Consider the following 115,343-nt stretch of genomic DNA (forward strand, 5'->3'; position numbering starts at 1 on the left):
GTAGTCGATGGAAAACAGGTTAATATTCCTGTACTTCTGGTTATTGCGATGGAGGGACGGAGAAGGCTAGGCCAGCTTGGCGTTGGTTGTCCAAGTTTAAGGTGGTAGGCTGAAATCTTAGGTAAATCCGGGGTTTCAAGGCCGAGAGCTGATGACGAGTTGCCTTTAGGCGACGAAGTGGTTGATGCCATGCTTCCAAGAAAAGCTTCTAAGCTTCAGATAACCAGGAACCGTACCCCAAACCGACACAGGTGGTTGGGTAGAGAATACCAAGGCGCTTGAGAGAACTCGGGTGAAGGAACTAGGCAAAATGGCACCGTAACTTCGGGAGAAGGTGCGCCGGTGAGGGTGAAGCACTTGCTGCGTAAGCCCACGCCGGTCGAAGATACCAGGCCGCTGCGACTGTTTATTAAAAACACAGCACTCTGCAAACACGAAAGTGGACGTATAGGGTGTGACGCCTGCCCGGTGCCGGAAGGTTAATTGATGGGGTTAGCTAACGCGAAGCTCTTGATCGAAGCCCCGGTAAACGGCGGCCGTAACTATAACGGTCCTAAGGTAGCGAAATTCCTTGTCGGGTAAGTTCCGACCTGCACGAATGGCGTAACGATGGCGGCGCTGTCTCCACCCGAGACTCAGTGAAATTGAAATCGCTGTGAAGATGCAGTGTATCCGCGGCTAGACGGAAAGACCCCGTGAACCTTTACTATAGCTTTGCACTGGACTTTGAATTTGCTTGTGTAGGATAGGTGGGAGGCTTTGAAGCGTGGACGCCAGTTCGCGTGGAGCCATCCTTGAAATACCACCCTGGCAACTTTGAGGTTCTAACTCAGGTCCGTTATCCGGATCGAGGACAGTGTATGGTGGGTAGTTTGACTGGGGCGGTCTCCTCCTAAAGAGTAACGGAGGAGTACGAAGGTGCGCTCAGACCGGTCGGAAATCGGTCGTAGAGTATAAAGGCAAAAGCGCGCTTGACTGCGAGACAGACACGTCGAGCAGGTACGAAAGTAGGTCTTAGTGATCCGGTGGTTCTGTATGGAAGGGCCATCGCTCAACGGATAAAAGGTACTCCGGGGATAACAGGCTGATACCGCCCAAGAGTTCATATCGACGGCGGTGTTTGGCACCTCGATGTCGGCTCATCACATCCTGGGGCTGAAGCCGGTCCCAAGGGTATGGCTGTTCGCCATTTAAAGTGGTACGCGAGCTGGGTTTAGAACGTCGTGAGACAGTTCGGTCCCTATCTGCCGTGGACGTTTGAGATTTGAGAGGGGCTGCTCCTAGTACGAGAGGACCGGAGTGGACGAACCTCTGGTGTTCCGGTTGTCACGCCAGTGGCATTGCCGGGTAGCTATGTTCGGGAAAGATAACCGCTGAAAGCATCTAAGCGGGAAACTTGCCTCAAGATGAGATCTCACTGGAACCTTGAGTTCCCTGAAGGGCCGTCGAAGACTACGACGTTGATAGGTTGGGTGTGTAAGCGCTGTGAGGCGTTGAGCTAACCAATACTAATTGCCCGTGAGGCTTGACCATATAACACCCAAGCAATCTGTAGACTCGAAAGAGACCAGGTTGCGGTGTGTGAAGACGAAGATGAACCGAAAGTTCGACGCTCACAAAACACCGAAAACTATCGCATACCCAATTTGCTGAAGCGAGGCCATCTGGTCACGAGTCAGTACCCGAATTTCTTGACGACCATAGAGCGTTGGAACCACCTGATCCCATCCCGAACTCAGAAGTGAAACGATGCATCGCCGATGGTAGTGTGGGGTTTCCCCATGTGAGAGTAGGTCATCGTCAAGATTAAATTCCGAAACCCCAATTGCGAAAGCAGTTGGGGTTTTGTTTTGCCCGCAGGAAAGTTCTTACAGCATTCTCAGCCGCCTTGCGGCTGTCGTCGCCGACCGACAATGTTAAGGTTCAGCCCTAGCTTTTGCACTTTTCCAAGGAAGCCTTCATGCCGGACACCCAGTCCCTCAACGCTGCATTCATGGTCGTTCAGAGCAACAGCCTGGATGAACTGCGCAGCCTTGTGATCAGCATCATGCGGCGCTATCCACTGGCTCCCCTGGAGAACGAAATCGCGCTCGTACAGAGCAACGGCATCGCTCAGTGGCTCAAGCTGGCACTGGCTGAGGACCCTGAAGAGGACGACACCGGCGGCTGTGGTATCGCCGCTGCTATTGATGTGCAACTGCCGGGCAGTTTCATGTGGCAGCTTTACCGGATGGTTCTGGGGCGAGAGGAAATCCCGGCAAAGTCGCTGCTCGACAAGGCACCGTTGACCTGGCGTCTGATGCGCCTGCTGCCACAGGTCATCAACCGACCGCATTTCGAACCACTGCAACGCTTCCTCACCCATGACACCGATCTGCGCAAGCGCTACCAGTTGTCCGAACGTCTGGCAGACCTCTTCGACCAATACCAGGTCTATCGAGCTGATTGGCTTGAGGATTGGGCGGAGGGGCATCATCAGTTACGCAACGTGAGGGGTGAAGTAAAGCCGCTGCCCCCGACCAGTTGTTGGCAGGCAGAGTTGTGGCGCGCCCTTCTGGATGATGTGGGCGAGCAAGGCATGGCCCAAAGTCGGGCGGGCGTGCACCAGCGATTCATGGAACGTATCAACAGTCTTGAAAGCGCACCGAGCGGACTTCCCCAGCGAGTGATCGTCTTCGGAATTTCCTCGTTGCCCGCCCAGGTACTGGAAGCATTGGCCGGACTTTCCCGATTCAGTCAGGTTTTGTTGTGTGTCCATAATCCCTGCCGTTATCACTGGGCCGATATCGTTGCCGACAAGGATCTCTTGCGGCATCAGTACAAGCGACAGTCCCGAAAAAACGGCATGCCTGTGGTGCTGGATTCGGAATCACTCCACCAACATGCTCACCCGCTCCTCGCAGCGTGGGGCAAGCAAGGTCGCGATTACATCAACCTTCTCGACAGCTACGATGAGCCGGACAGCTATCGCGCAGCATTTCGCAACGGACGTATCGATCTGTTCAGCGAAAACCGGCCGAAGAACATGCTCAATCAGTTACAGGACGATATTCTGGAGCTGCGGCCGCTCAGCGAGACTCGAGCGCTCTGGCCGGCAGTCGACCTGACTCTGGACGATTCGATCCGCTTTCATATTGCCCATAGCGCCCAGCGCGAAGTCGAGATTCTCCACGACCAGCTCCTGGCCCGTTTCAGTGCCAACCCTCATTTACGCCCTCGCGATGTGATCGTGATGGTGCCCGACATCGATAGTTATGCGCCGCATATCCGCGCCGTATTTGGGCAACTGGATCGTCATGACCCACGCTTCATTCCGTTCACCATGGCCGATCAGGGGCAGCGCGGGCGGGATCCATTACTGATCGCTGTCGAACATCTGCTCAAGCTGCCAGACAGTCGTTTTCCCGTCAGTGAGATACTCGACTTGCTCGACGTCCCTGCGTTGCGCGCCAGGTTTGGTGTGCAAGAGCGAGACTTGCCGACCCTTCATCGCTGGATCGAGGGCGCCGGGGTGCGTTGGGGTATCGACGCCGGGCAACGGGCCGAGCTGGGGTTACCCGACGAACTGGAGCAAAACAGTTGGCGCTTTGGTCTGCGCCGGATGCTGCTCGGTTATGCGGTCGGCAGTTCCGGTGCCTGTGGGGATATCGAGCCGTACGATGAAATCGGTGGTCTCGATGCCGCGTTGATTGGGCCATTGGTAGCGTTGCTGGATGCCCTGGAGCTTTCGCATCAGCAACTGATGAAACCCGCGCAACCACAGGAATGGGGACATCGGCTTCAGGCGTTGATGCAGCTGTTTTTCAAACCCGAAGATGAGCATGACGACTACCTGCTGGCTCAACTCGAGGAGTTGCGCGAAACCTGGCTGGAAACCTGCGAGGCCGTCGGTCTGCTGGATGAGCTGCCACTGACCGTCGTCCGTGAGGCCTGGCTGGCGGGGCTGGATCAGGGGCGTCTTTCGCAGCGCTTCCTGGCGGGAGCCGTGAACTTTTGCACACTGATGCCGATGCGCGCTATCCCGTTCAAGCTGGTTTGCCTGTTGGGCATGAACGATGGCGATTATCCACGCGCTCAACCGCCGTTGGACTTCGATCTCATGGGCAGCGACTACCGGCCGGGAGATCGCTCCCGTCGGGAGGATGATCGCTATCTTCTGCTCGAAGCGCTCTTGTCCGCCCGTCACCAGCTCTACATCAGTTGGGTGGGCCGCAGCATTCGCGACAACAGCGAGCGGCCAGCCTCTGTGTTGATCGGCCAGTTGCGCGATCATCTCGCCAATGGATGGCGATCGGCCGACGACAGCGAGGATCTCCTGATTGCCATGACTCAGGAGCATCCGTTGCAGCCATTCAGTTCGCGCTACTTCCATGAGGAAGACAAGCTGTTCAGCTACGCCAGCGAGTGGCAGGTGCTGCATCAACATCACGAGCAGAACGATGTCGCAACAATGCTTGCCGCCCATGTCCAGGAGGAGCCGTTGAGTCTGGAGTTGCTGCAGGACTTTCTGCGCAATCCGGTTCGACATTTTTTCACTCAACGGCTCAAGGTTTACTTCGAAGCGGCGCAGGTGCCTCAGGCTGACGAGGAGCCCTTTGTACTGGATGCGTTGCAACGATATATGCTCAGCGACAGCTTGCTCGAGGCAGCCTTGAGACACCCGGGTAATGTCGAACAGGCGCTCGAGTCTCAAGCCCAACGCCTGCAAAACAGCGGATTGTTGCCCATGGCCGGATTCGGTGAATGCCTTCAACGAGAGCTGATCGAGCCTTTGCCAGACTTGTTGCAACGATATCAACAGCTCTTGGCGTTATGGCCAACACCCCTGAACAATGCGTTACCGATCAATTTTGAATGGCAGGAACTGCGCCTTGAAGGATGGCTGGGTGGCCTGCACCGGCGCGCCGATGGCGGCGTGCTGTCAGTCACGACGATCCCCAACAGCATTGGCTCGATCAAGAGTCGCAAATGGCATCGCTTGACCAAGCCCTGGGTCAGCCATCTTGTCGCGTGTGCCTGTGGACTTTCCTTGACGACCGCACTGGTGGCCAGTGATGACACGCTCCTTCTTGAACCTCTGGAACGAACCAGGGCAGGGCGAATGCTTGAGGATCTGCTGCTCGCCTGGCAAACGGGCATGCGGCAGCCACTACCTGTTGCGGTGAAAACGGCTTTTGCATGGCTGGCCCAGACCGATCCGGTCAAGGCTGAAGCGGCTGCCCGCAAAGCCTATGAGGGGGATGGTCAGACCAGCGAAGGCGAGCGGCGCGAAAGCCCGGCTCTGTCCCGACAATTCGCCGACTTCGATGCACTGCAGGCGGATGAAACCTTCTCCGGTTGGTGTGATGCACTGTATCGTCCTTTGCTTGAGGCACCGTGGCGCTCATGGACCCACGAGGAGGCAGGCGCATGAGTAACCAGCCGCCACTCGCCCTGGCATTCCCGTTAAAGGGCAGCCAATTGATCGAAGCCAGTGCGGGCACTGGCAAGACGTTTACCATTTCGGCGTTGTATCTGCGGTTGATCCTCGGGCATGGGGGCGAGGCGAGTGGTTTCGGCCGTGAGCTGTTGCCCCCGCAGATTCTCGTGGTGACCTTCACCGACGCGGCCACCAAAGAGCTGCGCGAACGCATACGCACGCGGCTGGCCGAAGCCGCCCGTTTCTTCCGTGACGAGACGCCTCCTCCTGATGCGTTGATCGATGAACTGCGGGCAGGGTTCGATCCGCAACAATGGCCCGGTTGTGCCAACCGCCTGGACATCGCCGCGCAATGGATGGACGAAGCGGCTGTCTCGACGATTCACAGTTGGTGTCAGCGAATGCTGCGCGAGCATGCGTTCGACAGCGGAAGTCTGTTTACCCAGACCCTGGAAACCGATCACAGCGACCTGCTCGGCGAAGTGCTGCGCGATTATTGGCGGCTGTTCTGCTATCCGATGCAGGGCGATGCCTTGAACTGGGTTCGCAGTCACTGGGGAGGTCCGGCGGCCCTGTTGCCGCGTGTGCGTGGGCTGTTTGGCACCGAGCGCGAAGGGGATTCAGACAAGACGCCATCCGAACTGATCGAAGAATGCCTGCAGGAACGCCGTGCGGCATTGGTGGAGTTGAAGGGACCATGGCGGCAGTGGACCGATGAATTACTCGCCATCTGCCATCAGGGCGTCGCCAACAAAACCGTGGACGGGCGTAAGATGCAGGCCCGCTATTTCGAACCCTGGTTCGAAAAACTCAAGGCCTGGGCCGAGGACGAGACGCTCGAGCAACTGGATATCGGCACCGGGTTCGCCCGGCTCACACCGGACGGCATGGCTGAAGCCTGGAAAGGTGAGCCACCGAGTCACCCGGGCCTGGATGCCATGCCTGTGCTCAAGTCGAGCCTCGACAATTTGCCGACGCCCGATGCGGCCGTGCTGCAGCATGCAGCCAAATGGGTCGGTGCTCGCTTTGAAGACGAGAAGCGCCGTCGAGCCGAAATGGGTTTCGACGACATGCTGTTGCGTCTGGATGCTGCCTTGCAATCCGACGGTGGGGAACGTCTTGCCACGCTCATCCGCGAGCAGTTCCCGGTCGCACTGATCGATGAGTTCCAGGACACGGACCCGGTGCAGTACCGAATCTTCGAAAGCATCTATCGCATTGAAGAGAACAACCCCGAGACCGGGCTGTTCCTGATTGGCGATCCGAAGCAGGCGATCTATGCCTTCCGTGGCGCGGACATCTACACCTATCTGCGAGCCCGGCAGGCCACAACCGGGCGACTGCATACCCTGGGCACGAACTTCCGTTCCAGTCACGGGATGGTCAGTGCAGTCAACCATGTATTCGAACGCGCCGAGTCCCGTGAGCAAGGGCGCGGAGCATTTCTGTTCCGAGAGAAAAACGGCGATAACCCGGTGCCATTCCAGCCTGTAGAGGCTCAGGGGCGTAAAGAACATTTGCAGGTATCCGGGCTTGATGTGCCAGCGCTGAACATCTGGCATTTATCCACCGACAAGCCGTTGTCCGGGACGGTTTATCGTCAGGAGTTGGCGGCGGCCTGCGCCAGTGAAATCACGACCCTGCTCAATGGCGGGCAAACCGGTCGCGCCGGGTTTGTGCAGGAGGGCAAGGATTGGCGTGGGCTGCGGCCAGCGGACATTGCGATTTTGGTCCGCGACGGTAAAGAGGCGCAGGCGGTACGCGGTGAGCTCGCAGCGCGCGGAGTCCGCAGCGTTTATCTGTCGGACAAGGACTCGGTTTTTGCTGCTCAGGAAGCCCATGACCTGCTTTCGTGGCTCAAGGCGTGCGCCGAACCGGATGTCGAACGCTCCCTGAAAGCAGCGCTTGCGTGCATCACGCTGAACCTGCCACTGGTTGAGCTGGAGCGTCTGAATCAAGACGAACTGGTCTGGGAAACCCGGGTCATGCAGTTCCGGGGTTATCGTGAGCTCTGGCGCAAGCAAGGGGTGCTGCCGATGTTGCGGCGCCTGCTGCACGACTTTCAACTGCCGCAGATGCTCATCGCCCGCAGTGATGGCGAGCGGGTGCTGACCAACCTGTTGCACCTGTCGGAATTGTTGCAACAAGCCGCGTCGGAACTCGATGGCGAGCAGGCACTGATCCGCCATCTGGCCGAGCATCTGGCGCTGTCCGGGCAGGCAGGTGAAGAGCAGATCCTGCGTCTTGAAAGCGACGAACAACTGGTCAAGGTCGTGACCATTCACAAGTCCAAGGGGCTTGAATACCCGTTGGTGTTCCTGCCGTTCATCTGCTCGGCCAAACCCGTGGATGGCAGTCGATTGCCGCTGCATTACCACGATGAGTCCGGCAAGGCCCGCATCAGTCTGAAACCCGACGCCGAACTGATCGCCCTGGCGGACAGCGAGCGCCTGGCGGAAGATCTCCGCTTGCTCTACGTCGCGCTGACTCGCGCACAACATGCGTGCTGGCTCGGGGTGACGGATCTCAAGCGCGGCAATCACAGCAGCTCGGTGCTGCATCTTTCTGCGCTGGGCTATCTGTTGGGCGGCGGCGCAACGTTGAACGAGTCCAGCGGATTGGCCCGCTGGTTGCGCGATCTGCAACAGGACTGTTCGGCGCTGAGCGTTGTTGAAATGCCGGAGGCCACCAGCGAGGAGTACCAGCCTCCGCGTAACGAAGCCACGCTACGTGCCACCCTTTTACCGAGCCGCAGGGCCAGCGAAAACTGGTGGATCGCGTCGTACAGCGCCTTGCGCATCAGTGACGTGCTGAGCGTCGGCAATGACGAAGCTCCCGACAGTCCGCAGGCGCAAAAGCTGTTCGACGACGAACGCCTCGATCCTGAAGCTCCGCGCGAGATCATCGCCGGCGGGGCTGACATTCACCGCTTCCCCCGTGGCCCGAATCCGGGAACCTTCCTTCACGGTTTGCTGGAGTGGGCAGGGGAGGAAGGGTTCGCGGTCACCCGCGTGTCGCTGGACGATGCGATTGCCCGGCGTTGCAATCGACGGGGCTGGGAAGGCTGGATCATCACCCTCGGCGACTGGTTGCAACACTTGCTCAAACTGCCGTTGCCCGCAGGGGGCGACCAGCCGCCAGTGGTGCTCGAGCAATTGAAGCAGTATCGGGTCGAGATGGAGTTCTGGTTCGCCAGCCACAAAGTGGACGTGCTCAAGCTCGACGAACAGGTGCGTCAATTCACTCACAACGGTGTTGCCCGGGTCGGCGCCGAAGCGGTGCAGCTCAATGGCATGTTCAAAGGCTTTATCGACCTGACGTTCGAGCACGAGGGCCGCTACTACGTTGCCGATTACAAATCCAACTGGCTGGGCGTCGATGACGCTGCGTACACCGAGCGAGCCATGGAGCAGTCGATTCTCGACAACCGTTACGACCTGCAATACGTGCTGTACCTGTTGGCACTGCATCGTCAGCTCAAGGCGCGGCTTACCGACTACGACTACGACCGGCATATCGGCGGCGCGTTGTATCTGTTCCTGCGCGGGACACGGGCTCCTGGCGGTGGCGTTTACTTCGCGCGACCACCACGGGAGTTGATCGAACGTCTGGACCTGATGTTCCAGGGCAAGCCGCAACCCAAGGTCGAGCCCGCGTGGGAACAGGGAGAATTGCTATGAACCGGACATTCGCCGACCTGCTGCCAACGCCGCTGACCGCCGACAGCCTTGCGCAACTGACGCCACTGACCCGTGCCGATGACCTGTTGCTGTTGCTCACCCGCTGGGTCGAGCGCGGTTGGCTGCGGGCACTGGACAAGGCATTCGTGGCCTTTCTTCATGAGTTGGCGCCCGATGTCGATCCGTTGGTGTTGCTCGCCGCCGCATTGACCAGTCACCAGCTCGGCCATGGTCATGTCTGCCTGGATCTGTTCGAAACCCTCAAGGCGCCGGATTTCGCTCTTTCCCTGCCGCCGGAAGGGGATGCGCAACCCGGCGTGTTGCTGCTGCCATCGCAACTGCTCGAAACCCTCGACGGAGCACACTGGTGCAAGGTGCTGGCCGGCAGTTCGCTGGTGGCACTGGCCGCCGACGAAGGTACGTCGGCTCAGGAACGCCCGCTGGTGCTGTCCGGCAAACGCTTGTATTTGCGGCGCTATTGGGCCTACGAGCGGCGTATCGACAGCGCACTGCGTCAGCGACTCGCGGAGCAGGAAGCGACACCTCCCGATCTTGCTCGGCGGCTGGACGAACTGTTCGATCCGGCAAAGCGTGCGGATGTCATCGACTGGCAGAAACTGGCCTGCGCCCTGGCGACTCGAAGTGCCTTCAGCATCATCACGGGCGGCCCGGGCACCGGCAAGACGACGACGGTGGTCCGTTTACTGGCGTTGCTCCAGGCACCGGCGGTCGAGGCGCATCAACCATTGCGCATTCGGCTTGCGGCGCCTACCGGTAAAGCGGCGGCGCGGTTGACCGAGTCCATCAGTCAGCAGGTGCAATCGCTGACGGTCGCTGACAGCGTCCGGGAAAAAATCCCGACCGAGGTGACCACGGTGCACCGCCTGCTCGGCAGTCGCCCCGGCACGCGGCACTTCCGTCACCATGCCGGTAACCGTCTGCCTCTGGACGTTCTGGTGGTCGATGAAGCGTCCATGATCGATCTGGAAATGATGGCCAACCTGCTCGATGCCTTGCCGCCTCATGCCCGGTTGGTGTTGCTGGGCGACAAGGATCAACTGGCCTCGGTGGAGGCTGGTGCGGTGCTGGGGGATTTGTGCCGCGATGCCGAAGCCGGTTGGTACAGTCCGCAGACGCGCCAGTGGCTGGAACAGGTGAGCGGCGAATCCCTGCAGGACAGCGGCTTGCACGAAGACACTGATGGTTCGCATCCGTTGGCCCAGCAAGTGGTGATGCTGCGACACTCGCGGCGTTTCGGCGAGGGCAGTGGCATCGGCCAACTGGCGCGGCGGGTGAATCAGCAGCTCCCGGAAGAGGCTCGCCAGTTACTGGGCGCCAAAACTCATGGCGATGTGTTTTCGTTGCCACTTCAGAACGAGCACGACCGAAAACTTGAGCACCTGGTGCTCGATGGGCACGGCGTAGGCCCTCACGGATATCGACACTATCTGAGCGTCTTGCGCGATCGACGTCCGGCGAGTGGAACGCCACTCGAGCACCCGGACTGGGTCGACTGGGCGCGTGACGTCCTGCAGGCCTTCGATACCTTCCAGTTGTTGTGCGCAGTGCGCAAAGGGCCGTGGGGTGTCGAAGGGCTGAACCAGCGCATCACCGACGCGTTGCTCAAGGCGCGTCTGATCGAAAGCGACCAGCAATGGTACGAAGGCCGGCCGGTGCTGATGACCCGAAATGACTACGGTCTGGGGTTGATGAATGGTGATATCGGTATCGCCCTGAAACTGCCCGAGCGCGATGGGCCTGACGCCGGTAAGTCGGTGTTGCGAGTGGCGTTCCCGCGTAACGACGGGCGTGGAGGGGTGCGCTTCGTGCTGCCGAGCCGGCTCAATGATGTCGAGACCGTTTATGCGATGACCGTGCACAAGTCCCAGGGCTCGGAATTTGCCCATACCGCGCTGATCCTTCCGGACGCCCTGAATCCCGTGTTGACCAAGGAGCTGATCTACACCGGCATTACCCGCGCAAAGGACTGGTTCACCCTGATCGAACCTCGGGACGGCGTGTTTGAAGAGGCGGTGCAGCGCAAGGTGAAACGCTTGAGCGGACTGATGCTGGAACTGGAAGAAGGGACACCGCCCCGAGGATGAAGATGCCTGCGATTGCCGACGATAATTGACCAGCCGGTCAGAGGTCGCTGTATCGCTGGCGTTCCAACGCTGTGCTATCGTTGCGGCATCATTTCGTAACGATCCAAGAGAATCCCTGCATGAAGGTGGCTGTCTGGGCGACAGAGCGCGTAGTTGGCTGCAGGCAGGCGTTGCTTGCCGGTGTGCTCTGTTTGCTCACGGGTGTGGCCGCTGCCCAGACTCAAACTCCGGTGGGCATGGCTGAACACAGGGCCTTGTCCGTCACTCAGGTTGTCCTCGGCATCCTCAGTTATGCACGCTGGCCGGTGGAGCCGGCGCAGCTGCGCCTGTGCATCGTAGGCCCGACCGAATACACCGACGACCTGGTCAAGGGTACGACCCAGGCCACGGGGCGTCCGGTCATCGTGCGTCGACTGCTGGCTGATAACCCGGCCATCGTCAGCGAGTGCGACGCAGTCTACATCGGCAAACTGACAACAGACGAACGCAGCCGGCTCTTTGCATCCTTGATCGGGCATCCGGTGTTGAGCATTAGCGAGGGCGGCGATCAATGCACGGTCGGTAGTCTGTTCTGCCTGCGGATTGGCGATGAGCAAGTGTCGTTCGAGGTCAATCTCGATTCCGTCGCCCGCAGCGGTGTACGCATTCACCCCAGCGTGCTGCAGTTGTCGCGCCGCAAACCGGCGGTGCCATGAGACGCGACAAATCCACAGGGCGTCCGACCCTGGGCCTGGTCATCGGCCGTGGCAACCTGATTGTGGCGCTGGTCGCCGTGGCAATGGCCAGTGTGTCGCTGACGCTGCTTGGGGTGCTGGCGCTGCGGGTCTATGCCGATCACAACCTGCACTTGATTGCCCGCTCGATCAGTTACACCGTGGAAGCCGCCGTGGTGTTCAATGACAAGGTCGCCGCGACCGAAGCGCTGGCGTTGATCGCATCAACCGAAGAAGTGGCGGATGCCCAGGTGCTGGACACTCAGGGCCAGTTGATCGCGCGCTGGCGGCGTCCGGAGAACGGCCTGTTTTCCGAGCTGGAGATGCAGGTCGCGCGGGCCATTCTGGAAAAACCCATCAGCCTGCCGATCCTCCATCAGGATCGCGAGATCGGGCGCATTTTGCTGATCGGTCACGGCGGCAGTCTGATGCGCTTTCTGTTGAGCGGTCTGGCGGGGATCATTCTCTGCACGGCGATCAGCGCCTGGGTCGCGCTCTATCTGGCGCGTCGTCAGTTGCGCAGGATCATCGGCCCGTTGCATAGCCTGGCGGCAGTGGCGCACGCCGCCCGTAGCGAACGGGCACTGGATCGACGGGTGCCACGGGCGAAGATTGCCGAACTGGACAACCTGGGCAACGACTTCAATGCCTTGCTTGATGAACTCGAAGACTGGCAAACCCACCTGAAAAGCGAGAACGAAACCCTCGCCCACCAGGCCAGCCACGACAGTCTCACCGGATTGCCGAACCGGGCGTTTTTCGAAGGCCGTCTGATCCGTGCGCTACGCAGCGCCCAAAAACTGAACGAGCGCGTGGCAGTGCTGTTTCTCGACAGCGACCGATTCAAGGACATCAACGACAGCTTCGGTCATGCCGCCGGCGACGCGGTGCTAGTGGCGGTGGCGAATCGGGTGCGAGCGCAGTTGCGTGAAGAAGATCTGGTGGCGCGTCTGGGCGGTGACGAGTTTGCCGTTCTGCTGACGCCCTTGCACAAGACCGAAGACGCCGAGCGCATTGCCGACAAGATCCTCGCCAGCATGGATACCCCGATTGCACTGCCGGGTGACAGCAGTGTCGTGACTTCGCTCAGTATCGGCATCGCCGTTTACCCCGATCATGGCGCCACGCCAGGCACCTTGCTCGATGCGGCGGATGCCGCGATGTACCAAGCCAAGCGTTTGTCGCGCGGCGCCCAATACACGGCCGGGTCGGAGCACCCGGTCGATCCCGTTAAAACCAGGAGCTGATGCCCGTGTTTTCACTTTCCGTTCGACTGTTTTCCACCCTGCTGCTGACGGCCATGCTGGCCCTGACCGGTTGCCAGACCGCTCCACAAAAAGGCCTGACGCCGGCCCAGGTCGCGGTCCTCAAGCAGCAAGGCTTCGAGTTGACCGATGATGGCTGGGAATTTGGTCTGTCGGGCAAAGTGTTGTTTGGGAGCGATGTCGAAAGCCTGAACAAGCAAAGTACCGAAATCGTCGAGCGTATCGGCAAAGCGTTGCTGGGTGTCAGCATTGAGCGCGTGCGGGTTGATGGCCACACCGACGCCTCGGGCAAGGAAACCTACAACCAGCAGCTGTCACTGCGTCGCGCGAAAAGCGTCGGCAAAGTGCTGACCTCCATCGGTATGAAGGACGAGAATATCCAGCTGCAAGGCCTCGGCAGCCGCGAACCGGTCGCCTCCAACGACACCGCCGCCGGCCGCACCGAAAACCGCCGGGTGTCGATCGTGGTCAGCGCCGACTAGTCGGCGAACTGCATTTCGCGGGTCTCACCCATCAACAGATCCTGATTGCGCTCGGTCACCTCACGGATGTAATCCCACAACAGGGTGATCCGTTTCAACTTGCGCAGATCTTCCCGGCAGTACATCCAGAACTGCCGGGTGATGTCGATTTCCTCCGGCAACACCGGCAACAGGCGCGGATCCTGTGCCGCGAGGAAACACGGCAGAATCGCCAATGAGCGTCCCTGCTGCGCCGCCACGAACTGTGCAATCACGCTGGTGCTGCGCAAATTGGCGCTGGCGCCGGGCAACACGTTCGCCAGATACAGCAGCTCCGAGCTGAACGCCAGATCATCCACATAACTGATGAATTGATGCTTGCCCAGGTCGGCGGGGCGGCGGATCGGCGGATGTTTGTCCAAATATTCCTGGGTTGCGTAGAGCTGCAAGCGATAGTCGCAGAGTTTGCAGCACACGTACGGCCCGTGTTCCGGGCGTTCGAGGGCGATGACGATGTCGGCCTCGCGTTTGGACAGGCTGATGAAGTGCGGCAGCGGCAGGATATCCACCGAAATCGCCGGGTAGGCGTCGACGAAGTGGCTCAGTTGCGGGGTGATGAAAAAGCTGCCGAAACCTTCGGTGCAGCCCATCCGCACATGCCCGGACAGCGCGACGCCGGAACCGGATACCTGCTCGCAGGCCATGTGCAGCGTGCTTTCGATCGACTCGGCATAACTCAGCAGGCGCTGGCCTTCGGCAGTCAGTACGAAACCGCTGGTGCGTGACTTTTCGAACAGCAAGGTGCCGAGCGCCGCTTCCAGCGAACTGATTCGCCGCGACACGGTGGTGTAGTCCACCGCCAGGCGTTTGGCTGCAGTACTGGCCTTGCGGGTACGGGCGACTTCGAGGAAAAACTTGAGGTCGTCCCAGTTCAGCGAGCCTAGAGAGGTGATGTTTTTTTGCATGATGGACGGGCTTATATGTGCGTTCTTATTAGAAGTTTGCACATCTATACTCCAAAAACAGTCCGACAACCAATTCGTGACACACGCCTCATCTCAAGGCGAACCTTTCGCCTTGGCTCCTAAGATAAAAACAAGTTCTGGAGACCAGCATGAACGCATCGCTTACGCCCAACGAAACCACGATCCAGAAGGTCAAGCTGCTGATCGACGGCGAGTGGGTCGAGTCGCAGACCACCGAGTGGCATGACATCGTCAACCCGGCGACCCAGCAAGTGCTGGCCAGGGTTCCGTTCGCCACCGCCGCTGAAGTGGATGCCGCCGTCAGTGCCGCCCAGCGCGCCTTTCAGACCTGGAAGCTGACTCCAATCGGCGCGCGCATGCGCATCATGCTCAAGCTTCAAGCGCTGATCCGCGAACACTCCAAACGTATCGCCGTGGTGTTGAGCGCCGAGCAGGGCAAGACCATCGCTGACGCTGAAGGCGATATTTTCCGTGGCCTGGAAGTGGTCGAACACGCGTGCTCGATCGGCAGCCTGCAAATGGGCGAATTCGCCGAAAACGTCGCTGGCGGCGTCGATACCTACACCCTGCGCCAGCCGATCGGCGTCTGTGCCGGCATTACGCCGTTCAACTTCCCGGCGATGATCCCGCTATGGATGTTCCCGATGGCCATCGCCTGCGGCAACACCTTCGTCCTCAAGCCATCCGAACAGGATCCGCTGTCGACCATGTTGCTGGTGGAACTGGCCATCGAGGCCGGCATTCCGGCTGGCGTGCTTAACGTCGTCCATGGTGGCAAAGACGTGGTCGATGGCCTGTGCACCCATAAAGACATCAAGGCCGTTTCGTTCGTCGGTTCGACCGCTGTGGGCACTCATGTTTATGACCTGGCCGGTAAACACGGCAAACGCGTGCAATCGATGATGGGCGCGAAGAACCACGCGGTGGTGCTGCCGGACGCCAATCGCGAGCAAGCACTCAATGCTCTGGTCGGCGCCGGTTTCGGTGCGGCCGGTCAGCGCTGCATGGCCACCTCGGTGGTGGTGCTGGTGGGCGCGGCCAAGCAGTGGCTGCCGGATCTGAAAGCGCTGGCGCAGAAACTCAAGGTCAACGCCGGCAACGAGCCGGGCACCGATGTCGGTCCGGTCATTTCGAAAAAGGCCAAGACGCGAATTCTCGATCTGATCGAGAGCGGCATCAAGGAAGGCGCGAAACTCGAGCTGGACGGTCGCGACATCAGCGTGCCGGGCTACGAGAAAGGCAACTTCGTCGGCCCGACCCTGTTCTCCGGGGTGACTACCGACATGCAGATCTACACCCAGGAAATCTTCGGCCCGGTGCTGGTGGTGCTGGAAGTCGATACCCTCGATCAGGCCATTGCGTTGGTCAACGCCAACCCGTTCGGCAACGGCACCGGCCTGTTCACCCAGAGCGGCGCGGCGGCGCGTAAATTCCAGACTGAAATCGACGTTGGTCAGGTCGGTATCAACATCCCGATTCCAGTGCCGGTACCGTTCTTCAGCTTCACCGGTTCGCGCGGTTCGAAACTCGGCGACCTCGGTCCGTACGGCAAGCAAGTGGTGCAGTTCTACACCCAGACCAAAACGGTCACGGCGCGCTGGTTCGATGACGACAGCGTCAACGACGGCGTGAACACCACCATTAACCTGCGCTGAGGAATGGCCATGAAAATCGCATTTATCGGTCTGGGCAACATGGGCGCGCCGATGGCGCGTAACCTGATCAAGGCCGGGCATTCGCTGAATCTGGTGGACCTGAACAAAACCGTACTGGCGGAACTCGAGCAATTGGGCGGCACCATCCGCGCTTCGGCTCGCGAAGCCGCTGAAGATGCAGAACTGGTGATCACCATGCTGCCGGCGGCGGTGCATGTACGCAGCGTCTGGCTCGGTGAAGATGGCGTGCTGGCCGGGATCGGCAAAGGCGTGCCGGCGGTGGATTGCAGCACCATCGATCCGCAGACTGCGCGCGATGTAGCGGCGTCGGCTGCCAAACAAGGCGTGGCCATGGCCGATGCCCCGGTGTCCGGCGGCACCGGCGGTGCCACGGCCGGGACGCTGACCTTCATGGTCGGCGCCACCCCGGAACTGTTCGCCACCCTGCAACCGGTGCTGGCGCAGATGGGCCGCAACATCGTGCATTGCGGTGAGGTCGGCACCGGCCAGATCGCCAAGATCTGCAACAACCTGTTGCTCGCCATTTCGATGGTCGGCGTCAGCGAGGCGATGGCGCTGGGCGATGCACTGGGCATCGACACCTCAGTGCTCGCCGGGATCATCAACAGCTCGACCGGGCGTTGCTGGAGTTCGGAAATGTACAACCCGTGGCCGGGCATCGTCGAAACGGCGCCGGCCTCGCGTGGTTACACCGGCGGTTTCGGCGCCGAGTTGATGCTCAAGGATCTGGGACTGGCCACTGAAGCGGCGCGTCAGGCCCATCAGCCGGTGGTGCTGGGCGCGGTAGCGCAGCAGTTGTATCAGGCGATGAGTCAGCGCGGGGAAGGTGGCAAGGACTTTTCGGCGATCATCAACAGCTATCGCAAGCCGCAGTAATCGTCGTCAGGCCGGTGCTCGTCACAGGTCTGCAATTCAGATGCAGTAAGTGTTGCCGGGAAATCACGTCGGGTGGTTTCCCGGCTTTTTTGTATCAGGTGAACACAAAATATTTGCGTACGGTCTCGACCACTTCCCAGGTGCCCTTCATGCCTGGCTCAACGACGAAGATGTCGCCGGCACGCAGGTGGATCGGCTCCATGCCGTCCGGGGTGATGACGCAGTAGCCTTCCTGGAAATGGCAGTACTCCCATTTCACGTAATCCACCCGCCACTTGCCCGGCGTGCAGATCCAGGTGCCCATGATCTTGCTGCCGTCTTCGCTGGTGTAGGCGTTGAGATTGACGGTGTGCGGGTCGCCCTCGAGCTTTTCCCATTTGCAGGCGTCGAGTACGGGCAGGGGGTGGGTGTCGCGCAAAACGGTGACAGGTGCGGGCATGACGGCTCCAGGCCAGAGGGAGTTAGAGCCATCACCGTAACGTTCGCGGGAGCTGTCGGAATGTCTGGGGTCGACCTCCAGATGCCTGTAAGCGCTGGCCCAGATCGGCTTAAAGTCCGAATTTGCACCATGTGCGTGCATATATGACGGTTTTAATACAAGCATGCACCATAAAAGTTCAATCAATTTTTAGACTAAAACGAGATAACCATTCTGACACCTATTGCAAAACAAAATCGTCTGTACTATAACATTCGTACTAAAGGACTATTCCTCGGAAGGGAGCTCCACCTGAGTCACGGACAGACTCGAATCGGCTTTTTCTCATCTCGATAACTGACTTGATCTTCGGCTCAAGTGTGAACTTCTATCTGTTGTTAATGAATAATGACAGTTGAATGAACCGGGCAGTTAATAAGTGGCGCGGACGCAATGCCTCGCGTACTTTGAGTAGAAGCCTTAAATAAACAGTTAATTATTATTTGTGCACTGGCGGATTTATATCTGCGGGATACGCACACCCATCGAATTTTTATGTGCCCGGCATCAATGGAATGAGGCTTTATTGTGGACGACATAAACGTAATTGAAATTTCGACGATTGTTGATAGTGCGAGTGAACTTGGCCGGCACGTCTGGGTGCGTGCCGGCAGCCGCCTGACAAATGTGCAGGTCAGCGATGACTGCTTTATCGGTTTCAGGTGCGATTTGCAGTTCGCCTCTATCGGCAAGTCCAGCATGTTCGCCACTGGCGCACAGTGCCTGGGGACTGCGCAGTCGCCAGTTCGAATTGCCGAAAACGTCTGGGTGGGCGCCAAGGCCACCGTGGCTGCCGGTATTTCCATAGGTGCAGGGGCTGTGGTGGCGGCTGGTGCGCTGGTGACTGCCGATGTGCCGCCGGACGCGATCGTCGTCGGCCGCCCGGCGCGGGTCATTGCCCAGCGCACGGTGGTCGAAGACGGCCGTCCGAGCCCCGAGCCAGTGCTGGCCAAAGTCCGGGACCGGGCGCGTCAAGGCTTGCCGTCGATGCTCGATCGGTCCACGCAGTCGGTCGCGCGGCTCAAGTCGCTGAACCCCGACACCCTCACCTGGGACATCAGCGACGAAGCCTTGATCGATGCCGAATTGCGCGGCGGGGCGTCGGTGGAAATCGCCCGGGACTGCATTCTGATCGGGCGCAGCAACCGTCAGGGCGGCATGTCGCAACTGGGCGGTATCGAACTGGGAACTGGCGTGCGGCTGGCTGCCGGTGTGGTTATCGAGGCGGCCGGCGGTGTATCCGTTGGTGCCTTCAGCGAGTTGTCCGAGGGGGTCACCATCGTTGCCTCTACTCATGATCATTCTTTTCGCTCACTGCCTTGGGAGGAGGCACCGGTGCGCATTGGAAGTCGTTGCGTTATTGGCGAGGGCGCCATCTTGGCAGGTCCACTGAATATCGGTGACGGTGCCGTTATCAAACCGTATTCGGTGGTTATAAGGGATGTATTGGAAAACACTGTGGTTCATGGCGTTGTTCAACTAATGGAGATTCAAGAATGATTTTATTTGCCCCTAACCCAACCGGTTCCGGCCACAACATGCGCGTGCTGTCCATCGCTCAGGCGATCAAGAAACAGCGTCCGGATATGCCATTGACGGTCGCGCTGGCTTCCTTGCAACCGACATTTACCCCTTTGTTCGAAAAATCCGGAATTGAAGTCGTGGATATTGCCGGGCGACTGGTCGACTACTCGAAAAAGAGCAACTTGTCGAAACAGCTCGATTGGGCCACTTATATTGGCAGTTATATTGCGACTACTTTCCTGTCTGGCGAGCGAATCCTGTCTTATCTGGCGCTGATCGCCGAGCACAAGCCAAGCGTGCTGGTGTCGGACTACAACATGGCAGCCTGCCTTGCAGCGATTTTCACGGGCACACCGCTGGTGTTCGTGACCGAGCGTTATGACTTCACACTTTGCCAATTGCAGGATCACGACCTGGCCGAGGGCGGTTTCGAGGTGAATGCGCTGGAGATGTCCCGGGCTCGAACGGCGCTGCACAGTCAGTTCAGCTGGATGATCAGCCAGGCGCAATTGGTGCTGACCGACAAACCCTTCATTCCTTCCCTTGACCAAGGCACCCCGGTGGCCGAGGCACTGGCCAGCGGCAAGGCGCATTTTGTCGGACCGATGATTCGCGACATCACCGTGCAGAGCGGCTTGAACGTGCGTGAGCAACTGAACCTGGGTGACGCGCCGTTCATTGTCGCCTCTATCAGCGGCACGACCATGTTTGCAGAGAACAAGGACGCCTTGCTCGCTGCTTATCTGGACAGTTTCCGAATCCTGCGCGAACGCAATCCTGAGCTGAAAATGGTGTTGCTGGGTCGCAAGGACATCGAAGAGCAGGACGGTGTGGTGTGTGTACCGTATTACCCGGACTGGATGGGGCTGCTGCGCGAATCAAGCCTGCTGATTTCGGCACCGGGCTGGATCACTGTGACCGAAATTGCGGCGATGAACATTCCCACCCTGTTCCTGTTGTCGTCCAAGTCCGAATACCACGAACTGGAAGCTTTGCGTCGTCTGGAGTTGCTGGGCTTCCCGACACATATCGGGTACGACCGAGATCGTATCGTCGAGCTGATCCAGGGCGAACTGGAAAAAGACACCGACGCTTCGACCTACTACGCACCGCATCAGCAAGTGGCCGCGCCCGATGGCGAAGGTGCCGCCCGCGCCGCGACGCGCATCATCGAGTTGTGCCAGGGCAGCGTTGTATCGCTGACCGAAAGCAAAGCCGCTTAACCTCAAGGAAGAGGGATTCACCATGTCACTGCATCCGCAGTTTCTATTTGATCAAGGCCTCAAGGACATCGACCACGGCGGTTTTTTCGCCGTGACCGATGCCAGTGGCGAGGTTGCGATTTCCAGCGACAAGCAGTTGCAGGATCAGGTCGCCGCGACGCTCTATCAGGCCGAGCACGGCGACGATGTCGAACTGCGTTTTGCCCATGACGGGCTGATGCGTTTGCATGATGCGTCGAATGGCGGTTTCCACGAGCTCGCGGACCGTTACTGGACGCCGCACGGCTCCGGACGTTGCCGCACGCTGGCGCTGCAACTGGATGCGCTGGCGTCACTGATTGCCTATCAGCGCCGGGTGCCGCAGGACGCGGCGAGCAACGCCGCGATCCACGGCCTGCTGGAAAAGGTCGAAGCACTCTACGCCCGTTCCACGGTCGCCGGCCTGTACAGCAGCGACTGGTCGACGCCCCTGGAGCTGGCGACTTCGATTGATCTCGACATCAGCGCCACAGCCTTGCTGGCGCGTATCGACAATCAGCCGTTGGGTCTTGACTTGGTCGGGCACTTGCAGATTCATGCAGAGAACCTGATCGGCCGGGTGGCCGGCAGCGACAGCCAATCCTGTGTCGATGTGGCGCTCACACGTTGCGGTGTGCGTGCGCAGGTCAGCCTGGTGCTGGCGCAACTGGCTGATGCGCGCGATGACAATGCGTTGTCGAATCTGGCTCGTTCGTTCCTGCTGCAAACCCTGGCGCTGTTCCGCGATCCGGCGTACGGCGGGTACTGGGATCGGGTCGGGATCAACGGCAAAGTGCGTTGCGACTGGCACACCTCGTACAAGCATCACGAGTCGCCATTCCCGATCAAGACTGCCTACGACGTGGCGTTACTGTTGCAGGCGATTCAGGCGTTGCCGTCCGGCGCGAGCGAAGCCGACAGGGCTTCGGTGACAGCGGCGTTGCTGGAATTTCATGACGCCCGCAATGGCGGTTTGTTCATGGGCAAGGGCTATTTCTGGTCGACCCCGGATGACCCGACCGTGCCGTTCATTCGGCAGTTCTGGGCTCCACCGCGTCAGCCGGGGATTTTCAGTATCGGCAACCTGACGTACCTGCCGCTGCACCTGAAAAGTCTGAAAACCCAGCTCGCCGCCGCCCACGCCTTGCAGTCCATCGAGCCAGCCGCTGTCGTTACTCATCACGACGATGCAGCGTTGGTCAACCGTGAGCTGCAAGTGATCGATGGCGGTGGTGATGTGCAACGCATTCACCCGAATGGTGTGCCGACCATCAATGTCGATCTGCAGCGTTATCTGGCATGGCTGGCCAAGGCCCGGGCATCGAACGAAACGCCTTACGGGCTGACCGCCGAAACCGCGCCGCTGGGTTTTCGCGCCGACAAGACCTGGCAGGTGTTCTCCGGGCTGCACGTGATCTCGGACTTGCACGCACTGGGCCTGCAAATCGAAAACAAGGCCAGCCTGATCGACTGCATCAGGGCCTCGCAAAACACCGACGGCGGATTCGCCGAGCAACCGGGGCATCTGAGCGACGTGTTCGCGACCTACTGCGCGGTGCTGTCGCTGCGAGTGTTGGGCGCGCTGCCGAACGATATCGGCGGTTGCGTGCGTTACCTGCAAGCGTGTCAGAACCCCGATGGCGGATTTGGCGATGTGCCGGGTTTCGGCTCGGATATCTGGCACACCAATCTGGCGGTGTTGTCGCTGCATGCGCTTGAAGCCAAGGCGCCGGACGAGCAGGGCGTGATGGCGTTTGCCTTGCGCTGCCGCTCCGCCGACGGCGGTTTCGCCAACAAGCCGGGTTATCCGCCGGACGCGTTTTCGGTGTACCGCGTGATGTCCACGCTGTTCATTCTCAACCGCCGCATCGTTGATGCCGAACAGACCGTCGCCTGGCTGCAGAGCCTGCAACTGGCCAACGGCTCGTTCCATTACCGGCCGGGCAAAGCGGTCAGCCTGGTGGGTACTTACATGGCTATCGCGGCAATGTTTCTGCTCGACGCACAGCCGACGTATTTGCAGGAATCGAAAGACTGGATCGCTTCCCATCAGAAGCAGGACGGAGGTTTCGGCCCACTCAATGCGACCTCGGCGACCACCGACGAAAGCTTCGTCTGCATCCAGACATTGCTGATCCTCGAACAAGGGCTGTCGCCATACTGGGTGGCGTTGTTGAACTGACCTGTACACAGCATCGAAGGACGTTAAATCATCATTTTGCCAGGGGAGGCGCTGATGAAAATTTTAGTGACAGGGGGCGCGGGCTTCATCGGTTCGGCCGTGGTGCGGTTTCTGATTGAAGAGACCGAATGTGAAGTGATCAACGTCGACAAACTGACCTACGCCGGCAACCTTGAATCGCTGGCCGATGTGTCCGACTCGCCGCGTTACCGGTTCTGCCAGGTCGACATCTGCGACAAGCCGGCGCTGGACGAACTGTTCGCGCGCCTGCAACCGGATGCGGTGATGCACCTGGCCGCCGAGTCCCATGTCGACCGCTCGATCGATGGCCCGCAGGCCTTCATCGAAACCAACATCGTCGGCACTTACACCATGCTCGAAGCGGCACGTGGTTACTGGAACCGACTGGACGCGGCGCGTCAGGCGGCGTTCCGTTTCCATCACATTTCCACCGACGAAGTGTATGGCGACCTGGAGCCTGAAGATCCGGCGTTCACCGAGCGCACGCCGTATGCGCCAAGTTCGCCGTATTCGGCGACCAAGGCCGGTTCCGATCATCTGGTTCGCGCCTGGCATCGCACCTTCGGCCTGCCGGTGGTGATGAGCAATTGCTCGAACAATTACGGGCCGTACCACTTCCCGGAAAAACTGATTCCCCACGTCATTCTCAATGCGCTGCAAGGCAAGCCGCTGCCGGTGTACGGCGATGGCGCGCAGATTCGCGACTGGTTGTTTGTCGAGGATCACGCCCGTGCGCTGTATGCGGTGGTCACGCGCGGTGAGGTCGGGCAGACCTACAACATCGGCGGCCACAACGAGAAGACCAACCTGGAAGTGGTGCACACCCTGTGCGACCTGCTCGAGGCGCGCGGTGCGGAAAAACCGGCAGGCGTCGCGCACTTCCGCGATCTGATCACCTTCGTCAAGGATCGTCCGGGCCACGACAAACGCTACGCCGTCGATGCCGGAAAAATCCACGCGACGCTGGGCTGGACGCCGCAGGAAACTTTCGAAAGCGGCATGCAGAAAACCGTCGACTGGTATCTGGATAACCGCGCCTGGTGGGTGCGGGTGATGTCCGGTGCCTACGCGCTGGAGCGCCTCGGCGAGCAACGCGACGAAGCCCTCGTGGCCTGAACATTCAGTCATTCAACTCTCACTGCTTGAAAGGAAAAAAGCATGGCCAAGTACAAAGGAATTCTGCTGGCGGGCGGCGCCGGTTCGCGTCTGCACCCGATCACCCTGGGCGTCTCGAAACAGTCGCTGCCGGTGTATGACAAACCGATGATCTACTACCCGCTGTCGGTGCTGATGCTGGCGGAAATCCGCGAGATCCTGATCATCTCCACCCCGGAAGATCTGCCGGGCTTCCAGCGTATGCTTGGCGACGGCAGCCAGTTGGGCCTGAAGCTGAGTTACGCGGTACAGCCAAGCCCGGACGGCCTCGCCCAGGCGTTCATCATCGGTCGCGAGTTCGTCGGTGCAGACAACGTCTGCCTGGTGCTGGGCGACAACATTTTCTACGGCGCCGGTTTCGGTGAAACCCTGCTGCAAGCGGCGGCGCGTGATGAAGGCGCGACAGTGTTCGGCTACTACGTGTCCGATCCCGAGCGCTTTGGCGTGGTGGAATTCGATGCTGCCGGCAAGGCCCTGAGCATCTGCGAAAAACCGAGCGATCCGAAGTCGAACTACGCCGTCACCGGCCTGTATTTCTACGACAACGAAGTGCTGCAGATTGCCGCCGACATCAAGCCGTCGCCGCGCGGCGAGCTGGAGATCACCGACGTCAACAACGTCTATCTGCAACGCGGAAAACTGAACGTGTCGGTGATGGGTCGTGGCATGGCGTGGCTGGATACCGGCACCCACGACGCGTTGATGGAAGCCGGCAATTTCGTGCAGGCCATCGAGAAACGCCAGGGCCTGAAAATCGCCTGCCTCGAAGAGATCGCCTACAACAAGGGCTGGATCGACGACGCGCAATTGCTGGTGCACGCAGGCAGCATGAGCAAGACCGGTTACGGTCAATATCTGGCCCGTTTGATCAACGATGATGTGGTGGTGTCGATGGACGGGCAGCGCCCGTTGAAAGGCGCTGCCTGACCGTTTCGAGATCTTGTGGGAGCGAGCTTGCTCGCGAAAGGGATTCATCAGTCAACTATGTTGTTGAACGTAAGGGCCCCTTCGCGAGCAAGCTCGCTCCCACAGGTTCAGTGGCCGGTCACGCTATCGTGTCGTCGGGCCTTCACATCGGAGCGCGGATCGGCAGGTGGCGTTTGCAAGTCGTGCAAACGGGTCAGGCGATTGGCGTGAGTCGGCGCTTCGGCCGCCAGCGGCGAGCGGCGTTTGCGGGTTTCTTCACGCAGCACCGGCAACACTTCCTTGCCGAACATGTCGAGTTGTTCCAGCACGGTTTTCAGCGGAATGCCGCCATGGTCGAACAGGAACAGCTGGCGCTGATAGTCGCCGAAGTACTCGCGGAAGGTCAGGGTCTTGTCGATGATTTCCTGAGGGCTGCCGACGGCCAGCGGGGTCATTTCCATGAACTCTTCCAGGGACGGGCCATGGCCATACACCGGGGCGTTGTCGAAGTAGGGACGGAATTCACGGCGCGCATCCTGCGAGTTGCGACGCATGAAAATGTGCCCGCCGAGACCGACGATCGCCTGCTCCGGTGTGCCGTGACCGTAATGGGCAAACCGCGCGCGGTAGAACTCGACCAGCGCCATGAAGTGCTCACGGGGCCAGAGGATGTGGCTGGCAAAAAAGCCGTCGCCGTAATACGCGGCCTGCTCGGCGATTTCCGGGGTGCGGATCGAGCCGTGCCAGACGAAGGGCGGCAGGTCATCGAGGGGCCTCGGGATCGAGGTGAAGTTTTTCAGCGGCGTGCGAAAGCGTCCGCTCCAGTTGAGGTCTTCTTCGCGCCAGAGCCGGTGCAGCAGGCGATAGTTTTCCATCGCCAGGGGCAGACCGTCGGCGATGCTCTTGCCGAACCAGGGATAGACCGGCGCGGTGTTGCCCCGGCCGAGCATCAGGTCCATGCGGCCGCCGCAGAGGTTCTGCAGCAGCGAATATTCTTCGGCCAGGCGCACCGGATCATTGGTGCTGATCAGGGTGGTGGACGTCGAGAGAATGATGCGTTCGGTCTTGGCTGCGATGTAGGCCAGCAGCGTGGTGGGAGAGGAGGTGATGAACGGAGGATTGTGGTGCTCGCCGGTGGCGAACACATCCAGTCCGATGTCTTCGGCCTTCTGCGCAATTTGCAGGGTGGCCTGGATGCGCTCGGATTCGCTGGGGGTACGGGCGTTGGTCGGGTCTTGTGTGACGTCGCCAACGGTGTAGATCCCGAATTGCATAAAGCCTCCTTGCCTTGGGTAAAGGTGTGTTTGAAACCCTTGCCGCGAAGAATGAATCATCGCGGCACTTGAAATGTACGCCTGTACACGTACAATCGCAATTCTGGATCATCGTCCAAACGGATTTGAAGACCTCATCGAGAGAGGAGCGCGACATGGAACTGGGATTTATCGGTCTGGGCACGATGGGCGCACCGATTGTGCTGAACCTGCTGAAAGCCGGGCATCGGGTCCGCGTGTGGAATCGTTCGTCGGCACCGCTGGAAGCACTGGCCAAGGCCGGCGCCGAACCAGTCGAGACACCGGCACTGGCGGCGCAGGCCGAGGTGCTGATTTCGATGCTCGGCGATGACACGGCAATCCGCTCGGTGTTCTTCGACGCCAAGGCGCTGGACGGTCTGCAGGCCGGCAGCGTTCACGTCAACATGTCCACGGTGTCCGTGGCGCTGGCCAGGGAACTGGCGGCTGTGCATGAAGCATGCGGCGTCGGTTACGTGTCGGCACCGGTGCTGGGGCGGGTCGATGTGGCGGCCGCCGGCAATCTGAACATTCTCGCCTCCGGGCCGGCCGAAGCACTGGCCCGGGTACAGCCGCTGTTCGACGTGCTGGGGCGCAAGACCTGGACGCTCGGCGACACGGCCGAGGTGGCCTGTGCTGCCAAACTGTCGGCCAACCTGATGATCGCCTCGGCAATCGAGTCCATGGCCGAAGCCTCGACCCTGGCCGGCGGTTACGGCATCAGTCGTGAGGCGTTCATCGAGATGATCACCTCGACCCTGTTCGCCGTACCGGTCTATCAGGGCTACGGCAAGCTGATGGTCGATGAAACATTCGAGCCGGCCGGTTTCAAATTGTCGCTGGGTCTCAAGGATGTACGCCTGGCGCTGGAAGCCGGTGAAGCGGCGCAGGTGCCGCTTCCGTTTGCGAGCGTGTTGAAGGACAACCTGCTGGACGGCATGGCCCATGGTCAGGCCGATCAGGACTGGGCGTCACTGTCGAAAGTCAGTGACCGACGCGCCGGCGTGAACTAATCAAAAGATTCAAGCAGCGTAACTTGTGCGCAAGTTACGTTGGCCTCTTGCACCTTGCGTTATTGTCGGACAGTGATTGCTCTTTTATTGGGAAATGAAAGAAATCTGATAATAGTGCTTGTAAAATGTACGACTGTAGACGTACATTTTTATCGGGGTTTAACAACAATAAAAAGTTCTGTCTGTTTTTTCGTCTGCTGATCGTAAATAAATAATAGCTAGGAGCCGTTATGAAAAATCTAATGCAATGGAACAGCCTTCCCTCCGAATCCAATGAATGGCTCGAGAAGGTGCGTGCACTGAATCCGCTGATTATTCAGCACCGCGATTACAGCGAGCAGACAAATGCGACGCACAAGGATGTGATGTCCCGATTCTTCAAGGATGGTTTTGGCCGCACCTCGGTGTCCAAGGCGTTCGGCGGGTCCCAGGTCGATATCCAGACCACCTCCGCCCTGCTGCTGGAATTCGCCCGGTTTGACGCCTCGCTGTCCTGGCAGCTGGCGGTGCAAGTGGCGATGGGGCGCCTGTCGGATTACCTGCCGGAAGCCACTTCCGAAGCGATCTACAACCACTGCGACGGTTTTGTGATCGGCGCCATCCACTCCGGCGGCGAAGCGCTGCCGATGGGCGACGAGTACCTGCTGAGCGGCAAATGGGCGTTCGCCAGTGGCTCGGCCCATGCCGACTGGCTGGTCTGCACCGCCACCGTCAAAGGCACCGAAAACAACACCACTCCCGAAGTGCGGATGTTCTTCGTCCCGGCCAGCCAGTGCACCATCCTGCCGACCTGGGACACGCTGGGCATGCGCGGCACCGGCAGCCATCACTTCCAGTGCTCCAATGTGATCGTCCACAAGTCCTTCTCGCTGGACGTCGAAACCCTCAAGCAATCTCCCGAAGCGCGCAGCTCCCGGGCCTACGCCACCGGTTACTACGAGTTCGGCACCCTGGCCGCGATGTCCACCGTGCTGGGCGTGGCCCGGGCGGCGGTCGATCATTTCCGCAATGACCGCGCCGTGAACACCGATCCGGGTCTTGAAGGGGTGATCTTCGAGAAGACCGGCCGCGCCATCTCCTCGGTACACACCGCACAACTGCTGCTGGAAGATGCGATCCACCAGGTCATCAACCGGGGTGAAACCATCGGCGAACCGGTCAGCGCCCGTGTCGGTCTGGCAGCCTCGGTGTTGACCGAAAACTCGGTCAATGCAGTCAACCAGATCTACTCCATGGCCGGTTCCAAAGCCGTCTACAAATCGCACTTCCTGGAGCGCTGCTTCCGCGATATCCACACTGGTTCGAAGCACTTCACCCTGTCGCCTTTGAACTTGCACGGTATCGGCAAGTACTACCTGGATAAAACCAACGTACTGGCCGCGGCTTAACAGCGGATAAATAAGGCGGGCGCGTCTACAAGTGAAAGTTCACAGGGATCGATAACGCGCCCGCCTTGAGTTGCACCTTTATTTTCTTAAAACTCAAACTTTTGTGCTCGCAGAAAAGAGTCAAGGGAGTGCCACATGCTTGCTCGAAATATTATCAAGTCGCTGATCTTTATTGTTCTTGTGGTGGTGTTATCCGCTGCACTGGGCTGGCGTTTCTGGTCGCCGCCACCGGCGGCGGCCGAGCAACGGATCCCCAGCACCCGGGTCGGTCTGGCCGTGGTCAAGAAGCAGCCGTACACCTACTACCTTGAGGCCATCGGCAAACTCGAAGCCCAGCGCCAGGTGCTGGTGTCGGCTGAAGTCAGCGGCAAAGTGGTGGACATCGATTTCGAGTCCGGCGATGAAGTGAAGGCGGGGCAGGTGCTGCTCAAGCTCAACGATGCGCCGGAGCAAGGCGAACTGGTGCGCCTGAAAGGCGAGTACGAGTCGGCCAAGGCGCAGTTTGCCCGGGTCCAGGAACTGGCCAAGACCGGCGCCGAAAGCCGCCGCGCCTTCGACAGTGCCCGCGCTCAATACGACGCGGCCAAAGGCGACATGGAGCGCATGCAGGCGCAGATCGCTCAACGCCACATTCGTGCGCCGTTCGCCGGCACCCTTGGCATTCGCCAGGCGCATCTGGGCCAATACCTGCAAGCCGGCAGCGCGGTGGCGACCCTGACCGATCCGGGTCTGCTGCGCGTCAACTTCACCCTCGCCGAGCGCGATGGTTCGCAAGTGCAACTGGGCCAGACCGTACAAGCCAAGGTCGATGCCTGGGGTGATGCGACCTTCGCCGGCAAGATCGTGGCGGTCGATCCGCAGATCAACCAGTCCCACACCATCAACGTTCAAGCGGTCATCACCGACACGCAAAAACGCCTGCGTCCCGGCATGTACGCCCGTGTCTCGGTGACCCTGCCGCAGACCGCCGAGCTGCTGATTCCGGAAACCGCGATCACCTACAACGCCTACGGCGAGAGTGTGTTCTCGGTCTACACCGACGAAGCCGGCGTGCAGAAGGTCAAGCGCGAAAGCATCAAGGTCGGCGAGCGCCGCGATGGCTGGGCAGTGGTCGACAAGGGCCTGACCGAAGGCGTGCAGGTGGTGACGTCCGGCCAGCTCAAGCTCCACGACGGCGTGGCGGTGGAAGGCGTGCCGGACACGATTGCTCTCAAACTCAGTGGGCTGGAAAAATGAATTTCACCGACCTCTTTCTTCGCCGCCCGGTGCTGGCCGTGGTGGTCAGCACGCTGATCCTGCTGTTCGGGGTGCGCGCGCTGATGAACCTGCCGATCCGCCAGTACCCGATGCTGGAAACGTCGACCATCACGGTCACCACCCAGTACCCCGGCGCCTCTTCGGAACTGATGCAAGGCTTCGTCACGCAGCCGATCAGCCAGGCCGTGGCCTCGGTCGAAGGCATCGACTATCTGTCGTCGACCTCGACCCAGGGCCGCAGCCAGGTGACGATTCGCATGGCGCTCAACAGCGACTCCATCGCGGCGCTGACCGAGGTCATGGCCAAGGTCAACCAGATCAAATACCGCCTGCCGAAGGACGCCTACGACCCGGTGGTGGAACGCACGTCCGGCGGCTTTACCAGCGTGGCCTACGTTGCGTTCGCCAGCTCCAACCTGACCATTCCGGAGATGTCGGACTACATCTCCCGTGTCGTCGAGCCGATGTTCGCCGGCATTGAAGGCGTGGCCAAGATCAACATCATGGGCGAGCAGAAACTGTCCATGCGCCTGTGGCTCGATCCGCAGCGTCTGGCCGGCTACGGCATGACCGGGCAGGACGTGTCGGCGGCCATCGAGGGCAACAACTTCCAGGCTGCTCCGGGTCAGGTCAAAGGCCTGTACGTGGTCAGCAACCTTCGGGTCAACACTGACCTGAACAGCGTCGAAGATTTCCGCGACATGGTGCTGCGCAACGACAACGGCCACATCATCCGTGTGCGTGACGTCGGCACTGTGGAACTGAACGCAGCCTCCACCGACACCAGCGGCTCGATGAGCGATGTGCCGGCGCTGTTCCTCGGCCTGGACGCCGCACCGACCGGCAACCCGCTGGTCATCGTCAAACGCGTGCGCGAGTTGCTGCCGCAGATCCAGGAAACCCTGCCACCGGGCGTGACCGTGCAGATCCCGTTCGAAGTGGCGCACTTCATTCAGTCGTCGATCGACGAGGTGAGCTACACCCTGCTCGAAGCGCTGGTGATCGTGGTGCTGGTGATTTACCTGTGCCTGGGTACGTTCCGCACCGTGCTGATTCCGCTGGTGACCATTCCGCTGTCGATGCTCGGCGCGGCGATGCTGATGCAGATGTTCGGCTTCAGCCTCAACCTGCTGACCTTGCTTGCCATGGTGCTCGCCATCGGGTTGGTGGTGGACGACGCCATCGTCGTGGTGGAAAACGTCCACCGTCACATCGAAGAGGGCAAGACGCCGTTCGACGCCGCACTGATCGGTGCCCGTGAAGTGGCCGGGCCGGTGGTGGCGATGACCTTCACCCTGGCGGCGGTGTACGCGCCGATCGGTTTGATGGGCGGCCTCACCGGCACGCTGTTCAAGGAGTTCGCACTGACCCTGGCGGGCGCCGTGGTGATTTCCGGCATCGTCGCCCTGACCCTGTCGCCGATCATGAGTACCCGACTGCTGGACGCGAAAACCAGCGAAGGCTTCATGGCGGTCAAGGCAGATCGATTCTTCCAGTACCTGTCCCGTCGTTATGGCGCGCTGCTCGGCGGTTCGCTGGCGCGGCGCTGGATCAGCCTGAGCGTGGCGCTGGTGATTTTCTTCAGCCTGCCGTTCCTCTATCGCTCGGCGCAGACCGAACTGGCGCCGCTGGAAGACCAGAACATCCTGCTGACCGCGATCAAGGCACCGCAGCACGCCAACCTGAATTACCTCGAGGCCTACGCACACGAGCTGTACAAGACCTTCAACGAAATCCCCGAGGGTTACAGCAACTGGGTGGCGAACGGTTCCGACGGCCTGTCCAACAGCGTCGGCGGGATCAACCTGGTGGACTGGGAAAAACGCGGCCGCGATGCCAACACCATCCAGCCTGACTTGCAGGCGCGGGTGAACCAGATCGAAGGCACGAGCATTTTCGTGTTCCAGATGCCGCCGTTGCCGGGCTCTACCGGTGGTCTGCCGGTGCAGATGGTGATCCGTAGCGATCAGGAATACCTGGCGCTGTTCAACGTGATGGATCAGCTCAAGCAGGCGGCGCAAGCCAGTGGCCTGTTCGCGGTGGTCGACAGCGATCTGGACTTCAACAATCCAGTGGTGGAAATCCAGGTTGACCGCGCCAAGGCCAACGCCCTGGGCATCCGCATGCAGGACATCGGCGAGACGCTCAACAGCCTGATCGGCGAGAAGTACGTCAACCGGTTCTCGTTCCACGGCCGTTCCTATGACGTGATCCCACAGTCGGTGTCGGCGGATCGCCTGACCCCGGAAACCCTGAAGCTGTATTACGTGAAGGATCAGAAGGGCAATCCGGTGCCGCTGTCGACGCTGGCCACCCTCAGCGTCAAGGTCGAGCCGAATCGCCTGACCCAGTTCAACCAGCAGAACTCCGCCACGTTCCAGGCCATTCCGGCGCCAGGCGTGACCCTGGGTGATGCGGTGGGCTTCCTGCAAAAACAATCGGAAGGCTTCCCGGCCGGCTTCAGTTTCGACTGGCAGTCCGACGCCCGCCAATACGTGCAGGAAGGCAACAGCCTGGCGTTCACCTTCGGCCTGGCCCTGGTGATCATCTACCTGGTGCTGAGCGTGCAGTACGAGAGCTTCCGCGACCCGTTCATCATTCTGATCAGCGTGCCGCTGTCGATCTGCGGGGCCCTGGTGCCACTGGCGCTGGGCATGACCTCGATGAACATCTACACCCAGATCGGCCTGATCACGCTGATCGGTCTGATCAGTAAGCACGGGATCCTGATGGTCGCGTTCGCCAACGAGTTGCAGCGCCAGCAAGGCATGGACCGTGTGCAAGCGATCCAGCACGCCGCGCAGGTTCGTCTGCGGCCGATCCTGATGACCACCGCGGCGATGGTGGTCGGCCTCGCGCCGCTGTTGTTCGCCAGCGGTGCCGGCGCCAACAGCCGCTTCGGCCTGGGCCTGGTGATTGTGGTGGGGATGCTGATCGGCACCTTGTTCACCCTGTTCATTCTGCCGTCGGTGTACACGCTGCTCAGTTCGATCAAGCAACCGAGCCACGCACCCGAAGCCGAACCGGCCGGTGTGCCGCAACCCATCCTGTGAGGACGTGACATGCATTCGATTACACGTTTGATGCTGGCGCCGCTGGCGGCGTCCATCCTGTTGGCGGCGGGTTGTGTGAACTACGCCGGGATCGATCATCAGGGCAAATTGCTGGCGGTCGGCGATGCGCCGTCCGACAGCCTGAAAGACAAGTTGCCGCCGGCTCAATGGCCGCGTGCGGACTGGTGGACATCGCTGGGCGATCCACGTCTGGGCGCACTGATCGAAGAGGCGTATGCCAGCAACCCTGACTTGCAGGAAGTCGCTGCCCGGGTGGCCAAGGCCAACGCTTTTCTCGACCTGCGCGACGCCGAACGCTATCCCGAAATGGACGCATCGGCGGGCGTCACTCGCGGTCGGCTGTCGCGTTTCGAGGACTACAGCGGCGAGGGTCACAAGCACTTCACCGCGCGTAATCTGGCGGTGAATTTCAGCTACACCTTCGACCTCTGGGGCGGCCAGCGTGCCGCCTGGGAATCGGCGCTCAACAGCGCAAGGGCGGCGGAAGTCGACCTGCAATCGTCGCGGCTGATTCTGGCGGTCAACGTGGTCAAGGCTTACAACCAGTTGGCCTATGCGTGGCAGGTCTCGGAGCTCAATCAACGGGATCTCGAGCGCCTGAGCAAACTGGTGGACCTGACGGATTCCCGTTACGGCTCGGGCCTCGACAACCTTTCGCAACTCAAGCAGGTTCAGAGCCTCAAGGCGCGTTCGGAATCGACCCTGATCGGCGCCAACGAAGACATCGAAATTGCTCGTCTTCAATTGTCGGCGCTGATCGGCAAGGGCGTTGACCGTGCGCACACCCTTGAGCGGCCATCGAATCTGCAAGCGAGTGTGGTGGCCTTGCCGGCGCAGTTGCCGGCTCAACTATTGGGCCGTCGTCCGGACATCGTCGCCGCACGTTGGCGCGTGGAGGCCGAGACTAAAAACGTCGAGGCGGTGAAGACCACGTTCTACCCGAACATCAATCTGGTGGCAGCGGCGGGTTCCCATGCGCTGACCGGTGATGCGCTGTTCGCCGGGGTCAGCAAGTTCTGGAATGTGGCGCCGACGGTGTCGCTGCCGATCTTCGATGCGGGACGTCTGCGCTCGGATCTGAAGGCCGGGAATGCCGAACTCGACAGTTCGATTGCGCAGTACAACCGGGTGTTGAATTCGGCCCTGCACGAGGTGGCGATTTCGGTGACGCAGCTGCGTTCTTTCGAGCAGCAGATCGTCGTGCAGCGCGATGCCTGTTCGATTGCGCAGTCGTCTTACGATCTGTCGCAGTCGCGCTACAAGGCCGGGGAGGACACGTTCCTTGATGCGCTGAACATCGAGCAACAATTGATTCAGGACGAAATGCGTCTGGCCTTCCTCAACAGCAAGCACATCGACAGTTCGGTTTCGTTGATGGCGGCGCTGGGCGGCGGCTTCCAGGCGCCCGCGCTGGAGACAGCGCAGAGCAGCGATTTGTAGTTGTTTTGCGGGACGCCGCCTTCGGGGCGGCTGTCGCGGGGAAAAAACATCTTGTGTATAGTCTTACTGTTCTCGTATAGACGAATACAAGCCGGATTTTTCCCGCCTATATCATCAAGGGTACCTACCTATGAACGTCCCGAATCATCCCAATCAGGATCAGATCCTTCTGGAAAATGTGCTGAACGCATTGGGAAGCCCGCTACGCCTGACCGTGTTGAAAGTGTTGTCCGATGGCCAGGAACATCCATGCGGCCGGATCCTCAAGGGCGCATCGAAGTCGACCATGACCCACCACTGGCGGGTTCTGCGCGACAGCGGTCTGATTTGGCAGCGCCCTTACGGTCGGGAAAACCTGCTGTCCCTGCGTCGTGAAGACATGGACGTGCGTTTTCCGGGATTGCTCGACTCGCTGCTGTCGGCGGTCAAGACCGATGAACAGACCATCAGCGTCATCAGCAAACACGAAGTGACCGAAGAAAACGGAGCCGAGTGACAGACACCGCCGGTGAAGGGTTGGCCTTCCACGGCAACCAACAATTCACCATCACCAGGAAGGTGTGAGCGGGTATGGATACAAGTCATTACTGGTCATCGCGACCGCTGTCGGAATTGACCAGCTCCGAGCATCACTGGCTGTTTTTGCCCGGGGCACTGACCCCACGTCTGAAAGCCATGGGCGATTATTCAATCGAAGTCGTCGAGCAGTTCCATGGCCCGCTCAATCCTGAAGAAGCGCAAGCGCTGAACGTACCGCCGGCCACCCTCGGCTGGGTGCGTGAGGTGGTGATGAGGCTCGATGGCGAGGCCTGCGTCACCGCTCGCAGCCTGACCAGCGTGCCGGCGCTGAATGGCGACTGGGCGGATCTGAACGGCTATGGCCGTCGACCGCTGGCCGAGATTCTCTACACGTCGGAGCAGACCCTGCGCGAGCCTTTCCAGTGCGCCTTGCTGTCTCCCGGCGCACCGCTGGCGGCGCTGTCCTATCGCTTCGCGCCACAGGCGAAACGGCTGCTGGCCCGGCGTTCGCGTTTCACCCGCAATGGTTCGGCGCTGCTGGTCAGCGAATGCTTCTTGCCGGCGTTCTGGGCACGGGTTGAATACGCTCAGGCGCTAAAGTCGGCCTGATGAAAAAAACCTGCGGGCGTTCACGTCCGCAGGTTTTTTTTCGCCGATTGTTCAGAGCCGGATCACCGCTTCGATCTGCTTGATGGCCGGCGTCAGCGCTTGCGCCAGTTGCTCGGCCTTCGAGGTCGGGCGCATGGTTCTGGATGAGCGCAGAAACAGCGGATCATCGAACCGCTTGCGCAGCCGTGCCAGCGATCCGCTGATGGCGGGTTGTTTGACGTGGAGGCGCTCGGCCGTGCGTGACACGCTGCGTTCGCGGAACAGCACCAGGAAAATGATGATCAGGTTCAGGTCGATATCCGCGAAGTTGTCTTCATTGAATAGCATGGTTACATCCCTGTCATGACCCGCCGGCCGGCGTCAGCCGAGGCCGGCGGGTGTCTGGATCACTGCTCGGGTGCCAGGCGCAGTTCGTCGTTCAGACGGTAGTAACTGCGGTTGAAATAGACCAGGCCTTCCGTGGCCTCGCTGTGTTGCTGCAGCTCGAGGATTTCACAGTAGAAGATGCTGTGAGTGCCGACCTCGTCGACCTTGCTGACCCGGCAATCGAGGCTGACCAGCGCTTCTTCGATCACCGGCGAACCGGTCTTGAGCGTCTGGCAGTTCACGCTGGAAAAACGCTCCTGCATGCTCAACTGCCGATTGGCGAACGCGCCGGATGTCGACTGGTGGTCACCGGTCAGGACGTTCACGCACAGCACGCCATTAGTCTTGAAATGCTCGTGATTGGACGACGAGCGATTGACGCACACCAGCAGCGTGGGCGGTGAATCCGTCACGCTGCACACCGCCGACGCGGTAAAGCCGAAACGCCCCGCAGGGCCATCGGTCGTGACGATGGTGACGGCACTCCCCAGCATCGCCATTGCATTACGAAACTCCGTTGAATCAACCATCGCGTCACCTCATTCCATGTAGGTTTAATGGAGCCGATCCGTTCTTCCTTGTCCGTTGTCGTCGTGCGAAAACGGCTATCGGGCAACACGTTCGCTCTGGCGATATAGTACGTATGTATACGTACCTTGCAAGCTATTCCTTGTGCTTATTTTGCCGATGAAAAGATCAATCTCCGGGGAGTGCCAAGGCTTGCAACAAGGCTGTGGCATAGGGCGGCAACGTGGAGAAATCCCGGGCGCACAGCAACAGTTTGCGCATCGCCCAGCCTTCATTCATCGGCAGGGTCTTGAAGGATTGCGGCCCGGCGCGCTGAACCGCCGCCAGCGGCACGATACCCAGCCCGGCACCGCGGGCCACCATGCGCATCACCCCGTCGAAACCATCGGCGCGAATGCGGATCTGCATCCGCGAGCCGCTGTGCAGGGCCTGTTCCTCCAGGTACACCGCCAGTGCGCTGTCGGCATGCAGACCGACGAAGTCGTGGCGCAGTGCGTCGCTGAAACTGATTTCGGTCGCGTCAGACAGCGGATGTTGCAAAGGCAGAATCAGCACCAGCGGATCATCGTGGAAGGCTCGGGTCTGCAAGTCGGTGGTGTCGATTGCGTCGGAGACAATACCCAGATCCGCCGCGCCCTGGCGTAAGGCATGAGTGATACGGGCGCTGGGCAGTTCCTGCAGATCGATGTCGAGGTTGGGATGCTGACGCAGGAAATCCGCCAGCACCTCCGGCAGGTATTCGCTGAGCGCCGTGGTGTTGCACAGTAAGCGCACCTGGCCTTTGACGCCGCGGGCGTATTCGGCCAGATCCTGTTGCAGGCGTTCGGCCTGTTGCAGCATCACCCGCGCATGTTGCGCCAGGGCTTTGCCGGCCGGCGTCGGCGTGACACCACGGCGCCCGCGCTCAAGAAACTCGGTGCCCAACGATGCTTCCATCGCCCGGATCCGCGCACTGGCCGCCGCCAGCGACAGATGGCTGCGCGCGGCGCCGGCGGTGATGTTGCCGCTGTCGAGGATGTGCAGGTACAGGCGCAGGTCGGTGAGGTCGAAGTGCATGGGGCAGCCTCAATATCAGTGGTGTCAGTCCCGACCCCTTCGCGGGCAAGCCCGCTCCCACAGTGTTTGTGTTGTACACAGAACTTATGTTCGACATCAAACCTGTGGGAGCGGGCTTGGTCCGGGCGGCGATCCGACGAAGAGGCCAGTGGCCGCAAAAAATCTACAAGCCTCAGGCAGGGCGAGAGGCTGCCTCAGTGTATGACAGATTTTCAGTTCATCCGCGCAAGCGCAAAGTGTGGCCATGAACGCACTCGCAGATTTCTATCAAAACCTCGGTCTGGCCCTTTCATTGCTGGTGATTGCGACCTTCGTCGTCGCTGGCATGATCAAGGGCGTGATCGGTCTCGGCCTGCCTACTGTCGCCATGGGTCTGCTCGGTCTGGCTATGGCACCGTCGCAGGCTGCGGCATTACTGATCATTCCGGCGACATTGACCAACGTCTGGCAACTGGCGTTCGGCGGGCATTTGCAGGGGCTGGTGAAACGCTTGTGGCCGATGCTGCTGGCGATCTTTCTCGGCACTGCCGTTGGCACCTTGTGGATTGGCATGGCAGGCGGGCATTGGGTGGTGCGCGGACTTGGCGCGGCGTTGTTGCTCTATGTGCTGAGCGGTTTGTTCCTGCCGACGCTGAGTGTCAGTCGCCGCCATGAACCGTGGCTCGGTCCGCTCTGTGGCGTGATCACCGGCGTCATCACTTCGGCTACCGGTGTGTTCGTGATTCCCGCCGTCCCGTACATGCAGGCACTGGGTTTGAACCGTGATGAACTGGTCCAGGCGCTGGGCCTGTCCTTCACCGTGTCGACCCTGGCGCTGGCCGGCGGATTGCTCTGGCGCGGGTCGCTCGGCGGCGCGGAACTGAGCGCTTCGCTGCTGGCGCTGATCCCGGCGGTGCTCGGCATGTTGCTCGGCCAATGGCTGCGTCAGCGCATCAGCGCCGTGCTGTTCAAGCGGATGTTTTTCATCGGTCTGGGCGCGCTCGGCGCCCATCTGCTGATCAGCGGTTAGCGGATGACGCGCTGAGCATTTCAATCGGGCGGATATCGAAATCCCGCTCCAGATACTCCATGCGCTGGGCCAGGAATTGCTGCATGTGCGGCAGGTTCGAGTGCACGTCCAGATGCGCCTGGCTTTCCCAGATCTCGTAAAAGATGAACAGGCTCGGGTCTTCCTTGTCGCGCAGCATGTGGTACTCGATGCAGCCGGGTTCGGCGCGGCTCGGCTCGACATAAGCGCGGAAAAACGCTTCGAAGGCCTCGGCTTTTTCCGGGCGGGTCTTGGCGTGCAGGATGAAACCCTGACGTTCGCTCATCGCAAAAAACTCCATTCAGATTCAGATGGCGGCCAATCCTACGGCAACAATCGGCAATCGATTCGTGCGTTTTACTCAAATGAATTTTGCGCAACCGGTGCTTATTCCGCGCGAGGCGGATCGCTAATCTGCCGCCATTCAATTTTTCCCCTTCTCCATCCAGCGCTCTGCGCTGCGCATCGGAATCCGATCGAGGCTCTCCCATGAAAAAAGTGCTGTTGCTCAATGGCGGTAAAAAATTCGCCCACTCCGACGGTCGCTACAACACCACCCTGCATGAAGCGGCGCTGAGCGTGCTGGATCGCGGCGGTGTCGACGTCAAGTCCACCTTCATCGACGAGGGTTACGACATCGCCGAAGAAGTCGCCAAATTCCTCTGGGCCGACGTGATCATTTATCAGATGCCGGGCTGGTGGATGGGCGCGCCGTGGACCGTGAAGAAGTACATCGACGAAGTCTTCACCGAAGGCCACGGCAGCCTCTACGCCAGCGATGGCCGCACCCGTTCCGACGCGTCGCAGAAGTACGGCAGCGGCGGTCTGATCCACGGCAAGCAGTACATGCTGTCGCTGACCTGGAATGCACCGCAGCAGGCGTTTGATGATCCGACCGACTTCTTCGAAGCCAAAGGCGTGGACGCGGTGTACTTCCCGTTCCACAAGGCCAACCAGTTCCTCGGCATGACCGGCCTGCCGACGTTCCTCTGTGTGGACGTAATGAAACGCCCGAACATCGAGGCCGACGTGGCGCGTTACGAGCAGCATCTGACCGAGGTGTTTGGCCTCAAGGCCTGACGCTCGGCTACTATCGAAGGCCTGAGCTTGCGCAGCAGGCCTTTCGATTCGAGGACACCCGTGAAAGCCAGATCCGATGAGTTGCAGATTTTCGTCTGCGTGATCGAATGCGGTTCGATCTCCGCCGCCGCCGAGCAGGTCGGACAGACGCCGTCGGCGGTCAGCCGCACGCTGTCGCGGCTGGAAGCCAAGCTCGACACCACGCTGATCAACCGCACGACCCGGCGCATGGACCTGACCGAAGAGGGCAAGTATTTCTTCGAACAGGCCAAGCTGATCCTCGACCAGATGGATCAGCTCGAAGAACGCCTCTCTTCGCGCCAGCAAACGCCATCAGGACGACTGCGCATCAACGCCGCATCGCCGTTCATGCTCCACGCCATCGTGCCGTACATCGACGAATTCCGTCGGCTGTACCCGGACATCCAGCTCGAACTCAACAGCAACGACCTGATCATTGACCTGCTGGAACAAAGCACCGACGTCGCCATCCGCATCGGCACCCTCGCCGATTCGACGTTGCATGCCCGCTCGCTGGGTTGCAGTCCGCTGCTGATCGTCGCCAGTCCCGCGTATCTGGAAAAGCACGGCGCGCCGCTCGAAGTGGCCGATCTGAGCGAGCACACCTTGCTCGGTTTCACCCAGAACGAAGGCCTCAACCAGTGGCCGCTGCGTTACGTGCACGGCGACCGTTGGCCGATCACTCCGGCAATCAGTGCCTCCAGCGGCGAGACGGTCCGGCATCTGGCGCTGGAAGGCCAGGGCATTGCCTGCCTCTCGCATTTCATGACCATCGACGACATTCGTGCCGGGCGCCTCAAGGTGTTGCTGGCGGAATTCAACAGCGGTTATCGCCAGCCGATCAACGCGGTGTACTACCGCAACTCGCAGCTGGCGCTGCGCATCCAGTGCTTCCTGGATTTCATTCAGAGCAAACTGGCGGCTTACGCCAGCGCCGATTTCAAGGGCTGATTCGTGATCCCTGCGCAACAGTGATTTGGTTGTGGGCGGGTTTTTCCACAGGACGCGCCGGTCGATACTCGTTGCATCACTTACTCACGCAGGGAGTTTCTCCATGAACGTATTCGTCACCGGCGCTGCCGGTTTTATCGGCGGCTCCATCGCCACCGGTCTGGTCCAGGCTGGCCACACCGTCACCGGTCTTGTACGCAGCGCCGAACAGGCTAATGAGCTGAAGGCACTGAACATCACCCCGGTGATCGGCACCCTCGACGACAACGCATTGCTGGCCGAACAGGCCCGCGCCGCCGATGCCGTGATCAACGCCGCCAGCAGCGACCATCGCGGCGCGGTCGAAGCCTTGCTCGATGCCCTGCGCGGCTCGAACAAAGTGTTCCTGCACACCAGCGGTTCGAGCATCGTCGGCGACGCCTCGGGCGGCAAATCCAGCGACGTCATCTACTTCGAAGACAACCTGCCGGAGCCGACCGTCGACAAGGCCGCACGCGTGGCCATCGACAACCTGATCCTCGCCGCAGCGAAGGAAGGCGTGAACTCGGCCGTCATCTGCAACACCCTGATCTACGGCCACAGCCTGGGCGTCAATCGCGACAGCGTGCAACTGCCGCGCCTGCTGAAACAGGCGCGCAAAAGCGGCGTGGTGCGTCACGTCGGCACCGGCCAGAACATCTGGTCCAACGTGCACATCGAAGACGTGGTGGCGCTGTACCTGCTGGCCCTGACCAAAAACGTCCCGGGCACCTTCTACTTCGTCGAAAGCGGCGAAGCGTCGTTCATCGACATGACCACCGCCATGGCCCAAGCCTTGAATCTGGGCCAGCCACAAGACTGGCCACTGAAAGACGCCGAAGCCGAGTGGGGCTACGAAATGGCCAACTACGGCCTCGGCTCCAACAGTCGCGTACGCGGCAAACACGCCCGCGAAGGGCTGGGCTGGGCGCCGAAGCGCACGTCGGTGGTTGAATGGATTCGTAACGAAATGGTGTGAGGGTTGATTAAACCCGAGAGGGCTTTGCGACTAACCTGTGAACGGCTGCCTTTGGGCAGCCGTTTGTGTTTTTGGATTTGTCTTGGCGCCGAGATTGAGTGAATTCGCCACTTTTTCAGAAACTGAATGACGACTCTATTTGGCCAGAGAAAGATGCAGAAACTTGCTGTCCTTGAGCTTCAGCTTGCGCTCAATCGATTCAACGCTCTGACCCGTTTCGATGGCTGTCGAGCTGGCAATCGCGCGTATCAACACTTCGGCAGTGAGCTTTTTGGGGCGGCGGCGCGAAGCAGTCATGGCAGGAACTCGATAGAAAGCGTCTGCCGAGTATAGCGCCTGGACTGATGTTGAAAACCTTGTGGCCCGGGCGAAACCTTCAGCCGGGTCATGAAAATCCCACCCCGCGATTTTCATTATTCGCGACAAGACATATCCAAAAACGACAACCCTTATCCCTCCACGAAAATTACTTTCACGTCGTTTGAAAACTCGATCTCGAAATGATTTATGAGTTTCACAAACCCATTCGAACGTGACCCTTTCGAGGAGTACCGCATGACACCGTCCTTCGGCTATTGGCTGCTAGTGTACGCCGCCGTTGCCATCATCGCCCTGATCGTTCTGATCGCCCGTTACCGACTCAATCCGTTCATTGTCATCACCCTGATTTCCATCGGTCTGGCGCTGGTGGCGGGGATGCCGCCGTCCGGCGTGGTGGGGGCGTATGAGGCCGGGGTGGGCAAGACGCTGGGGCACATTGCGCTGGTGGTGGCGCTGGGGACGATGCTCGGCAAGATGATGGCCGAGTCCGGCGGGGCCGAGCAGATGGCGCGCACGTTGATCGAACGTTTTGGCGAAAAGAACGCGCACTGGGCGATGGTGTGCATCGCGTTTCTGGTGGGGCTGCCGCTGTTTTTCGAAGTCGGTTTCGTGTTGCTGGTGCCGATTGCCTTTACCGTGGCGCGGCGGGTTGGCGTGTCGATTCTGATGGTCGGTCTGCCGATGGTCGCCGGTCTTTCGGTGGTGCATGCGCTGGTGCCGCCGCACCCGGCGGCGATGCTGGCGGTGCAGGCTTATCAGGCGTCGGTCGGGCAGACTTTGCTGTACGCGATTGCCATCGGCATTCCGACGGCGATCATTGCCGGCCCCCTGTACGCCAAATTCATCGTGCCACGCATTCAGTTGCCGGCGGATAACCCGCTGGAAAAACAATTCCTCGAACGCGAACCTCGTGACAGCCTGCCGGGTTTCGGCATTACCATGGCGACCATTCTGTTGCCGGTGGTGCTGATGCTGATCGGCGGCTGGGCCAACCTGATTTCCACGCCGGGCAGCGGTTTCAACCAGTTCCTGTTGTTCATCGGCAACTCGGTGATCGCGCTGTTGCTGGCGACGCTGTTGAGTTTCTGGACGCTCGGCATTGCCCAGGGTTTCAACCGCGAATCGATCCTCAAATTCACCAACGAATGCCTGGCACCGACCGCCAGCATCACCTTGCTGGTGGGCGCCGGCGGCGGTCTGAACCGGATTCTGGTGGACGCCGGGGTCACCGATCAGATCGTCGGCCTGGCGCAGGAATTTCATCTGTCGCCGTTGATCATGGGCTGGCTGTTCGCCGCATTGATGCGCATCGCCACCGGTTCGGCCACCGTCGCGATGACCACAGCTTCCGGCGTGGTCGCGCCAGTGGCCATCGGTCTGGGTTATCCACACCCGGAACTGCTGGTGCTGGCGACCGGCGCGGGCTCGGTTATCTTTTCCCACGTCAACGACGGCGGCTTCTGGTTGATCAAGGAATACTTCAACATGACGGTGGCCCAGACGTTCAAGACCTGGACGGTGCTGGAAACCCTGATCTCGGTTGTCGCTTTCGCCCTGACCGTCGGTCTTTCTTACCTGCTGTAGTCGGAGTTATCCGCCATGGACATCCTTTATCAGATCCGCGCCCGTCAGGATTCCTTCAGCGCCGGTGAAGGACGCATCGCCCGTCTGATGCTCGACGACGTAGGATTTGCCGCCTCCGCCAGCCTCGAAGAGCTGGCCCAGCGGGCCGAAGTCAGCACCGCCACGCTGTCGCGCTTCGCCCGCACCGTCGGTTGCCGCGACCTGCGCGACCTGCGCCTGCAACTGGCCCAGGCCAGCGGCGTCGGCAGCCGTTTCCTCGACCCGGCGGGCACGCCCGAGCAGTCGGCGTTTTACGGGCAGATCGTCGGCGATATCGAAACCACCTTGCGCCAGCATCTGGCGGCGTTCGACGAATCGCGCTTCGCCGATGCGGTGAAGTTGCTGGGCCAGGCACGGATGATCCACGCCTTCGGCATCGGCGGTTGCTCGACCCTGTGCAGCGATGAGTTGCAAGTGCGGCTGGTGCGCCTCGGCTACCCGATTGCGGTGTGCCACGACGCGGTGATGATGCGCGTCACCGCCGCCAGCCTCAGTGCCGAGCAGGTGGTGATCGTCTGTTCGCTGACCGGCATCACCCCGGAGTTGCTGGAGACCGTAGCGCTGGCGCGCAACTACGGCGCACGGATCCTCGCCATCACCCGCGCCGACTCGCCGCTGGCGGAACTGGCCGATATCGTCCTGCCGCTGCAAGGCGCCGAGACCTCGTTCATCTACAAACCGACGGCGGCGCGCTACGGCATGCTGCTCGCCATCGACGTGCTGGCCACCGAGCTGGCGCTGGCCAATCCTGAAGACAATCAAGAACGTCTGCGGCGGATCAAACTCGCCCTCGACGAATACCGTGGCGGCGACGATCACCTGCCGCTGGGAGACTGACATGCTGTACGACACCCTGATTCGCAACGCCCTGGTCATCGACGGCAGCAACAGCCCCGGTTACGCCGCCGACGTGGCGCTCCTCGATGGCCGCATCGCGCGCATCGGTGATTTGCGCGATGCCCGCGCCAGCGATGAAATCGACGCCGGCGGCCGTGTGCTGGCACCGGGTTTCATCGACGTGCACACCCACGACGACACCGTGGTGATTCGCCAGCCACAAATGCTGCCCAAGCTCAGCCAGGGCGTGACCACGGTGATTGTCGGCAACTGCGGGATCAGCGCCGCACCGGTCAGTCTCAAGGGCGATCCACCGGATCCGATGAACCTGCTCGGCACTGCCGCCGCATTCGTCTACCCACGTTTCAGCGATTACCGCGCAGCGGTCGAAGCGGCCAATACCACGCTGAACGTCGCGGCACTGGTCGGGCATACGGCGCTGCGCAGCAATCATCTTGATGATCTGTTTCGCACCGCGACCGACGCTGAAATCAGCGCGATGCGCGAGCAGTTGCGTGAAAGCCTGGAGGCGGGCGCCCTCGGTTTATCCACAGGTCTGGCGTATGCGAGCGCGTTCTCGGCATCCACCGATGAAGTCATGCAACTGACCGAAGAATTGAATGCGTTCGGCGCGGTGTACACCACCCACCTGCGCAGTGAATTCGAACCGGTGCTGGAAGCGATGGACGAGGCCTTTCGCATCGGACGCCACGCACAGTCGCCGGTGATCATTTCCCACCTCAAATGCGCTGGCGCCGGTAACTGGGGGCGCAGTCCGCAGTTGCTTGCCTCGTTGGAAGAAGCGGCGAAAACTCACCCGGTCGGCTGTGATTGCTATCCGTATGCGGCGAGCTCTTCGACTCTGGATTTGAAGCAGGTCACCGACGCCCACCGCATTACCATCACCTGGTCGACGCCGCACCCGGAAATGGGCGGTCGCGACCTGATGGACATCGCTGCCGAATGGAACCTGTCGTTGCTCGACGCCGCCAAACGCCTGCAACCGGCGGGCGCGGTGTATTACGGGATGGACGAGAACGACGTGCGACGGATCCTTGCCCATCCGCTGTCGATGGTCGGCTCCGATGGTCTGCCGGAAGACCCGTTCCCGCATCCGCGCCTGTGGGGAGCCTTCCCACGTGTGCTCGGACATTTCAGTCGTGATGTCGGCCTCTTTCCCCTTCACACCGCCGTGCACAAGATGACCGGTCTGTCGGCCGCGCGTTTCGGCTTGAAGGAAAGGGGCGAGATTCGTGAAGGACACTGGGCGGATCTGGTGTTGTTCGATCCGGCGACCGTGCGTGATGTGGCGGATTTCAACGACCCGCAACGTGCCGCCCAAGGTATCGAGGGTGTGTGGATCAATGGTGTTTTGAGTTACCGCGACGGTCAGGCCAACGGCCAAAGACCAGGACGGTTCCTGGCGCGCCAGGGCGATCTGCGCGACGGCTTTCGTTGAATTTTGCTGACTGCGTCACGGTGATGGCACATTGCAATTAAAGAAAGCCATCACCAAGCCGAATTGCTGACATCCACCCCGGCTACACTCTGGGGCCAATCAGTCAGGGAGCAACCCATGAGCTTCGGCAAAACCACCCCGATCCTGCGGATTTTCGATGAAGCCAAGGCCTTGGAGTTCTATGTCGACTTCCTCGGTTTCAAGATCGATTGGCAGCATCGTTTCGAACCCGGTTTCCCGTTGTACCTGCAAGTCTCGCGCGGCGAGTGCGTGCTGCATTTGTCCGAACACCACGGCGATGCAACACCGGGTTCCGCCCTGCGGATCGAGACCGATGAGCTGGAGGCGTTCCAGCAGCAGTTGGTCGCCAAGAACTACAAGTTCTCGCACCCGGGGATTCAGGCCATGCCGTGGGGCAGCCAGGACATGACTATCGCCGATCCGTTCGGCAATCGCCTGGTGTTCACCAACGCGATCAGCCTCTAACTGTCGTTCGCTACCCGGTGAGTCTGCCGAAACTCACCGGGCGGCATCCCGCGTCGGCTCTTGAAGGTGCGGTGAAACGAGCGTGGTTCGGTGAAGCCCAGATACTGGGCGATGTCCTGAATCGGCAAGGTGCTGTTGAGCAGGTAATGCTCGGCCAGTTCCTGGCGCAGTTCATCGAGGATCTGCTGATACGAAGTGCCGGCCTGATGCAGCTGGCGTTGCAGCGTGCGCACCGAGACGGCGAGATGTTCGGCCACCTGTTCCTTGCGCGGCAGGCCTTCCTTGAGCAACTGGCGCAGGATGCTTTTGACCCGCTGCTCCAGGGATGCATCCTCCAGCGTCGCCATCAGACTTTGCGCGTGTTCTTCCAGCGTGCGCAGCAAATGCGCATCGGCCTGACGCAACGGCAACTGCAAATACGGCAACGGCACGATCAGCGCGGAATACGGCTGATCGAACAGCACCGGGCATTCAAAAAACTGTTCGTACTGCGCCTGCGTGGTGTCCGCCGGGATCGAGTGTTCCAGCCACACCGCGGCCGGCGACAGTTGGGTGTCGGCGATCCAGCGTGCGTATTGCAGCCAGGAGCCGAGCACGTTTTCCACCAGATGCCGGCGAATCCGCGGGCGTTCAAAGCGGCAGCTCCAGATCAGGTGCACGTGGCTGTCGTGCACCTCGGCGCGGCTGACGCCCATGTCGCCCACCAGTTTTTCGAACGGCATGATGCGGCTCATGGCATCGCCCAATGTCGCGCAATTCATGGTGATGTAACCCAGCACGCTCCACGAGTTGGGCAGCACAAAATTCGCGGCGTTGAGACCGAACAACGGATCGCCCGAGTGCTCGCAAAAGTAATCGAGCAACCGCTCATGGGTTTCACCCGGCAGACGCAGGCTGTTGTCGCTCAACTGCTGCGCCTGCAACCCGGCCGCCGCCAACGCAGGCTCGATGGCCAGGCCCAGATGTTCGGCATGGCGCAGGTATTTGAGCAGCGGCGGAACGGAGGTGAAGCCGAGCGATTGCATGACCGAATTCCCTTGATCGAGGCCGCCACGGGCGGATGAGCGCCCTGAAAGGTAATTTGAATCCACGACTAAAGTAAATGGCTGACGCTTGCGCGACGTTTGACTCAATTGGCTACTCGAACTGGCCGGATGCGACCGTGACACTTTCGGCCGGCTGACTAGTATGAGGGCCTGAAATCTCACTGATCAGACTGCACAGAAGGACACACGCATGCGACGCTGGAACGGCTGGGGAGATGCAACCACGGTGGTCGAACTGCCGGCCCAGGGCGCAAGTTTTCTCCATGAGCGACTGGGGGAGGGCCGCGCGCTGCCCGATGCAACGCTTGAGGCGACGCTGGCCCGCGTGCCGGTCTCGCGGTTGGCGGAACACGCCTTGTACAGCATCGATGCCCATGACCGTCTGCTGCATGCACGCGGGCAGAGCCTGCCGGACTGGCTGGCGTTGCGCGAAGGCGCGCTGGGCAACTATCCCGACGCCGTGGCGTTCCCGGAAACTGCCGAACACATCCGCCAGTTGCTGGCGCTCGCCCAGGCGCAGGACCTGTGCCTGATTCCCTACGGCGGCGGCACGTCGGTGGCCGGGCACATCAATCCGCCGGACTCCGCGCGGCCCGTGGTGACTGTTTCCCTGGCGCGGATGAGCCGTCTGATCGACCTCGATGAACAAAGCCTGCTGGCGACTTTCGGCCCCGGCGCCAGTGGCCCGCAGGTGGAAAGCCAACTGCGCGCCCGAGGCTACACGCTGGGGCATTTTCCGCAGTCGTGGGAGCTGTCGACGCTGGGCGGCTGGGTGGCCAGTCGATCCAGTGGCCAGCAATCGCTGCGCTATGGGCGGATCGAGCAACTGTTCGCCGGCGGAACCCTGGAAACCTTTGCCGGACCGCTGCAAATTCCAACCTTCCCGGCCTCGGCGGCGGGCCCTGATCTGCGCGAAGTGGTGCTGGGTTGCGAGGGGCGTTTCGGGATCATTTCCGAGGTCAAGGTGCGGGTCAGTGCGCTGCCGGCCGATGAACGTTTTTACGGCGTGTTTCTGCCCTGCTGGAGCAAGGCGCTGCAAGCCATTCAGCAACTGGCCCAGGCGCGGGTGCCGCTGTCGATGCTGCGCCTGTCCAACGCGGTGGAAACCGAAACTCAACTGGCATTGGCCGGTCATCCGCAGCAGATCGCCTGGCTGGAAAAGTACCTGAACCTGCGCGGCGCGGGGCAGGGCAAGTGCCTGCTGACCTTCGGCGTGACCGGCAATCGTAAGCAGAACGCGCTGTCCCTGAGCCAGGCCCGTCAGCATCTGAAAGCATTCGGCGGTGTGTTCACCGGCACGCTGCTGGGCAAGAAATGGGCGCAGAACCGCTTTCGTTTTCCGTATCTGCGGGAGAACCTGTGGAACGCCGGTTACGTGGTCGACACCCTCGAAACAGCCACCGACTGGAGCAACGTCGACAACCTGCTCAACCGGATCGAAAACAGCCTGCGCGATGCGTTGGCGGCGGAGGGTGAGCGAGTGCACGTGTTCACGCACTTGTCCCACGTCTACGGCGAAGGCTCGAGCATCTACACCACTTACGTGTTTCGCCCGGCGGCGGACTATCCCGCGACACTGGCTCGCTGGAAGGCACTCAAGCACGCGGCCAGCCAGACCATCGTCGACAACCACGGCACCATCAGCCACCAGCACGGCGTGGGCAAGGATCATGCGCCGTATCTGCTGCGCGAAAAAGGCGCGCTGGCAATGGACACGTTGCAGGCGCTGAGCCGGCACTTCGACCCGGCCGGGCGCCTGAACCCCGGCACGCTGTTGCAGGAGTGACGGCGATGAGCGCGGACTGGAACGCCGAATGGCGCCAGCAAATCCTGCCGACACTGGCGGCTGAAACCTGGGATTTGATCGTCATCGGCGGCGGCATCAGCGGCGCCGGCATAGTGCGTGAAGCTGCACGCCGTGGCTGGCGTTGCCTGCTGCTGGAGCAGCGTGATTTTGCCTGGGGCACGTCCAGTCGATCCTCGAAAATGGTCCATGGCGGTTTGCGTTACATCGCCAAGGGCCAGTGGCGCCTGACCCGCGATTCGGTGCGCGAGCGCCAGCGCCTGCTCGACGAAGCACCGGGGCTGGTGGAACCGATGAGCTTCATGATGCCGCACTATCGCGGCGGCTTTCCCGGGCCGCGAGTGCTGGGTGGTCTGTTGTCGATCTATGACGCATTGGCCGGACGCCGCGATCATCGTTTCCATGACGCGCAGCAACTGCGTTATCTGGCGCCGGGCGTGAAAGAAAATGACCTGTTGGGCGGCACATGTTTCATCGATGCGCTGACCGATGACGCGCGGCTGGTGATGCGCGTGTTGAGCGAAGCGCGGGCCGACGGCGCGGTGGTGCTCAACGGTGTGCGCGTCGAACATCTGTTGCGGGATAACGGGCGGGTGTGTGGGGTTCAGGTCGAAGATTGCGAGGCCGGCTCGTCGCTGCAATTACGATGTGGTGTGCTGGCGGTGGCCACCGGGGCCTGGGCCGAACGCCTGCGTCCATCTGAGGCGCCGCGTCAGTTGCGTCCGTTGCGCGGCAGTCATTTGCTGCTGCCGGGCTGGCGCTTGCCGGTGGCTCAGGCCTTCACGTTTATGCACGAGCAGGATCGGCGACCGGTGTTCGTTTTCCCGTGGGAAGGCGCCACAGTGGTGGGCACCACCGATCTCGATCACCGCGAGAATCTGGACCAGAGCGCGAGCATCAGCGCTGAAGAACTCGACTATCTTCTGGCCGCCTGCCAACAGCAGTTTCCCGGCGCTGAAGTGACAGCCGCCGACGTGCTTTCAACCTGGTCCGGTGTGCGCCCGGTGGTGGGCAGTGCGGCGGGTGAGCATCAGGGCAAACCGTCGAACGAAACCCGTGAACATGTGCTGTGGCAGGAGCCGGGTTGCGTCACGTTGGCCGGTGGCAAACTCACGACGTTCCGCCCGCAAGCTATCGAAGTGCTTAAGGCCTGCGCCGACATGCTCGGTCGGTCTTTCGAAGATGATGCCGCGCCGGTGTTTGCCGCCGTGCCGCCACTGACAATCCCCGGCCTCAGCCCCGCTCAGTGGCGACGCCTGGCCGGGCGACATGGCCGGGACCTGCCGAGGCTGGCGCAACTGCTCATCGAACTGGGTCATGAAACGGTCGGCGCCACCGACACCTTGTGGGTCGAACTGGCCTTCGCCTGCGAAGCCGAAATGGTCCTGCACCTGGATGACCTGCTACTGCGCCGAACCCGTCTGGGCCTGCTGCTACCCCATGGCGGCGCGGATTATTTCCCGGCCATTCGCCAACTCTGCCAGCCACGGCTGGGCTGGAGCGACGAACACTGGCAACAGGAACAGCAACGCTATCAGGCGTTATGGCAACGCCATCACGGCCTGCCGGAAATCGCGCAGTGATGCCCCTCGAAGAGAGCTCCATGGACAACCACCCGAACAAGCGTTACCTGCTGGCCATCGACAATGGCACCCAGAGCGTGCGCGCGCTGCTCTTCGATTTGCAGGGCAACCTGCTCGGCAAGGGCAAGGTTGAATTGCAGGCCTATTACTCGACGCAACCAGGCTGGGCCGAGCAGGACCCGGAATATTACTGGGCGAAACTGGGCGAGGCCTGCCAGCAGGTGTGGACGCAAACCGGCATCGATCGTTCGCAGATTGCCGGGGTTTCTCTCACGACCCAGCGCGGCACGGTGATCAACGTCGATGCCCAGGGCAAACCGTTGCGCCCGGCGATTCTCTGGCTCGATCAGCGCCAGAGCGAAGTCGAAGGCGGGATCAAGGGACCGTGGGGCTGGCTGTTCAAACTGGCCGGCGCGCAGGCCACGGTGGATTACTTTCGTGCCCAGGCCGAGGCCAACTGGATCGCCCGCCATCAGCCTGACGTGTGGGCGGCGACCGACAAGTTTCTGCTGCTGTCCGGGTTCCTCACTCATCGATTGTGCGGGCGATTCGTCGACTCGGTGGGTTGTTGCGTCGGCTACCTGCCGTTCGACTTCAAACGCCTGCGCTGGGCCGCAACCCGTGACTGGAAATGGCAGGCGCTGGCGGTGCGTCCCGAGCAACTGCCGACCTTGCACAAACCCGGTGAAACCCTCGGCCATATCAGCGCCGAAGCGAGTCTCCACACCGGTATTCCCGAAGGCGTTCCGCTGATTGCGGCGGGGGCCGACAAGGCCTGTGAAGTGCTCGGTTCCGGCGTCGTTGATTCGGGCACGGTGTGCCTGTCTTACGGCACCACCGCGACGATCACCAGCACCCGTTCGCGCTATCTGGAAATCGTCCCGTTGATTCCACCGTACCCTTCGGCGGTGCCGGATCAGTACAACTGCGAAGTGATGATTTATCGCGGCTACTGGATGGTCAGCTGGTTCAAGAACGAGTTCGGCCTGCGGGAAATGCAGCAGGCCAAAGAGCAGGGCATCGAGCCCGAGCAACTGTTCGATGCGCTGGTGGATGCGGTGCCGCCGGGCTCGATGGGATTGATGCTGCAACCGTACTGGTCACCGGGGATTCGCGAGCCGGGTGTGGAAGCCAAAGGCGCGATGATCGGCTTCGGCGATGTGCACACCCGCGCGCACATTTACCGGGCGATCCTTGAGGGGCTGGCGTATGCCTTGCGTCAGGGCATGGAGAAAATCGAGAAGCGTTCGAAGATCTCCGTCACCCGTTTGCGAGTCGCTGGTGGTGGCTCGCAAAGTGATGCGGCGATGCAACTGACGGCGAACATTTTCGGCCTGCCGGCGGAGCGTCCGCACGTTTATGAAGCGTCCGGCCTGGGCGCGGCGATTTGCTGCGCGGTGGGGCTGGGGTTGCACGCGGATTTCCCCACGGCGATTGCGGCGATGACCCGGGTCGGTGCTGTGTTTCAGCCGCAACCCGAGGCGCAGCAGGTCTACGAGCGACTGTACAAGGACGTCTATTTGCGCATGTATCGGCAGCTCAAACCGTTGTACCAGAGCATTCGCAAGATCACCGGTTACCCGGCCTGAACGAACATCGCGCGTGGCGCTATCGGAGAACTTTTCTGGTGAGATCGGACAGTGTCAGAGGCGGGGTCGATTGTTAGGCTCGATCCCCACGGCACACATAACAAGAACCAGAAGCAATGAAGCTGATCTCCCTCCTGCTGCTTTGCGCAATGGCCCCCACGGCGTGGGGTTGGTCGAACCATACGGTGGGCAGCTACCTGGCGTTGCAGGATCTGCCGGCGTTGCGCGATGCGTCGCCCGTCGAAGTCGAACTGCTGGAGCAGTTTATCTCCGAGCAATACCCGGCCATCGTCGCGTTGCTCGATGAGCAGGAACGCTTCGCCCGCGAGCATTTCAAGCAGTACCCGCCGCGCTCCGACAATCTCAAGTTGCCCGCCGAGCCGAGCGACAATCTGCGCCACGACTTCCTCAGCGCGTTGCGGGTCAATCCGCAGATTTTTCTGGCGATGGTCATCCAGCCGTTGCCGGGCAAGGACCTGCCCGAGCGCGAGCATCTGCAGGCCGATCAGGTCATGGTCGAGCAGACACTTTCGCCGTGGAATCGCCAGCGTTTCATTCGCGTGGCCGATCACGAAAAAGTCGCGCCCCTCGCCGTGCTAGCGAGCGCCGCCGATGAGCCGGATTACGGCCACGACATCAACCTGTTCAGCGACAACCCCGGCGAAGTCGCCGCGTTGTACGGCTTCGGCCCGCAGCCGTTTGGCGATGCGCGCTTTCAGTACAGTTCCCAGGCGCCGTTCCACATGGGCTTCTTCCATGAGAGCCCGGTGGTGTACGCGGCCGCCGGATTTCTCGAGCGCAGCTGGCCGGACTGGCGCGCGTATCAGTACATGGGGCTGGCGCGACTGGCGTTTGCCAGCGGTCATTCTTACTGGGGTTATCGCTTTCTCGGCTGGGGCCTGCACCACGTTCAGGACCTGACCCAGCCGTATCACGCCAAGCCATTGCCGGGCGTCGAACTGCCGAGCCTTCTGCTGCTGGAAGGCAAGGCACTGGCCGGTTTCGCGGATGACAAACAGGCGTCCATCGAACGGGTCGCGACCCGCCACATGGAAGTCGAGAAATACCAGTCGACCTGGCTGCGTCGCGTGCTGCGCGCCGGACAGCCGCATCCGATGCTCGACGCCTACGCCGATGCTAGCGGGGACGCGCATTACCCGCCGTACTCCGTGGACTACCTGCGCGAAGTGGTGAGTGCCGAGTCGGTCGACGACTCCGCGGCCTTCGATGAGGCCATCGGCCAGTGGCTGGAAACGGCGCCGGTCACGAGCGATTTCAGCGCCGGCAATCAGTTGCAGCAAGAGAATTTCGACCATCCGGAACTGAATCGGCAACTACTCAAACTGCTCGGCCATTTCGGCGCCCACAGCCGGATTTATGTCCGTGCGGGACTGGCGCCATAAGCATCGCGGCAACACACAACAATAAGAACAGGGAAGGAGGAACAGATGATCAACACTCGATTGCGCCTGTCTGGCGTAGCGCTCCCCGGTGTCGGTTTGGCAGGGTTGCTGCAACTCTGCGCAGTCGATGCGGTGCAGGCCGCCGAGTTCAGCGTGCTGGACAATCAGGTCACCGGCTCGCTCGACACGACTTTGTCCTATGGCCGCTTGTGGCGGGTCCAGGGCCGGGACAAGACCAACGATGACGTCAACACCAACGACGGCAATCGCAACTTCGACACCGGGCTGGTTTCCGAGGTGTACAAGATCACTTCGGAGCTGGAGGCCAACTACCAGAACTACGGGATGTTCCTGCGCGGCACCGCGTTCTACGACACCCAGTTGATGGACAAGCGCAACGACTACTACCACAACAACAGCCCGTCGCAGCCGAGCCAGAGTTATCCCCAGGACGACCGTTTCACCGGCCAGACCCGCGACATCGCCGGCAGCCGGATTGAAATGCTCGACGCCTACGTCCATGGCACCTGGGACGTTGCGACAATGCCGGTCACCGCGCGGGTGGGGCGTCAGGTGTTCAACTGGGGCGAGGGGATTTTCTATCGCGGTGGGGTCAACACCACCAATCCGGTGGACGCCGCGAAATATCGCTTGCCCGGTGCCGAGGTCAAGGAAGTGCTGATGCCGGTGGAGGCGGTCAGCTTCAACATCGGCCTGAGCGACAACCTGACGATGGAGAGTTTCTACCAGACCAACTGGAAAGAAACCCGCATCGACCCGGTCGGCACCTTCTACTCGCAGACCGACCTGTTCGCCGACGGCGGCAACACCGCTTACAACAACTTCAGCGGCACCGCCCTCGACACACCGGTGCCGGGGTTCGGCAATGTGATCGGTCTGTACAGCGCACTGGGTAATAACCCGTTGCTCGGCCCGGCGCTGAAGTCCACCGGCCTTTATGCCAATGGCGTGACCCCGGCCTATGGCAACACCCTCAAGGTGGCGTCCATCGGCAAGGACTACAACGCACGCAACGACGGCCAGTTCGGCTTTGCCTTTCGCTACATCGCCGAAGAACTCAACAGCACCGAGTTCGGCCTGTACATGGTCAATTACCACGCCAAGGAACCGACCATCGCTGCCGACCTTGGCGGCTACAACGGCATCGACATGAATGCCCTGACCAACATGCTCTCCAGCGTTGCCGGCAGTCAGGCCGGGGCCCTCGCCAACGGGCTGGCGACTGCCGATGTGATGGGCAACATCCAGGCCCATCGGCGTTATGCCGAAGACATCCGCATGTACGGTTTCAGCTTCAACACCACGCTGGGCGAGGCCTCGGTGTTCGGTGAAGTGGCCTACCGACCGAACCTGCCGATTGGCGTCGCGGCCACCAACGATTTGATCGGCGACCTGGCCAACGGCGCCGCCGCAGCAGTGTCCGGCAAGACCATCAACGTCGGCGGGCAAATGGTCACCCTCGACAGCCAGATCAACAACGCCGAGCGGGTGGAAGCGTTCAACACCTCGCTGGGCAGCATTTACAACTTCGGCCCGACGCTGTCGTTCGACTCGATGTTCGGCATCTTCGAACTGGCCTCCGAGCACCTGCGCGGCAGCAGCCTGCAATACACCGCCTACGACGGCAGCAACCGTTACTACGCCGGCACCGGCAACACTTCATATGTGTCCGGCGGTGATCGCGACGATCAGGTCAACCGCGATTCCTACAGCTACACGGTGATGTTCAACGGCACCTGGAACGACGTGTACGCCGGGGTCAACGTCTCGCCCTACGTCGTCTACAAGGACGACTTCAAGGGCAACAGCTACCAGGCCGGCAACACCATCGAGGGTCGCAAGGCCTACACGCTGGGGATCAAGGCCAACTACCAGAACAGGCTCGAAGCCGAGTTGCAGTACACCGAGTTCTACGGCGGTGGGCAGAACAACGGCATTCGCGACCGCGACAACGTCGGTTTCAACCTCAAGTATTTCTTGTGAGTACCAAACACAATTTTTGCGGCAGCTCATCCCTTGTGGGAGCGAGCTTGCTCGCGAAGAGGCCGGCATATTCCACACAGATGTCGCCTGACAAACCGCTTTCGCGAGCAAGCTCGCTCCCACAGGTTTTTGTACTTCGGAGAAGATCATGTTTCACACTTCAAGACTGACCAAGATCTCGCTGGCACTCGTCCTCGGCCTTGTCACCGGCAGTGCACTGGCCGCCATCACACCCCAGCAAGCCGAACAACTGAAAACCTCGCTCACCCCCATGGGCGCCGAGCGTGCCGGCAACGCGGCCGGCACCATTCCGGCCTGGACCGGCGGCATCACCCAGGCGCCGGCCGGCTACAAACCTGGCCAGCATCACCCCGATCCGTACGCGGCGGACAAACCACTGTTCACCATCACCAAGGCCAACCTCGACCAATACAAGGCGCATCTCACGCCGGGTCAGATCGCCCTGTTCAACAGCTACCCCGACACCTTCCAGATGCCGGTCTACCCCTCGCGCCGATCCGGCTCGGCGCCGCAATGGCTGTATGACAACACCCTGAAAAATGCGACCTCGGCCAAACTGCTGGAGGGCGGCAGCGGGTTCGCCGATGCCTATGGCGGCGTGCCGTTTCCGGTGCCCAAGGATGGCGTCGAAGTGCTGTGGAATCACATCACTCGCTATCGCGGCATCTACGTGGTCCGCCGAGCCTCCGAAGCACCCGTGCAACGCAACGGCAGCTTCGCGCTGGTGACCTCGCAGCAGGAAGGCTTCTTCAACTACTACCGCCCGGGCGGCCAGTTCGCCGACCTGAAAAACATCCTTTTCTACTATCTCGCCTTCGTGAAAAGCCCGGCACGCCTCGCCGGTGGTGCAGCACTGGTGCACGAGACACTGGACCAGCTCAAGGACGCCCGCCAGGCCTGGATCTACGACGCCGGCCAACGCCGCGTCCGCCGCGCGCCGAACCTCGCCTACGACACGCCGATTGCCTCCTCCGATGGCCTGCGCACCGCAGACGACACCGACCTGTTCAACGGCTCGCCGGACCGCTTCGACTGGAAGCTCAAGGGCAAGCAGGAAATCTACATCCCCTACAACAACTACAAAGTCGGCAGCCCCGACGTGAAATACGCCCAACTGCTCACCCCCGGCCACCTCAACCCGCAATACACCCGCTACGAGCTGCACCGCGTCTGGGTGGTCGAGGGCACACTCAAGCCAGGCTCACGGCATATCTATTCCAAACGCGTGCTGTTCCTCGACGAAGACAGTTGGGGCGCCGCACTGGTGGATCAATACGACGGGCGAGGGGAGCTGTGGCGCGTGTCGATGGCCTACCTGAAAAACTTCTACGACCTGCCCACCACCTGGAGCGCACTCGACGTCTTCCACGACTTGCAGGCGCGTCGGTACTACGTGCAAAACCTGGATAACGAAGAGGCCTCCACCGTCGACTTCTCGCAACCGGTGCCGGAGGATTCGTATTTCATGCCGTCGGCGTTGCGGCAGCGTGGGACGCGCTGAACAGGTAAATCGGCCGTTCGGCAGTTTTCAAGTTTGAGCAAGATCCAGTGTGTTAGTCTGCAATCAATGATTTCATTGATTGCAGGAGGCATCATGGCCAGCATCACCATTCGAAACCTTGATGAAAAGCTCAAGGAGCAGTTGCGAATTACCGCTGCTCACAACGGACACTCCATGGAGGAAGAGGCTCGTTTGATACTCGGCCGAGCTTTGGCAGCAGTTGATCGCGCCGGAGGTCTTGGAAGCCGGATACGCAATAGATTCAGTGCTGTAGGCGGAGTGGACCTTGATCTGCCTGAGCGTTCAGAGAAAGCTACCGGGGTGGATTTTTCTGAATGATAGTGCTCGATACCAACGTTCTTTCAGAGTTTATGCGCGTAGAACCTGAGACTCGGGTGCTTGCCTGGGTTGATGCACAACCTGCGATGGATTTGGCTGTCAGCGCGATAACAGTGGCGGAAATACTCCACGGAATCGCACGGCTTCCCTCAGGCAAGCGCAAAAAAAACCTTGAAGCCCTTGCCATGGCAATGTTTGAAGAGGACTTCGCCGGACGCATTTTGCCATTCGATGCTCATGCCGCCGTTGAGTACGCGACACTAGTTGCAGACTGTGAATCAAAGGGGCGAACCGCGTCGATGGGAGATGCTCAGATTGCAGCCATCTGTCGAACTCACGGAGTACCGATTGCTACTCGCAATGTGAAGGATTTTGAGTTCAGCGGGGTTGAGGTGATTAATCCCTGGGTGACCGTAGCGACGCCTTAGCCGTTTGTAGCGCTCTCGCAAAAAAGCCCGCGCTCGAAGTGATAATGAGTCATTTCGGGCGCGGGCTTTTTCGTTGTAGATCGCTATTCGACGCTAAAAATCAAACGCGGAAGTGGCTCACCATCTGCTGCAACTGCCCACCCAACCGCGCCAGTTCAACGCTGGACTTGGCCGTCTCATCACTCGCCGCAGCGGTCTGTTCCGACACGTCGCGGACGTTGATGATGCTGCGGCTAATTTCTTCGGCCACGGCGCTTTGCTGTTCGGCGGCTGCGGCGATCTGCTGGTTCATCGACTGGATGTTCGACACCGTACGGGTGATGTTTTCCAGGGACGAGCCGGCCTTGCGGGTCAGGGCCACGCTGCTGTCGGTCAGGGCGCGGCTGTTGTTCATCACGGCGGAAACCTGTTGCGTGCCGTTCTGCAGACCGGCCACCAGGCCTTCGATTTCCTCGGTGGATTTCTGCGTGCGCTGGGCCAGGCCACGGACTTCGTCGGCGACCACGGCAAAACCGCGACCGGCTTCACCGGCACGGGCGGCTTCGATGGCGGCGTTGAGGGCCAGCAGGTTGGTCTGTTCAGCGACGGCCTTGATCACGTCCATGACGCTGCCGATCTTGTCGCTTTCCTGTTGCAGCACGCTCATGGCTTCGGTGGAACGCACCACTTCGCTGGCCAGACGCTCGATCTGGGCGATGGCTTCGTTCACCACTTTGTCGCCTTCGCGGGCTTCGCCGTCAGCGGCGGCTGCGGCTTGCGAGGCTTCTTCGGCGTTGCGCGCGACTTCCTGCACGGTGGCGGTCATCTCGTGCATCGCGGTGGCGACCTGATCGGTCTCGACCTTCTGGCTGTTCACGCCGGCGCTGGTCTGTTCGGTCACGGCCGACAGTTCTTCGGCGGCGCTGGCGATCTGGGTCACGCCGTCGCGGATGCCGCTGATCAGGTCACGCAGGGTCACGCCCATGCGCGCGATGCCTTGTTGCAGCACGCCGAGTTCGTCGCGGCGGGTGACAATCACGTTGTGGCTCAGGTCGCCGCTGGCGATGCGGTCGACCACAGCCATGGTTTCCTGCAGCGGACGGGTGATCTGACGGGTGATGATGAACGCGGCGATGACACCCACCAGCAAGGCCAGCAGGGTGCTGATCAATTGCAGAGTACGGGCCTGGGCGCTTTCCACGTCACGACGATCCAGCTGGATCTGATACAGCTGCTCGCTCAGGGTCACGATGGTCGCGCCCTGATCGGTCATTTCCTTGCGCGCCTGCACCGCGTCGGTATTGGCGTTCTTGAAGGCCTGCAAGGCGCTGCGGTAGTTGGTCAGTGCAGTTTCCAGCTGACGCAGGGCATCCTGTTGGGTGCTGGCGAAATGCACGTTCAACTGCTTGAGGCTGGCGATGGCCACGTCCAGTTGGCCGACGGCTTTCTGCTCGGTCTCGGCGTTGGCAGTGGCGGTGTAGCCGCGCACTTCGTAACGCGCCAGGATGAACGCTTCCTTGGCGGCGGTGATGGCCTGGAACTGCTCGAAACGCTGTTCGCTCATGTCCATCTGCTGGACGCGGGTGCTGATCGACTGGATCAGGTTGTACGCGGTCTCGGCATTGGCGGCCATGGTGTCGCGCGCCGTGTTGCCGGTGCGGTAGGCGTTACGCATCTTGTTCAGGGACGTCTGGTACTCGGCGATGGTCGCCGCCTGCTCCTTGAGCAGTTTGACGTTTTCCGGGCTCTTGAAGCTGCTGATCAGCTTCTGCTGTTGTGCGGCGAACCCGTCGAGGGTGGTCTGCACGTTCTGCGCGGCGGTTTCGTCGCCGTTGGTCAGCATGTATTGCAGGCGCACCACGCGCAGTTTGGTCAGGCCGGCGTTGAGCTGGGTGATGTCGCTCATCCAGTTGCTGCGGTCAATCAGGCCGCCAAGGCTGGTCCAGCCGGTGAGCGCCAGGATGCAGGTCAGGGCCAGGACGAGGCCGAAACCGAGCCCCAGTTTCAGGTTAACGCTGATGTTGCCGAACCAGCTATTCATCACAAATCCTCCAGAAAACGTTGTGCGTCTTGATCGTCGGTCAGGCTGGAAGATTGTTGTTTTTTTGAGCCAGCAAGGGTGTAAGCAGGACTGTATCGGCCGCAAATCCGAGAGCTGAAAGGATTTTGTCCTACGGAATTTGTAACAATGGATCCGAAGATTTTTTTCACATGGGTTTCACTGCCTGCCCACAGCCTCCTCTCTACTCTCGCCGCATCGAATGACAAGTGATGGCGGCTTTTTGTGGAATTGAGACTGAGTCTGTTCGGCGTCAAGCGCTCGATTGATCTGAGTGGTCTGGCCCGTTTTCGAAACACCTGGGTGGTATTGGCAGCGTCGGTGCTGGTGATTCCGCTGACCCTGTGGCTACTCGCCCCGGCGGCGGTGCCTGACCTTGCCCACGGTAATGTGGCCGGAGCGCAGGCGCTGAAGGACGGCTGGGACAAGGGCGAGATGATCGTGCTGGTACGCCATGTCGAGCGCTGCGATCACTCGAAAGCCCCGTGCCTGAGTGGCAATGATGGCATCACCGACCGTTCGCGCAGTGTCGCGGTGAGCGTCGGCGCGCAGTTCGAGCAGTTGGGTCTGGACAAGGCCGACGTCTACAACAGCCCGATGATGCGCACCGTGCAGACCGCCGGCTACATGTTCAACAAGGCCGCGACCGGCGAAGACTGGCTGATCAGTTGCAAGGGCCGGATGCTGGAGGACGCGCTCGCGCACAAAGTCCCGGGACGCAACCTGATTCTGGTGACCCACAGCGAATGCATGGCCCAGCTGGAAAAAGACCTGAAGGTGCCGGCCTCGACCCTCGGTTACGGCGCATCGCTGTTTGTTTCCGCCGCCAGCCCGGCGGCCCCACAGATGCTCGGCTTCATTGAAGCCTCCGACTGGCGCACGGTGACCACCCAATGAAATCCCGCTTTTATGCTTACAACTTCGGCATCCCGCTGCTGTGTGCCGCGCTGGTGTTCCTGATGTTCGACATGACCCGTATCGACATCGCTTTCAGCAACCTTCTGTTCGATCCGCTGAGCCAGACGTTCCCGCTCGACAAGATCCACTTCTTCGAAAAGCTGACCCACAAGTGGGCGCGGATCATTCCGAACTGGACGGCGGAAATCGCCTTGATCGGCGCCATGCTTTCGTTTGTCTGGCCGCTGGTGAAGCCGCAAAAGCATCCGCGTCTGGGCGGTTTTCTCGAGCGCAGCAAAGTCGCGCCGGTGCTGCGTTTTGCCGCCGATCACCGTAGGGATTTTCTGTTTGTGGTGGTGGCTTTCGCGGTCTGCACCGGGGTAATTCATTTCCTCAAGGCGCACACCAGCGTTTACTGCCCGATCGAGACCACGCTGTACGGCGGAAAGATGCCGCACATCGAGTGGTACAACAATTTCCAGCTGTTCCACGAAGCGGGTGAAGGGCGTTGCTGGCCGGGCGGCCATGCTTCCGGTGGATTCACCATGCTGGCGCTGTACTTCGTGGCGCGTCGTTATAAGTGGCGCTTTTCCAGCGCGTTGCTGTGGGGCTCGCTGCTGCTCGGTTTTGTCTACGGCACCACGCGAGTCCTACAGGGCTGGCATTACATGTCCCACACGTTCTGGGCCGGGATCTTCGTGTGGCTGGCGTGTTTGCTGACGGCGCTGGCGTTCTACGGACGGGCTCGTCTGGAATTGCCGGTGTTGAGCAAGCGTGAGCGGAAGGTGTTCGCTGCACAGCCTGAGGTTTCTCTCTGAGTCCTCGCCGCTGAAATGAAAAACCCGCCATCACCGGCGGGTTTTTCGTTTGTGCTGTCGTGGCATCAATAGCCGACGAAGTAATACGCCTGGCGCCCGACCATCATGGTCTTGTGGACTTTCAGCGGGGCGGCGGGTTCGCTGTCTCCCGACATCACGGCGATGTTCGATGGCGATGCGTTGAGAAAATCCCGTAGCTGCGCATCGGTATCCAGGCCCTTGAGGACACTCCGCGTGTAGAACACGCTGGCGCCGCCGACCCGTTCGTTGGCTTGAAACAGCGCGACCTGATTTCCGCTCGCTTGCAGCGACTGGATGTGTTCGGTCAGCGGCAGGAACGACAGGTGTTTATCGGCTTTTGGCAGTGCCCATTGCGCGGCGCCAAGGTAGCTGGCGATGACCACTGTCAGTACCCCAGCCGCCAGTATCTGACGATGACGGGCGATTCGTCCGACAAACCCGCTGTTACGTTCCTTCAACCTCTCGAACAGTACGGCTGCATATTCCGCCGCGATCACTGCCGCTGCCGGCGTCATCGACATCAAGTACACCGTCCGCTTGCTCGACGCCAGGGTCAGCAGGATGAACTGCGCGATGATCCACAGGCTGAAAAACAGCAGGTAACGGTTGGCCTTCAATTGTTTACGGAAGTGCCACAGCCCCAGATAGACCAGAATGTTCCAGGGCAGGAACGCCTGCGGCAGTTTGGCGAGGTAGTAGTAAAACGGCTCGTAGTGCCCGGCTTCGACGAACGATCCGCTGAAACGTCCTACGCTGTTGGTCAGCAACACTTCGCTGACCGCCTGGACGCCGCCGCGCTGATAGAGCACGGCAAGCCAGATCATCAGCGGGATCAGGCCGACGAGGGTCAGCAAACCCGAACGCAACCAGTCCGTCAGTTTGAAGCGCTTGTCCATCAGGTTGTCGGCCAGTAGAAAAGCGAAAATCACCACACCCGGCATCGCCAGCCCGAGCACGCCTTTGCTCAGTGTGGCGATGGCGATCCCGACGGCAAACAGCAACGAATTGCCGAAGGTTGATTCTCGTTGCGCCTGGAAGAACGCCAGCAGTGCGGTGGTCACGCCAAGTGCGAGCAACGCATCTTCACCGACCCCGCGCACGTTGCTCCAGTAACTGGCCATGGTCGCCAGCAGAATCCCCGCCGTCCAGGCGATGGCCTTCGGACGTTCGAAGCGGCGCAACATTGCGTACAGCAGCATCACACTGAGCAACCCGGCCACCGCCGACGCCAGTCGCACCGCCCAGGGCGAGACGCCAAAAACGCGCATGGCACCGGCGTCGAGCCACAGGCTCAGTGGCGGTTTTTCCAGAAAGGGCTCGCCGAACAGACGCGGCGTCACCCAGTCGTTGTCCAGATGCATTTCCATCGCAATGCCCGCCACCCGGGCCTCGGTGGAGCCTTGCAGTTGATGGTTGCCGAGGGCGAAAAAGAACAGCAGGGCGGCAAGCAGAAGCAGGGAAGAGGCGGCACGCGGCATGGGTTCAGGCAACCGGAAGTGAGCGGAAACCCGAGCTTACGCGGCCAATCCTTAATAATTTGTGAACGTCAGGACAGCGGTCGCGACCAGCGTTGCTCCGGCGTTTCGAAACGCGGATTGACCCGTGCCGTCAGCACATGATCCTGCCAGCGCCCGGCAATGTTCAGGTACGCCTTCGCATAGCCTTCACGCTCGAACCCGAGGCGCTCCAGCAACCGGGCGCTGCGTTCATTGCCGGGAATGTAGTTGGCCATGATCCGGTGCAGGTTCTGGGTGTCGAACATGTAGGCGATGGCCGCCTCCAGCGCTTCCTGCATCAAGCCCTTGCCCTGATGCGCCTCGTCGATGTGATAACCCAGATAACACGCCTGAAACGCACCGCGGATGATCCCGCTGAAATTGCAGGCGCCGATCATTTGCTCACCATCCGGGGTCAGCAGCGCCATATGCACCGCCAGCCCGGCTTCGAAGGCGCTGGCCTGTATTTCAAGGCGTCGGCGGATCTGTTCGGTGGAAAAGTAATCGGTGGTACGAATCGGCGACCACGGTGCGAGGTGGCGTTGATTGCGCTGGTAGAACGCGCTTTCCAGCGGAGCTTGATCCGGGTCGAGTACCGCGAGCGTCAGGCGTTGACAGGGCAGGGTAAGCAGCGGCATCGGGTGCTCCGGGTCTCGGGATTGATCACCAGAATTGCCCGGCAGGCAGGAAAAAACAAATCGCCGCCAGATTCCGGGCGAAAAAAAGCCCGCAGGAGCGCGGGCGAACCGTAGTTTCTTGAATGAGCGAGGCCAATGTACATGGCCATCACCGCCGCCGGGGTGAAGAAAAGTTCATGTCGATGAACGACTTGCGTCATCGACGAGCGGTCATTGTCAGTGCACGACAGGCGCCGTCGTACGGGGCACCAGATTCACCGGATCAAGGTTCTCCACGGCACGATTGACCAGCATTTCGGTCATGATCGACAGCTGCCGGATCGCCAGCAACCGGCTGCGTTGAGAGCCTGTGAAATCATCGGCAATGTTGGCCGTCACCATGTTCAGCGCCGCCAGGGTTTCGCAGGCATGGGTCAGCAAAGTGGCCGTATCCACGTCGGTGCGCACGGAGAAAATTTCGTTGAAAGGCAGGGTGCGACGCGGCTTTCTCACGTATTCCTGAGGCTGGGTGAGCACAGCTGGCTCTTTCGCTTCGGTTTCGTGAGGCGGTGTTTGATCAGGCAGGCTTCGGGTGTCTTTTTTCATGACGAGGCTCCATGGTTTCAGGCTCCCGGCGAATTCCTTTGGTAAACCATCTGCCGGGTTGCAGCGGAGCGCGAAGACTAGCGTTTGGAAGCATCTTGAACCAGTTCATGGAAGTCGACGCGGGTTGCGGGAAATTTCCTAGGACCCCTGCAGACAGGAGTGAAGTTCACTCGACGTCAGCGTGTGTTTGAAGTGATGTTCCCACAACCGCACACCCAGACCACCTGAACGATCCAGCGACGATCCCACCGTCAGATCCGTGAGCAGCGTCGGCTGCAAGCCGGCATCGAACAGCGCAAACCCTGCAGCGAGGCAGCAGGTTTCGGTCTGCAGTCCACAGACCACCACGCGATCCAGATTCAGGCTTTTCAGGTATTCGATTGTGTCCGGGGAGGGCGCGTAGCCGTATTTGATGAAGATACGGTCTGCGGCGATCAGGCTGTCGTCATCCGCCGCCGGATGCCAGCCGAGCTGACGCTGGAACGGTGTGCGGCTCTCGTCATGGCGCTCGACCGTGGCGACGCTGGGCAGTTTGCCGATGAGTGATTGAATGCCGTCGATCAGCCATTGCGGCGGGGAGACGCAGGGTTGGACGTCGATGATCAGCAGTGCTTGGCGCATGAGGTCTCCCGGGGTGAATCTCCAGATGCGACAAGGCCCGCACTTGGCGGGCCTTGTCGTTGAGAGTTGGTGGGCCGGGGTAATCTGAACAGATTTTATAAGGTATTGATTTTAATGAGTTATCTTCGGTTAAATTTCTTATTGGAATACCTTTTGGAATACCATCCGTGAGACTTCTGAGATTCCCGTCTTTACGTCGGACCAAAGTCGATCCTATAGATGTACTTCGGATCTCGCTTTGAGCGCTTCCACCGGACTCTGATAGTAATTGCTGGCGCATGGTCATATCTTCACTCGCTCTGGCGAGTCAGCACGTGCCTTATTGCCGTCGCGTATGGCAAATGCGCGGTTTCTCGCACTTCCCGCTCCAGCTCCTCAACCCAACCCTCGTCGTCGGGAAACGCCTCGGCGTACTCTACAAAATACTCCATGGTCTGGATGTAGCCACAGAGTTCAGCGCGACGAATCTGATTCAGGGCACCGTCCAGGGCGAGAATGCGGATGGTTTCGCTGGCACGAAGATGGTCGCCCACGCTCAGGCCCGCCCGTGGCTCCACGGTGCCACCGGGGGTGAACACCAGAAACGCGTCGGGGTCTTCGATATCAGGCTTGATCAGCGTCCCTGGTGGGTACGTTCCGCATTGGTCTTTGGCCTTGCCGCAAGTGCCGGCGCGGTTGCAGGAACCAAACAGGTTACTCCAGTCGAACGTACCCTGAGGATAACTTCGGCGCTGACGGAAGTGTTCGATGTGTCGATTTCCCTCACCCATTGGCCCCTCACAGTAAGCACATCGAGACCCTTGCATTAAGTCCAGCGCCAGCCATATAGCCTGTCGCTCCTCTTGTGTCGGGCAAGTGGCACTCCAGGCGTCCTGGCCGTGCCGGTAACGCCTCAGGCCCAATGGCGGGTCGTCCTGCCGATCCAGATGACGCACCTCAACGCTCCCCATTGCCAAGGTCACGTGGCAGACGTTGCTTAATGCCCTGTAAACGAACCAGTCGGTCAGACTCGCGAATGACTGGATGTTCCGCTCCGAAATGGGCCTCCAGCTTGTCTCTCAATATGCGCCCCTCAGGTTGCTCATGAAGATTTTGCTGGATCAGCGCCTGATAATCGGAAACCCAGATGGCCTCAGGCACATGGGGTATCGGGTCGACACCCATAATACGAGCCAGTAGGTCGGAGCTGGCGACACCGCGGGTCTGCCATTGTGGCTCACTGACGGTGGTGACTCGGCTGGTGGTCTCGGGATCGATTTCAGTGCGCAGGATTCGAACACAGTCCGAGGAAACCGTACTCAACACTTGGGGGCTGTGAGTGGTCACGATAATCTGCATGGCCGGGAACGCCTGGGCCAGGTTGAGCAGCACCACTTGCTGCCAATCCGGATGCAGATGCATGTCGACTTCGTCGATTAGTAGTAGACCTGGTGTCTCTTGCGCCGCCTGCGCACTGAGGTGGCCGTTGAGTTTGGTCGCGCGGAATGCGATATCGGCAACCATGCCGATCATGTTGCGAATACCGTCGCTGAGCCACTCGACTGGCAGTTCGCCAAATTGCTCATGGCGGGCAACCAGTGCGTCACGGGTGAAGGAGTACTCGATGCCGCTCCAGCCTGCCGGTTGGATGCAAGCGTTCACCGCGCGACTCACTGACTGGACGTAGGCGTCGAATTCAGTATTGGCAATGCTGACTCCAGCTTCAAGCGCTTTGAGTTGGGCTTGCTTGGCATTCAGGCTCCAGTAGCGAAACCACTGCACGAACGATTTATAGCTGGAAGCCGGATCGAGGCAGTCGGTATAACCAACGGTCCTTGAGGTGCGTTGGATGTTCTTCGCATCTGTCAGTTTTTTCTGCTGCCACAGCCGCCCAGTGCCGTAGTATGCGATGAGTGGCAGAACGACTTCAGTGTCCGGCGTGCGCGACGCTTCTTGCATGCGCTTGCCATAGTTCACCAATTCCTTGGCATCTTTGACCGAGGTTTTGGTCTTGGTTGTGCTGGAGAGATGACGGCTCCAAATGGTGGGCAGCAGATCATCGGACAGTTGATCGAGCAGGCTGCCGGGAATAAACCCCGTGGCTTCGAGCCTAGCCCCCTGAGGAGCGTACTCCATTTCGTTTGTAGCGGTTTGCCTGGCACGAAACTGGCGTATATCACTCGGCTCGAAATGCTTGCCCACAGCCTCGTCAAACGCCCCTACATACGGACCGAAGGCGATGGCGATGGCGTCGAGAATGGACGTTTTACCCGTGCCATTGGCCGCAACCAGCACTGTCAGCTGCGGGTGAAAGTCGATATCGATCGTTTCAAAGCAGCGGAAATCACGCAGCCGCAACCGGGAAAGCCGTAGCGAATTTCTTCCGGCACTCGTCATGTTTTCCTGCGTGCTCATGCGAAACTCCAGCCGACGCTTAAAACGCTAGTCTACCTGCTGACCTGCTCCCAGCGCAGCCTTTTGGAGGGACTGAAAAGCCGTCCTAACTTTGAGAGTGCCTCCTGTTCTCTCCTTCAAGTTTCTTGTCTGGTGCGAGGGGTATCACACCGTGAATTACATGACGGCCTTGAGTGCAATCATGAAGAGGCCGCTCTTTCAATTGTTCTACCTGCACTCGATCAGGCGAAGCCCTAGATGGTGTCTACTAACATTAAGCGCAATATTGATGGAGTTTAAGTAACAGGAGATACTCGAAAATATATGTGACTAAATAAGAGTTTAGTGATCTGTATATCCTTAGGCCGCTTGAGTAATGGTGGTTTAAAAGAGGTGGCACTGCTCTGCTCAGGTATTTCACTCCTGCCGTTTGACAAAAATCTCAGTTAAAATTTAAATGGTTTCGTTAGAATTTAAGTGTAAAAAAACAAGGGCTAGTTCAAGAAAATTTGTGCTGTTGTTGATTTATGGGCTTCGTAGTAGTTGTAGTGTTCTGATTCTTTCAGGTATGTGATCATTTTTTTCTACTTCCATTTCTATCAGTATTTCTAGGGTTCTTGCGCGGCTTATTTCATATCGAGCTGCCAGCTTGTCGAGGTTATCAATTGCCTTGTCTGAAATGACGAAGTTGTACTGAGCTTTGTCTTTTAGATTCTCTCTATATTTTTTTTGGCCCCATCCTTTTTTAATTTTTCCTATGTAAAGCTCTTTTTGTTCTCGTGAGTAATTTGCTTTATCAAAAAAAATCAAGATGTCTTCGAATGTTTCGAAGGCAGTTGAGCCTAGTGTGAAGGTGGATGAGTTTTTTTCTAACCAGTCCCAGGCGAACTGGCTTTTCTGGTTGTCATCTTTAAACCAGGTATACACTTTGTCGTTTGATCTAAGGTTGCTCCATCTTTGTTTAAGATCTCGGAGTAGGTTTATTTTTTGAGTTACGTCTCTCTGCCATACGTCGAGGATCGCGATAGGTAGATCTTTTTCTTTTAAGTCAAAGTAGTTATCGAGTTGGCTGTGTCCTGTCGAGTTTTGAATTTCTCTTGTCATCCACTCTGTTGTGCGACGGTTTTCAGTTATCCACTCAATTTCTCTTTTGTGCACAAGTTGCTTGCGTCTTTCTTTCAGAAGTTCTTCGACTCTCCACGTCCTGGTTTGTAGATATCTGGCCATTTTGTCTCTCATGCCAAAATCCGCGAAGTTCTGTGGGTTAAATGCTGAGTCGTAAAATAAAAGTGTGTACCACAGCCATACATCGTAACGGTGACTGTATTCCGTTTCACCCAGTATCTGGGAGAGATCGTCCTCAATTTTTAGTGCCACTGTAGGGTCATCCTAGCGTGATTTAAGTAAAAATATAGATTTACTATGCAGTCACTCATGTGTCAATCAAGATTGTCCCTAGTAGATAAAAAATGGCGATTTATCAGTCTTTACTTGGGGATGAGCCTATTTTCAGCAGCGATCTTGCGAGTTGATACTGCTCCATTCCACAAGCAATTTTTTCGTCTGATTACCATTAGGTGCGCTGCTTTGCCAAGGTTGCCTCGCCAGGGCCTGCTCTTGGATGAAGGGTAGAGTCCGTAGCACGTTAATTTTTACTGGGCTTACGAATCCTCTGGACGAATACAGGAGCTGCGTTCATGAGGATAATTCGATTGAAAGAGGTCATGGATCTCACTGGCCTTGCTAGATCTACGATTTACAAGTTTATTTCGGGCGACTTGTTTCCAAAGCCTATTCCCTTGGGGGACCGTTGTGTAGGTTGGCTGGAAAGTGAAGTTCACGATTGGATTCTGGATAAAGTTAAAGATCGGGATAAATTGGTGAGTAGGAGTAATTGAGGTTCTGCAGTGGTTGTCTTTGAAGCTTGATTGGCTAAGTTCAGTTAACGCCATCAAGGATAAGTTCCTTGATGGTGTTTTTCCAGAGTGATTGTGGTCTCTGTAATGTTGCGTTTTAACAGGGTTTGCGGGTGTTTTATTTAGTGTGGTGCCGTCAGGGTTTTCGGTATTGGTAATATGCTTATACAGTATCTCTGTTATGAGCTTGGCTTGTCTTTGCTAGTTGAATGTAGTGGAGGCGTATTGGAGGAAAGGTGGTCTCTCTAAGCGAAGCGCAATATTGTGCTCCGCTTTCTTAGATGCAAGGTAAAAATGTACTTGGAGTCCTGACTATATGAAACTAAATAATCGGAGCTCCATCATGGCTAGACATCCAGGCAACACGAACTTAACCCTTCATTGCGAAGGCTCTTACCAAGGCTTGGCCGTGCAAGTGGATAAGGGACCTTTCATTCAAGAGTACCTAAACCGTCTTCATCAGACGGTATCTCGAGCGCTTAATCAGTACTCTCGTGTATTTGCACTCAGGTTTGACCTACGGCTACCAGCTAACATTCAATTGCCCGATTACGCTTTCACGAACGAGGTTGCTGACCGTTTTATCGAATCCTTTAAAGCCAAGATCAAGCACAATCGCCAAATGGCGAAACTTGTGAATAAGTACGCACACGACACCAAGGTGCGTTACGTCTGGGCTAGGGAGCAAGGGCAGCACGGGCGACCACATCATCACTTTGCGATCTTGCTGAACTACGATGCCTTCAATGCGCTGGGGAAGCTCGAATCAGGCAGAGACAACATGTTTAATCGCTTGGAAGGAGCGTGGGCAAGTGCTTTAGGGTTGTCAGTAGAGGCTGTCAGCGGGTTGGTCGAGATTCCACAAAATCCTTATTATCACTTGCATCGCGACGAGATAGCTGGGCAGGCAGCCTTCTTCCATCGTGCGAGCTATCTGTGTAAGTCGAGCACGAAGGTTTTTGGGGATGGTTCCCATGGTTTCGGATGCAGTAGAAGCTGAGCACAACGCTGAATCACGACAAAAAAATAAATAAAAGGTCACCGTACCGATGACCTCCCTGGCAATGCCAAGGGCAGTCTATCGGACGGTGTGAACATAGGAGTTAAAGGTAACCTCGTTCGGCCAGCGATACGCAGCCTTCATGACCTACAACAATGTGATCCAACGTCTGGGTGCCAATCATGCTGAGGGCGTTCTTGAGCGCCAGGGTTAGCGTACGATCGGACTGGCTGGGTTCAGGATCGCCGGAAGGATGGTTATGTACCAGAATCACCGCTGCCGCATTGTGCTCCAACGCAATCTTGAGCACTTCCCGTGGGTACACGCTAGCACCGTCCAGCGTGCCTCTGAATAGCTCCCGAAAGCTGATTACCCGGTGTTTAGTATCAAGCAGTAGCAAAGCAAGAACTTCGTGCTCGTGATATTGCAGTAGCGTTTGCAGGTGGTTGAAAACCTGCTTCGGATCAGTCAGTGCCCTGCCTTTAGACAGACGACTCATCGCTAGTTGTTGAGCCATCTGCAGAATATCGGCCTCGGTGACTGGTGAATCCATGACATAGGTTCCGGTCGTTTCACCGGCTTTGAGCTTGTGATATTTCATGCGGAAAATCCTTTTGAACACAATGCGGCATAAGCGCTGTGCAACGCGCAGCACTGCTCGGAAAAGGTTGGTAGGTTGTGAGTCAGGTAGGCAAGTTGAAGCGATGACCGCAGATGAGGCAAAGATTGTTCGCTAAGACATGACGATCCAGTTTTTCGCCAAGCTGAGCGCCAAGGGTACATCCGCCTACGCCACCGACCATGCCGCCGAGGACCGCACCGGAAATTGTGCCAAGGCTCATGCCAATCGGTCCGGCGATAGCGCCGACAGCGGCACCGAACTGACCGCCAGCCAACGCATAGCTTGCGCCGTGTGCTGCGCCGCCAATGGTGCCGATAGCGGCGCCAGTTTCCATGGCGGCTCTGATTGAAGCAATTTTTTGGGAGTTGCAAAGGGGGCACTGCAATGACATGGGATGGCTCCATGGAGTGATTGTCATGGCGGTGATGTAGGACTGAAAATATTTTGATTCGAGTTGGTCTTCGTACGGCTGTTATGCGACTAACCATTGGAATGGCATTGAGCCAACGAAGTGCCGAATCACCTACGGTATTGTTATTGGCCGGCGTTGAGCCCCACTGGCATATGGGGCCATTCGGCGTTAGCGCCTACACGGCAGCGCCTTTCATAGCTGGTCCATCATGCACCCGATCGGTAAGCGTATGGTGAAGGCACCTTGTTGATCTGTTACGTAGTCAATCAGACTGGCTCGCAGAGCCTCTAGCTCATAACCACGTTTGCCTTCCCGGCTAGGTGTTCGCTGATCGCCACTATCCAATCAAGACCATCAGCCCACCTGAGACACTTATGAAGTAAGATGCTGTTTTGATATGACGCGGGGCCAGTGTCCCAGTAGTTTTCGAGCCCAAGGAGCGCATCAAGGTGGATGCATTTAGCTTTCGCAATCAGGTTATTCGAGATTACGAGCAGTTTGCTCGCAGCTTCACCAATCCGAGAGCTGAGGATATCCGGGCGTATTTGGAGGCTGAGTACAGCACTGGGCGTTACTGGCCATCGCCATTGATTCAGGTAAATCCCTTTTTTGTCGCCGGGCAGAATATAGAGCAACTCGTTGCCAACCGGACCCTACATCCGGAGTGTGCGCATATTTTCCGCTTCGGCAAGGAAGGCGGAAAACCAGGCGTGCCGGCGAGCTTGCACAAGCACCAGCAGGAGGCGATTTCTCGCTGCCAAGCAGGTGAGAGCTATGTGCTGACTACTGGCACGGGCTCCGGTAAGTCGCTCAGCTACTTCATTCCGATCTTTGATGCGATCCTCAAGGGCAAGGAGCAGGGCGCCAAAGCGGGCATCAAGGCGATCATCATTTATCCGATGAACGCATTGGCGAACAGCCAGTGTGAGGAGCTGGAAAAGTTTTTAGCCAGCTATGGCACTGAGCCGCGTCCGGTAACCTACGGTCGCTACACCGGACAAGAAAAGTCCGACGAGCGCGATCGAATGCGCATCAATCCGCCAGACATCATCCTCACAAACTTTATGATGCTCGAACTGCTAATGACCCGGCAGAGCGAGCAAGATCGTGCTTTTATACAGGCGGCAGATGGACTGCAATTTTTGGTATTGGACGAACTCCACACATATCGCGGCCGCCAGGGGGCGGACGTTGCTATGCTGGTGCGAAGGGTGCGCGAACGCCTAAATAGTGGTCTCTTGTGCGTTGGCACATCAGCCACCATGTCCACAAAAGGCACTCTCGCCGAACGCAACAAGGTTGTAGCTGAAGTTGCCGGGAAGATCTTTGGTGCGAAGGTCAAGCCGGAAAACATCATCACTGAAACTCTGCAGCGGGTGACGCCAGCACTGGAGATCCCCGCTGCAGATGTGCTGGCCAGCGCCATCAATGCTAGCGTGCCGCAGACCCCCTCGTTCAAGAGCTTACGTGAACACCCAATTTCCGCCTGGGTCGAGCTGACACTTGGCCTCTCGCATACCGAAGGTCGTTGGGTTCGCGCAAAACCGCTTAGCATTGAGGAGGCTGCCCATCGGCTTGCCGATTCGAGCGGAGAGTCGGCCGAGCGTTGCGCAGTCTTCTTGTCTGAGTTCCTTCTTACGGCTTACCAGTGTAAAGACGTCAGTGGCAAACCCCTGTTTGCCTTCCGCTTGCACCAGTTCGTCTCCGGTGCCGCTGATCTGTATGCCACTTTGGAGGTGCCAAGCACACGCAAGCTGGATTTATCCGGGCAGCTTACTGTCGCCGGTGAGCGCGAACGGCGTTTTTACAGTGTGCATTTCTGCCGCAATTGTGGCCAGGAGTACTATCCGGTTTGGGATGAAGTGGAGAACGGCAACCGCTCATTTGCACCGCGCAGCATCAAGGAAATTAGCCACGATGATGAGGATGTGCATCACGGCTTTCTGATGATCGATCCTCAGCGCACTTGGGATGGTGAAAACCTCGAGAGTTATCCAGAAAGCTGGGTGGAGCTGACAGGTAAGGAGCCTCGCATCAAATCCTCCTACCGCAAATACCAGCCGCAGGAGATCTTTGCCGCCAGCAATGGCCAGATAACCTTGCAGGGCGTGCGCTGCTGGTTCATCCCCGGCAGCTTCCGCTTCTGTTTGTGCTGCGGGGCCAACCAGTCGCGTGGGCGAGACTGGACGCGGCTGTCCGGCCTTTCTGGTGAAGGTCGCAGCTCAGCCACCACTATTCTGAGCATTTCCGCCCTGCGCTACATGCTGGGTGCGGACAGCGAACTGGCCGCTGATGCTCGTAAGCTGCTGGGCTTCACTGACAACCGCCAGGACGCTTCTTTGCAGGCCGGTCACTTCAATGACTTCATGCAGGTCCTACTGATGCGTAGTGCGTTGTTTAGTTGCGTGCGACAGCGTGGCGACGATCCGCTCAGCGATAGCCAGATCACCCAGCAGGTTTTCCAGGCCCTCGGCTTCGCAATCGATGATCCGTTGATCCGCGGCGAATACCTGCAAAACCCTGGCAACGTTGCGCCGCGCCTGCGCCGCGATGCCGAGGAGACCATGCGGAACATTCTCGGTTACCGGCTGTATTTCGATCTGCGACGCGGCTGGCGTTTCAACAATCCCAACCTCGAACAGCTCGACCTATTACGCATCGAGTACGAGGATCTACCGACGCTTTGTTGCGACGATGGTCGCTGGCAGAAAACCTCAAGGCCAGGAGCTGCAGGTGAGCGCCAGGTGCACCCGATGCTGGCGCTGGCCAGCCCCACCGTGCGACAGAAGCTGGTGCAGATGCTGTTGGACGTGATGCGTCGTAACCTCTGTATCAAGACCCGCTATCTCGATCGCTACAACCTCGAAGAGTGGAAAAACAAAAGCCGCCAGCATCTCAAGGAACCATGGGCCTTTACTGAGGACGAGATCCTCACCGAAGCCGGCTACGCTACGCTTAGCAAGCCTCGCAAGGACCTGAACACGGTGACCCTTGGCCTGCGTACCCGCTTTGGCCAGGTGGTTAAAACCACTTCGTTCTGGGAGGGTGGACATTATGAGCCTCTTAAGGAGGCTAACTACGCCCAGTTCATCCAGGATTTGCTGGATATCGTCGAAAGCTATGGGCTGATCGAGGGCGTCGAGCTCGAGAAGGGCATTCGCGGTTATCAGGTGCTAGGCGAGGCTCTGCTTTGGCGCATGGGTAAAGGTGATCCACAGCCTGACCTGCTCAACCAGACGGTCAGCCGTAACCCCTATTTCCAGCGGCTCTACAACGGTGTGGCGGACATGCTAGAGAGCCAGCAGCGTGATTTGTTCACCCTAGAGGCTCGCGAACATACGGCTCAGGTCCCAGCAGAGTTGCGGGAGGAGCGTGAAGAACGCTTTCGTGCTGGCGACTTGCGCGCCATGTTCTGCTCGCCAACCATGGAGCTTGGCGTGGACATCGCTTCACTCAATACTGTCTACCTGCGTAATGTGCCGCCGACCCCGGCCAACTACGCCCAGCGTAGTGGTCGGGCAGGGCGTTCCGGGCAACCGGCGTTGATCATCACCTACTGCGCTGCGCTCAGCCCGCACGACCAGTACTTCTTTCAGGAGCCGCGGCGCATGGTCTATGGCGAGGTCAGCCCGCCAACTCTAGACCTAGCTAATGAGGATCTGGTGGAGAGTCACCTGTTCGCCACCTGGCTGGCGGAAACTGGCTGCAAGTTGCCATCGACCATTAACACCATGCTTGATATGGAAAGCCCCAGCGACATGCCGCTGCTCGACGACTATGTGGTTGCCCTCGGCAACAAGGACGCGCTGGCGCGGGCAGGTCGGCGCGGAACTCGTTTGCTGGGCATGCTGCGTGACGAGCTAGCAAGCGCGCAGGGTATTTGGCTGGACCGCGGCAAGCCTGTTGACGAGGCTGCTGCTCAATGGCTGGATGCCAAGCTTGGTTCTACCTTCCTACGCTTCGACATGGCTCTTCAACGCTGGCGTGACCTCTATGCCTCCACGCGCAGGCAGATCGACGAGGCGAGCGCGATCATGACCAACCCGGCTGCGCCCGAGAAAGAGCGCAAGATTGCCGAGCGTCGTCACCGCGAGGCGATGATTCAGCATAATCTGCTGCTGGAAACCAGCGGGGGCAGTCATTCGGATTTCGAGACCTACCGCTACCTGGCCAGTCAGGGCTTCCTGCCCGGTTACAACTTCCCGCGTCTTCCCCTCTCCGCGTTCATACCCGGCCGTATGGGTGGGGTCGGCCGTGACAGCGTGCTATCTCGTCCGCGCTTTTTGGCTATCTCCGAGTTTGGACCGCTGAGCCTGATCTACCACGAAGGCAGTCAATACCGGGTCAAGCGAGTGATTCTAGGTGTGCGCAATCAGGGCACCAACGAGGCTCGGATTGTTACCGAAGAGGCTCTGCTGTGTCCCGCCTGTGGCTACGGACATTTCCGCAATCAGCGGCACTACGAACAGTGCCTGTCGTGCCAGGCACCGCTGGCAGGCGGCAAGGTCATCAACAACCTGTTCCGTATTGAGAACGTCAGCACCCAACGGGTTACCCGTATCACATGTGATGAAGAAGAGCGCATGCGACAGGGCTACGAGGTGCGTACCACCCTGCAGTATCAGGAAGAAAATGGCGTGCCCAAAGTAGTCCGCAGCCTGATGTTGCAGGGTGATGCTCCGTTGCTCGACCTGCAATATGCTCCGGCCGCCACGGTGTGGCGCATGAATCTTGGCTGGCGCCGACGTAAGGATACGGAGATCTACGGCTTCAAGATTGACCCGGTTAGCGGCTACTGGAGCAACGACGAGCAGGCGCCCAAGGAGGAAAACGAGAGCGCCGAGATCGATAGAATCCAGGCTCAGCGTATCTCGCCCTTTGTCGAGGATCGTCGAAATGTCCTGGTGATCAAGCCTTCGATACCACTCGATGAAGGTGGCATGGCCACCCTGCAGTACGCCCTTAAGCGCGGTATTGAGGCTGAGTTCCAGCTTGAAGAAAGCGAGTTGATGGTCGAGCCGTTGCCTGGTCGCGACGAGCGCAACAGCATGCTGTTCTACGAGTCGGCCGAAGGCGGTGCCGGGGTGCTCACTCGCTTGGCTACCGATCCGGCCGGACTACCGCGCGTCGCACGCCGGGCGCTGGAGATCATGCACTACCGGAGCCCGGACGACAGTTGGTCGGCCTCCAACCTGGAGAACGCAAGCGAGGAGTGCGACGCAGCCTGTTACCGCTGCCTACTCAGCTACTACAACCAGCCCGACCACAAACTGCTGGATCGCAAGCTCAATGAAGTCACTGACCTGCTCTGCGCCCTGGCTAGCGCCACCTTAGAAGTCGGTCACCTCGACGGCGAAGGGCAGGACCACATGGCCAACCTGCGTCAGCAGTCCGCCAGCAGCCTGGAACAGGCATGGCTGGATTTCATCGAGCAACATCAGTTGCGCAAGCCAGATCTTGCCCAGCATTACCTGGAGTCCCAGCAGACCCGGCCCGACTTTGTTTATCGGGAAGCGCTGGCACTGGTCTATATCGATGGCCCACACCATGAGCAGCCGGGTCAGCGCGCGTTCGACGAGCAGTTGACTCGCGAGCTGGTAGACCATGGTTTTACCGTCATCCGCTTCACCCGTGATACTCGTAGCTGGCCCGACGTCGTGCGCCGCTATCCGGACATTTTTGGAGATTTCCGCGCATGAGCGCTTCTCAGGAGTTTCAACCCGGCAGCATCGTCAGCGCCCGCGGGCGTGAATGGATCGTACTGCCTGAGTCCGACGGCCCTCGTTTGCATTTGCGCTCATTGGGTGGCTCGGACGACGATGTAATTGTCATTCACGCTCTGCTTGAGCGAGAGGCGCCGAAACCGGCCACCTTCCCGTTGCCCGATGCTACCCAGGCACAGCGCGGTACGCAGAATTCGGCGCTGCTTCTGCGTGATGCCTTGCTACTAAAACTGCGCGCTGGAGCTGGCCCGTTCCGCGCGCTAGGTCGCATTAACGTCGAGCCACGCGCGTACCAACTTGTTCCGCTGCTAATGGCGCTCAAGCACGAAGTGATTCGCCTACTTATTGCTGATGACGTGGGTATCGGTAAGACCATTGAGGCCGGGCTGATCGCCCGGGAAATGCTCGACCGTGGCGAGATCCAGCGCTTCACCGTACTTTGCCCGCCGCACCTCTGCGAACAGTGGCAGGAAGAGCTGCAACGTAAGTTCAATATTCGCGCCGAGGTGGTCACCACTGGCACCGTCGAGCGTCTGGAGCGAGGCCTGCAGACCCACACTTCGATATTCACTGAATACCCCTTCACCGTGGTTAGCCTTGACTACATCAAGTCTGACCGGCGCCGCGACGAGTTCCAAAACGCCTGTCCTGAACTGGTCATCGTCGACGAGGCACACACCTGCGCCGAGGGCCTCAGTCGCGGTAAGCACCAGCGCTACCGACTGCTGCGCGCCCTGGCCGATGACACCGAGCGTCACCTGGTACTGCTCACGGCCACCCCTCACAGTGGCAACGAGGACGCCTATTACAACCTGCTCGGCTTGCTGAACAAGGCCTTTGTAGGCCTGAAGGATGTTTCCCGCGCCGACCACCCGCTGTACAAACAGCTCGGTGATCACCTAGTCCAGCGCCGTCGGGTCGATATCAGTGAATGGCAGGACAGCACGCGCTTTCCTCAACGCGAAACAGCAGAAAAGACCTACCAGCTGAGCGGCTCCTGGGGTGCGTTGTTCAACGATGTGCTCGATTACGCACGCGAGTTGGTTCGTGGGGCGGAAGGTCTGGATACCCTGCATCAGCGTCTCAATTGGTGGGCTGCTCTAGCATTGCTGAGGTGTATATCCTCCTCGCCCGCAGCCGCCGTGCGCGCGCTGCAGACTCGGCTCAAGCGAGCCGAAGGTTATGGCGCTGTCAATGATGCTGCTCAACTGGCAGAAATTGAGGCCATGGGTATCAACACTGTGCTGGATGGCTCCAGCGAGAGTGGACTTTCTACCGACGACATCGAACCAGGTGCTGTGGTGGAAGAAGATTCCGAGCGTCTGCGCAACTTGATCGAAAAGGCCGCTCGTCTAGCCGATGACAACGACCCAAAACTCCAGCAGTTGATCATCGAGGTCAAGTCGTTGGTCAAGCAGGGCTTCAAGCCGGTGGTCTTCTGCCGCTATATCGCTACCGCTCACTACGTGGCGGCGGCCCTGCAGCCGTTATTCAAAGATCACGAAGTGACAAGCATCACAGGTGAGCTCAGCCCCAGCGAGCGCGAGGAAATGATTCTCGTCCTACGCGACGTCGACAAGCCGGCCATCCTGGTTGCTACCGACTGTCTATCTGAAGGTATCAACCTGCAGGATGTATTCGACGCTGTCGTTCATTACGATCTCTCCTGGAACCCGACCCGCCATGAACAGCGTGAAGGCCGCGTGGATCGATTTGGACAGCGTTCCAGCAAAGTGCGTGCGCTGACGCTATATGGGTCTGATAATCCCGTGGACGGTGCGGTTCTGCAGGTCATCATTCGCAAGGCAGATAGCATCCGCAAAGCACTGGGTATTTCCGTGCCCATGCCTGAGGATGAAGCCCGTATCAGTCAGGCAATTATGCGAACCGTGCTGCTCACTCGCGACGAGATGAAGCACAATTTCTCCTTGGACTTTGGTTTCGACAGTCAGCAGGCCATCGAGGAGGACCTGGAGAACAAGTGGCAGAACGCTCAAGAAAAGGCGCGCCGCAACCAGACCATTTTTGCCCAGCGAGCTCTTAAACCAGAAGATGTCATTCCCGAATTCGCACGTATGTCCGAGGTGCTAGGTGACGAGGCTGACGTGCGCCGCTTCGTTATTGCCGCCTGCCAGGCGCTTAATGCGCCGCTGGGTCAGTACAAGCAGATCATGCGTCTACCCTATGCCGAGCTGCCTGAACCACTGCGAGACCGTCTCGCTCAGTCCGGTATCGATAGCCTGCGTAACATTGACTTCAGCTACCCACCGGCTGGGGTGGCCGAGCATATCCACCGTACTCACCCGTTGGTAGCTGGGCTGGCTGACCAGCTCGCCGAGGAGGCGCTTAAAGGGGGCGAAAGTGCAGCAGCTTGCCGGGCCGGTGCCTGGTTCACCCGGGCAGTAGCGCTGCGTACCACTGTGTTGCTGGTTCGTCTGCGCACCCAACTCACTATGACGCGAGCCAGTCAACGCCGCGAACTCCTCGCCGAAGAGGCCATCGCTGTTGCTGTTAACGGCCAAAATCCACCGCAAGTCATTACTCCAACCGAGGTGCTGGCTCTAATGCAGCAGCCGGTAAGCCGCAATATGACGCCCGAGATGCGCCAGCGGCAGGTCGAGCAAGCATTGGAGCAAGTGCAAGCCTGGCAGCCGGCGCTCGACGATATCGCCCGCCAGCGTGCCAACGAACTGCTCAAGGATCACCGTCGTGTGCGTGATGCCGCCAAGGCCAAAGGGACCTATGACGTGTATCCGCAGCTACCGGTCGATGTGGTCGGCATTTACGTACTTATGCCGGACGCACAACTGATCTGAAACGCTGATTGACAATAATGAATGTTCGCCTGCCGGCCCATGCCGGCAGGCAAGACACGGAAAATCACCACATGACCCGCACCATCCACCGTGAATTCGACAGCTTGCGTGTCGAAGGCGGTATTTTTCCAGGCGAGTTCCTCAATGCCGTGCGTGACCTCAAACTCAAGGGGCAGGGCAGTACTGACTACGGGCTCCACCGCACCCTTAAGCTGCGTGACGAGGTCAGTCGTTACTGGCGTATTGCCAAGGCTGAGTGGGAGGCTTTCAACGATGGTCGTCAGCGTCAGGACACTGATCGTACGATGCTGGCCGTAGAGCGTTTTCTGGTGCCATTGTTGCAGCAGGTGTTTGCTTTCACAGATTTGCAGGCCTGCCGCCAGCCACGCTCTCTGGGCGAGCGGCGTTTTCCGCTCACGCACGAGGCGGGCTATGTTGAGCAGAATCCAGCCGACTCAGGGTTTGCTCTGGGAGTGGTTGCCAGCAGCGAGCCCCGCCGCATTGCGCATATCCCGCTGGTGTTGACGGGGCCGGACTTCGATCTGGACAAGAGCCACCTCGCCTTCGGCGACGAGGGGCGTCGCCGCTCGCCGCAAGGGCTACTGCAGGAGTACCTCAACGCCAGTGGCGAGGCACTGTGGGGCATCGTCAGCAACGGTCTGGTGTTGCGTATCCTGCGGGACAACCCGTCGATGACACGCCCTGCCTTTGTCGAGGTAGATCTGGTTCGTCTGTTCGAAGACGACCTCTACTCGGACTTTGTTGCCCTATGGCTGACGCTGCATGCCAGCCGCTTTCTCGCCCAGAACGGCAAAATCGCCCAGTGCTGGCTGGAGCAGTGGTGCGAGCAGGCTGCGATTGAGGGCGAGCGCGCGCGCGATGACTTGCGTGCGGGAGTGGAGCAGGCGCTGAGGGCGCTTGGTGGTGGTTTTGTGGCCCATCCGGCCAATAAGGCGCTGCGAGAAGCGCTTTCTACTGGCCAGCTCAGTTCTAATGACTACTTCCAGCAGTTGCTGCGTCTGGTCTATCGCTTGCTGTTTCTGCTCACTGCCGAGGATCGTAATATTCTTCATGATCCTGCGACGGCCACACCGGACTCCTGCCGCCTATACGCTCAGGGCTACAGCCTGAGTCTACTTCGCGAGCGAGCACGTAAGCGACGCTTGTATGACGACTATGCCGACCTGTGGCAAGCACTAAGCACTACCTTCGCGGCACTGCGTAATGGCCAGCCGTTGCTCGGTCTTCCAGCGCTTGGCGGACTTTTCGCGGGCGAGCAGTGTCAGGATCTTGAGTCTGCCCATCTCGGTAATAAGGCGCTGCTCGGCGCTATTCGTGCCGTTACTTGGGTGCAGCGTAAGAACGGTGCCACCCGTATCAACTACCGAGACATGGATACTGAAGAGCTAGGCTCGGTTTACGAGTCGCTGCTCGAGCTCATCCCACGTATCAATCCCGCCGCTCTGCCTTGGCAATTTGGCTTTATCGGTGATGCCGAGGGCGAGAGCGACCAAGGCAATGCGCGCAAGACCAGCGGCTCTTACTACACACCGGACAGCCTTGTGCAGGAGTTGATCCAGTCCGCGTTGTTGCCAGTGATCGACCAGCGTCTCAAGGCCAATCCCGAGCAGCCACGTGCTGCGCTGCTGTTGATCAAGATCTGCGACCCAGCCTGCGGTAGTGGCCACTTCCTGCTCGCTGCGGCCCGTCGTCTCGCGGCCAAAGTGGCTGAGTTGGACGCTCACGGTGATCAGTACACTGAAGCGCAGTACCGCCATGCATTACGTGAAGTGGTGTTGCACTGTATTTACGGTGTTGACCTTAATCCCATGGCCATTGAGCTGTGCAAAACGGCGCTGTGGCTGGAGGCGCTGGAGCCTGGTAAACCGCTAGGCTTCCTTGATGCACATATACAGTGCGGTAACGCGCTGCTTGGTCTCAAGGATCTTAATGAGTTGGAAAAAGGTATTCCGAAAGATGCCTTCAAGGCGCTTTCTGGAGATGATAAGGGGGCCTGTAAGCGGCTCGCCAAGGAAAACAAGGATGGTCTCACAGCACTAGAAAAAGCCTTTGATCGCCAGCAAACCATCAGTCTCTCGTTGGAGTCTGCGGTTGGTTACAACGAGCTGCTAGCTCTCGATGCATTGCCTGACGATACCCTGGCCGATATCGCCGCCAAGGATCAGGCTTACCGTGCCTACAAGCAGCAAGCTCAGGGCAGTCGTTTGCTGCACACCGCCAATCTGATGGTTGGTGCTTTCCTGCTCGAGAAGACGGAGGTATCGCAGGACATTATTCCCACCAGCAAGACGCTGTATCTTGAGCTGTTTAGCGAATCTCGCAGCACGCAGCATGAACAGCAGCTTGGTGCGGCAACTATGGCCTGTGAGGAAGCACGGGTACTGCACTGGCCGCTGGTATTTCCGCAGGTATTCAGGGCTGGTGGCTTCGACTGCGTGCTGGGCAATCCGCCATGGGAACGCATCAAGCTACAGGAGGAGGAGTTTTTTGCTTCACGCAGTCAAATGGTCGCCAGTGCGGGAAATAAGGCTGAGCGTAGCCAGCGGATTGACTGGCTGTCGCAGGGGCTGCTGGCACAAAACCTATATCCGGGCCAAGTATCGAGCTTTGAAGCTCGTGAGGCCGAGCAGCGGTTATATCGTGAATTTATTGTTGCCCGCCGAACTGCCGAGGCTGCCAGTGTATTTGCCCACGTGAATGGCGAGGACGGCGGGCGCTTCCCGCTGACCGGTGTCGGCGATGTGAATACCTACGCGCTGTTCTCCGAGACAATTCGCCAAGTAATTGGACCGATGGGACGTGCCGGTTTCATCGTCCCCTCCGGACTGGCTACCGATAGCACCACCAAGGCGTTCTTTGGTGACCTGATTGAGCAACGGTCGCTGGAAAGCTTCTTTGAATTCGAGAACGAAGGCTACTTCAAAGGGGCAGGCCAGGGGCACATGCTGCGCTTTGCCCTGACCACGGTGCTCGGGTCCCAACAGCAGGCGGGGGCGACGCGCTTCCTGTTCCAGGGCAAGCAGCTTGATGAGCTGCAGGATCCTGAGCGGGTGTTTACTCTGACGGCAGAAGAAATCATCCAGGTCAACCCTAATACTCGTACCTGTCCGATCTTCCGTTCACGGATGGATGCTGACATTACCCGTCGAATTTATGCCAGGGTACCGGTGCTGGTCAGAGAGGCCGGCTCTACAGATGGTGAAAATAACCCATGGCGAGTCGGCTTTCTTAGAATGTTTGATATGGCGAATGATTCGCATCTTTTCAGAAGTATGTCTGATTTTTCTGGAGAAGGGTTTCATCTCGAAGGGAATACATTTGTTTCGGAACAAGAGCGTTGGCTTCCACTGTACGAGGCTAAGCTCATGCATGTCTATACGCACAGATATGGCGATTTTACGGACTCTGGAGGGAAGAGAGCCCATATTCTCCCTGAGATCAATACTTTGAGACTAACAAAGTGTGATTATCTACCTGCCACTTATTACTGGGTACGCGAGTCAGAAGTAGAGGCAAGATCGCGCGGTGTGGCTTGGACGAGGAAATGGTTTTTTGCATTTCGTAAGGTGACTGACTCTCGTGCTAGTGCAAGAACATTGATCTCTTCTGTTCTTCCATATGTAGGCTCAGGGGACAGTCTGAATCTTATGCTGCCTGGTCAATTTGAAGATTCTCGCCTTTATGCGGTGCTTTTGGGGAATCTCTCGAGTTTGGTGCTCGATTATGTAGTCCGTAACAAGGTTGGCGGCCTGAACCTAAACTATTTTGCGATGCGGCAGTTTCCTGTGCTGCCTCCTGATAGTTATGGTGCGGCTGATATTGAATTTATAGTTTCGCGAGTACTTCAACTTACTTATAACGCCATTGATATGAGAGATTGGGCTGCTGACTTGGGGTATGTGGCCGAACCATTTCCCTTTAATGAGCAGCTTCGAAGCAGGCTGCAGGCAGAGCTGGATGCGTACTATGCCCGCTTGTATGGCCTGAGTCGTTTCGACCTTGCATTCATCTTGGAGCCAGACTCTGCAAAGCCTGGGTATCCATCTGAGACTTTTGCAGTTCTTAAGCGCAATGAGATCCGTGAGTTCGGCGAGTATCGCACTCAAAGGTTAGTATTAGAGGCCTGGGACAAGCTGGAAAAAGGCGAATTGGTTTAAGGAACGAACATGCTGACCCATCTGAAACTGGATAATTTTAAGATCTGGCGTTCCACCGGAGCTATACGTCTGGCTCCAATCACTCTGCTGTTGGGTACCAACTCATCGGGTAAGTCCAGTCTGATCCAAAGCCTGTTGCTGATCCGCCAGACGGTGAAAGGCGACGACCCCAACCTAGATCTTAATCTCGGCAATCCTGATGATGGTGACTCCGTCACGCTGGGGCAATTCAAGGATCTGCTATCCCGTCATGGCGGTGAGTCTGAAGCGATCAAGGCCAATCAGGTCGGGGTCGAGTTCAAGTGGAGCGAATCCGGCCAGCCAGAAGAGGCAACCATCTTTTCCGCACGCTACCGGCAGGGGCCGGGTGGCAGTGCCGAGCTGGATTATCTGCGCCTTGGCAAGGATGGTCAGGGCTTTTTCGTGGCGCGGCGCAGGCCGGGCATCTACCGCTTGCAGTTGGGAGCGGAGCATCGCCCTGTGGGGCAAAGCCCGCACTTTCGGCCTCAGCGCTCCTTCGCCTTTGCAGCCTCGGCGATTGCCTCACTGGGCACGCGAGGCGAAATGATCAGGGATATTGGCCCCGCATTGCTGGATGAGCTGGGCAAGATCATCTATCTGGGGCCGGTTCGCCGCCTTGCCCAGCGCGATTACATCTGGGCAGGCCGTATGCCAGCTAGTATCGGCGATGATGGAGCGAGGGCCGTGGATGCACTGATTGCCAGTGGGGTGGCGTTACAAGCTGCACACAGGGGCAGAAAGACCCCGCCAGCTGAGGCGCAACTCTTCCAGCAGACTATCCACTGGCTGAAGGAAATGGGGCTCGCCGATGGCCTTACCGTTCGTGCGCTGGGTGGCTCGGCGCGTTATGAGCTGCTAATCGAGAATCAGGGCAGCAAGTCGAACCTCAAGGATGTAGGCGTAGGCGTATCGCAGGTTCTCCCGGTCATCGTGTCGGCTCTGTTTGCCGAGCCCGGACATATTGTGATCATCGAGGAGCCAGAAAGTCATCTGCACCCGTTGGCGCAGTCCCTTTTGGCCGAACTGTTTGCTCAGATCAGCCGTGAGCGCAAGGTGCAGTTCATCGTCGAGACACACTCCGAGCACTTGTTCCGGCGTTTGCAGACGCTTGTGGCAAAGCAGGAAATTAGTACGGTAGCCGAGGCAGCGATGTACTTCGTCGAGCGCGAACATAACTATGCAAGGTTACGTGAGTTGGAGCTTGATGCGTTTGGACGGGTAAGGAATTGGCCTGAAGGTTTCTTCGGTGATGCGTTGGGTGAGACACGCGAACAGGCACGACTGATGTTTGAGCGTCAGAAAGGTGCCAAATCATGAAAGATTTGAAAGCGCGCTATGTGGTCGATACCAATGTGCTGATAGCAGCGAGCGCTGCTGATCCGATACATCCCAGTGACATTGACGCAACTCCTCAAGATCCGGCGCTGCGCATGGTGGTCTGGACCTGGCTGGACAGCTTCCAGCGGAGCGAATCCCGGTTGGTCCTAGATGGGGAGGGCCAAATTTATGAGGAGTACAATCACAAGCTGGGTTTTAACGACTTCGGCATTCAGGTGGTGATGCACAAGTGGAGCACAGCCGCCGTGGACGATGTGATAGTGGAATACGATGAGAACGGTGGAGTCTTACCGCAATCCTTACAGGCTGTGGTACATGATTTAGCAGACAGGAAGATGGTGGCTGCTGCTTTGGCTTCACATGTAGCGTTCGGGGAGGGGTGTGTCGCTTTTGCTGGCGACACGGACTGGCATGACTGGGAAGGGGCGCTTCAGACCCATCAGATACTGCTTGATCCCATCATTGAAGACTGGTCGCGGCAGAAATATGCAGAAAAGCAGTTGCGATGACTGAGTTCTTTCGTTTCCCCCACACACCACATCTTGTCTGGTTGGGTGCAGATAAACCCCGAGACGACAAGGTGCTCGACGCAGCCGAGGCCAAGGTCCTGCTGGCGGGTAGCGTGGTGGTGGAGGAAAAGCTCGACGGGGCAAATTTGGGCCTCTCATTGGCGGACGACGGCCAACTGCGTGCACAGAATCGTGGCCAGTACCTACAGGAGCCGCATGTCGGGCAGTTCTCACGCCTGCCTGCCTGGCTGGCCCAGCATGGTAAAGCGATCCGCGTGGTTTTACGCCCCGAGCTGCTGCTTTTCGGCGAGTGGTGTGCTGCTCGGCATTCACTGGATTACGGCACCTTGCCGGACTGGTTCCTGTTGTTCGATGTATATGACCGCTACGCCGGTAAGTTCTGGAGCACCACGCGGCGTAATACGCTGGCCGCCCAGGCTGGTTTGAAGATCGTGCCGCAGGTGTGTTCTGGGCGAACCAGCGTGAAGTCGCTACTTGAGCAGGTACAGATTTCGTCTAGCCATTTTCGTAGCGGCCCTTTGGAGGGGCTGGTTATCCGCCGCGAATCTGCCGACTGGTGCGAGGCTCGCGCCAAGATTGTCCGCGCCGACTTTACCCAGGCCATCGAACAGCATTGGCGTAAGCGTGCGATTGAGTGGAATCGGGTGGACTACAACGCGCAGTAGTACTTAACGTCAGGTGCGTCTGGTACCTGAATTCGCAGTTGCTTTTACAGGGAACGTCATGTCGACTTTCAACCCTCATCACAATGCAGCACCCATCTTTGCCGCCTTCGAGCAGTGGAAGCAAAACTGCCTGCTCGACGGTCAGACGCTTTTTGCTGTTGGCCCGCGCTGGACCAGTGATCTGCTTGGTGAGCTGCATTTGCGTTTCATCGACAGCCCCGATGAGACCTCGGCGGTCTTCTTGGAGAAGCTTAAAGGGCAGTTGGCTGACGCGTCACCTGAGGCTATCCAACTGATGGCCGAGGTGCTCTGGGTGGTGATGTTGTTCCAAAGCAATGTAACGGCGACCAAGAAGCGCGAAAATATCAAGCAGGTATGGAGTTGGTCGGGGAGCGATTTTCCGCTCAGTAATACGCTGATGACAGACGAAACCCTTGAGGGGCTAGGCTCGGCAGGGCAGGGCTTTAATCGTTACCGGGCTGAAGAGCTGGCTTGGTTGATTCGAATGGTCGAGGCTTTTCATCAGTTACCGCGCACTCAGCAAGAGGAGTATCTGAAGGAACCTTGGCACTGTGCTGAATGGTTGGATGCTCAGCCATGGGGCGGCGGCCGGCAGATGCGGCATATTCTGCTTCATTTGTTGTTCCCGGGGACTTTCGAGCGGATTGCCAGCCCCAATGACAAAGCGACCATCATATCTGCCTTCAAGACTTTGGCACTTCCTGAGGTGAAGGCATGGCCAGCGATTAAGCTCGACAGGGAGTTGCTGGAAATTCGGCAGGCCGAGGAGACCGCAGCAGGTAGTGAAGTGGACTTTTATACAAGCCCTTGGGCAGATCGTTGGCGCCTGGTAAAGCCTGAAACTGAACAGCCGCCTTCGGGTAAGCCATTGCTGGTCGAGGAACCGCGAAATCTGATCTTTTATGGCCCTCCTGGTACCGGTAAGACTCATAGCCTGAAAGCGCGCCTATCCAAGTATGAAGACAGTTCGAGCACGCTGACGGAGACCGAGTGGCTCCTTTCTAACTTAGTGGATGTTGTCTGGTGGCAGGTGATTTTCATGGCCCTTCACGCCCTGGGGGGCAAAGCGAAAGTTAGTCAGCTGATGGGCCATCGCTATTTTGTCGCTAAGGCGAAGTCTCGCAGTAGCAACAGCAACCTGCGCGCAACTTGCTGGGAGGCATTGCAGAGCCATACAGTTCTCGACTCAGCGACTGTTCAACGCGATACGGCAGCCCGGAGGGCTCCTTATGTGTTCGATAAGGACGAGGAAGGGAGATGGTTTCTTGCGGGGGACTGGAAGGAGAGTTGCGCTGAGTGGATCGAGCATGCTGAGCTGATCAAGAAAGGCCCGAAGTCGTCCAATCAGCATTTGGTTAAGCGCTATGAGTTCGTCACTTTTCATCAGTCCTATAGCTACGAAGATTTCATTGAGGGTATACGTCCTGAACCGTCCGCCGACGGACAGGGTGTTATTTATGCAGTGAAGCCAGGCGTGTTCAAGCGGCTGTGTGAACGGGCCAGGCTGAATCCGCAGCATCGCTATGCCATCTTCATCGACGAGATCAACCGCGGCAATGTGGCGAAGATCCTGGGTGAGCTGATCACGCTAATTGAGGTGGACAAGCGCGCCCACTATGACATCGAAGGCCGACTGTTGGATGGCATGGAGCTGACCCTGCCTTACTCCGGGGAGCATTTCGGAGTACCACGCAACCTAGATATCTACGGCAGCATGAATACGGCGGACCGTTCGATTGCGCTACTGGATGCGGCCTTGCGTCGACGCTTCCAATTCCGTGAGCTGATGCCTGATTCGCTGGTGATTTCAGGGGCACAGGGGGATGGGTATATCCCGGATGGCGAGGGTGGTGTGCTGAACCTGCGCGCGTTGTTGGATACGCTGAACCGTCGTATCGCTTATTTGCTGCACCGTGATCAAACAATCGGTCATGCCTTCCTTACTCGAGTGAGCGATATGGACGGGTTGCGCAGTGTGCTGTGCCGCGAAGTCATTCCGCTACTGCAAGAAGTCTTCTACAACGACTGGCAGCGCATTCGGCTGATATTCGGGGATGTAAAGGCTCCGTTTGAAATGCAGATCGTCCGCGAATTCAGTGACTTGGCGAGCGATATCTTCGGCGAGCTGGAGGATGACCTTCCCGAGTCGCAGCGCTACGAGGTGTGTTCACCAGGTGAGATCAGTCCAGAGGCCATTCGAAAGATCTATGAGCTCCTGGCATGACGTTATTGCAGGTTCTCGAACACGAATGGCTACCCATTCGAGCCGGAGGCGGTCAGTCTCTGAGCTTGCAGCAAGCGGTATTGCTCGAACAGCTTGCTGCTTCCTTGCCAGCCAAGGCACTTGAGTGGCGGCGGACAGCGGTGAAATTCACCCAGTTTTGCGGGGTGATCCAGCTCGGTGAACTGATCATCGAGGTACTACCGAAGATCGCTCGCCACGAGCGTGACGCGCAGTTGTGTCGGCAGATTCTAGTACGCCTGCTGCAGCTAACCGGTTCGTTGTCGCCGCCTAGTATCGGAGAGGCTTCACTGGGCCAACAAAGACATGCTCTGTTGGATGTGTTCATTGAACACTTTCGCGGCATGATCGCTCAGCAGATGCAGCTCGGACTGATTCGTCGATATGTGCCGAGACAAGATGAACTCAGCACCGTACGCGGACGAATTGATTTGGTCAGGCAGGTGCGGCTGAATGCCTTCACACCGCAGCGAGTACATTGTCGTTTTGATGAGTTCGATATCGACACCCCATACAACCAGGTGCTACGCCATGTGCTAGGTCTGCTGTTGCGGCGCACCCAGCATCCCGACATCAAGCGTGGCATCAATGAGTTGTTGATACACCTTGCGGCGGTTTCGGATCGCAATTTCACGTCTGAGGCAGTTGAGGGGCTGGCATTCGATCGGCTCAATCAGCGTTGGCAGCCCGTATTCCAGCGTTGTGGGGACTTTCTACGTGCACTGCACCCTAATGTGACTGCCGGCGGTATGCCGGCGCTGGCTCTGCTCTTCGATATGAACCGTTTGTTTGAAGGCTATGTTACCTGGCGGATGCGCCGCACCTTCAAGGATCATCAGATCCAGGCTCAGGGGCCACGTCGCTATCTTGCGGTCAATGAGGTGGGGCATGAGGTGTTCCAATTACGCCCAGATATATCGGTGCTCCATGGAAAGCAGGTGGTCGCTATTGCAGATGCCAAGTGGAAAATCCTTAATCTCAAAGAACGCAAGCTGGGTATTTCATCAGCCGACCTTTATCAGCTGGTCAGCTACGCCCAGCGCTACCAATGTCAGCGGCTGGCGCTGATCTATCCAGCGATGGAAGGCGTCAGTCCCGGGGTGCGTGACAAGCTATCAATCCAGGACACTGATGTACAACTGGTGATCTGCAGCATTGATTTGGCTGGGGTACTTACTAGACGCGATGCTGTTTTCGAGTGCTTACATGGGTGGTTAGCAGAAGGCTAAAGTGACGCGGCTGGCGCTGCGGTTCAATGAAATTCTTTCAACGTGCTCACCTATAGGCATAAAGCTGGCGAGAGCATGATGGCTTGGTCTGCACAGGCACACCCAATCGCACAGCCACCTCCAAGACAGGAAGCTGCTTTTCGGTCACTTGGTTGACTGCTTGGATTTTGAATTCTTCGGGATAACGCGGGTTGCTCATGGCACCTCCTAATGGGTCTCATTTTAAGGCTTGGAGGTGTCTACGAAACTAGGGGCGATTCAAGCCTATTACTGACCAATTCAACAACGTCCTGCAGCTTTGAGTTTTATGAGCCGCCTCAGGCTTGGGCATAAACTTACGTTCTCACATCCGATCAGCCTTTGAATCCAGTCGAATTGGTTCTCTCGAACTTGCATTCTGGCATTTTTCAATGCCTGAAGCGTTGCCTGAGCTAGCGCTTCATCTCCGAGTGAAATCCGCACAGGTTCATAGGCGAGAATATCCACCGTCGTAATCAGGCGTAGATTTTCAAAGCGTTCAGAGGAGATCTTGGTTGCTTTTTTTTCATCGATGACAGCGGTGAAACCGTTGCAATGTGCAAGGGCGAGTGTCGCGGCTTCTCCGTCTCCGAGCGAGGCTGCTGTGGATCCGGATACCAACTCAAAGAAGTGCTCTAATGCAATGCCAGAAAGCTCTTCTCTCTTTAAAATTTGATTATGGATTAGCTCCAAAAGCTGTTTCGGCTCAGGCCGGCTGTTTACTGCTCCTAGCTCAATCTCCCGTATTACATTGTCGGTGACGACAATAGGAGTCGGAACTGCTTGCAGAATTGCGCTTGCATAACCGGTCGCCAGCAAGTTTATGATGACACTGGCGTCGAGAACGAGAATGCTATCTCGATCAGTGAGACAGCTTGAAAAGGTCATCAACCTCATCCTCTTCTGCCTCATCAAGCAACTCGCGTACTTTCGCCCTGTCGAGCTTAAGCAAATCCGACATTTGCCCTTCGCTGATTAGATCCTTCTTCCACGCATCGATAGCCAACAAAAAAAGCCTCGTGGATTGCGCGCCTTCCATAGGCGTGGAATCGTGAGCTTTCGGGCCTAGTACCTGCTGGGCTTGGTCGTCGGTTATACCGCCATTATCCATGAACCAATCCCAAGTACCCTTTTTCGTCAGGTCCAATTCTTCAAGCCTCATCACCATCGCCTGGCGTGAAACACCAAAGAAACTAGCGAGTAGGATGATGTGCCGACGAGTGAGGTGGGTTGATCCAATGGTCACTTCCTTGAACTTTTCCATAACAGTACGGGCAGGCGTTAGAAACGCGCTTCCGAAAGCGTTCGCGTAACGCTCTTCACGCGAGTTCTCATACTTTTCGGATTGATAGATCTCGGGCTGACGCCGCGTCGCTATAAAGTGCCCGAGCTCGTGGGCGCCAGTCTGAGTTTGACGATCCTTTCGATGTACTGCATTTATTAGCATACAGGCGCCAACGGCGTCGTCATAGGCAAACAGCCCAGACACTTTCGATTCAAGTCTCCGGCTATAGACACGAATTCCAAGTTGCATCTCTATGAGTGAAAACAGATCTTGAATCGGGCTCTCGCCGAGCCCTAGCCAGCTTCGGAGGCTATGGGCATCGTGCTCTGCTTGTTTGCGTACATCACCAGGTAAGATGCTTTTTTCAGTCGGATAATTCGAGGTTTTCCGAACGCCTAAAATGTTCTCAAGTTCTACTTCCGCCCTGACGAGATCATTCAACATCCGAGCAGCTTGGTCGATGCCTGCATCACCAGTGTCTGGGAGTGAGCGGAAGCGAGGAACAAGGTCCACATGGACCGCTTCTCGGCGTAGCAAAGAGTTAGCAGATACTCCATAACAGCGGCTAAGCATCTGGATCTCGTCAAGCTTTGCAGAGCGCTGTCCTTTTTCAATGGCCACAAGAGTGGTTCGAGCAAAGCCAACTGCTTTGGCCGCTGCGTCTTGGGTCATGGCCGCGGTTTCGCGCGCGACCTTCAGTCGTTCACCCAGTTCAGCTGGGTTCAGTTCAAAGTTTGGTTTGGTCATGATGCGCCATCTATCCACTTCCTCACGAACGACTCTGATCTCATATCGCTCGTGAACGCTGACCATTCCTTGGCATGTTGCTGCAAGAGCCTGTCAAGGTTCTGCGCCACGGCATGTGGCGACTCGGCCAGAGCTCGAGCCAGTTCGCTCGTTCTGCGGCGTTTGATCAGTTCGTACTGCGAAGATTCCCGAATCGAAGAAAGGTGTTCGAAATGAAGCACCCCTGCGATAGCGTATTGTCGCAAGGCTTTAGTAAAACTGGTGAATTCTTTTGCTGCGCCTGTTTCCCAGGTCGGGCTGTCTAGGGATTCCCATACATAGTTCGTTGGTGGCTCCTCTAATCCTGCAGCGTGAACGCTAAGGCGGCGAAGCATACACGCGGCGCATATGCCGCACTGTCTTCTTGCGCCTGAAACGGCTACCTGTCGGGATTGCTGCCAGCACGACCTGGTCGTTATCCAATTCGCGCTAGGGCCACAGGTTTCCACAAACTCGCGCAGGGTCTCGCCTTTCGTCATCCAAAGCCTGGGAAAGGTGTACTGGAATCGATAGCCAAGAAGTGCTTCGATAAAGCACTCCATCCGCTTGGTGAAGAGGGGATGATTTCGATAGTCCTCATACCCATGTGCAACAGGAAGGAGCACAGGTGCAAGTGCACCTTGTCCGCTTTCGGGGATGATGGCCATTGGAGCATCAATTAGATACCCCGCAATTGCGGATATGATGCTGAACTTGAATCCGCGGCTGCGCGCACTTCTCTCGGCGCTTCTTGCATCATCAAGCTTGACTGAATATGGGATGGCCGTGAATGGAATCCTTTGGCGTTCCTTCTTTGAAATGTCGTGTTGTTTGCTCCCTATTCGAAGACGAATCAGGCGTTTACCTAGGCGTTTGCTCTCAAGCTCAGAGACCGCACGGGAGTCCATTCCATCACTGAAAGCAATGACCGCCTCTGCATCGGAAGGAAAAGCTATTTGGCCTTGTGGCGGTCTCTGTGCGGTTTGCTTTCGAGATCGAAAGTTGAAATTCCAGTCGTCGCCGGTCAGGAGGTTCAGCGCGTTGACGAGCGCTCGATCTACCTCGTTACTCGACCACCGTTCAACGTCGTGTACTGGAACATGCACGATGAACCTCCTGCCCCAACTCATGGTGCTGCGGACAAGGATGCGATCACAGAACTCGACTGCAGCGGCTATGAGAAGTGCGTCATAAGTTACGGGTTCCCATTTGTCATGGGATGAGAAGGATGCGAGAGCCTCAAGGTCGAACTCGATGTTCTTCTCGATGTAACACGGGACCACACCGTTTCTTTTGCGGGCGCCAGGTTCAAGTATATCTACAGCTATTTCCTTAGGCGGCAAGGTGTTCATCACAACGATACCCCGTCATCAAGACCTTCCATCTTCCTAGGGGGGAGGATTCGAGTGGGCTCTGGGCCCACAAGATCCAGACCGAGTTGGGTGCTCGATAGAGTAGAAATGGCATTCTGGAGTCTATTACTCACGTGCTCTGCTCTTTGCTCATTCGAGTCGCGAAGGTAGTGTTCTTCGATCGACCGTATGTTTGCGTGGCAGCGGTCTTTGGCGGCGAGGCCTACCGCCTCATGGAATGCTTCAATTCCAAATTTGCCTTCATGGATAAGAGTGATGCTCCATTCCACAAGATTCGTTCCAAAAACGGAGGCTGCTGCTAGGGCTTTCGCATTTTCAAGTTGATCCAGCGCAAGTTCCGGCATTTCCAGAGAGTTATCACGGCCGGTAAAGACTGCTTTCAAGGCTTCCATCAGATGCCACGAGACCTCCATTTTGAAGTCGCTGGCAACTGCGTGCGTCGTTGCCTCTGCGATCTGGGAGGCATTGTAGGTGTCTTGGTCCGCACGCTTTGCCAGTTCTTTCCATGGCTTTCGCAGCTTCAAGCTTCTATGTGGCCCATCGCTCATTTCGTCCAGCCCCCAGTGAGTACCGGTTTTGACATTGTCAGATATTACATTTAAAAATCTGACAATGTCAAAGGCGCGATTGGGGAGGATAAAGAGTCATTCATGCTCGGGGCGTACGAATCTGTCGGTAGCCTTCAACACAAAACCAATCTGAGTCTCTGAGCCCTTCGTACAGAGCGGTTTTCCAAGAGTTAGCGTCGCGGGCGTGTCGGGACCGAAATTGGCCATCAAGATGCTGGCGAACCCCAGCGGGGCCCGAGCTGGCCCCGACATCCTCAAGCGAATACGAGATATCCGCCATTTCACTGGCTGCTTGTGCAGCGTAAAGCTCACCGAGGCCCATCACTCGAAAATGATGATGCACGCGTTTTGTGAGCACTTCACCCCATGTCCCCGCGGGACGTACGGAAAAGGAAATCGTTGGTGGCGAAGATGCCTGAACTTCGACAACGAGCCAGCGCTCATTGCCCAAGTTGTCATAGTAAGGGTGTAGGGTTTGATCCTCGGCTCTCGTGGCAACCCCCGCAAGCTTGCGTTTGTTGCAGTCTGAGCACGCAGGGACAAGGTTGGCCGGTGTCAAATTGAGCTTGGGGTGGCGAGTTTGAGGCAAGTAATGGTCAACCGTGGCGACGGTCCTCTGAGCACACAATGGACAGATGCCGAACTCAGGAGCCATTCTGATCTGCTCATAAAGTGATCTTGACGGTGACCCCTTCCGGGCAAAGTGCGACTTGTAGATTATTCCCATCAAGTCTGCATTGAGCTGTGGGGTTACTGTGTCGCTTCCGACGATTTCAAACAGTTGGCCGGCTGAACCAAGCTCTCGATACTCGACCTCCGAGGCTTGAATAACAGGTAATGCATCCCTGAGCGCTTGAGCTCTCTCGGGGATGGAGATGCCAGCGGCACAGGTCTCTACCGTCAAAGTGGCGTTGAACGCAGGTGGATCTAGACGTTTCACGGCACGTCCCTATGAATGGTAAGGCTTCGCGCAAGCGCTCGTGCTTCGGCTCCTAACTGCCCTCTAAAGTGGCTTTCGACTGCTTCAAACGTTTGTCCAGGTCTGCGAGCAACCTCCGCGATAAGCTGATGGAAGCCTGAGTCCGTTACCTCTAAACCGAACACTTCTCGAGTCAAGACACCAACGCTTTCCCCAAAGGTCTCTATGGATGGGCGTTCAACGGCTGAATGAGTGCGGGTTCGCCTTAGCATCCAAACGCAGCTACGCGGGACTTCTTGCAGTACCACTGGAGAGTGAGTCGAGATCAGGGCGACCCCATTCCGAGCGACGAGGAGATCGGCCACTGCTCGAATAAACGCGGATAACAAAGGAGGGTGTAGGTGCCCTTCGGGTTCATCCAACACCACCAGCGTGCCTTCATCAACGAGCTCGACGAGTCGAGTGGTTGTAAGTAAAACTATTGCGTGCCCCGAACTTAGGAGCCTAAAAAAGCGGCTAGCACGCTCTCGCCAATCGTCACTAGGTTCGATGAGTTGTTCAACTGTATTTTCGGCAAAGAGCGGGTCGGTGGCTAGGCTTGCCACGGCGCGAAGCCAGCGTGCTCGCCGAGGTTCACTTTGGCATCTTTCTAGGCTCAGGACGAAGTCGTTTGCTAATTCCTGAGTGCTTTTGAGATGTTCAACAATTTGCCCATCCACTTCTCTTTGCGATCTTAAGCCGACGAATACAGCGGTGGTCCGCATAGTGGCTGGCGGCGGTAATTCGAAGCTATCGAAAGCGCTGAACGATACGGAGACCAGCCCGGAGAATGTCCAGTCGTCGTGATTTGCTCCCAGCCGACGTAACTCTCCTCGTGGTGCGGATTCGCTATCTCGCTCTAACAGAGTATTTATGATGCCTTGAACGCAACGGGTTTTACCTACCCCGTTTCTACCCACCAGCACGTGCAGATTCGTTGGAGGCTCGGCGTTAGGAATTACCTGGAATTGCATAGTTGGTGGAGGCGGAGCTAGAACACCGCCATCAATAGGTGGAGGTGGTGGGGGAAGCGTGTATTCGAACTCAAATCGAGTCAGGACCGCGTTTCCGTGCGCAAGACGGTTCAGGCGATTGCGCACATTCGGCTCTGTCAGCGACCGGAGCAAGGACTCGCCCATCACCTCTTCGTGGTGGTGCCTATTAAAGATTTGGAGGTCAAAGGCGCAATCACATAGCCCTTGGAGAATAACTGAGCCGAATCCTTGGGGGAGCGATGCAAGGGTTGCGTAGTAGTCCTCGTCTTGGCCAAGTGAGAAGAACTGCGCTGGATCAAGGGCGACAAAATTTTCCGGGAGATCCGGAGTTCGTGTCCCTGGCGGAGGGTCCGACCCCCTCGGCGCAGGGAGAAGGCCAGCTTGACCAATTTTTACGGATCCGGGCATATGCCGAACACCGGTGGCGTCAAAAACGATGATCCTAAACGTCGTGCGGAATTTGAACCAGTCATCCCAATAATCCACCAGAAGAAATACTTGGGAGTTCGCTTGAGGTGGGATCCGCTGCGCTGAATCAATGACCGTAAACATCTTTACCCAACCTTATGTCCATGGTTTGAGCCTGACAATCAAATGAGTCGTTTTTCCAACCGTATTCTTGGCGCGGCTAAGTAGCCCTTCGAATTGCTGTGATTAGTTGGGAGTCATGCGAGTCAAACATCAGATGAGCCTGTGCTTTTGCACGTGTCACGCCAACGTAGATCAAACTCGCGGCGTCCGCCAGTTGCTTACCGGTCCTATTTCAGGAGCTTGGAAATACGCCGTTCTCCAAGCCCATCATGAAAGCAGCCTGAAACCCCACCCCCTTCGAGCTGTGGAGCATCATTAGGTTGATCTGGTCGGGATTTTTAGCCTAATTGTCGAAGATATCTGCCTTGAAATCTTGCAGCGTATTCCCTTGGGTTACTGCGTCGAAGATTCGCGAGAGTATCGATCTCGTCTGCCAAGCCCAGCTCGCTGGTGGTGAGATCCTGCGCCAGTTATCGCACTGATACCGCTTTTAACCTCGTAGCTCCCTGGGTGGCCGACATAGACAAACTACCCATGCCTGCTCGGTGAATATGCTCACTCCACCAGTTCATCATTGGTCTTCTGCGTTCAATGTAATCCGCACGATTGTAGGCGCTACGCACCTCATCTTTGTCCACGTGCGCAAGTGCGACCTCGATCAGCTCCGGGTCCCATCCCTGTTCGTTCAGGATGGTACTGGCCATGGAGCGCATGCCATGGCTCACCAATCGACCTTCAAAACCCATACGCTTCAAGGCCATATTTGCCGTCTGACTATTGCAGTGAGTTCGTGGGTCTCTGTCGGCTGGGAACACGTACTCTCTGTGTCCGCTGTAAGGCTTGATCGTCTCTATCAGAGCAAGTGCGTGTTCGGTCAGCGGTATGACGTGAGCGCGTCGCTTCTTCATACGTTCCGCCGGGATCGTCCAGATTTTCTTATCGAGGTCGATGTCAGCCCAGGACGTCGTGGCGGCTTCCGCAGGGCGGGTCATGGTGTGGAGTTGCCATTCGATCAGGCAGCGGGTTGTTCTCTTTATGCTCGCATTGGCGATGGCGACCATTAACTCGGGCAGCTCTTCGGGGCGGAGGGCTGCCATGTTCTGCTTTTTCGGCTTCTTGAAAACGGCCCGAATACCACTGAGCGGGTTGGCGAAGATCATTCCCGAGTTCACGCCGTAGGTCATGATCTCGTTAAGTCGTTGGGTCAGTCGCTTCACTGTCTCCAGGCTACCTTTGGCTTCCAAAGGGCGCAGCAGTTCGATGACCCTCGGGGCATTGATCTGCGAGATAGGTGTTGTTCCCAGTGATGGAAAGACATGCAGTGTGAGCGAGCGCCAGATGTCTTCGGCATAAGCTTGAGTCACAGAATCCTTTTTCAGTTCAAACCAAGCAGACGCCACGTTCTCGAATGTGTGCTCGGTTGCCTGCCTTTTTGTTTGCTCCAATTCACTACGTTGTTCTTTCGGGTCGATACCCTGGGCGAGAAGTTCTCTCGCTTCGACCGTCTTCTTCCTGGCTTGAGCGAGTGAGAGTTCTGGGTAGGTACCGAGGCCCATATTGATGCGGTTTTTGGTGATCGGCTGGCGGTAGTTGAAGTTCCATAGCGTAGAGCCATTGACCCTCACGCGCAGCTGTAAGCCGTCTCCATCGCTGAGGACGTAGTCCTTGTCTTTCGGCTTTACCGCTTTGAGCTGGCGATCAGAGAGGCGGGTGGCTTGGGCGCACATGAGGTGTTCCATGACATCAATTGGTATTCCAAAAATTACCACTGAAGGGCTTGGAATACCACTTGGAATACCCGATGTCGTAGATTGCGCCGGACGTCTATGGACGCCAGTAGACCCTAAAGCCTTGATTTTGCTGGATTTCAGGCACAAAAAAAGACGTCCGTGGACGTCTTTAGATGATGAAGTGGTGGAGCCGGGGGGATTTGAACCCCCGTCCGCCAGTACTCCGCTGTCGGTACTACATGCGTAGCCGTGTCTATTAAGTTAACCCTCAGCGACCCGACGGGCAGGGTGCTTTGGGCGAGTTGTGTAAGTTTTAGCCGCTTCGTCCACAACGTACTGCACGGCGATTCTGTTCTATATGACAATCATTTTGGGTTTACAGACATCCCCTGATGATTGCTGGACCCGAAGGTACCAGGAGTGCATGTCAGCTGCAATTAAGCAGCGAGAGCAGCACCGTATTGGTCGTCATTGGCAACTATAAGAAGTTGCAACAGTGGATTTACGACTTCTGTTACCAAGTCGGCATGCACCTAGAGTTTCGCAACCGGCGTCGAATCCTAAACGGCCCCGAGCCTGGTGCTCTGTGTATCTTGTGAGCAACAAGCCTGCGCAGTGTACGCCAAACGGCTCACAAGGCCAACCCGAAGGTTGGCCTGAGCTTCGATCAGTTGTTGGTTCCGCTGGTTTTGCGGATTTCCAGAATGGTTTGCTGGGTTTCAGCCACGCATTCGTCGATCTTGCCCTGGGCCTTGAGTGCCTGGGCCTTCTGCACACTGGCTTCTACCCGTTGATTCAGGTCGGGTGAGGCCATTGCCTGCGCCTTGGCGTTGTTGATGGTTTGCAGATTGGCATCGCACAGATCGGCGGGCTTGTCGGCGGCGAATGAAGCAGACGCCATCATCGAGGCAGTAACGAACAGACCTAACAGTACAGAACGTTTCATATGAATCTCCTTGAACTGAGGGATCCAGACTTCGCTGGCCGTCAGGACGGGCAACCGAATGGAGGACAAGCCCCGATTGTTCGGGGCCTGTTCTGTGGACTGCGGTCGCTCGCAAGGGTTCTATTTTTCTTCAGAGGGCGGTTGCGGGGGCTTTGGCCCGGGTCACCCGGTCCACCAGATACACCAGACCGTGGTAGTCGATTCCACCGTGCTGCGTCAGACCGATCTCACAGGTGCGGCTGGTGGAAATCCCCTCGCTGCACTGTTGCACCGCATCCTTGAGTGTTCGCAGTGAGTGGCTGTTGAGCTCCGGCGTGGTGAAACCCTTGTCGCCGGCGAAGCCGCAGCAGTGAATGCCTTCCGGGATCACCACCGTCTTGCTGCATTTGCGCGCCAGGTCGATCAGCGCCTGGCTTTCCCCAAGGTGCTGAGTACTGCAGGTCACGTGAACGGCAATCGGTGCTTCCTGCGGCGTGAACTCCAGACGATCCATCAGATGCGTACGGATGAATCGCACAGGGTCATATAGATCCAGGCGAACATTTCCCACATCCTGCACCAGCCGCAACGTGCAGGGGCTGGTGTCGCAATAGATCGGATCGAGCCCGCCGCGACTGGCCTGGAGCAATGCGCCGATCAGTTCCTGACGCTTGTGTTCAGCCTGCTCTGCATAGCCTTTGGACGCGAAAGGCTGGCCGCAGCAGAGGTTGTCCAGATTGTCCGGAAACACCACCTGATAACCGGCCTTTTCCAGCAGGCCACGGGTTTTGTCGTACAGCGACATCTGCTCCTTGTCGCCCGCCGCCGGCCCCATCACTCGCGAGACGCACGCTGCCAAGTACACCACGCGCGGACGTTCGTCCGACACCGCCGGACTGAAGCGAATGGCCTTTTCCGGCTGCGGCATGGCGTTGGTCCACAGCGGCACCTGACCCTTGGACAGCCGCGTCAGTGTCGCTGAAAGCTTTGCCAGGCGCGGTGCCCCCAACAACATCCGCGCACCGTTGGCCACGTGCAGGGTAAAACGCGCACCTTGCAGGGTGGTGGCGAAATTTCCTTCGATCAAGTTGGCGGTTTTCGTATGCGTGGCGTGACGGCCGCGAAGCTTTTTCACCAGCTCGCCGGTGTTGATGCCTACAGGGCAGCGTTGCGCACATAAACCGGTCGCAGCGCAGGTATCGATGCCTTGGTACTCGTAGGCTTTTTCCAGTTCGGTGGTGTCGATTCCGGCGCGCTTTCGCGCCTGAATATCGCGCCAGATCACGATGCGCTGGCGCGGGCTCAGGGTCAGGCCTTTCGAGGGGCAGACCGGCTCGCAAAAACCGCACTCGATGCATTTATCCACAATCTCGTCGGCCGCCGGCAGCGGTTTCAGGTGCTTGAGGTGGATCTGTGGATCTTCGCTGAGCACCACGTCCGGGTTGAGAATGCCGTTGGGATCGAGCAAGCGTTTGAGCTGCCACATCAACTGATAGGCGTCGCTGCCCCATTCCAGCTCGACGAAGGGCGCCATGTTGCGTCCGGTGCCGTGTTCGGCCTTCAGCGAACCGCCGAACTCCACGGCCACCAGTTGCGCCACGTCGTCCATGAACGCCTGATAGCGTGCGACTTCTTCCGCACTGTTGAAGCCTTGGGTGAACACGAAGTGCAGATTGCCTTCCAGTGCGTGTCCGAAAAGGATCGCTTCGTCGTAGTGATGTTTGTCGAACAGCTCGATCAGACGGTTCACGCCGATCGCCAGTTGCTCCACCGGGAAGGTCACGTCTTCGATGATCACCGTGGTGCCGGTCTTGCGCACGGCGCCGACCGCGGGGAAGGTGTCTTTGCGGATCGCCCAGAGGCGGGCGTTTTCGACCGGGTCTTCGGTGAAGTCGACCTGCTTTTCCACCGGGAAGCCATTGAGCGACGCCATGATCTGCGCCAGTTGTTCCTGCAGCAAAGTGGAAGAGGCGGCGCGGGATTCGATCAGCAACGCACAGGCATTGTTCGACAGTTGCTGTACGAAATCCGGCATACCGGGTTTGTCCTGCACCGAGCGCAGACTGCGGCGGTCGAGCAGTTCCACGGCCGACACCGGTTGGCTTTTCAGAACGGTGACGGCGTTGCAGCAGGTCTCGACGTCAGGGAATACGATCAGCGCTGACGCCTTGTTCGGGTGGTCGATCACCGTGTCGTAGGTCACCGCGCTGATGAAGCCGAGGGTGCCTTCGGAACCGACCAGCAAGTGGCTCAAGATATCCACAGGTTCATCGAAATCCACCAGGGCGTTGAGCGACAGGCCGGTGGTATTTTTCAGACGGTATTTGTGGCGAATTCGTGCAGCGAGTTCGGCATTGGCGCGGGTCTCGCGGCCCAAGGTCGACAGGCGTTCCAGCAATTCACCGTGGCTGACTCGAAACGCCGCGACGCTGGCAGCATCTTCGGTATCCAGACGTGTGCCGTCGGCCAGCACCAGACGAATCCCGGCCAGCGTGTGATAGGTGTTTTGCGCGGTGCCGCAGCACATGCCGCTGGCGTTGTTGGCGACGATGCCGCCGATCTTGCAGGCGTTGATGGATGCCGGATCCGGACCGATCTTGCGCCCGAATGGCGCGAGCCATGCATTGGCCTGGGCGCCGATCACGCCCGGTTGCAGGCGGATTTGTGTGCCTTGCCCTCGGATCTCCCGGGCGTTCCAGTTATCCCCAAGCACGATCAGCACCGAATCGCTGATCGCCTGGCCGGACAGGCTGGTGCCGGCGGCGCGGAAGGTCACCGGAACCTGATCGCGCTGGGCCAGTTTCAGCAGCGCCACCACTTCATCTTCGGATTCGACGCGGATCACCAGTTGCGGAATCAACCGGTAGAAGCTGGCATCGGTGCCGAAGGCCAGGGTCGACAGCGGATCGTCGAAACGCCGTTCGGCAGGAATCAGTTGTTGCGCATCGCGCAGGAAAGTCGCCGGTAAGGTCATTGGTCCTCCAGGATCAATACCACCAGGTCTTTCGGGCCGTGGGCGCCGTAGGCCAGGACTTGTTCGATGTCGGCGGTCTTCGACGGGCCGGACACCAGCAGCGCGTTGGTCGGCATGCCTTGCGCCCACTCGAATTCCTGCTGCACCTGATAGAAGTTATCGCGGATCTGGCTGGCCTTGAGCAGGGCGAAATGCACCGGCGGCACCAGGCTCATCAGCCGTGGTTCTTCGCGGGTCGGCCAGAGAATCAGGCTGCCGGTAGCAGCGATGGCACCGAGGGTGCCGGTCAGGCTGGCCGGGGTGTCGTTGAACAGCTCGGCTTTCCACTCTTCCATCGGGCGGTCGTAGGATTTTAGTGCCGGCAGATCAGGATTGTTCGCCCAGTGTTGTGTGATGCGCTGCCCGTGAGGCGTAGTCGGTGCAATCAGCAAGCTCGGCAACTGACGGTCGCGCAGTAATTGCGCCAGCAGCCCCGGCCATGCATCAGCGGACGTCAGATGGATTTCGGTGTGCACCGCTTCCATCAGTTTGCGCAGTTGCGGAATCCGTTGTTCGGCGCTGTAGGTGTAAGGCTGGGTCACCAGATCGACGTCAAAGTTGTCGGCAATCGGTGTGGTGCCGGTCAGGCTTTTCCTTAACTTGCCGAGGATGTTTTGCTTGGCGCTCATCAACGGTCTCCTTGTTTGGCCAGGTGTTCGCGAGCCATGTCATGCAATGAGCGGGCGGCGGGTTTGGGCGCGCTGTGATTCTGCGTCCACGGGCCGACGTTGTTCGGCGCCAGGGCGCGCAGGCGTGTGGCGAAAAACGCAAACAGTCGATACAAAGTCGGCGAGCTGTTGAGCTTCGCCCAGGCGTTCCAGATGAAGCGTTCCTTGCGCGAATATTTGCTGCCCTGGCCGCGCATCACTTGATGTGGCGAGTCCGGAGCTTTGACGTTCTCTTCGCGTAGGCGGCGCAGCAGTGCGGGAATAGGAATTTTTACCGGGCACACTTCACCGCAGGCGCCGCACAAAGAAGACGCACTCGGGTGATCCGGGACTTTCGCCAAGCCAACCATGTGCGGGGTGATGATTTTGCCGATCGGGCCGGGGTAAACCTCGCCGTAGGTATGGCCGCCGACGCGGGTGTAGACCGGGCAATGATTCATGCAGGCGCCGCAGCGGATGCAGTTCAACGTCTGGCGCAGTTCGCTGTCGGCGAAGGCCTGGCTGCGACCGTTGTCGAGCAGCACCAGATGCACTTCCTGCGGGCCGTCGAGCTCATGTTCCTTGCGCGGGCCGGAGATCATGTTGACGTAGGTGGTGATCGGAATGCCCAGCGCCGAGCGGGTCAGCAATGACAGCAGCGGCACCACGTCACGCAGGTTTTCCACGACTTTTTCGATGCCGGTGACGGCGATGTGCACCGGTGGCACGGTGGTGGTCATGCGGCCGTTGCCTTCGTTTTCCACCAGCAGCAGGGTGCCGGTTTCGGCCACGGCGAAGTTGACACCGGAGACGCCGATGTCCGCTTCGAAGAATTTCTGCCGCAGGACCCTGCGACCGATCTGAATGAGTTGGTCAACGTCCTTGGTGTATTCCACGCCAAGTTTGTCGTGGAACAAGGACGCGACCTGACCGGCATTCTTGTGGATTGCCGGCATGATTATGTGTGAAGGCTTCTCGTGGTCGAGCTGGACGATGTACTCCCCCATGTCGGACTCCAGACATTCAATGTCCCGAGCCTCGAGGAAATGGTTCATCTCCATCTCTTCGCTGACCATCGATTTGCCCTTGATCACTTGCCGCGCCTCGTGAGCGCGGATGATCGAAAGGACGATGCCATTGGCCTCGTCCACCGTTTCCGCCCAGTGTACTGTCACACCGTTGCGGGTCAGGTTCTGTTCCAGTTGCTCGAGCAGGTCGGGCAACTTGGAGAGCGCGCGGGCACGGATTGCATTGCCCAGTTCACGCAGGTGTTCTCTTTCGTGGGCATCGCTGAAAGCCGCTGCCCGCTTGGTCATCAGTGAATCCATCGCGGTGCGGAAGTTGTTCCGTAACTGCGAGTCGCCCAGGGCGTTGTGTGCCCGGGTGCGGAAATCTTCTTCTACGGCAACCGTAGGAATAATCGTGGAAGTGCTCATCGCGCACCTCCGGTTCGTTGCCAGAGGAAGCTCGCCAGGTGTTGCCCGCGCAGCGCTTCCTTCTGTTTTTCCAGCGAGCCGTTGATGTTCATCAAGCAGCCGCAGTCGGCACTGAGTACCTGATGCGCGCCGGATTCCTTCAATGCCCGGGTCTTGTCAGCCACCATCGCGCCGGAAATGTCTGGCATACGGACGCTGAATGTCCCACCGAAGCCACAGCATTCGCTTTCATGGTCGTGATTGACCCGTTCCACGTTGCTCAACTGCGCCAACAACTCGCGGCCGTGCAGGTGGGTGTTCATTTCCCGTCGCGCCGAACACGAGGTGTGCAGCGCCACTTTTACCGGCTCGCCGCTGTCCTTGAGCTGCACCTTGCAGACGAACAGCAGAAACTCGGCCAATTCATAGGTGCGGGCCGCAAGGGCCTGTACCTGTTTCAACGTCTCCGGCTCGTCCTTGAACAAGTCGGCGTAATGCTCGCGGATCATCCCGGCGCACGAACCCGACGGCACCACCACCGGATAATCCCCGGCAAACAGCGCCAGTTGCGAGCGCGCCACCGTCCGTGCCTGCTCGGTGTAACCCGAGGTGTAGGCCGGTTGTCCGCAGCAGCTCTGCCCTTGCGGGTAGTCGACCCGGATGCCTTCGCGTTCCAGCAAGTGGATCGCGTCCATCCCGGCTTCCGGGTAGAACAGGTCGACCACGCAGGTGCCGAACAGGTAGACCCGCGACGGTTTCTCGCTGGGGTATTGCCGGGGTTCGGGCAGTGGCGGTGCGACGCGAGTGGCGTTGGGCACAGCGTTGTAAAAAAGCTCGCTCATCAGGCGTGTCTCCGGGTGGGCCCGGTTATCCGTCTGTTGAGGCTGCCGAATATAGAGCGCGTTGCTTTCAGCAGCCTTACAGACCGGGTTGTGAATTGCTGACGCCGGAATCACAAACCAGCGTCGGTTATTTCAATGTCGCTTGTAGTCTTCTTCTAGGTATCAGTGCACCAGCATGCCGGTGAACCAGTAGGCCTGGGCCAAAGTGATCAGGCCGACAATCGTTGCAAAGAATAGGCTGTGCTTGAGGGTGAAGCGGAACAGATCGGATTCCTTGCCCACCAGGCCGGTTGCTGCGCAGGCCACGGCGATCGATTGCGGCGAGATCATCTTGCCGGTCACGCCGCCGCTGGTATTGGCCGCCACCAGCAAGGTGTCGTTGACCCCGATCTGGTGTGCGGTGGTCGCTTGCAGCGAACTGAACAGGGCGTTGGACGAGGTATCGGAACCGGTCAGGAACACGCCGAGCCAGCCGAGGAACGGCGAGAAGAACGGGAACGCCGCGCCGGTTGCTGCCAGTACCAGAGCCATGGTCGAGGACATGCCGGAATAGTTGGTGACGAAGGCAAACGCCAGCACCATGCCGATCGACAGGATCGGCCAGCGCAGTTCGTAGAAGGTCTCCTTCAAAGTGGTCAGACCAGTTTTGAAATTGATCTTCATCACCAGCATCGAGATCAGCGCGGAGAAGAAAATCGCCGTGCCGGTCGCGGAAATCGGATCGAGTTTGAACACGGCCGGAATCGCGGTCGGGGCGGCAACGATCGGTGCGGTTTTGATCACCAGTTGATCAAGGTGCGGAATCGCGAAGTTGAACACCCAGGCGTACATCGAACCGCCGGCGGCGAACATGGCCTTGAAGGGCTTGAGGGTCCAGATGGTCACCAGCACGGTGAGGATCAGGAACGGCGACCACGCCTTGAAAATTTCCCCGAGACTGTAAGGCGAAGCGACGGTGGTGCGCTTCTGGCCGAAACCGCCGACGCTGGCAGTCACCACCGAAGCGGAAACGGCACCGGCAATGTGCTGGCCGGCGGCACGTTTCGGCTGCCAGACCTTCAGGAACAGGGTCAGCGAAATCAGGCTGGCCAGGGCCGACGTGATGTCCGGCAGTTCCGGGCCAATGAAGTTCGACGTGAAGTATTGGGTCACGGCGAAGCTCAAACCTGCGACCAGCGCCGCTGGCCAGGTTTCACGCACGCCGCGCAGGCCGTCCATCATGAACACCAGCCAGAACGGCACGAACAGCGACAGCAGTGGCAGTTGGCGACCGGTCATGGCGCCGATCTTGAACGCGTCGATGCCGGTGACTTGCCCGGCCACAATGATCGGAATCCCCAGCGCGCCGAACGCCACCGGCGCGGTGTTGGCAATCAGGCACAGACCGGCGGCGTACAGCGGGTTGAAGCCGAGTCCCACCAGTAGCGCAGCGGTAATCGCCACTGGCGCGCCGAAACCGGCGGCACCTTCGAGGAATGCACCGAAGCAGAAACCGATCAGCAGCACCTGCAGACGCTGGTCGTCGGTGATGGACAGCACCGAGCTGCGGATGACCTCGAACTGACCGCTCTTGACCGTCAGTTTGTACAGGAACACCGCCGCCACAATGATCCAGGCAATCGGCCACAGACCATAGGCGAAACCATATCCGGCGGCGGCGATTGCCATGTCGACCGGCATCTGGAACGCGAAGATCGCCACGGCGATGGCCAGGGCGAGCGTGATGCTGCCGGCCACATGACCTTTGAGGCGGAACACCGCCAGGGCGAGGAAGAAGAAAACGATGGGGATGACGGCCGCGAGTGCGGACACGCCGAGACTGCCGAGCGGGCTGTAGAGCTGTTGCCAGGTTTGCATATGGGGTGGCCCCTAATTGTTGTTGGTCAGGCACTGTCAGCGTTCTTGGTTAATTGGTAAGACCAATTTACAATCGCTGTTGGCTAGGGTAAAAGCCTTGATATCGGTGTGTCAATTTGCCGCCCTAAAACTTTTGTCGAACAACCGGACGGCGGGTCGGATTGCACCGGTTGAATTGGCGTCATCTGGCAGGTGTCGGCGCAGCGTCGATAGGCCAGAATAGAGAGCCCGGCGAGCGGTCGGGATGGTGGAGAGTTGAGTGATGGGGTTTGATCAGATACGTCAGCGCCGTTTGTCTGACGACATTGTCGAGCGGCTGGAAGGGATGATCCTCGAGGGCACGCTGAAGTCCGGCGAGCGTCTGCCGGCCGAGCGGGCACTGGCGGAACAGTTCGGCGTTTCCCGGCCCTCGTTGCGCGAGGCGATTCAGAAACTGGCGGCCAAGGGTTTGCTGGTCAGCAAGCAGGGCGGCGGCAACTATGTCGTGGAAAGTCTCGGTTCGACGTTCAGCGATCCGCTGCTGCAATTGCTGGAAAGCAATCCCGAGGCGCAGCGCGATCTGCTGGAATTTCGCCACACGCTGGAGGCATCGTGTGCCTATTACGCAGCATTGCGCGCCACAGATGTGGATCGGGAACGGCTGACGGCTGCGTTTGAAGAGTTACAGGATTGCTATTCGCGTCACGATGAAGTGAGCCGGGCGGAAGAGGGTGCGGCGGATGCGAAATTCCACCTGGCGATTGCCGAAGCCAGTCACAACGCAGTGTTGCTGCACACCATTCGCGGCTTGTTCGATCTGCTCAAGCGTAACGTGGTGACCAACATCGGTGGCATGTACAAGCAACGCACGGAAACCCGCGACATGCTGATCACACAGCATCGGGAATTGTATCTGGCGATTATCGAGGGGCGCGCGGAACAGGCGCGTGAGGTGTCCAGCCGACACATTCTGTATGTGCAGGAAGTGCTGGAAGAGGTGCGTCAGGAAGTACAGCGCATGGCTCGGGCCGAGCGACGCAAAGGGATGTAGGCATGACCGTTCCCGTGCCGAACGCGGGAACGGTCATTCAGGCAGAGGAATCAGTCTTCCTTGCCCTTGTTGCGCACCGCACGCTGCAACTCGCGACCGGCGTCGCGTTCGCGTTCGGTATCACGCTTGTCGTATTCCTTCTTGCCCTTGCCCAGCGCGATCTCGCACTTGACCATGTGCTTGCTCCAGTACCAGGACAGGCACACGCAGGCGTAACCCTTCTGCTGCACGGCGGCGGCGAGCTTGTCCAGCTCGCGGCGGTTGAGCAGCAGCTTGCGGGTACGCACCGGGTCGGCAATGACGTGGGTGCTGGCGGTCATCAGAGGCGTGATGTGGCTGCCGAGCAACCAGGCTTCGCCATCCTTGAGCAACACGTAACTGTCGACCAGTTGCAGTTTGCTTGCCCGCAGACTTTTTACTTCCCAGCCGGCCAGGACCAGACCAGCCTCGAACTTGTGCTCGATGAAGTAATCGTGTCGCGCCTTTTTGTTTTGCGCGATGGTCCCTGTTGGGTGTTTCTTCTGTTTAGCCATAGGGGCGGCATTATATGGAGATAAACGGCTGTCGGCTACGGTGATGCTGCGTGCTTGAGCAGGTTGAGTGAATCCCGGACAATGCGGCCTCTTTTTCTAACGCTTGGGCGTGATAAACGATGTCGACAGACAAGGTTTCTGTCCACGGCAGTTGGGCTAGCCGCTGGGTTTTCATATTCGCCGCGACCGGTTCGGCCGTGGGATTGGGCAGCATCTGGAAATTCCCCTACATGGTCGGGGTCTACGGTGGCGGCGCCTTCGTGCTGATGTTTCTGGCCTGTATCGCGCTGATCGGCATCCCGGTGATGCTCGCCGAAACCCTGATCGGCCGCCGTGCCCGTCAGAGTCCGGCGAATGCCCTGAAGGTGCTGGCGCTGGAAGCCGGACACTCGGGCAAGTGGTCGTGGGGCGCGTTCGCCGGAATGATCACGGCGTTGCTGATCCTGTCTTTCTACAGTGTGGTCGGCGGCTGGTCGCTGGATTACATCATTGATATGGGGCGCGGAGACTTCCAGGGCGCTACGGCCGATCAGGTCGGGGCCTATTTCGGCAATGTCATCTCCGACCCGTGGCGCCTGACACTTTGGCACACGGTTTTCATGCTGCTGTCTGCGGTGGTGATCGCCAAAGGCGTGGTTGCCGGCCTTGAGCGCAGCCTGCGGATCATGATGCCGTTGCTGTTCGTGATGATTCTGGTGCTGCTGGGGTACAGCATGACCACCGGGCATTTCATGGAGGGCGTGCATTTCATGTTCGACTTCCACCCGGAGAAAGTCCTCGACGGCTTGCTGCCGGCCATGGGTCACGCGTTCTTCTCCCTGAGCGTGGGCGTGGGCTCGATCATGATCTACGGCGCCTACATGACCAAGGAAGCCTCGCTGTCCGGCACCGTCGTGGGTGTGGCGCTGCTCGATACCTTTGTTTCGCTGGTGGCCGGTCTGGCCTTGTTTCCGATTGTGTTCGCCGGTGGTTTGAACCCTAGTGAAGGCCCGGGGCTCATGTTCGTCAGCCTGCCATTTGCTTTCGGTAACGTGCTTTTCGGCCAGTTGATGGGCGTGGTGTTCTTCGTTCTGGTGGCCATTGCGGCCTGGAGCTCGGCGATTTCCCTGCTGGAGCCGATGGTCGCCTATCTGGTCGAGCGGACTAAAATCAGTCGTAACTGGGTGACATTCTGGTTGGCGTTCACTTGCTGGTTCGTCGGCCTGGGGACGGTGTTTTCCTTCAATATCTGGAAGGAAGCCAAATTTTTCGTGAACGATGGCGGGGTGTTCCATCTCTACCAATGGGGTGCGGCCGGTGGCCTGGACTTCTTTGGTGTGATCGACTTCTTCACCTCGCGGATCATGTTGCCGCTCGGCGGACTGTGCTTCGTGCTGTTTGCCGGTTGGGTGATGGGGCGTGAGGCGGTGCGTGAAGAATTGTCGATTCGTAGCCCGGCGCTGTTCGCCCTGTCTCTGTTCTTGATGCGCTATGTGGCGCCCATCGGCATTCTTGTAGTGTTTGCCGCCCAGCTCTGGAAGTGACGCTTACATGACGACACATATTCAACGATCGGCGCTGCTGCCTTACCCGGCGCAATTTCTCTACGACCTGGTCAATGACGTGGCGCGTTACCCGGAATTTCTGCCGTGGTGCTCGTCTGCTGAAGTCCTGGAAAGCTCGCCGGAACACATGCGCGCCAGTGTCGGCGTGGCCAAGGGCGGCCTCAGTCAGCACTTCGTGACCCGCAACACGCTGGTGCCGGGGCAGTCGATCGAGATGAACCTGGAGGAGGGGCCGTTCAATCAGCTGCACGGCGTCTGGGTGTTCAAGGCGCTGAACGAGAAGGCCTGCAAGATCAGTCTGGATCTGTCCTTTGACTATGCCGGGCCGCTGGTCCGCGCGACGCTCGGTCCTTTGTTCAATCAGGCGGCCAATACACTGGTGGATGCGTTCTGCCAGCGTGCCAAGCAGATGCATGGTTGAGCCGGTGATCGAAATCGAAGTGGTGTATGCCGCCGTTGATCGTCAGGTTTTGCGCGTAGTCAGCGTCGCTGAGGGTGCGACGGTGCGTGCGGCTCTGATGGCGTCCGGGATTGACGCTGAATTTCCGGAGCTGGATCTGAAGAACTGTCCCTTGGGGATCTTCGGCAAAGTGATCGCTGATCCGGATGCTCGACGGATTCAGGAAGGCGATCGTATCGAGATCTATCGACCGTTGCTGGCTGACCCGAAAGAAGTGCGTCGTCTACGTGCCGCCAAAGCTGCCGAGGCCAAGGCGCTAAACCAGTAGGCTGGCCAAACGGCAGGCAATAAAAAACCCGGGATTTCCGGGTTTTTTATTGCGTCGCAAATTATTGCGGCGAGGTGTCCAGCGGTTCTGGCGTTGGAACCGGAACGGTTTCCACACCATCGACGTCCTTCTGGATCTGATCCAGCAAGGAGCCTGGCTTGACCGGTTTTTCCGGTTTTGGCTGCTCGACGTTTTCAGCAGGAGCGGTCACGCTGGTGCCGCTGTCCTTGCCGAGAATGGCTTCGTCGCGGCTGACACCGGGCATGAAGTCCCCGGACAGGCTGGCGAGCCGGTCATTCGAGTCGAAAATGACACTCATGCGTTCCTGCTGGCGTTCACCGCCACCAGGTTGCAGGCTGTACAGATAATCCCAGCGATTGGCATGGAACGTGTCGGCAAGCAGAGGGTTGCCCATGATAAACCGTACTTGCGGCCGGGTCATTCCCGGGCGTAACTGGTCTATCATGTCCTGCGTGACGACATTGCCCTGCTGGATGTCGATTTTGTAAACCCCGGGGAATGAACAACCGGCGAGTGCGAGCAGTCCCACAAAGGTGAAACTGGTTAGCAAGAGCTTGGTGTTTTGCATCGGTGGGCGACTTCCACTATCTTGGCTGGGACAACGTAAACGCCGATCATACCCGCATTAAGAGAAGCTGCGAAGCAGCATCGCGAGAAAGCTGACCATGGTTGAAAATAGCGAACTACGCAAAGCCGGCCTCAAAGTGACCCTGCCACGGGTCAAGATCCTGCAAATGCTCGACTCTACAGAGCAGCGCCACATGAGTGCCGAGGACGTCTACAAGGCGTTGATGGAAGCTGGTGAGGACGTCGGTCTGGCCACGGTTTACCGTGTTCTGACCCAGTTCGAAGCGGCTGGCCTCGTGGTCCGTCACAACTTCGACGGCGGCCACGCGGTATTCGAACTGGCCGACGGTGGCCACCACGACCATATGGTCAACGTGGAAACCGGTGAGGTGGTGGAATTCGTCAGCCCGGAAATCGAAAAACTCCAGAAGGCAATTGCCGAGGAGCACGGTGTCGAGTTGGTGGATCACAACCTGGTGCTGTACGTACGCAAGAAAAAATAAGCATGTCGCGCGAATTTCAGGTTCGCGAAACGAGCGAAGGCGACCCAAGGGTCGCCTTCGTGCTTTCTGCGGTTTTTAAACCTTTGCAGTAACGACCATCTTTTTCGCGTGCGCCAAAGACTCTTTGGTCAGATCGATGCCGCCAAGCATCCGCGCGACTTCTTCTATACGGTCATTCTTGCTCAGCTTCGAAACGGCCGTGTGAGTCGCCTGCTCGCCTCGCACCTTGTGCACGAACAGATGCTGATGTCCCTGAGCCGCGACCTGCGGCAAGTGCGTGACCGTCAGTACCTGTCCGCGATCCCCGAGGCGGCGCAACAACTGGCCGACGATTTCGGCCGTCGGACCGCCAATCCCAACGTCCACTTCGTCGAACACCAGCGTCGGAACGCGAGAGGTCTGGGCGGTGATCACCTGGATGGCCAGGCTGATCCGTGACAGCTCACCGCCGGAGGCCACTTTGGCCAGAGCTTTCAGGGGTTGGCCCGGGTTGGCGCTGACCAGCAGCTCGACCTGTTCCAGTCCATTGGGTTGCAGCTCGCTGCTGTTGTTGGCACGCAATTCGATGGTGAAGCGACCGCCGGGCATGCCCAGGCGCTGAATCTCCTGCTCCACCGCGCTTGCCAGGCTGCCGGCCGCCTGATGACGCAGCTCGCTCAGCTCGCGGGCCTTTTCCTGATAGTGGCGGGCATAGGACGCCAGTTCTTCGGCGAGGCGCTCGATGGATTCATCGTTGGCGTCGAGGGCTTCGATTTCGTCTAGCAGCTTCTGCTGCATCTCTGCCACTTCCGTCGGCTGAATGCGGTGTTTGCGTGCCAGTGTGTAAATGGAGTCCAGACGTTCTTCCAGATATTGCAGGCGCGCCGGATCGGCATCGAAATTGTCGAGAAAGCGATTGAGTTCGCCGACGGCCTCTTCGACCTGGATCTGCGCACTGGTCAGCAGGCTGCTCGCCTCTCCGAGCGCGCCGACCGAGTTGTTCACGCTCGACAGTCGATTGAGACTGGCCGTCAGGGCATTCAGCACGTTGCCGGAATCGCTTTCGCTGCATTGCTCGACCACTTGTCGGCAAATACCGAGCAGGGTTTCGGCGTTGGTCAGGTTCTTGTGTTCCTGCTCCAGTTCTTCCAGCTCATTTTCACCGAGGCCGAGGTTTTCCAGTTCTTCGAGCTGGTAGCTGAGCAGTTGATGGCGCGCGCGCTGTTCGTCGCCGGAGTTGGACAGGCGTTCCAGCTCCTGACGGGTCTGGCGCCAGCGCTGGGCGGCCAGATGGACCTGGCGAGCCAGATCGGTGGCCCCGGTGTACTCGTCGAGCAGGCGCCGGTGGGTGTCGGTCTTGAGCAGGGATTGGTGTTCGTGCTGGCTGTGGATATCGATCAGCAGCTCGCCGAGCGCCTTGAGGTCGCCGAGCGGGCAGGGCGTGCCATTTATATAGCCGCGTGAGCGACCTTCGGAAGTGATGACCCGGCGCAGGATGCACGGGCCGTCGGTTTCCAGGTCGCGTTCCGCCAGCCAGGCGCTGGCCTCGGGGATGTCGGCCAGATCGAAAGTCGCCAGGATGTCGGCCTTGTCGGCGCCCGGTCGAACCACGCCGCTGTCGGCGCGATCGCCGAGCGTCAGGCCCAGGGCGTCGAGCATGATCGACTTGCCGGCGCCGGTTTCCCCGGTAATCACGCTCATGCCGCGATCGAGTTCGAGATCGAGATGTTCAACGATGGCGTAGTTGTGTACGGACAGGTGCACCAGCATAAAGGCCGCTCCCAGGCTTCAGGTCTGGTTATTTATACAGTGTTTTGTTTCAGGCTGACAATGCCTCGCTTAGCTCGATGGGGATGATCCGATCAAATGCTTATCGCGCCCGGGAATGACAATGCAGCACTTTTTTGTAGGGTTAATCGTTGTCAGCCCTTGAAGCCTGATTTTGCGGCCCCATATACCGGGGTAGAAGCGCGAATCGAACTCGCGGACGATATTGAAAGGAGAATTCTATGGCTGACGAACAGACAGTAGATACGCAAAATCCAGAAGCCAATCAGGCGCCCGAGGCTTCGGGTGATGACCTGGCGACCCGTGTACAAGTGCTCGAAGAGCAATTGGCCGCCGCGCAGGATCAATCGCTGCGCGTAGCTGCCGATCTGCAGAACGTCCGTCGCCGTGCCGAGCAGGATGTCGAAAAGGCGCACAAGTTTGCGCTGGAAAAATTCGCCGGCGACCTTCTGCCGATCGTCGACAGCCTGGAGCGCGGCCTCGAGCTGTCGAGCCCGGATGACGAGAGCATCCGTCCGATGCGCGAAGGCATCGAGCTGACCCTGAAAATGTTTCACGACACCCTCGCGCGTTATCAGCTTGTCGCTGTAAGCCCGCAGGAAGGCGAGCCGTTCAACGCCGTGGAACATCAGGCAATGGCCATGCAGGAAAGTGCAGACCTTGAGCCGAACAGCATTCTGAAGGTGTTCCAGAAGGGCTATCAGCTCAACGGTCGCCTCCTGCGTCCTGCGATGGTCGTGGTCAGCAAGGCGCCGGCGCCAGTTTCGCCTTCGATTGACGAGAAGGCTTGAAATTAGCCGCAAGGCCCCCATTTAGAAGTCAAGCGTTTAAGTGCTACCGCAGTTGGCCACAACCGCTGCGGCAACCAAATCCAAAGTTTCGGGAGAGTGAACATGGGCAAAATTATCGGTATCGACCTGGGGACTACCAACTCCTGCGTCTCCATTCTTGAAAACGGCAACGTAAAAGTTATCGAAAACGCTGAAGGCGCGCGTACCACGCCGTCGATCATCGCTTACGCCAACGATGGCGAAATCCTGGTCGGCCAGTCCGCCAAGCGTCAGGCAGTGACCAACCCGCACAACACCCTGTACGCGGTGAAGCGTCTGATCGGCCGTCGTTTCGACGAAGAAGTCGTTCAGAAAGACATCCAGATGGTCCCTTACAAGATCGTCAAGGCTGACAACAACGACGCCTGGGTTGAAGTGAACGGCCAGAAAATGGCTCCGCCACAAATCTCGGCTGAAATTCTGAAGAAAATGAAGAAGACCGCCGAAGACTACCTCGGCGAAGCTGTGACCGAAGCGGTGATCACCGTTCCGGCCTACTTCAACGACAGCCAGCGTCAGGCAACCAAAGACGCCGGCCGCATCGCGGGTCTGGACGTAAAACGTATCATCAACGAACCAACCGCAGCTGCTCTGGCTTACGGTATGGACAAGGCCAAGGGCGATCACACCGTGATCGTTTATGACCTGGGTGGCGGTACTTTCGACGTTTCCGTGATCGAGATCGCTGAAGTTGACGGCGAGCACCAGTTCGAAGTGTTGGCCACCAACGGTGACACCTTCCTGGGTGGTGAAGACTTCGATATTCGTCTGATCGACTACCTCGTTGACGAATTCAAGAAAGAAAGCGGCATGAACCTCAAAGGTGACCCGCTGGCCATGCAGCGCCTGAAAGAAGCCGCTGAAAAAGCCAAGATCGAGCTGTCGTCCGCTCAGTCGACCGACGTGAACCTGCCGTACATCACTGCAGACGCCACCGGTCCTAAGCA

Annotated in this window: 91 protein-coding genes, 2 rRNA genes, 1 other RNA gene and 2 pseudogenes (2 of these 96 only partly in view); 57 read left to right on the forward strand and 39 right to left on the reverse strand. The window is 58.7% G+C overall.

The genetic code is table 11. From position 1 onward, the window contains the following. The 8 genes from IHQ43_RS03625 to yfiB form a co-directional block, all read left to right on the forward strand. Positions 1-1,533, forward strand: a 23S ribosomal RNA gene (locus IHQ43_RS03625); it begins 1,358 nt to the left of the window's first position. A 157-nt stretch (positions 1,534-1,690) separates the two neighbouring features. Beyond that, a 5S ribosomal RNA gene (gene rrf, locus IHQ43_RS03630) occupies positions 1,691-1,806 on the forward strand. A gap of 154 nt (positions 1,807-1,960) precedes the next feature. Next, positions 1,961-5,413, forward strand: coding sequence for an exodeoxyribonuclease V subunit gamma (gene recC / locus IHQ43_RS03635; RefSeq protein WP_192563401.1), 3,453 nt, complete (start codon positions 1,961-1,963; stop codon positions 5,411-5,413). Beyond that, positions 5,410-9,099, forward strand: coding sequence for an exodeoxyribonuclease V subunit beta (gene recB, locus IHQ43_RS03640; protein ID WP_192563402.1), 3,690 nt, complete (start codon positions 5,410-5,412; stop codon positions 9,097-9,099). The genes recC and recB overlap by 4 nt, the downstream gene beginning before the upstream one ends. Further along, complete coding sequence (gene recD / locus IHQ43_RS03645) at positions 9,096-11,204, forward strand: exodeoxyribonuclease V subunit alpha (RefSeq protein WP_192563403.1); 2,109 nt, start codon at positions 9,096-9,098, stop codon at positions 11,202-11,204. Before recB ends, recD begins: the two co-directional genes overlap by 4 nt. A 119-nt stretch (positions 11,205-11,323) precedes the next feature. Next, a complete protein-coding gene (gene yfiR, locus IHQ43_RS03650) occupies positions 11,324-11,899 on the forward strand; it encodes a regulatory sequestration protein YfiR (RefSeq protein WP_192563404.1) in 576 nt (191 codons plus the stop codon). After that, a complete protein-coding gene (dgcN, locus tag IHQ43_RS03655; RefSeq protein WP_192563405.1) occupies positions 11,896-13,164 on the forward strand; it encodes a diguanylate cyclase DgcN/YfiN in 1,269 nt (422 codons plus the stop codon). Before yfiR ends, dgcN begins: the two co-directional genes overlap by 4 nt. Then, the gene (gene yfiB / locus IHQ43_RS03660) at positions 13,164-13,664 is read left to right on the forward strand and encodes an outer membrane lipoprotein YfiB (protein ID WP_192563406.1); all 501 of its coding nucleotides are present in this window, start codon (positions 13,164-13,166) and stop codon (positions 13,662-13,664) included. The genes dgcN and yfiB overlap by 1 nt, the downstream gene beginning before the upstream one ends. Here yfiB and IHQ43_RS03665 read toward each other — a convergent pair. Next, positions 13,661-14,608, reverse strand: coding sequence for a LysR family transcriptional regulator (locus IHQ43_RS03665; RefSeq protein WP_192563407.1), 948 nt, complete (start codon positions 14,606-14,608; stop codon positions 13,661-13,663). The two genes, yfiB and IHQ43_RS03665, sit on opposite strands and share 4 nt — an antisense overlap. Before the next feature lie 149 nt (positions 14,609-14,757). Between IHQ43_RS03665 and IHQ43_RS03670 the strand changes: the two genes are divergently transcribed. Both IHQ43_RS03670 and mmsB read left to right on the forward strand, forming a co-directional pair. Next, on the forward strand, positions 14,758-16,284 hold the full coding sequence (locus IHQ43_RS03670) for a CoA-acylating methylmalonate-semialdehyde dehydrogenase (RefSeq protein WP_192563408.1): 1,527 nt from the start codon (positions 14,758-14,760) through the stop codon (positions 16,282-16,284). A 9-nt stretch (positions 16,285-16,293) separates the two neighbouring features. Beyond that, positions 16,294-17,181: a 3-hydroxyisobutyrate dehydrogenase gene (gene mmsB, locus IHQ43_RS03675; RefSeq protein WP_192563409.1), complete on the forward strand. Its 888-nt coding sequence runs from the start codon at positions 16,294-16,296 to the stop codon at positions 17,179-17,181. 94 nt (positions 17,182-17,275) lie between these two features. Here mmsB and IHQ43_RS03680 read toward each other — a convergent pair whose 3' ends face one another. Next, a complete protein-coding gene (locus IHQ43_RS03680; protein WP_192563410.1) occupies positions 17,276-17,620 on the reverse strand; it encodes a cupin domain-containing protein in 345 nt (114 codons plus the stop codon). A gap of 567 nt (positions 17,621-18,187) precedes the next feature. Here IHQ43_RS03680 and IHQ43_RS03685 point away from each other — a divergent pair. The 5 genes from IHQ43_RS03685 to rfbA are packed head-to-tail and all read left to right on the forward strand — an operon-like array spanning position 18,188 to position 24,709. Beyond that, positions 18,188-19,159 carry an acyltransferase gene (locus IHQ43_RS03685; protein WP_192563411.1) on the forward strand — a complete coding sequence of 324 codons (972 nt, stop codon included), beginning with the start codon at positions 18,188-18,190 and terminating at the stop codon, positions 19,157-19,159. Next, a complete protein-coding gene (locus IHQ43_RS03690) occupies positions 19,156-20,406 on the forward strand; it encodes a glycosyltransferase family 28 protein (RefSeq protein WP_192563412.1) in 1,251 nt (416 codons plus the stop codon). Before IHQ43_RS03685 ends, IHQ43_RS03690 begins: the two co-directional genes overlap by 4 nt. Before the next feature lie 22 nt (positions 20,407-20,428). Further along, positions 20,429-22,606: a prenyltransferase/squalene oxidase repeat-containing protein gene (locus IHQ43_RS03695; RefSeq protein ID WP_192563413.1), complete on the forward strand. Its 2,178-nt coding sequence runs from the start codon at positions 20,429-20,431 to the stop codon at positions 22,604-22,606. Positions 22,607-22,660: 54 nt separating this feature from the next. Beyond that, the gene (gene rfbB / locus IHQ43_RS03700; RefSeq protein WP_085746839.1) at positions 22,661-23,743 is read left to right on the forward strand and encodes a dTDP-glucose 4,6-dehydratase; all 1,083 of its coding nucleotides are present in this window, start codon (positions 22,661-22,663) and stop codon (positions 23,741-23,743) included. 42 nt (positions 23,744-23,785) lie between these two features. Then, positions 23,786-24,709 carry a glucose-1-phosphate thymidylyltransferase RfbA gene (rfbA, locus tag IHQ43_RS03705; protein ID WP_192563414.1) on the forward strand — a complete coding sequence of 308 codons (924 nt, stop codon included), beginning with the start codon at positions 23,786-23,788 and terminating at the stop codon, positions 24,707-24,709. Positions 24,710-24,816: 107 nt separating this feature from the next. Here the strand turns inward: rfbA and IHQ43_RS03710 are convergent, their stop codons facing one another. Continuing rightward, complete coding sequence (locus IHQ43_RS03710; RefSeq protein ID WP_192563415.1) at positions 24,817-25,962, reverse strand: LLM class flavin-dependent oxidoreductase; 1,146 nt, start codon at positions 25,960-25,962, stop codon at positions 24,817-24,819. A gap of 26 nt (positions 25,963-25,988) precedes the next feature. Between IHQ43_RS03710 and IHQ43_RS03715 the strand changes: the two genes are divergently transcribed. The 7 genes from IHQ43_RS03715 to IHQ43_RS03745 all read left to right on the forward strand — a co-directional run bounded on the left by IHQ43_RS03715 (position 25,989) and on the right by IHQ43_RS03745 (position 35,280). Then, positions 25,989-26,993 (forward strand): NAD(P)-dependent oxidoreductase, encoded by a 1,005-nt coding sequence (locus IHQ43_RS03715; protein WP_279613368.1) that lies wholly within the window; start codon positions 25,989-25,991, stop codon positions 26,991-26,993. A gap of 230 nt (positions 26,994-27,223) precedes the next feature. After that, the gene (locus IHQ43_RS03720) at positions 27,224-28,381 is read left to right on the forward strand and encodes an acyl-CoA dehydrogenase family protein (protein ID WP_192563417.1); all 1,158 of its coding nucleotides are present in this window, start codon (positions 27,224-27,226) and stop codon (positions 28,379-28,381) included. A gap of 135 nt (positions 28,382-28,516) precedes the next feature. Next, entirely contained in the window at positions 28,517-29,617 is a 1,101-nt protein-coding gene (locus IHQ43_RS03725; protein WP_192563418.1) for an efflux RND transporter periplasmic adaptor subunit, read from the forward strand. Beyond that, positions 29,614-32,691, forward strand: coding sequence for a MexW/MexI family multidrug efflux RND transporter permease subunit (locus IHQ43_RS03730; protein ID WP_192563419.1), 3,078 nt, complete (start codon positions 29,614-29,616; stop codon positions 32,689-32,691). Before IHQ43_RS03725 ends, IHQ43_RS03730 begins: the two co-directional genes overlap by 4 nt. A gap of 9 nt (positions 32,692-32,700) precedes the next feature. Beyond that, complete coding sequence (locus IHQ43_RS03735; protein ID WP_192563420.1) at positions 32,701-34,152, forward strand: efflux transporter outer membrane subunit; 1,452 nt, start codon at positions 32,701-32,703, stop codon at positions 34,150-34,152. A 130-nt stretch (positions 34,153-34,282) separates the two neighbouring features. Then, entirely contained in the window at positions 34,283-34,648 is a 366-nt protein-coding gene (locus IHQ43_RS03740) for an ArsR/SmtB family transcription factor (RefSeq protein WP_007953843.1), read from the forward strand. Between the two features lie 74 nt (positions 34,649-34,722). Next, on the forward strand, positions 34,723-35,280 hold the full coding sequence (locus IHQ43_RS03745) for a chorismate--pyruvate lyase family protein (protein ID WP_192563421.1): 558 nt from the start codon (positions 34,723-34,725) through the stop codon (positions 35,278-35,280). Positions 35,281-35,331: 51 nt separating this feature from the next. Here the strand turns inward: IHQ43_RS03745 and IHQ43_RS03750 are convergent, their stop codons facing one another. From IHQ43_RS03750 to IHQ43_RS03760, 3 genes are all read right to left on the reverse strand, one after another. Beyond that, positions 35,332-35,607, reverse strand: a complete 276-nt coding sequence (locus IHQ43_RS03750) for a helix-turn-helix domain-containing protein (protein WP_007953837.1) — start codon at positions 35,605-35,607, stop codon at positions 35,332-35,334. Between the two features lie 59 nt (positions 35,608-35,666). Beyond that, complete coding sequence (locus tag IHQ43_RS03755) at positions 35,667-36,176, reverse strand: flavin reductase (RefSeq protein ID WP_007953834.1); 510 nt, start codon at positions 36,174-36,176, stop codon at positions 35,667-35,669. A gap of 166 nt (positions 36,177-36,342) precedes the next feature. Next, positions 36,343-37,230, reverse strand: a complete 888-nt coding sequence (locus tag IHQ43_RS03760; RefSeq protein WP_192563422.1) for a LysR family transcriptional regulator — start codon at positions 37,228-37,230, stop codon at positions 36,343-36,345. 244 nt (positions 37,231-37,474) lie between these two features. On the opposite strand from IHQ43_RS03760, the gene IHQ43_RS03765 reads away from it, so the two are divergent. Further along, positions 37,475-38,239: a sulfite exporter TauE/SafE family protein gene (locus tag IHQ43_RS03765; RefSeq protein WP_192563423.1), complete on the forward strand. Its 765-nt coding sequence runs from the start codon at positions 37,475-37,477 to the stop codon at positions 38,237-38,239. Here IHQ43_RS03765 and IHQ43_RS03770 read toward each other — a convergent pair. After that, positions 38,229-38,543, reverse strand: a complete 315-nt coding sequence (locus IHQ43_RS03770) for a putative quinol monooxygenase (protein ID WP_129972410.1) — start codon at positions 38,541-38,543, stop codon at positions 38,229-38,231. The two genes, IHQ43_RS03765 and IHQ43_RS03770, sit on opposite strands and share 11 nt — an antisense overlap. Positions 38,544-38,746: 203 nt before the next feature. On the opposite strand from IHQ43_RS03770, the gene mdaB reads away from it, so the two are divergent. The 3 genes from mdaB to IHQ43_RS03785 all read left to right on the forward strand — a co-directional run bounded on the left by mdaB (position 38,747) and on the right by IHQ43_RS03785 (position 41,306). Beyond that, positions 38,747-39,337 carry an NADPH:quinone oxidoreductase MdaB gene (gene mdaB, locus IHQ43_RS03775; RefSeq protein ID WP_192563424.1) on the forward strand — a complete coding sequence of 197 codons (591 nt, stop codon included), beginning with the start codon at positions 38,747-38,749 and terminating at the stop codon, positions 39,335-39,337. Between the two features lie 60 nt (positions 39,338-39,397). Next, the gene (locus tag IHQ43_RS03780) at positions 39,398-40,309 is read left to right on the forward strand and encodes a LysR family transcriptional regulator (protein WP_192563425.1); all 912 of its coding nucleotides are present in this window, start codon (positions 39,398-39,400) and stop codon (positions 40,307-40,309) included. Between the two features lie 103 nt (positions 40,310-40,412). Further along, entirely contained in the window at positions 40,413-41,306 is an 894-nt protein-coding gene (locus tag IHQ43_RS03785) for an NAD-dependent epimerase/dehydratase family protein (RefSeq protein ID WP_192563426.1), read from the forward strand. A 135-nt stretch (positions 41,307-41,441) separates the two neighbouring features. On the opposite strand, the gene IHQ43_RS03790 is transcribed toward IHQ43_RS03785, so the two are convergent. Then, entirely contained in the window at positions 41,442-41,603 is a 162-nt protein-coding gene (locus tag IHQ43_RS03790) for a hypothetical protein (protein WP_192563427.1), read from the reverse strand. 258 nt (positions 41,604-41,861) lie between these two features. On the opposite strand from IHQ43_RS03790, the gene IHQ43_RS03795 reads away from it, so the two are divergent. From IHQ43_RS03795 to IHQ43_RS03810, 4 genes are all read left to right on the forward strand, one after another. Beyond that, entirely contained in the window at positions 41,862-43,211 is a 1,350-nt protein-coding gene (locus IHQ43_RS03795; protein WP_192563428.1) for a GntP family permease, read from the forward strand. Between the two features lie 15 nt (positions 43,212-43,226). Next, positions 43,227-44,087, forward strand: a complete 861-nt coding sequence (locus IHQ43_RS03800; protein WP_007953817.1) for a MurR/RpiR family transcriptional regulator — start codon at positions 43,227-43,229, stop codon at positions 44,085-44,087. Position 44,088: 1 nt separating this feature from the next. Next, positions 44,089-45,546, forward strand: coding sequence for a D-aminoacylase (locus tag IHQ43_RS03805; protein WP_192563429.1), 1,458 nt, complete (start codon positions 44,089-44,091; stop codon positions 45,544-45,546). Between the two features lie 117 nt (positions 45,547-45,663). After that, complete coding sequence (locus IHQ43_RS03810) at positions 45,664-46,032, forward strand: glyoxalase superfamily protein (protein ID WP_085713218.1); 369 nt, start codon at positions 45,664-45,666, stop codon at positions 46,030-46,032. On the opposite strand, the gene gliR is transcribed toward IHQ43_RS03810, so the two are convergent. After that, on the reverse strand, positions 46,029-47,057 hold the full coding sequence (gene gliR / locus IHQ43_RS03815; protein ID WP_007953814.1) for an AraC family transcriptional regulator GliR: 1,029 nt from the start codon (positions 47,055-47,057) through the stop codon (positions 46,029-46,031). The genes IHQ43_RS03810 and gliR overlap by 4 nt on opposite strands. 211 nt (positions 47,058-47,268) lie before the next feature. Here gliR and IHQ43_RS03820 point away from each other — a divergent pair, with 211 nt between their 5' ends. From IHQ43_RS03820 to IHQ43_RS03855, 8 genes are all read left to right on the forward strand, one after another. Further along, positions 47,269-48,864 carry an FAD-binding oxidoreductase gene (locus IHQ43_RS03820; RefSeq protein ID WP_192563430.1) on the forward strand — a complete coding sequence of 532 codons (1,596 nt, stop codon included), beginning with the start codon at positions 47,269-47,271 and terminating at the stop codon, positions 48,862-48,864. A 5-nt stretch (positions 48,865-48,869) separates the two neighbouring features. Next, entirely contained in the window at positions 48,870-50,465 is a 1,596-nt protein-coding gene (locus tag IHQ43_RS03825; protein ID WP_192563431.1) for a glycerol-3-phosphate dehydrogenase/oxidase, read from the forward strand. Between the two features lie 20 nt (positions 50,466-50,485). Beyond that, entirely contained in the window at positions 50,486-52,054 is a 1,569-nt protein-coding gene (locus IHQ43_RS03830; protein ID WP_192563432.1) for an FGGY-family carbohydrate kinase, read from the forward strand. Positions 52,055-52,170: 116 nt separating this feature from the next. Then, complete coding sequence (locus IHQ43_RS03835; RefSeq protein WP_192563433.1) at positions 52,171-53,457, forward strand: phospholipase C/P1 nuclease family protein; 1,287 nt, start codon at positions 52,171-52,173, stop codon at positions 53,455-53,457. Positions 53,458-53,502: 45 nt separating this feature from the next. Next, entirely contained in the window at positions 53,503-55,461 is a 1,959-nt protein-coding gene (locus tag IHQ43_RS03840; protein WP_179692721.1) for a DUF1302 domain-containing protein, read from the forward strand. Positions 55,462-55,609: 148 nt separating this feature from the next. After that, complete coding sequence (locus IHQ43_RS03845) at positions 55,610-56,983, forward strand: DUF1329 domain-containing protein (protein ID WP_115076477.1); 1,374 nt, start codon at positions 55,610-55,612, stop codon at positions 56,981-56,983. Positions 56,984-57,076: 93 nt separating this feature from the next. Continuing rightward, complete coding sequence (locus tag IHQ43_RS03850; RefSeq protein WP_192563434.1) at positions 57,077-57,322, forward strand: FitA-like ribbon-helix-helix domain-containing protein; 246 nt, start codon at positions 57,077-57,079, stop codon at positions 57,320-57,322. Beyond that, on the forward strand, positions 57,319-57,750 hold the full coding sequence (locus tag IHQ43_RS03855; protein ID WP_192563435.1) for a type II toxin-antitoxin system VapC family toxin: 432 nt from the start codon (positions 57,319-57,321) through the stop codon (positions 57,748-57,750). Before IHQ43_RS03850 ends, IHQ43_RS03855 begins: the two co-directional genes overlap by 4 nt. A gap of 100 nt (positions 57,751-57,850) precedes the next feature. Here the strand turns inward: IHQ43_RS03855 and IHQ43_RS29765 are convergent, their stop codons facing one another. After that, positions 57,851-58,714, reverse strand: coding sequence for a methyl-accepting chemotaxis protein (locus IHQ43_RS29765; RefSeq protein WP_420793312.1), 864 nt, complete (start codon positions 58,712-58,714; stop codon positions 57,851-57,853). Beyond that, a pseudogene (locus IHQ43_RS29770) lies at positions 58,709-59,770 on the reverse strand (methyl-accepting chemotaxis protein); the annotation flags it as partial. The gene IHQ43_RS29765 and the pseudogene IHQ43_RS29770, both read right to left, overlap by 6 nt. Positions 59,771-60,013: 243 nt before the next feature. Here IHQ43_RS29770 and pmrG point away from each other — a divergent pair. Both pmrG and IHQ43_RS03870 read left to right on the forward strand, forming a co-directional pair. Then, on the forward strand, positions 60,014-60,685 hold the full coding sequence (gene pmrG / locus IHQ43_RS03865) for a lipopolysaccharide core heptose(II)-phosphate phosphatase PmrG (RefSeq protein ID WP_192563437.1): 672 nt from the start codon (positions 60,014-60,016) through the stop codon (positions 60,683-60,685). Further along, the gene (locus IHQ43_RS03870; protein WP_192563438.1) at positions 60,682-61,503 is read left to right on the forward strand and encodes a phosphatase PAP2 family protein; all 822 of its coding nucleotides are present in this window, start codon (positions 60,682-60,684) and stop codon (positions 61,501-61,503) included. Before pmrG ends, IHQ43_RS03870 begins: the two co-directional genes overlap by 4 nt. A 65-nt stretch (positions 61,504-61,568) precedes the next feature. On the opposite strand, the gene IHQ43_RS03875 is transcribed toward IHQ43_RS03870, so the two are convergent. The 7 genes from IHQ43_RS03875 to IHQ43_RS03905 all read right to left on the reverse strand — a co-directional run bounded on the left by IHQ43_RS03875 (position 61,569) and on the right by IHQ43_RS03905 (position 68,614). Beyond that, the gene (locus IHQ43_RS03875) at positions 61,569-63,002 is read right to left on the reverse strand and encodes an ArnT family glycosyltransferase (RefSeq protein ID WP_192563439.1); all 1,434 of its coding nucleotides are present in this window, start codon (positions 63,000-63,002) and stop codon (positions 61,569-61,571) included. A 68-nt stretch (positions 63,003-63,070) separates the two neighbouring features. After that, the gene (gene rimJ / locus IHQ43_RS03880; RefSeq protein WP_115076483.1) at positions 63,071-63,658 is read right to left on the reverse strand and encodes a ribosomal protein S5-alanine N-acetyltransferase; all 588 of its coding nucleotides are present in this window, start codon (positions 63,656-63,658) and stop codon (positions 63,071-63,073) included. A 216-nt stretch (positions 63,659-63,874) separates the two neighbouring features. Beyond that, positions 63,875-64,243, reverse strand: a complete 369-nt coding sequence (locus tag IHQ43_RS03885; RefSeq protein ID WP_192563440.1) for a DUF6124 family protein — start codon at positions 64,241-64,243, stop codon at positions 63,875-63,877. Positions 64,244-64,381: 138 nt separating this feature from the next. Beyond that, positions 64,382-64,864, reverse strand: coding sequence for an isochorismatase family protein (locus IHQ43_RS03890; RefSeq protein WP_192563441.1), 483 nt, complete (start codon positions 64,862-64,864; stop codon positions 64,382-64,384). Positions 64,865-65,154: 290 nt separating this feature from the next. Next, a complete protein-coding gene (locus IHQ43_RS03895) occupies positions 65,155-65,670 on the reverse strand; it encodes a retron system putative HNH endonuclease (RefSeq protein WP_244142239.1) in 516 nt (171 codons plus the stop codon). A 130-nt stretch (positions 65,671-65,800) separates the two neighbouring features. Then, positions 65,801-67,258, reverse strand: coding sequence for an AAA family ATPase (locus IHQ43_RS03900; RefSeq protein WP_192563442.1), 1,458 nt, complete (start codon positions 67,256-67,258; stop codon positions 65,801-65,803). 504 nt (positions 67,259-67,762) lie between these two features. Continuing rightward, entirely contained in the window at positions 67,763-68,614 is an 852-nt protein-coding gene (locus IHQ43_RS03905; RefSeq protein WP_192563443.1) for an amidohydrolase family protein, read from the reverse strand. A 320-nt stretch (positions 68,615-68,934) separates the two neighbouring features. On the opposite strand from IHQ43_RS03905, the gene IHQ43_RS03910 reads away from it, so the two are divergent. Together IHQ43_RS03910 and IHQ43_RS03915 are read left to right on the forward strand one after the other, a co-directional pair. After that, positions 68,935-69,135, forward strand: a complete 201-nt coding sequence (locus IHQ43_RS03910) for a helix-turn-helix transcriptional regulator (RefSeq protein ID WP_192563444.1) — start codon at positions 68,935-68,937, stop codon at positions 69,133-69,135. 361 nt (positions 69,136-69,496) lie between these two features. After that, positions 69,497-70,153 carry an inovirus Gp2 family protein gene (locus IHQ43_RS03915; protein WP_192563445.1) on the forward strand — a complete coding sequence of 219 codons (657 nt, stop codon included), beginning with the start codon at positions 69,497-69,499 and terminating at the stop codon, positions 70,151-70,153. A gap of 103 nt (positions 70,154-70,256) precedes the next feature. On the opposite strand, the gene radC is transcribed toward IHQ43_RS03915, so the two are convergent. Together radC and IHQ43_RS03925 are read right to left on the reverse strand one after the other, a co-directional pair. Beyond that, entirely contained in the window at positions 70,257-70,754 is a 498-nt protein-coding gene (gene radC / locus IHQ43_RS03920; RefSeq protein WP_192563446.1) for a RadC family protein, read from the reverse strand. A gap of 82 nt (positions 70,755-70,836) precedes the next feature. Continuing rightward, on the reverse strand, positions 70,837-71,166 hold the full coding sequence (locus IHQ43_RS03925) for a hypothetical protein (protein WP_192563447.1): 330 nt from the start codon (positions 71,164-71,166) through the stop codon (positions 70,837-70,839). A gap of 470 nt (positions 71,167-71,636) precedes the next feature. Here IHQ43_RS03925 and IHQ43_RS03930 point away from each other — a divergent pair, with 470 nt between their 5' ends. The 8 genes from IHQ43_RS03930 to IHQ43_RS03965 all read left to right on the forward strand — a co-directional run bounded on the left by IHQ43_RS03930 (position 71,637) and on the right by IHQ43_RS03965 (position 89,950). Then, positions 71,637-76,886 (forward strand): DEAD/DEAH box helicase, encoded by a 5,250-nt coding sequence (locus IHQ43_RS03930; protein WP_192563448.1) that lies wholly within the window; start codon positions 71,637-71,639, stop codon positions 76,884-76,886. Then, a complete protein-coding gene (locus tag IHQ43_RS03935) occupies positions 76,883-79,726 on the forward strand; it encodes a helicase-related protein (RefSeq protein ID WP_192563449.1) in 2,844 nt (947 codons plus the stop codon). The genes IHQ43_RS03930 and IHQ43_RS03935 overlap by 4 nt, the downstream gene beginning before the upstream one ends. Before the next feature lie 71 nt (positions 79,727-79,797). Next, positions 79,798-83,904 (forward strand): Eco57I restriction-modification methylase domain-containing protein, encoded by a 4,107-nt coding sequence (locus IHQ43_RS03940; protein WP_192563450.1) that lies wholly within the window; start codon positions 79,798-79,800, stop codon positions 83,902-83,904. A 9-nt stretch (positions 83,905-83,913) separates the two neighbouring features. Then, on the forward strand, positions 83,914-85,242 hold the full coding sequence (locus IHQ43_RS03945) for an AAA family ATPase (protein WP_192563451.1): 1,329 nt from the start codon (positions 83,914-83,916) through the stop codon (positions 85,240-85,242). After that, positions 85,239-85,772, forward strand: coding sequence for a hypothetical protein (locus IHQ43_RS03950; RefSeq protein ID WP_208492431.1), 534 nt, complete (start codon positions 85,239-85,241; stop codon positions 85,770-85,772). Before IHQ43_RS03945 ends, IHQ43_RS03950 begins: the two co-directional genes overlap by 4 nt. After that, on the forward strand, positions 85,769-86,458 hold the full coding sequence (locus tag IHQ43_RS03955; RefSeq protein ID WP_192563452.1) for an RNA ligase family protein: 690 nt from the start codon (positions 85,769-85,771) through the stop codon (positions 86,456-86,458). Before IHQ43_RS03950 ends, IHQ43_RS03955 begins: the two co-directional genes overlap by 4 nt. A 58-nt stretch (positions 86,459-86,516) precedes the next feature. After that, a complete protein-coding gene (locus IHQ43_RS03960; protein ID WP_192563453.1) occupies positions 86,517-88,703 on the forward strand; it encodes an McrB family protein in 2,187 nt (728 codons plus the stop codon). Next, positions 88,700-89,950 carry an McrC family protein gene (locus tag IHQ43_RS03965; protein ID WP_192563454.1) on the forward strand — a complete coding sequence of 417 codons (1,251 nt, stop codon included), beginning with the start codon at positions 88,700-88,702 and terminating at the stop codon, positions 89,948-89,950. The genes IHQ43_RS03960 and IHQ43_RS03965 overlap by 4 nt, the downstream gene beginning before the upstream one ends. 85 nt (positions 89,951-90,035) lie before the next feature. Here IHQ43_RS03965 and IHQ43_RS03970 read toward each other — a convergent pair. The 16 genes and pseudogenes from IHQ43_RS03970 to IHQ43_RS04045 all read right to left on the reverse strand — a co-directional run. Next, positions 90,036-90,149, reverse strand: a pseudogene (locus tag IHQ43_RS03970) (transposase); the annotation flags it as partial. Between the two features lie 80 nt (positions 90,150-90,229). After that, the gene (locus IHQ43_RS03975; RefSeq protein ID WP_192563455.1) at positions 90,230-90,856 is read right to left on the reverse strand and encodes a PIN domain-containing protein; all 627 of its coding nucleotides are present in this window, start codon (positions 90,854-90,856) and stop codon (positions 90,230-90,232) included. Then, entirely contained in the window at positions 90,831-92,000 is a 1,170-nt protein-coding gene (locus tag IHQ43_RS03980) for an XRE family transcriptional regulator (RefSeq protein WP_192563456.1), read from the reverse strand. Before IHQ43_RS03980 ends, IHQ43_RS03975 begins: the two co-directional genes overlap by 26 nt. Further along, on the reverse strand, positions 91,997-93,370 hold the full coding sequence (locus tag IHQ43_RS03985; protein WP_192563457.1) for an adenine nucleotide alpha hydrolase family protein: 1,374 nt from the start codon (positions 93,368-93,370) through the stop codon (positions 91,997-91,999). Before IHQ43_RS03985 ends, IHQ43_RS03980 begins: the two co-directional genes overlap by 4 nt. Continuing rightward, positions 93,370-93,915: a hypothetical protein gene (locus IHQ43_RS03990; protein WP_208492432.1), complete on the reverse strand. Its 546-nt coding sequence runs from the start codon at positions 93,913-93,915 to the stop codon at positions 93,370-93,372. The genes IHQ43_RS03985 and IHQ43_RS03990 overlap by 1 nt, the downstream gene beginning before the upstream one ends. A 124-nt stretch (positions 93,916-94,039) precedes the next feature. Continuing rightward, on the reverse strand, positions 94,040-94,900 hold the full coding sequence (locus IHQ43_RS03995) for an HNH endonuclease (RefSeq protein WP_192563459.1): 861 nt from the start codon (positions 94,898-94,900) through the stop codon (positions 94,040-94,042). Next, a complete protein-coding gene (locus IHQ43_RS29775) occupies positions 94,897-96,465 on the reverse strand; it encodes an AAA family ATPase (protein WP_192563460.1) in 1,569 nt (522 codons plus the stop codon). The genes IHQ43_RS03995 and IHQ43_RS29775 overlap by 4 nt, the downstream gene beginning before the upstream one ends. Before the next feature lie 211 nt (positions 96,466-96,676). Continuing rightward, positions 96,677-96,769, reverse strand: coding sequence for a hypothetical protein (locus IHQ43_RS29780; protein ID WP_425220300.1), 93 nt, complete (start codon positions 96,767-96,769; stop codon positions 96,677-96,679). Between the two features lie 145 nt (positions 96,770-96,914). Continuing rightward, a complete protein-coding gene (locus IHQ43_RS04010) occupies positions 96,915-98,171 on the reverse strand; it encodes an integrase domain-containing protein (protein WP_192563461.1) in 1,257 nt (418 codons plus the stop codon). A gap of 185 nt (positions 98,172-98,356) precedes the next feature. Then, positions 98,357-98,746: a transfer-messenger RNA gene (gene ssrA, locus IHQ43_RS04015) on the reverse strand. A gap of 95 nt (positions 98,747-98,841) precedes the next feature. After that, positions 98,842-99,120, reverse strand: coding sequence for a hypothetical protein (locus tag IHQ43_RS04020; RefSeq protein ID WP_007953788.1), 279 nt, complete (start codon positions 99,118-99,120; stop codon positions 98,842-98,844). Positions 99,121-99,250: 130 nt separating this feature from the next. Further along, positions 99,251-102,073 carry an FAD-binding and (Fe-S)-binding domain-containing protein gene (locus IHQ43_RS04025; protein WP_192563462.1) on the reverse strand — a complete coding sequence of 941 codons (2,823 nt, stop codon included), beginning with the start codon at positions 102,071-102,073 and terminating at the stop codon, positions 99,251-99,253. After that, entirely contained in the window at positions 102,070-102,741 is a 672-nt protein-coding gene (locus IHQ43_RS04030) for a LutC/YkgG family protein (protein ID WP_192563463.1), read from the reverse strand. The genes IHQ43_RS04025 and IHQ43_RS04030 overlap by 4 nt, the downstream gene beginning before the upstream one ends. Continuing rightward, positions 102,741-104,195, reverse strand: coding sequence for a LutB/LldF family L-lactate oxidation iron-sulfur protein (locus IHQ43_RS04035; protein WP_085711865.1), 1,455 nt, complete (start codon positions 104,193-104,195; stop codon positions 102,741-102,743). The genes IHQ43_RS04030 and IHQ43_RS04035 overlap by 1 nt, the downstream gene beginning before the upstream one ends. After that, positions 104,192-105,016 carry a (Fe-S)-binding protein gene (locus IHQ43_RS04040; RefSeq protein WP_115076499.1) on the reverse strand — a complete coding sequence of 275 codons (825 nt, stop codon included), beginning with the start codon at positions 105,014-105,016 and terminating at the stop codon, positions 104,192-104,194. Before IHQ43_RS04040 ends, IHQ43_RS04035 begins: the two co-directional genes overlap by 4 nt. 162 nt (positions 105,017-105,178) lie before the next feature. Next, positions 105,179-106,873 (reverse strand): lactate permease LctP family transporter, encoded by a 1,695-nt coding sequence (locus tag IHQ43_RS04045; protein WP_192563464.1) that lies wholly within the window; start codon positions 106,871-106,873, stop codon positions 105,179-105,181. 262 nt (positions 106,874-107,135) lie between these two features. Between IHQ43_RS04045 and IHQ43_RS04050 the strand changes: the two genes are divergently transcribed. Continuing rightward, positions 107,136-107,903: an FCD domain-containing protein gene (locus IHQ43_RS04050; RefSeq protein ID WP_007953782.1), complete on the forward strand. Its 768-nt coding sequence runs from the start codon at positions 107,136-107,138 to the stop codon at positions 107,901-107,903. A gap of 50 nt (positions 107,904-107,953) precedes the next feature. Here IHQ43_RS04050 and smpB read toward each other — a convergent pair whose 3' ends face one another. Continuing rightward, complete coding sequence (gene smpB, locus IHQ43_RS04055; protein WP_007953781.1) at positions 107,954-108,436, reverse strand: SsrA-binding protein SmpB; 483 nt, start codon at positions 108,434-108,436, stop codon at positions 107,954-107,956. 119 nt (positions 108,437-108,555) lie between these two features. On the opposite strand from smpB, the gene IHQ43_RS04060 reads away from it, so the two are divergent. From IHQ43_RS04060 to IHQ43_RS04070, 3 genes are read left to right on the forward strand one after another with little or no spacing between them, the layout of a single operon-like run. Further along, a complete protein-coding gene (locus IHQ43_RS04060) occupies positions 108,556-109,959 on the forward strand; it encodes a sodium-dependent transporter (RefSeq protein WP_192563465.1) in 1,404 nt (467 codons plus the stop codon). 7 nt (positions 109,960-109,966) lie between these two features. Continuing rightward, the gene (locus IHQ43_RS04065; protein ID WP_003221509.1) at positions 109,967-110,401 is read left to right on the forward strand and encodes a type II toxin-antitoxin system RatA family toxin; all 435 of its coding nucleotides are present in this window, start codon (positions 109,967-109,969) and stop codon (positions 110,399-110,401) included. After that, positions 110,394-110,708, forward strand: coding sequence for an RnfH family protein (locus IHQ43_RS04070; RefSeq protein WP_192563466.1), 315 nt, complete (start codon positions 110,394-110,396; stop codon positions 110,706-110,708). Before IHQ43_RS04065 ends, IHQ43_RS04070 begins: the two co-directional genes overlap by 8 nt. A gap of 61 nt (positions 110,709-110,769) precedes the next feature. Here IHQ43_RS04070 and IHQ43_RS04075 read toward each other — a convergent pair whose 3' ends face one another. After that, entirely contained in the window at positions 110,770-111,297 is a 528-nt protein-coding gene (locus tag IHQ43_RS04075) for an outer membrane protein assembly factor BamE (protein ID WP_192563467.1), read from the reverse strand. A 97-nt stretch (positions 111,298-111,394) separates the two neighbouring features. Here IHQ43_RS04075 and fur point away from each other — a divergent pair, with 97 nt between their 5' ends. Continuing rightward, positions 111,395-111,799, forward strand: coding sequence for a ferric iron uptake transcriptional regulator (fur, locus tag IHQ43_RS04080; RefSeq protein WP_192563468.1), 405 nt, complete (start codon positions 111,395-111,397; stop codon positions 111,797-111,799). A 75-nt stretch (positions 111,800-111,874) separates the two neighbouring features. Here fur and recN read toward each other — a convergent pair whose 3' ends face one another. Continuing rightward, positions 111,875-113,548, reverse strand: coding sequence for a DNA repair protein RecN (recN, locus tag IHQ43_RS04085; protein ID WP_192563469.1), 1,674 nt, complete (start codon positions 113,546-113,548; stop codon positions 111,875-111,877). Between the two features lie 239 nt (positions 113,549-113,787). Here recN and grpE point away from each other — a divergent pair, with 239 nt between their 5' ends. After that, positions 113,788-114,357, forward strand: a complete 570-nt coding sequence (grpE, locus tag IHQ43_RS04090; RefSeq protein WP_192563470.1) for a nucleotide exchange factor GrpE — start codon at positions 113,788-113,790, stop codon at positions 114,355-114,357. Between the two features lie 102 nt (positions 114,358-114,459). After that, positions 114,460-115,343: the 5' portion of a molecular chaperone DnaK gene (dnaK, locus tag IHQ43_RS04095; protein WP_192563471.1), read on the forward strand. The gene runs 1,033 nt beyond the window's last position; the window shows 884 of its 1,917 coding nt (coding positions 1-884); it begins with the start codon at positions 114,460-114,462; its stop codon lies off the right edge, out of view.

The organism is Pseudomonas gozinkensis (assembly GCF_014863585.1).
GTDB lineage: Bacteria > Pseudomonadota > Gammaproteobacteria > Pseudomonadales > Pseudomonadaceae > Aquipseudomonas > Aquipseudomonas gozinkensis.

Coding starts and splice junctions, on each gene's coding strand:
- IHQ43_RS03945 (WP_192563451.1), top strand. CDS start 83,914: ATGCTGACCCATCTGAAACTGGATAATTTTAAGATCTGGCGTTCCACC.
- IHQ43_RS03840 (WP_179692721.1), top strand. CDS start 53,503: ATGATCAACACTCGATTGCGCCTGTCTGGCGTAGCGCTCCCCGGTGTC.
- IHQ43_RS29765 (WP_420793312.1), bottom strand. CDS start 58,714: ATGGGCGTGACCCTGCGTGACCTGATCAGCGGCATCCGCGACGGCGTG.
- IHQ43_RS03725 (WP_192563418.1), top strand. CDS start 28,517: ATGCTTGCTCGAAATATTATCAAGTCGCTGATCTTTATTGTTCTTGTG.
- IHQ43_RS03745 (WP_192563421.1), top strand. CDS start 34,723: ATGGATACAAGTCATTACTGGTCATCGCGACCGCTGTCGGAATTGACC.
- IHQ43_RS03820 (WP_192563430.1), top strand. CDS start 47,269: ATGCGACGCTGGAACGGCTGGGGAGATGCAACCACGGTGGTCGAACTG.
- IHQ43_RS03985 (WP_192563457.1), bottom strand. CDS start 93,370: ATGAACACCTTGCCGCCTAAGGAAATAGCTGTAGATATACTTGAACCT.
- yfiR (WP_192563404.1), top strand. CDS start 11,324: ATGAAGGTGGCTGTCTGGGCGACAGAGCGCGTAGTTGGCTGCAGGCAG.
- IHQ43_RS03670 (WP_192563408.1), top strand. CDS start 14,758: ATGAACGCATCGCTTACGCCCAACGAAACCACGATCCAGAAGGTCAAG.
- IHQ43_RS03710 (WP_192563415.1), bottom strand. CDS start 25,962: ATGCAATTCGGGATCTACACCGTTGGCGACGTCACACAAGACCCGACC.
- IHQ43_RS03750 (WP_007953837.1), bottom strand. CDS start 35,607: ATGCTATTCAATGAAGACAACTTCGCGGATATCGACCTGAACCTGATC.
- IHQ43_RS03890 (WP_192563441.1), bottom strand. CDS start 64,864: ATGCGCCAAGCACTGCTGATCATCGACGTCCAACCCTGCGTCTCCCCG.
- IHQ43_RS03935 (WP_192563449.1), top strand. CDS start 76,883: ATGAGCGCTTCTCAGGAGTTTCAACCCGGCAGCATCGTCAGCGCCCGC.
- IHQ43_RS03680 (WP_192563410.1), bottom strand. CDS start 17,620: ATGCCCGCACCTGTCACCGTTTTGCGCGACACCCACCCCCTGCCCGTA.
- IHQ43_RS03965 (WP_192563454.1), top strand. CDS start 88,700: ATGACGTTATTGCAGGTTCTCGAACACGAATGGCTACCCATTCGAGCC.
- fur (WP_192563468.1), top strand. CDS start 111,395: ATGGTTGAAAATAGCGAACTACGCAAAGCCGGCCTCAAAGTGACCCTG.
- IHQ43_RS04010 (WP_192563461.1), bottom strand. CDS start 98,171: ATGTGCGCCCAAGCCACCCGCCTCTCTGATCGCCAGCTCAAAGCGGTA.
- IHQ43_RS03900 (WP_192563442.1), bottom strand. CDS start 67,258: ATGAGCACGCAGGAAAACATGACGAGTGCCGGAAGAAATTCGCTACGG.
- IHQ43_RS03795 (WP_192563428.1), top strand. CDS start 41,862: ATGACACCGTCCTTCGGCTATTGGCTGCTAGTGTACGCCGCCGTTGCC.
- IHQ43_RS03830 (WP_192563432.1), top strand. CDS start 50,486: ATGGACAACCACCCGAACAAGCGTTACCTGCTGGCCATCGACAATGGC.
- IHQ43_RS03810 (WP_085713218.1), top strand. CDS start 45,664: ATGAGCTTCGGCAAAACCACCCCGATCCTGCGGATTTTCGATGAAGCC.
- dgcN (WP_192563405.1), top strand. CDS start 11,896: ATGAGACGCGACAAATCCACAGGGCGTCCGACCCTGGGCCTGGTCATC.
- IHQ43_RS29775 (WP_192563460.1), bottom strand. CDS start 96,465: ATGTTTACGGTCATTGATTCAGCGCAGCGGATCCCACCTCAAGCGAAC.
- IHQ43_RS03760 (WP_192563422.1), bottom strand. CDS start 37,230: ATGCACTTCGACCTCACCGACCTGCGCCTGTACCTGCACATCCTCGAC.
- recN (WP_192563469.1), bottom strand. CDS start 113,548: ATGCTGGTGCACCTGTCCGTACACAACTACGCCATCGTTGAACATCTC.
- recC (WP_192563401.1), top strand. CDS start 1,961: ATGCCGGACACCCAGTCCCTCAACGCTGCATTCATGGTCGTTCAGAGC.
- IHQ43_RS04020 (WP_007953788.1), bottom strand. CDS start 99,120: ATGAAACGTTCTGTACTGTTAGGTCTGTTCGTTACTGCCTCGATGATG.
- IHQ43_RS03665 (WP_192563407.1), bottom strand. CDS start 14,608: ATGCAAAAAAACATCACCTCTCTAGGCTCGCTGAACTGGGACGACCTC.
- IHQ43_RS03915 (WP_192563445.1), top strand. CDS start 69,497: ATGGCTAGACATCCAGGCAACACGAACTTAACCCTTCATTGCGAAGGC.
- radC (WP_192563446.1), bottom strand. CDS start 70,754: ATGAAATATCACAAGCTCAAAGCCGGTGAAACGACCGGAACCTATGTC.
- rimJ (WP_115076483.1), bottom strand. CDS start 63,658: ATGCCGCTGCTTACCCTGCCCTGTCAACGCCTGACGCTCGCGGTACTC.
- IHQ43_RS03910 (WP_192563444.1), top strand. CDS start 68,935: ATGAGGATAATTCGATTGAAAGAGGTCATGGATCTCACTGGCCTTGCT.
- IHQ43_RS04025 (WP_192563462.1), bottom strand. CDS start 102,073: ATGACCTTACCGGCGACTTTCCTGCGCGATGCGCAACAACTGATTCCT.
- IHQ43_RS03875 (WP_192563439.1), bottom strand. CDS start 63,002: ATGCCGCGTGCCGCCTCTTCCCTGCTTCTGCTTGCCGCCCTGCTGTTC.
- IHQ43_RS03885 (WP_192563440.1), bottom strand. CDS start 64,243: ATGAAAAAAGACACCCGAAGCCTGCCTGATCAAACACCGCCTCACGAA.
- IHQ43_RS03785 (WP_192563426.1), top strand. CDS start 40,413: ATGAACGTATTCGTCACCGGCGCTGCCGGTTTTATCGGCGGCTCCATC.
- IHQ43_RS03925 (WP_192563447.1), bottom strand. CDS start 71,166: ATGTCATTGCAGTGCCCCCTTTGCAACTCCCAAAAAATTGCTTCAATC.
- IHQ43_RS03720 (WP_192563417.1), top strand. CDS start 27,224: ATGAAAAATCTAATGCAATGGAACAGCCTTCCCTCCGAATCCAATGAA.
- IHQ43_RS03855 (WP_192563435.1), top strand. CDS start 57,319: ATGATAGTGCTCGATACCAACGTTCTTTCAGAGTTTATGCGCGTAGAA.
- IHQ43_RS03960 (WP_192563453.1), top strand. CDS start 86,517: ATGTCGACTTTCAACCCTCATCACAATGCAGCACCCATCTTTGCCGCC.
- IHQ43_RS04035 (WP_085711865.1), bottom strand. CDS start 104,195: ATGAGCACTTCCACGATTATTCCTACGGTTGCCGTAGAAGAAGATTTC.
- IHQ43_RS03735 (WP_192563420.1), top strand. CDS start 32,701: ATGCATTCGATTACACGTTTGATGCTGGCGCCGCTGGCGGCGTCCATC.
- IHQ43_RS03950 (WP_208492431.1), top strand. CDS start 85,239: ATGAAAGATTTGAAAGCGCGCTATGTGGTCGATACCAATGTGCTGATA.
- IHQ43_RS04030 (WP_192563463.1), bottom strand. CDS start 102,741: ATGAGCGCCAAGCAAAACATCCTCGGCAAGTTAAGGAAAAGCCTGACC.
- IHQ43_RS03940 (WP_192563450.1), top strand. CDS start 79,798: ATGACCCGCACCATCCACCGTGAATTCGACAGCTTGCGTGTCGAAGGC.
- IHQ43_RS03980 (WP_192563456.1), bottom strand. CDS start 92,000: ATGACCAAACCAAACTTTGAACTGAACCCAGCTGAACTGGGTGAACGA.
- IHQ43_RS03850 (WP_192563434.1), top strand. CDS start 57,077: ATGGCCAGCATCACCATTCGAAACCTTGATGAAAAGCTCAAGGAGCAG.
- rfbB (WP_085746839.1), top strand. CDS start 22,661: ATGAAAATTTTAGTGACAGGGGGCGCGGGCTTCATCGGTTCGGCCGTG.
- IHQ43_RS03835 (WP_192563433.1), top strand. CDS start 52,171: ATGAAGCTGATCTCCCTCCTGCTGCTTTGCGCAATGGCCCCCACGGCG.
- IHQ43_RS03955 (WP_192563452.1), top strand. CDS start 85,769: ATGACTGAGTTCTTTCGTTTCCCCCACACACCACATCTTGTCTGGTTG.
- gliR (WP_007953814.1), bottom strand. CDS start 47,057: ATGCAATCGCTCGGCTTCACCTCCGTTCCGCCGCTGCTCAAATACCTG.
- recD (WP_192563403.1), top strand. CDS start 9,096: ATGAACCGGACATTCGCCGACCTGCTGCCAACGCCGCTGACCGCCGAC.
- IHQ43_RS03730 (WP_192563419.1), top strand. CDS start 29,614: ATGAATTTCACCGACCTCTTTCTTCGCCGCCCGGTGCTGGCCGTGGTG.
- rfbA (WP_192563414.1), top strand. CDS start 23,786: ATGGCCAAGTACAAAGGAATTCTGCTGGCGGGCGGCGCCGGTTCGCGT.
- IHQ43_RS04050 (WP_007953782.1), top strand. CDS start 107,136: ATGGGGTTTGATCAGATACGTCAGCGCCGTTTGTCTGACGACATTGTC.
- IHQ43_RS04045 (WP_192563464.1), bottom strand. CDS start 106,873: ATGCAAACCTGGCAACAGCTCTACAGCCCGCTCGGCAGTCTCGGCGTG.
- mdaB (WP_192563424.1), top strand. CDS start 38,747: ATGAAAAAAGTGCTGTTGCTCAATGGCGGTAAAAAATTCGCCCACTCC.
- IHQ43_RS03845 (WP_115076477.1), top strand. CDS start 55,610: ATGTTTCACACTTCAAGACTGACCAAGATCTCGCTGGCACTCGTCCTC.
- recB (WP_192563402.1), top strand. CDS start 5,410: ATGAGTAACCAGCCGCCACTCGCCCTGGCATTCCCGTTAAAGGGCAGC.
- IHQ43_RS04065 (WP_003221509.1), top strand. CDS start 109,967: ATGACGACACATATTCAACGATCGGCGCTGCTGCCTTACCCGGCGCAA.
- IHQ43_RS03825 (WP_192563431.1), top strand. CDS start 48,870: ATGAGCGCGGACTGGAACGCCGAATGGCGCCAGCAAATCCTGCCGACA.
- IHQ43_RS03770 (WP_129972410.1), bottom strand. CDS start 38,543: ATGAGCGAACGTCAGGGTTTCATCCTGCACGCCAAGACCCGCCCGGAA.
- grpE (WP_192563470.1), top strand. CDS start 113,788: ATGGCTGACGAACAGACAGTAGATACGCAAAATCCAGAAGCCAATCAG.
- IHQ43_RS03975 (WP_192563455.1), bottom strand. CDS start 90,856: ATGACCTTTTCAAGCTGTCTCACTGATCGAGATAGCATTCTCGTTCTC.
- IHQ43_RS03895 (WP_244142239.1), bottom strand. CDS start 65,670: ATGCAAGGGTCTCGATGTGCTTACTGTGAGGGGCCAATGGGTGAGGGA.
- IHQ43_RS04070 (WP_192563466.1), top strand. CDS start 110,394: ATGGTTGAGCCGGTGATCGAAATCGAAGTGGTGTATGCCGCCGTTGAT.
- IHQ43_RS03755 (WP_007953834.1), bottom strand. CDS start 36,176: ATGGTTGATTCAACGGAGTTTCGTAATGCAATGGCGATGCTGGGGAGT.
- IHQ43_RS04040 (WP_115076499.1), bottom strand. CDS start 105,016: ATGAGCGAGCTTTTTTACAACGCTGTGCCCAACGCCACTCGCGTCGCA.
- IHQ43_RS03800 (WP_007953817.1), top strand. CDS start 43,227: ATGGACATCCTTTATCAGATCCGCGCCCGTCAGGATTCCTTCAGCGCC.
- IHQ43_RS03790 (WP_192563427.1), bottom strand. CDS start 41,603: ATGACTGCTTCGCGCCGCCGCCCCAAAAAGCTCACTGCCGAAGTGTTG.
- yfiB (WP_192563406.1), top strand. CDS start 13,164: ATGCCCGTGTTTTCACTTTCCGTTCGACTGTTTTCCACCCTGCTGCTG.
- mmsB (WP_192563409.1), top strand. CDS start 16,294: ATGAAAATCGCATTTATCGGTCTGGGCAACATGGGCGCGCCGATGGCG.
- IHQ43_RS03690 (WP_192563412.1), top strand. CDS start 19,156: ATGATTTTATTTGCCCCTAACCCAACCGGTTCCGGCCACAACATGCGC.
- IHQ43_RS03695 (WP_192563413.1), top strand. CDS start 20,429: ATGTCACTGCATCCGCAGTTTCTATTTGATCAAGGCCTCAAGGACATC.
- IHQ43_RS03870 (WP_192563438.1), top strand. CDS start 60,682: ATGAAATCCCGCTTTTATGCTTACAACTTCGGCATCCCGCTGCTGTGT.
- IHQ43_RS03765 (WP_192563423.1), top strand. CDS start 37,475: ATGAACGCACTCGCAGATTTCTATCAAAACCTCGGTCTGGCCCTTTCA.
- IHQ43_RS03805 (WP_192563429.1), top strand. CDS start 44,089: ATGCTGTACGACACCCTGATTCGCAACGCCCTGGTCATCGACGGCAGC.
- smpB (WP_007953781.1), bottom strand. CDS start 108,436: ATGGCTAAACAGAAGAAACACCCAACAGGGACCATCGCGCAAAACAAA.
- IHQ43_RS04075 (WP_192563467.1), bottom strand. CDS start 111,297: ATGCAAAACACCAAGCTCTTGCTAACCAGTTTCACCTTTGTGGGACTG.
- IHQ43_RS04060 (WP_192563465.1), top strand. CDS start 108,556: ATGTCGACAGACAAGGTTTCTGTCCACGGCAGTTGGGCTAGCCGCTGG.
- IHQ43_RS03740 (WP_007953843.1), top strand. CDS start 34,283: ATGAACGTCCCGAATCATCCCAATCAGGATCAGATCCTTCTGGAAAAT.